Annotated in this window: 105 protein-coding genes, 1 tRNA gene and 1 riboswitch (2 of these 107 cut by a window edge); of the genes, 31 read left to right on the forward strand and 75 right to left on the reverse strand. The window is 53.9% G+C overall.

Features of this window, described 5'->3' with window-relative positions; genetic code table 11:
- The 34 genes from VMF88_11990 to VMF88_12155 all read right to left on the reverse strand — a co-directional run.
- A protein-coding gene (locus tag VMF88_11990) for a FlgD immunoglobulin-like domain containing protein (protein HTY11779.1) crosses the window boundary here: on the reverse strand, positions 1–1,365 show its 5' portion. 750 nt of this gene lie to the left of the window's left edge; the window shows 1,365 of its 2,115 coding nt (coding positions 1–1,365); it begins with the start codon at positions 1,363–1,365; the stop codon falls past the left edge of the window.
- A gap of 386 nt (positions 1,366–1,751) precedes the next feature.
- Positions 1,752–3,209 (reverse strand): hypothetical protein, encoded by a 1,458-nt coding sequence (locus VMF88_11995; protein HTY11780.1) that lies wholly within the window; start codon positions 3,207–3,209, stop codon positions 1,752–1,754.
- A 235-nt stretch (positions 3,210–3,444) separates the two neighbouring features.
- Complete coding sequence (locus VMF88_12000) at positions 3,445–4,323, reverse strand: hypothetical protein (protein ID HTY11781.1); 879 nt, start codon at positions 4,321–4,323, stop codon at positions 3,445–3,447.
- A 75-nt stretch (positions 4,324–4,398) separates the two neighbouring features.
- A complete protein-coding gene (locus VMF88_12005; protein ID HTY11782.1) occupies positions 4,399–5,160 on the reverse strand; it encodes a hypothetical protein in 762 nt (253 codons plus the stop codon).
- 88 nt (positions 5,161–5,248) lie between these two features.
- Positions 5,249–6,697, reverse strand: coding sequence for a cysteine--tRNA ligase (gene cysS, locus VMF88_12010; GenBank protein HTY11783.1), 1,449 nt, complete (start codon positions 6,695–6,697; stop codon positions 5,249–5,251).
- Positions 6,698–6,914: 217 nt separating this feature from the next.
- Positions 6,915–8,624 (reverse strand): DNA repair protein RecN, encoded by a 1,710-nt coding sequence (gene recN, locus VMF88_12015; GenBank protein HTY11784.1) that lies wholly within the window; start codon positions 8,622–8,624, stop codon positions 6,915–6,917.
- Positions 8,625–8,654: 30 nt separating this feature from the next.
- Entirely contained in the window at positions 8,655–9,473 is an 819-nt protein-coding gene (locus tag VMF88_12020) for an MqnA/MqnD/SBP family protein (GenBank protein ID HTY11785.1), read from the reverse strand.
- 5 nt (positions 9,474–9,478) lie between these two features.
- Entirely contained in the window at positions 9,479–9,820 is a 342-nt protein-coding gene (rplS, locus tag VMF88_12025; GenBank protein HTY11786.1) for a 50S ribosomal protein L19, read from the reverse strand.
- Positions 9,821–9,844: 24 nt separating this feature from the next.
- Positions 9,845–10,525, reverse strand: a complete 681-nt coding sequence (trmD, locus tag VMF88_12030; protein HTY11787.1) for a tRNA (guanosine(37)-N1)-methyltransferase TrmD — start codon at positions 10,523–10,525, stop codon at positions 9,845–9,847.
- A 15-nt stretch (positions 10,526–10,540) separates the two neighbouring features.
- The gene (gene rimM, locus VMF88_12035; GenBank protein HTY11788.1) at positions 10,541–11,122 is read right to left on the reverse strand and encodes a ribosome maturation factor RimM; all 582 of its coding nucleotides are present in this window, start codon (positions 11,120–11,122) and stop codon (positions 10,541–10,543) included.
- Between the two features lie 83 nt (positions 11,123–11,205).
- Positions 11,206–11,436, reverse strand: coding sequence for a KH domain-containing protein (locus tag VMF88_12040; protein ID HTY11789.1), 231 nt, complete (start codon positions 11,434–11,436; stop codon positions 11,206–11,208).
- A 119-nt stretch (positions 11,437–11,555) separates the two neighbouring features.
- Positions 11,556–12,008, reverse strand: coding sequence for a 30S ribosomal protein S16 (gene rpsP / locus VMF88_12045; GenBank protein ID HTY11790.1), 453 nt, complete (start codon positions 12,006–12,008; stop codon positions 11,556–11,558).
- Between the two features lie 52 nt (positions 12,009–12,060).
- Positions 12,061–13,383, reverse strand: a complete 1,323-nt coding sequence (gene ffh, locus VMF88_12050; protein HTY11791.1) for a signal recognition particle protein — start codon at positions 13,381–13,383, stop codon at positions 12,061–12,063.
- Positions 13,384–13,494: 111 nt separating this feature from the next.
- Positions 13,495–14,391, reverse strand: a complete 897-nt coding sequence (atpG, locus tag VMF88_12055; GenBank protein HTY11792.1) for an ATP synthase F1 subunit gamma — start codon at positions 14,389–14,391, stop codon at positions 13,495–13,497.
- Between the two features lie 2 nt (positions 14,392–14,393).
- Positions 14,394–15,944: a F0F1 ATP synthase subunit alpha gene (gene atpA / locus VMF88_12060; GenBank protein HTY11793.1), complete on the reverse strand. Its 1,551-nt coding sequence runs from the start codon at positions 15,942–15,944 to the stop codon at positions 14,394–14,396.
- Positions 15,945–15,971: 27 nt separating this feature from the next.
- Positions 15,972–16,526, reverse strand: a complete 555-nt coding sequence (gene atpH, locus VMF88_12065; protein ID HTY11794.1) for an ATP synthase F1 subunit delta — start codon at positions 16,524–16,526, stop codon at positions 15,972–15,974.
- Positions 16,526–17,011 (reverse strand): F0F1 ATP synthase subunit B, encoded by a 486-nt coding sequence (gene atpF, locus VMF88_12070; GenBank protein ID HTY11795.1) that lies wholly within the window; start codon positions 17,009–17,011, stop codon positions 16,526–16,528. The genes atpH and atpF overlap by 1 nt, the downstream gene beginning before the upstream one ends.
- Positions 17,012–17,029: 18 nt before the next feature.
- The gene (gene atpE / locus VMF88_12075) at positions 17,030–17,287 is read right to left on the reverse strand and encodes an ATP synthase F0 subunit C (protein ID HTY11796.1); all 258 of its coding nucleotides are present in this window, start codon (positions 17,285–17,287) and stop codon (positions 17,030–17,032) included.
- A 58-nt stretch (positions 17,288–17,345) separates the two neighbouring features.
- Entirely contained in the window at positions 17,346–18,257 is a 912-nt protein-coding gene (atpB, locus tag VMF88_12080; protein HTY11797.1) for a F0F1 ATP synthase subunit A, read from the reverse strand.
- Between the two features lie 4 nt (positions 18,258–18,261).
- Positions 18,262–18,672, reverse strand: a complete 411-nt coding sequence (locus tag VMF88_12085) for a hypothetical protein (protein ID HTY11798.1) — start codon at positions 18,670–18,672, stop codon at positions 18,262–18,264.
- Entirely contained in the window at positions 18,641–18,922 is a 282-nt protein-coding gene (locus tag VMF88_12090; GenBank protein HTY11799.1) for an AtpZ/AtpI family protein, read from the reverse strand. Before VMF88_12090 ends, VMF88_12085 begins: the two co-directional genes overlap by 32 nt.
- A 12-nt stretch (positions 18,923–18,934) precedes the next feature.
- Positions 18,935–19,303 (reverse strand): polymer-forming cytoskeletal protein, encoded by a 369-nt coding sequence (locus VMF88_12095; GenBank protein HTY11800.1) that lies wholly within the window; start codon positions 19,301–19,303, stop codon positions 18,935–18,937.
- A 14-nt stretch (positions 19,304–19,317) separates the two neighbouring features.
- Positions 19,318–20,208: a M23 family metallopeptidase gene (locus VMF88_12100; GenBank protein HTY11801.1), complete on the reverse strand. Its 891-nt coding sequence runs from the start codon at positions 20,206–20,208 to the stop codon at positions 19,318–19,320.
- Between the two features lie 699 nt (positions 20,209–20,907).
- Positions 20,908–20,979 (reverse strand) — tRNA-Glu (locus VMF88_12105).
- A gap of 344 nt (positions 20,980–21,323) precedes the next feature.
- Positions 21,324–22,151: an IS1 family transposase gene (locus VMF88_12110; GenBank protein ID HTY11802.1), complete on the reverse strand. Its 828-nt coding sequence runs from the start codon at positions 22,149–22,151 to the stop codon at positions 21,324–21,326.
- A gap of 123 nt (positions 22,152–22,274) precedes the next feature.
- A complete protein-coding gene (locus VMF88_12115; protein ID HTY11803.1) occupies positions 22,275–22,472 on the reverse strand; it encodes a helix-turn-helix domain-containing protein in 198 nt (65 codons plus the stop codon).
- Positions 22,473–22,655: 183 nt separating this feature from the next.
- Positions 22,656–22,955 carry a hypothetical protein gene (locus VMF88_12120; protein HTY11804.1) on the reverse strand — a complete coding sequence of 100 codons (300 nt, stop codon included), beginning with the start codon at positions 22,953–22,955 and terminating at the stop codon, positions 22,656–22,658.
- A complete protein-coding gene (locus VMF88_12125) occupies positions 22,945–23,247 on the reverse strand; it encodes a hypothetical protein (protein HTY11805.1) in 303 nt (100 codons plus the stop codon). The genes VMF88_12120 and VMF88_12125 overlap by 11 nt, the downstream gene beginning before the upstream one ends.
- A gap of 271 nt (positions 23,248–23,518) precedes the next feature.
- Complete coding sequence (locus tag VMF88_12130) at positions 23,519–23,806, reverse strand: hypothetical protein (protein HTY11806.1); 288 nt, start codon at positions 23,804–23,806, stop codon at positions 23,519–23,521.
- Positions 23,807–23,821: 15 nt separating this feature from the next.
- Complete coding sequence (locus tag VMF88_12135; protein HTY11807.1) at positions 23,822–24,154, reverse strand: hypothetical protein; 333 nt, start codon at positions 24,152–24,154, stop codon at positions 23,822–23,824.
- Positions 24,155–25,309: 1,155 nt separating this feature from the next.
- The gene (locus VMF88_12140) at positions 25,310–25,459 is read right to left on the reverse strand and encodes a hypothetical protein (GenBank protein ID HTY11808.1); all 150 of its coding nucleotides are present in this window, start codon (positions 25,457–25,459) and stop codon (positions 25,310–25,312) included.
- On the reverse strand, positions 25,452–26,399 hold the full coding sequence (locus VMF88_12145) for an IS1595 family transposase (GenBank protein ID HTY11809.1): 948 nt from the start codon (positions 26,397–26,399) through the stop codon (positions 25,452–25,454). The genes VMF88_12140 and VMF88_12145 overlap by 8 nt, the downstream gene beginning before the upstream one ends.
- The gene (locus VMF88_12150) at positions 26,323–27,903 is read right to left on the reverse strand and encodes a glycosyltransferase family 39 protein (GenBank protein HTY11810.1); all 1,581 of its coding nucleotides are present in this window, start codon (positions 27,901–27,903) and stop codon (positions 26,323–26,325) included. The genes VMF88_12145 and VMF88_12150 overlap by 77 nt, the downstream gene beginning before the upstream one ends.
- Positions 27,904–27,936: 33 nt before the next feature.
- Entirely contained in the window at positions 27,937–29,058 is a 1,122-nt protein-coding gene (locus VMF88_12155) for a glycosyltransferase (protein ID HTY11811.1), read from the reverse strand.
- Between the two features lie 192 nt (positions 29,059–29,250).
- Here VMF88_12155 and VMF88_12160 point away from each other — a divergent pair, with 192 nt between their 5' ends.
- The 4 genes from VMF88_12160 (at position 29,251) to VMF88_12175 (ending at position 32,680) form a co-directional block, all read left to right on the forward strand.
- Positions 29,251–30,339, forward strand: coding sequence for an aminotransferase class V-fold PLP-dependent enzyme (locus VMF88_12160; GenBank protein HTY11812.1), 1,089 nt, complete (start codon positions 29,251–29,253; stop codon positions 30,337–30,339).
- Positions 30,336–31,244: an alpha/beta hydrolase gene (locus VMF88_12165; protein ID HTY11813.1), complete on the forward strand. Its 909-nt coding sequence runs from the start codon at positions 30,336–30,338 to the stop codon at positions 31,242–31,244. Before VMF88_12160 ends, VMF88_12165 begins: the two co-directional genes overlap by 4 nt.
- Positions 31,245–31,547: 303 nt before the next feature.
- Positions 31,548–31,952, forward strand: a complete 405-nt coding sequence (locus VMF88_12170) for a hypothetical protein (GenBank protein HTY11814.1) — start codon at positions 31,548–31,550, stop codon at positions 31,950–31,952.
- Between the two features lie 8 nt (positions 31,953–31,960).
- On the forward strand, positions 31,961–32,680 hold the full coding sequence (locus VMF88_12175) for a hypothetical protein (protein HTY11815.1): 720 nt from the start codon (positions 31,961–31,963) through the stop codon (positions 32,678–32,680).
- A 4-nt stretch (positions 32,681–32,684) separates the two neighbouring features.
- Here VMF88_12175 and rlmD read toward each other — a convergent pair whose 3' ends face one another.
- The gene (rlmD, locus tag VMF88_12180) at positions 32,685–34,112 is read right to left on the reverse strand and encodes a 23S rRNA (uracil(1939)-C(5))-methyltransferase RlmD (GenBank protein HTY11816.1); all 1,428 of its coding nucleotides are present in this window, start codon (positions 34,110–34,112) and stop codon (positions 32,685–32,687) included.
- Positions 34,112–36,127 (reverse strand): ATP-binding cassette domain-containing protein, encoded by a 2,016-nt coding sequence (locus VMF88_12185; protein ID HTY11817.1) that lies wholly within the window; start codon positions 36,125–36,127, stop codon positions 34,112–34,114. The genes rlmD and VMF88_12185 overlap by 1 nt, the downstream gene beginning before the upstream one ends.
- Positions 36,128–36,420: 293 nt before the next feature.
- Here VMF88_12185 and VMF88_12190 point away from each other — a divergent pair, with 293 nt between their 5' ends.
- The gene (locus VMF88_12190) at positions 36,421–37,836 is read left to right on the forward strand and encodes an alpha/beta fold hydrolase (protein ID HTY11818.1); all 1,416 of its coding nucleotides are present in this window, start codon (positions 36,421–36,423) and stop codon (positions 37,834–37,836) included.
- A gap of 33 nt (positions 37,837–37,869) precedes the next feature.
- Here the strand turns inward: VMF88_12190 and VMF88_12195 are convergent, their stop codons facing one another.
- The 5 genes from VMF88_12195 to VMF88_12215 form a co-directional block, all read right to left on the reverse strand.
- A complete protein-coding gene (locus VMF88_12195) occupies positions 37,870–38,748 on the reverse strand; it encodes an MBL fold metallo-hydrolase (protein HTY11819.1) in 879 nt (292 codons plus the stop codon).
- Positions 38,745–39,146 (reverse strand): response regulator, encoded by a 402-nt coding sequence (locus VMF88_12200; protein ID HTY11820.1) that lies wholly within the window; start codon positions 39,144–39,146, stop codon positions 38,745–38,747. The genes VMF88_12195 and VMF88_12200 overlap by 4 nt, the downstream gene beginning before the upstream one ends.
- Positions 39,147–39,224: 78 nt before the next feature.
- Entirely contained in the window at positions 39,225–40,109 is an 885-nt protein-coding gene (locus tag VMF88_12205; GenBank protein HTY11821.1) for a DMT family transporter, read from the reverse strand.
- Between the two features lie 88 nt (positions 40,110–40,197).
- A complete protein-coding gene (locus VMF88_12210) occupies positions 40,198–41,991 on the reverse strand; it encodes an ABC transporter ATP-binding protein (GenBank protein ID HTY11822.1) in 1,794 nt (597 codons plus the stop codon).
- Positions 41,992–42,158: 167 nt separating this feature from the next.
- Entirely contained in the window at positions 42,159–43,448 is a 1,290-nt protein-coding gene (locus VMF88_12215) for a T9SS type A sorting domain-containing protein (GenBank protein HTY11823.1), read from the reverse strand.
- A 413-nt stretch (positions 43,449–43,861) separates the two neighbouring features.
- On the opposite strand from VMF88_12215, the gene VMF88_12220 reads away from it, so the two are divergent.
- Positions 43,862–45,604, forward strand: coding sequence for a hypothetical protein (locus tag VMF88_12220; protein HTY11824.1), 1,743 nt, complete (start codon positions 43,862–43,864; stop codon positions 45,602–45,604).
- Positions 45,605–45,703: 99 nt separating this feature from the next.
- Here VMF88_12220 and VMF88_12225 read toward each other — a convergent pair whose 3' ends face one another.
- The 6 genes from VMF88_12225 to eno form a co-directional block, all read right to left on the reverse strand.
- Positions 45,704–46,933: a hypothetical protein gene (locus tag VMF88_12225; protein ID HTY11825.1), complete on the reverse strand. Its 1,230-nt coding sequence runs from the start codon at positions 46,931–46,933 to the stop codon at positions 45,704–45,706.
- A 43-nt stretch (positions 46,934–46,976) separates the two neighbouring features.
- Positions 46,977–47,738, reverse strand: coding sequence for a TSUP family transporter (locus VMF88_12230; protein HTY11826.1), 762 nt, complete (start codon positions 47,736–47,738; stop codon positions 46,977–46,979).
- A 47-nt stretch (positions 47,739–47,785) separates the two neighbouring features.
- Positions 47,786–49,114: a DUF4921 family protein gene (locus VMF88_12235; GenBank protein ID HTY11827.1), complete on the reverse strand. Its 1,329-nt coding sequence runs from the start codon at positions 49,112–49,114 to the stop codon at positions 47,786–47,788.
- Between the two features lie 12 nt (positions 49,115–49,126).
- Positions 49,127–50,530: a phosphoglucomutase/phosphomannomutase family protein gene (locus VMF88_12240; GenBank protein ID HTY11828.1), complete on the reverse strand. Its 1,404-nt coding sequence runs from the start codon at positions 50,528–50,530 to the stop codon at positions 49,127–49,129.
- Between the two features lie 65 nt (positions 50,531–50,595).
- Positions 50,596–51,396, reverse strand: a complete 801-nt coding sequence (locus VMF88_12245; GenBank protein HTY11829.1) for a hypothetical protein — start codon at positions 51,394–51,396, stop codon at positions 50,596–50,598.
- Positions 51,397–51,456: 60 nt separating this feature from the next.
- The gene (eno, locus tag VMF88_12250; GenBank protein HTY11830.1) at positions 51,457–52,752 is read right to left on the reverse strand and encodes a phosphopyruvate hydratase; all 1,296 of its coding nucleotides are present in this window, start codon (positions 52,750–52,752) and stop codon (positions 51,457–51,459) included.
- 381 nt (positions 52,753–53,133) lie between these two features.
- Here eno and VMF88_12255 point away from each other — a divergent pair, with 381 nt between their 5' ends.
- The 3 genes from VMF88_12255 (at position 53,134) to VMF88_12265 (ending at position 60,421) form a co-directional block, all read left to right on the forward strand.
- On the forward strand, positions 53,134–54,264 hold the full coding sequence (locus tag VMF88_12255; protein HTY11831.1) for a glycerate kinase: 1,131 nt from the start codon (positions 53,134–53,136) through the stop codon (positions 54,262–54,264).
- A gap of 6 nt (positions 54,265–54,270) precedes the next feature.
- Positions 54,271–57,219 carry an amylo-alpha-1,6-glucosidase gene (locus VMF88_12260; GenBank protein ID HTY11832.1) on the forward strand — a complete coding sequence of 983 codons (2,949 nt, stop codon included), beginning with the start codon at positions 54,271–54,273 and terminating at the stop codon, positions 57,217–57,219.
- A 157-nt stretch (positions 57,220–57,376) separates the two neighbouring features.
- On the forward strand, positions 57,377–60,421 hold the full coding sequence (locus VMF88_12265) for a PAS domain S-box protein (GenBank protein HTY11833.1): 3,045 nt from the start codon (positions 57,377–57,379) through the stop codon (positions 60,419–60,421).
- A 5-nt stretch (positions 60,422–60,426) separates the two neighbouring features.
- Here VMF88_12265 and VMF88_12270 read toward each other — a convergent pair whose 3' ends face one another.
- The 3 genes from VMF88_12270 to VMF88_12280 are packed head-to-tail and all read right to left on the reverse strand — an operon-like array spanning position 60,427 to position 64,812.
- Positions 60,427–61,842: a sodium:solute symporter family protein gene (locus tag VMF88_12270; GenBank protein ID HTY11834.1), complete on the reverse strand. Its 1,416-nt coding sequence runs from the start codon at positions 61,840–61,842 to the stop codon at positions 60,427–60,429.
- Positions 61,843–61,876: 34 nt separating this feature from the next.
- Positions 61,877–62,530 (reverse strand): thiamine diphosphokinase, encoded by a 654-nt coding sequence (locus VMF88_12275; protein HTY11835.1) that lies wholly within the window; start codon positions 62,528–62,530, stop codon positions 61,877–61,879.
- Positions 62,531–62,544: 14 nt separating this feature from the next.
- Positions 62,545–64,812 carry a TonB-dependent receptor gene (locus VMF88_12280; protein ID HTY11836.1) on the reverse strand — a complete coding sequence of 756 codons (2,268 nt, stop codon included), beginning with the start codon at positions 64,810–64,812 and terminating at the stop codon, positions 62,545–62,547.
- A 76-nt stretch (positions 64,813–64,888) separates the two neighbouring features.
- Positions 64,889–65,017: riboswitch (TPP riboswitch) on the reverse strand.
- Positions 65,018–65,120: 103 nt separating this feature from the next.
- Between VMF88_12280 and VMF88_12285 the strand changes: the two genes are divergently transcribed.
- The 6 genes from VMF88_12285 to VMF88_12310 are packed head-to-tail and all read left to right on the forward strand — an operon-like array spanning position 65,121 to position 70,431.
- Positions 65,121–65,537: a (deoxy)nucleoside triphosphate pyrophosphohydrolase gene (locus tag VMF88_12285; protein ID HTY11837.1), complete on the forward strand. Its 417-nt coding sequence runs from the start codon at positions 65,121–65,123 to the stop codon at positions 65,535–65,537.
- 27 nt (positions 65,538–65,564) lie between these two features.
- Entirely contained in the window at positions 65,565–66,464 is a 900-nt protein-coding gene (locus tag VMF88_12290; GenBank protein HTY11838.1) for an A/G-specific adenine glycosylase, read from the forward strand.
- On the forward strand, positions 66,449–67,096 hold the full coding sequence (locus VMF88_12295) for an N-glycosylase/DNA lyase (GenBank protein HTY11839.1): 648 nt from the start codon (positions 66,449–66,451) through the stop codon (positions 67,094–67,096). Before VMF88_12290 ends, VMF88_12295 begins: the two co-directional genes overlap by 16 nt.
- Positions 67,097–67,129: 33 nt before the next feature.
- Positions 67,130–68,287, forward strand: a complete 1,158-nt coding sequence (locus VMF88_12300; GenBank protein HTY11840.1) for a saccharopine dehydrogenase C-terminal domain-containing protein — start codon at positions 67,130–67,132, stop codon at positions 68,285–68,287.
- A gap of 6 nt (positions 68,288–68,293) precedes the next feature.
- Positions 68,294–68,794 carry a YajQ family cyclic di-GMP-binding protein gene (locus VMF88_12305; GenBank protein HTY11841.1) on the forward strand — a complete coding sequence of 167 codons (501 nt, stop codon included), beginning with the start codon at positions 68,294–68,296 and terminating at the stop codon, positions 68,792–68,794.
- Positions 68,791–70,431, forward strand: coding sequence for an N-acetylmuramoyl-L-alanine amidase (locus VMF88_12310; protein HTY11842.1), 1,641 nt, complete (start codon positions 68,791–68,793; stop codon positions 70,429–70,431). Before VMF88_12305 ends, VMF88_12310 begins: the two co-directional genes overlap by 4 nt.
- Before the next feature lie 39 nt (positions 70,432–70,470).
- Here VMF88_12310 and VMF88_12315 read toward each other — a convergent pair whose 3' ends face one another.
- Positions 70,471–71,202, reverse strand: coding sequence for a 3-hydroxyacyl-CoA dehydrogenase family protein (locus VMF88_12315; protein HTY11843.1), 732 nt, complete (start codon positions 71,200–71,202; stop codon positions 70,471–70,473).
- Entirely contained in the window at positions 71,199–72,047 is an 849-nt protein-coding gene (locus VMF88_12320) for a 3-hydroxyacyl-CoA dehydrogenase NAD-binding domain-containing protein (GenBank protein HTY11844.1), read from the reverse strand. The genes VMF88_12315 and VMF88_12320 overlap by 4 nt, the downstream gene beginning before the upstream one ends.
- 162 nt (positions 72,048–72,209) lie before the next feature.
- Here VMF88_12320 and paaA point away from each other — a divergent pair, with 162 nt between their 5' ends.
- From paaA to paaD, 5 genes are all read left to right on the forward strand, one after another.
- Positions 72,210–73,157 (forward strand): 1,2-phenylacetyl-CoA epoxidase subunit PaaA, encoded by a 948-nt coding sequence (gene paaA / locus VMF88_12325; protein HTY11845.1) that lies wholly within the window; start codon positions 72,210–72,212, stop codon positions 73,155–73,157.
- A gap of 12 nt (positions 73,158–73,169) precedes the next feature.
- Entirely contained in the window at positions 73,170–73,772 is a 603-nt protein-coding gene (locus VMF88_12330; protein ID HTY11846.1) for a class I SAM-dependent methyltransferase, read from the forward strand.
- Positions 73,773–73,805: 33 nt separating this feature from the next.
- Positions 73,806–74,111, forward strand: coding sequence for a 1,2-phenylacetyl-CoA epoxidase subunit PaaB (gene paaB / locus VMF88_12335; GenBank protein ID HTY11847.1), 306 nt, complete (start codon positions 73,806–73,808; stop codon positions 74,109–74,111).
- On the forward strand, positions 74,111–74,884 hold the full coding sequence (paaC, locus tag VMF88_12340; GenBank protein HTY11848.1) for a 1,2-phenylacetyl-CoA epoxidase subunit PaaC: 774 nt from the start codon (positions 74,111–74,113) through the stop codon (positions 74,882–74,884). The genes paaB and paaC overlap by 1 nt, the downstream gene beginning before the upstream one ends.
- A 69-nt stretch (positions 74,885–74,953) precedes the next feature.
- A complete protein-coding gene (gene paaD, locus VMF88_12345; GenBank protein HTY11849.1) occupies positions 74,954–75,448 on the forward strand; it encodes a 1,2-phenylacetyl-CoA epoxidase subunit PaaD in 495 nt (164 codons plus the stop codon).
- A 46-nt stretch (positions 75,449–75,494) separates the two neighbouring features.
- Here the strand turns inward: paaD and VMF88_12350 are convergent, their stop codons facing one another.
- A complete protein-coding gene (locus VMF88_12350) occupies positions 75,495–76,280 on the reverse strand; it encodes an enoyl-CoA hydratase-related protein (GenBank protein HTY11850.1) in 786 nt (261 codons plus the stop codon).
- Between the two features lie 223 nt (positions 76,281–76,503).
- On the opposite strand from VMF88_12350, the gene VMF88_12355 reads away from it, so the two are divergent.
- Entirely contained in the window at positions 76,504–77,778 is a 1,275-nt protein-coding gene (locus VMF88_12355; protein HTY11851.1) for a hypothetical protein, read from the forward strand.
- Between the two features lie 103 nt (positions 77,779–77,881).
- On the opposite strand, the gene VMF88_12360 is transcribed toward VMF88_12355, so the two are convergent.
- The 5 genes from VMF88_12360 to VMF88_12380 all read right to left on the reverse strand — a co-directional run bounded on the left by VMF88_12360 (position 77,882) and on the right by VMF88_12380 (position 82,734).
- On the reverse strand, positions 77,882–79,720 hold the full coding sequence (locus tag VMF88_12360) for a carboxypeptidase-like regulatory domain-containing protein (protein HTY11852.1): 1,839 nt from the start codon (positions 79,718–79,720) through the stop codon (positions 77,882–77,884).
- Positions 79,721–79,776: 56 nt separating this feature from the next.
- Positions 79,777–80,451 carry a hypothetical protein gene (locus VMF88_12365; GenBank protein ID HTY11853.1) on the reverse strand — a complete coding sequence of 225 codons (675 nt, stop codon included), beginning with the start codon at positions 80,449–80,451 and terminating at the stop codon, positions 79,777–79,779.
- A gap of 223 nt (positions 80,452–80,674) precedes the next feature.
- Positions 80,675–81,448 (reverse strand): enoyl-CoA hydratase-related protein, encoded by a 774-nt coding sequence (locus tag VMF88_12370; protein HTY11854.1) that lies wholly within the window; start codon positions 81,446–81,448, stop codon positions 80,675–80,677.
- Between the two features lie 54 nt (positions 81,449–81,502).
- A complete protein-coding gene (locus VMF88_12375) occupies positions 81,503–82,333 on the reverse strand; it encodes an enoyl-CoA hydratase/isomerase family protein (GenBank protein ID HTY11855.1) in 831 nt (276 codons plus the stop codon).
- A 71-nt stretch (positions 82,334–82,404) separates the two neighbouring features.
- Entirely contained in the window at positions 82,405–82,734 is a 330-nt protein-coding gene (locus VMF88_12380) for an EthD family reductase (GenBank protein ID HTY11856.1), read from the reverse strand.
- Between the two features lie 138 nt (positions 82,735–82,872).
- Between VMF88_12380 and VMF88_12385 the strand changes: the two genes are divergently transcribed.
- Together VMF88_12385 and VMF88_12390 are read left to right on the forward strand one after the other, a co-directional pair.
- A complete protein-coding gene (locus tag VMF88_12385) occupies positions 82,873–85,791 on the forward strand; it encodes a hypothetical protein (GenBank protein HTY11857.1) in 2,919 nt (972 codons plus the stop codon).
- Complete coding sequence (locus tag VMF88_12390) at positions 85,788–87,623, forward strand: DUF2723 domain-containing protein (GenBank protein HTY11858.1); 1,836 nt, start codon at positions 85,788–85,790, stop codon at positions 87,621–87,623. The genes VMF88_12385 and VMF88_12390 overlap by 4 nt, the downstream gene beginning before the upstream one ends.
- Before the next feature lie 22 nt (positions 87,624–87,645).
- Here VMF88_12390 and VMF88_12395 read toward each other — a convergent pair whose 3' ends face one another.
- Positions 87,646–88,962 carry an ammonium transporter gene (locus VMF88_12395; GenBank protein ID HTY11859.1) on the reverse strand — a complete coding sequence of 439 codons (1,317 nt, stop codon included), beginning with the start codon at positions 88,960–88,962 and terminating at the stop codon, positions 87,646–87,648.
- A 392-nt stretch (positions 88,963–89,354) separates the two neighbouring features.
- Between VMF88_12395 and dgt the strand changes: the two genes are divergently transcribed.
- Positions 89,355–90,620 carry a dNTP triphosphohydrolase gene (gene dgt, locus VMF88_12400; protein ID HTY11860.1) on the forward strand — a complete coding sequence of 422 codons (1,266 nt, stop codon included), beginning with the start codon at positions 89,355–89,357 and terminating at the stop codon, positions 90,618–90,620.
- Positions 90,621–90,624: 4 nt separating this feature from the next.
- Here dgt and VMF88_12405 read toward each other — a convergent pair whose 3' ends face one another.
- Genes VMF88_12405 through VMF88_12415 form a run of 3 tightly spaced genes read right to left on the reverse strand, consistent with a single transcriptional unit; the run spans position 90,625 to position 92,878 of the window.
- Positions 90,625–90,876, reverse strand: a complete 252-nt coding sequence (locus tag VMF88_12405; protein HTY11861.1) for a hypothetical protein — start codon at positions 90,874–90,876, stop codon at positions 90,625–90,627.
- Between the two features lie 26 nt (positions 90,877–90,902).
- Entirely contained in the window at positions 90,903–91,514 is a 612-nt protein-coding gene (locus tag VMF88_12410; GenBank protein HTY11862.1) for a c-type cytochrome, read from the reverse strand.
- The gene (locus VMF88_12415) at positions 91,511–92,878 is read right to left on the reverse strand and encodes a c-type cytochrome (protein HTY11863.1); all 1,368 of its coding nucleotides are present in this window, start codon (positions 92,876–92,878) and stop codon (positions 91,511–91,513) included. The genes VMF88_12410 and VMF88_12415 overlap by 4 nt, the downstream gene beginning before the upstream one ends.
- A gap of 419 nt (positions 92,879–93,297) precedes the next feature.
- On the opposite strand from VMF88_12415, the gene VMF88_12420 reads away from it, so the two are divergent.
- The 4 genes from VMF88_12420 (at position 93,298) to mdh (ending at position 96,702) form a co-directional block, all read left to right on the forward strand.
- Positions 93,298–94,959, forward strand: a complete 1,662-nt coding sequence (locus tag VMF88_12420) for a TrkA C-terminal domain-containing protein (protein ID HTY11864.1) — start codon at positions 93,298–93,300, stop codon at positions 94,957–94,959.
- 126 nt (positions 94,960–95,085) lie between these two features.
- Entirely contained in the window at positions 95,086–95,394 is a 309-nt protein-coding gene (gene rplU / locus VMF88_12425) for a 50S ribosomal protein L21 (protein ID HTY11865.1), read from the forward strand.
- Positions 95,395–95,426: 32 nt separating this feature from the next.
- Positions 95,427–95,681, forward strand: a complete 255-nt coding sequence (rpmA, locus tag VMF88_12430; protein ID HTY11866.1) for a 50S ribosomal protein L27 — start codon at positions 95,427–95,429, stop codon at positions 95,679–95,681.
- A gap of 97 nt (positions 95,682–95,778) precedes the next feature.
- Entirely contained in the window at positions 95,779–96,702 is a 924-nt protein-coding gene (mdh, locus tag VMF88_12435) for a malate dehydrogenase (GenBank protein ID HTY11867.1), read from the forward strand.
- Positions 96,703–96,717: 15 nt separating this feature from the next.
- On the opposite strand, the gene VMF88_12440 is transcribed toward mdh, so the two are convergent.
- The 13 genes from VMF88_12440 to VMF88_12500 form a co-directional block, all read right to left on the reverse strand.
- On the reverse strand, positions 96,718–97,146 hold the full coding sequence (locus VMF88_12440; GenBank protein HTY11868.1) for an ATP-binding protein: 429 nt from the start codon (positions 97,144–97,146) through the stop codon (positions 96,718–96,720).
- Positions 97,147–97,157: 11 nt separating this feature from the next.
- The gene (locus tag VMF88_12445; protein ID HTY11869.1) at positions 97,158–99,095 is read right to left on the reverse strand and encodes a hypothetical protein; all 1,938 of its coding nucleotides are present in this window, start codon (positions 99,093–99,095) and stop codon (positions 97,158–97,160) included.
- Between the two features lie 185 nt (positions 99,096–99,280).
- Positions 99,281–100,129 (reverse strand): NAD(P)-dependent oxidoreductase, encoded by an 849-nt coding sequence (locus VMF88_12450; protein HTY11870.1) that lies wholly within the window; start codon positions 100,127–100,129, stop codon positions 99,281–99,283.
- 63 nt (positions 100,130–100,192) lie between these two features.
- The gene (locus VMF88_12455; protein ID HTY11871.1) at positions 100,193–101,608 is read right to left on the reverse strand and encodes an MBL fold metallo-hydrolase; all 1,416 of its coding nucleotides are present in this window, start codon (positions 101,606–101,608) and stop codon (positions 100,193–100,195) included.
- 384 nt (positions 101,609–101,992) lie between these two features.
- On the reverse strand, positions 101,993–103,621 hold the full coding sequence (locus VMF88_12460) for a CTP synthase (protein ID HTY11872.1): 1,629 nt from the start codon (positions 103,619–103,621) through the stop codon (positions 101,993–101,995).
- Positions 103,622–103,730: 109 nt separating this feature from the next.
- A complete protein-coding gene (kdsB, locus tag VMF88_12465) occupies positions 103,731–104,480 on the reverse strand; it encodes a 3-deoxy-manno-octulosonate cytidylyltransferase (protein HTY11873.1) in 750 nt (249 codons plus the stop codon).
- Between the two features lie 95 nt (positions 104,481–104,575).
- A complete protein-coding gene (gene gatC, locus VMF88_12470; GenBank protein ID HTY11874.1) occupies positions 104,576–104,863 on the reverse strand; it encodes an Asp-tRNA(Asn)/Glu-tRNA(Gln) amidotransferase subunit GatC in 288 nt (95 codons plus the stop codon).
- A gap of 91 nt (positions 104,864–104,954) precedes the next feature.
- Positions 104,955–105,671: a lysophospholipid acyltransferase family protein gene (locus VMF88_12475; protein ID HTY11875.1), complete on the reverse strand. Its 717-nt coding sequence runs from the start codon at positions 105,669–105,671 to the stop codon at positions 104,955–104,957.
- Positions 105,671–106,810, reverse strand: coding sequence for a M48 family metallopeptidase (locus tag VMF88_12480; GenBank protein HTY11876.1), 1,140 nt, complete (start codon positions 106,808–106,810; stop codon positions 105,671–105,673). The genes VMF88_12475 and VMF88_12480 overlap by 1 nt, the downstream gene beginning before the upstream one ends.
- A gap of 893 nt (positions 106,811–107,703) precedes the next feature.
- On the reverse strand, positions 107,704–108,516 hold the full coding sequence (locus VMF88_12485; GenBank protein ID HTY11877.1) for a class I SAM-dependent methyltransferase: 813 nt from the start codon (positions 108,514–108,516) through the stop codon (positions 107,704–107,706).
- 81 nt (positions 108,517–108,597) lie between these two features.
- Entirely contained in the window at positions 108,598–109,728 is a 1,131-nt protein-coding gene (locus tag VMF88_12490; protein ID HTY11878.1) for a glycosyltransferase, read from the reverse strand.
- Positions 109,729–109,738: 10 nt separating this feature from the next.
- Positions 109,739–110,806, reverse strand: a complete 1,068-nt coding sequence (locus VMF88_12495) for a glycosyltransferase family 9 protein (protein ID HTY11879.1) — start codon at positions 110,804–110,806, stop codon at positions 109,739–109,741.
- Positions 110,807–110,897: 91 nt separating this feature from the next.
- Positions 110,898–112,058 carry a glycosyltransferase family 2 protein gene (locus VMF88_12500; protein HTY11880.1) on the reverse strand — a complete coding sequence of 387 codons (1,161 nt, stop codon included), beginning with the start codon at positions 112,056–112,058 and terminating at the stop codon, positions 110,898–110,900.
- A 390-nt stretch (positions 112,059–112,448) separates the two neighbouring features.
- Here VMF88_12500 and VMF88_12505 point away from each other — a divergent pair, with 390 nt between their 5' ends.
- The 3 genes from VMF88_12505 to VMF88_12515 all read left to right on the forward strand — a co-directional run.
- Positions 112,449–113,969, forward strand: coding sequence for an AMP-binding protein (locus VMF88_12505; GenBank protein HTY11881.1), 1,521 nt, complete (start codon positions 112,449–112,451; stop codon positions 113,967–113,969).
- Positions 113,970–114,055: 86 nt separating this feature from the next.
- A complete protein-coding gene (locus VMF88_12510) occupies positions 114,056–114,670 on the forward strand; it encodes a hypothetical protein (GenBank protein ID HTY11882.1) in 615 nt (204 codons plus the stop codon).
- Positions 114,671–114,677: 7 nt separating this feature from the next.
- Positions 114,678–115,343 carry the 5' portion of a hypothetical protein gene (locus VMF88_12515; protein HTY11883.1) on the forward strand. 402 nt of this gene lie beyond the right edge of the window, so 666 of the gene's 1,068 nt are visible here — the first part of the coding sequence; its start codon is at positions 114,678–114,680; its stop codon lies off the right edge, out of view.

Genomic DNA, 115,343 nt, shown 5'->3' on the forward strand with positions numbered 1-115,343 from the left:
GCCGGCATGAGTCATTAATCCGGTGAGGCTGCTGTCGCCGTACTGGTACGCATTCTGACCGAAGAACATATCGGCTTGCGGATTACCGTGCGGGCCATAATGGTCAGCGAAACCGTAATACGGAGCTTTGGTCGTCACTTTTGTTGCAACGTTGTACCGCGACCGGTGGCAGTTCATGCAAAGCTGGCCAAGGCCGCCGATTCCAGCCGGGACGACATAACCGTTCCGCAGTGTATCGACGCTGACCGTTCTCAACTGATTCGGGTTCGCTGCGCTGTGCGGATCATGGCAGACTGCGCAAGTGATAGGATAGCTAGCATCGCTTGAACTCCACGTGGACGCTGATGCCGGCTTTCCAGCAACAACCCATTTCTCGAATGCGCTTCCGCTGTGGCAGGGGAAGCAGCTCGTAGACGTTGCGACCTTGCCGGCAAGCGGCATTGTCGCATGATCCGATAGTGACCAATACGTGCCGGAGACATGGTGGGGGGGCGCATCGTGACATGACTGACACAAGCCTGCATCAAGAGAGAGGCCGATTTTTGAGATGTCGCCGTTGTGATCTTTGCCCGGGCCGTGGCAGCTTTCGCAGCCGATGCTCGCCAGCGGGAGCAGCGACGAATAATTCGCCGCCATGTTTTTATAGATTGAAGAATCGCCGTTGAAGATCAGATAACTGCTGCCGGATTTTGTCTTTCCCTTAAACGCCGTCGTGTCCCATCCAAGCGAATGGGCCATGTATCCGAAATTTCCGTCATTTGCCGAGAGGTCGTAGCCCGTCGTATGGCATTTCCAGCAACTGGCGGAGTACGATCCTTGACCGTATGCGTTGACTTCCAACTCTCCCATTATTCCCTGTGTGTAGATCTTAGCATGCCCCGTTCCCTGCCAATCGCTGTAATTCGCCGCGTGGCATTCACCGCAATACAAACCTGATGTATTCGGGTTCCCAAGGAACGTGCTCACAAAGAAAGTGTCCTGGTCGGTGCTTGTGCCGCCGTTCACAGACACATTCACTATGTATTGACCGGCCGAGTCTGCCGTGAAACTCTGACGCGGATTGTTCCCGGCGCTGTCGAATGACGCGTTCGATCCTGTCGGCTTCGCGGCAAACGTCCACGTGAACGACGTTACAACCGTTGTTCCGGATCCGGTGGTATCGGCAAATAAATATGCGCGCGCTCCTTTGCCGATCACCTTAAGGCCTGTTGTGGCAGTGTAGCTGCTCTTTCCGATCGCCGCCAGCTTTCCCGGGGACATTGGTACAACCGTGAGCTTCACCGTCTGCGCCACCGCTCCTGAATATACGAGGCCAAGTAGGCATCCGGCAAGCAACCCTCTCAAAATATTAGCAAATCTGTTCATTGTATTCTCCATGTGTCAACGTTTTAGAAATCCACCAGGCTTCTGGTGCATCTAGTCGGATTTGCTATATCTTCCGCAACATTTGTGCCATACAAAACGCGTTGGAAGGTCGAAATTTGTTCAAAAATTAACTGTTTATTATTTCAACAATCAATATTTCCCAAAAGTAAAGCTTTTCTTTTCCAAAAAAATGGAAAAAATATGATAATTGGATAAGATTTCGCAATATGAAAGGCTGCTGACAACTGAGCTCAATGATTTTCTAATCGCAGAAACGACAAAAAAAAGGCGTGAAATTGTAATTTTTCACGCCTTCAAAATTTACAGCTACCGTTGATACCTGAACTCACGACCCCCAATAACCCTGCCCCCCCGCCCCAGAAGAATCAGAACCTGTACGAAATAGTGAAGTCGACGTTCGTTGTCGAAACGGTCTCGTCTGTCCGCGAGAGGTTAAGCGATTCATCGCCGTAGTTGTTATGGAAGTTCTTGAACGATCCGAACATCGCCGCTGCATCGATCATCACATTATCCTCGATCAAAATCCCGGCGCCGGCAGTAATGGTGGTCAGACCGAACGTCGACGGATCGCCGGCATACGGCGAGGGCTTGAAGGAATAGCCCGCCCGCAGCCGCACATCTGTTTTGGGGATCTCGAACTCGCCGCCAACAGCATAATTAAGCGTCGAACGAAACTGCTGTTTTAACGCAATGTTTTCGTTCTCCAGATCGGCGTTGTCGGTCCACTGAAGCTGCGTCCAATCGGTATATTCAACTTGCCCGGAGAGAAGAAGACCGCGCACCGGCGAATACGAAGCACCGGCCCCGAACACCCAGGGAGTTGTTATGCCATAGTCGTTGTTCGCGTCGTATGAATAGTAGTACCCTGTCGTATCATCGAACGCGCTTTGTCCGGCGTTCGTATATGTTTCATGAACGGTGAACGCCGTCGGAGTTTTGATCGTGATGCCGAAACGGGCAATATCTTCGTACCGGTACATAAACCCGAACATCGCGTTGACGCCGTTCAAATCGCTCGTCAGCGTGCTGTTGTAGTTGAACGCATTGAATTCCCGGTAGAGGGAATCGGGAAGAACATATCCGTCCGCATCGTAGAAACGGGTCGGATCATTGTAGACGTTATTGACGTCCGATTCGTTGTAGTTCCTGACATAATTGTATGTTCCGTTGAGGAGGTTGATCGTCACACCGAAAGAAAAATCCTTCGCGAGATCGACGGCCCCGGAGAATGCCCACGTGCCCATGCTGCCGCTTTCGCTGACATTTCCTTGCTGCTGGACATTTTTCTGGATCGGAGTGTAGCCGTCCGAATTTTCAAGATACGTTTGAAAGGGGATGTCAAAATTTGCATCCGCATCGTACAGCCACGGGATGATCGAGCTCTTCGCGTTGAAGCCGTTGAACGAAAGCGCGGTTGCATAATTATTCACTCTGTTGTAACCGACGGCAAAGACCAGGCTCCCGCGCGAGGTCGGAACGGGGAACACGAGCCCCAGATCGTCAAGGTTGGTGGCGCTGTTGCTGGCCGACGACGACGTTCCCAAAAACGTTGCGCTGTTCGAATAGTTGGTATTGACAATGCCGCCGGTGAACTCTAGTCTCCTCATCTGAGCCAGGCCTGCCGGGTTCCAGAACGTTGCGCTGTAATCATCGGCTACGCCGATGTATGCGCCGCCCATGCCTTCCGCCCGTGCACCGACTCCGAATCCCGTGGATGAAAAACGGTATGCATCCTCAGCAGACTGGGCACGAAGATAAGAGATATTCAGCATGATCAGTCCGAACAATAAAATGAACAAAGTGACACAGCGATTATTTTTCATAGGTATCCTCCGCTTCCACTCCCATCCGTCTCCGCGATTCGGCCGGTTATCCGTTCGGCAGGTTATCGATACAACTGAGGTTCGACCCGTTGCCCTGCTGCAGCCGGCAGACACACCGTTTGCTTTAACAATCGAGCAGCCGGAGGGGGGGTGCAGGTGTTGTCGTGATTATGGTGAATGTTAGACAATTAATATGCTAAAAACTTCTTGACCGTAGTGTCGGGAGAAATCTCTCCTATCTGCCTCTATTCCTGCCGCCTCCGCCTCCCCGGCTTCCGCTGCCACCGCTCGATGCTCTGCCGCTCGAACGCTGCGGTGCCGAATAACCCTGATGAACCATTTGTCTTGATTGCGGCTGCGCGTACCTTGCCGAAGGCTGAACTCGTCCACGATGTTGGTACATCTGCCGGACGTTGGAGTTTCTCGAGCCATAGCTGGAATATCTTCCGCGGCTGGCCACCGTCGCCTGCCGCGAAGCGACCGTCGATCTATTCGCCCTTTGCCACCAGGGAATTTCCTGGCGCGTTCGTGAGGCAGACGGGCTTGTCGCTACTGCTCCCGGCGCATTAGGAGTCCTCCCCCTTGATGGGGTGACTCCGTTGGCAGGGATCACCCGGCCGGGAGAGTTCGGCGCAACACGACCGGCGAAGTATCCGAAACTTCCGCGCCCGCTGCCAATGGTGCGCTGCCTCGTCGCAAAATTCCTCCCTCCGTACCAGCCATGGTATGCGTGTCCATAATACCCGCCGTAACCGTAGCCGTATCCGTAGCCATAACCCCATCCGAATCCGAACCCGTATGGATACCACAGCCCCCACGGGTAGTAGTTGTAATCGAACCACGGGTCGTAGCCAACTGCCGACGCGTAATACTCCGGCGGCGGATAATAGTAATCGAAGGCCATATGGTATTGCGCGTCGCGATAGCTGTCATCATCGAAATAGCTCGCGCTCGTCGAGTCGCTCGACGACGTCGTATCGGTGTAAGCATAATCATCGTCCCCTCCCGCCCATCGTTCGCTCACCGTTTCCGTGTGAGTATAACAGCCGGCGAACAAAAGCCCGGCTGCCGAAAGAGGGATCAATCCATTGAGAAAGCTTCGCAGTGTTTTCATACCAGGTTCCTTCCTCCTTCCGATGTCAATACTAACACTAACAGCGGAAAGGAATCGTTCATTCCCGTTCCGGAATTACAGCACTCTGACGTATTCTACTTTAATAGTTCTGTTTCCTATCGTGACGTTGTTCTGATTTCTTACAAGATTCTTCAAATCGCATCCGATCGTAAAACCATTCCCCCACGACCATCGCAGGCCGCTATTCAAATATCCCTTCCCTTTGCCCACCACGCCGATATTGTCATTCAAGCCAAAATCATATTCTGCAAGCAGCGATATGTCCGATCCGAGGGACTTTTCAGCGCCGACAAAAAAATCGAGGCTTTTGTTGCCGTCCTTGTTCTCGAGGCTGTAATTCGTCCCGCCGTGGAGGCTCAGGTTGCCCATCAGAGAATAGTTCTTGCTGGCTGCGGCGTAAAAACCGCGGGACTTGATCGTGAAGCGCTGCAGGCTGTCGATGTAGGTCTCTTTACCCTGCGAATCGAACCCGAGGGCGATCGCGGGCATCGCCATTGTCTCATCGAATAAGCGAAATTTCACGTTGACTCCCGGAAGTCTTTGCATCGTAATATCGTCGTGGCCGATAATTCCGGTTCCGCCGTACGAGACGCCGAAGTTCAACCGGTCGAGCGCTCCGGCCGTCAATCCGACCGTCATTCCCCCCTCCTGAAAGAAGTCGACATCCATCGCGAAAGCTCCTCGTTTTAAGAGCCCGCCTGTCGGCGTATCGATGATATATCTTGGTTCGATGTTTGCTGCATCGCCGGCCGTGTTCTGCGCTAAAGACAAGCTGTAAATAAAGAACGAAGAAAAGATGAATAACAGTTTCTTCACTGATATTCCTTCCATTAGATTAGACGAACCATCGCGCAAGAAGTTTACCCATACCACGCCCTATTCTGCCCGATAATGTATGAAGATTTCACTCCTTTTTCCACGTGGTGCCGGTTTTCGTATCCTCGAGCACGATGCCGAGCGCTTTGACAGCATCGCGGATCTTATCCGATAATGCCCATAATTTCTGATTCCGAATTTCTTTTCGTACGGCGATGATGAGATCCATCAAACCGGCCTCCGTGGAGCCCCCCCCCGATGCGTTGGATGATGCGGGGGCCAAAGAAATTCCGAGGACTCCTGAACAGAGATCCTCAAACATCTTCTCCGTTGTTCGAAGTGCCTTTTCCGTCGGGAGTGATCCCGGCCTCAACCAGTCATTAACTTGGGATGAAAGGTCGAAGAGAACAGCGATCGCTTTCGGGGTATTGAAATCGTCGTTCATCGCTTCGAGAAATGCAGTCCGGAACGGCGTTACGTCTTTCTCGGTCATGCCGAAAGAGGAAGTTCGGCTGGCGAAATCGATCGTCTCCCGAAGCCTCCGTAGCGTACTCTGCAGCTTTGCAAGTCCTGTCCCCGATGCCTCCAGCGCCTGTTCGCTGAAATCGAGCGTGCTCCGGTAATGGCTTTGCAGGATAAAAAAGCGGATAACGGCAGGGTCGAATTTTTTATAGAGGTCCTTGAGCGTGACAAAGTTGCCGAGGGACTTCGACATCTTTTGGCCGTTCACGGTCACCAGGTTGTTATGGATCCAGTATCTCACGAACGGCTTGCCGGTTGCAGATTCGCTTTGCGCGATCTCGCATTCGTGGTGAGGGAATTGGTTGTCCAATCCCCCTCCATGGATATCGAACGTCTCGCCGAGGTACTTCATCGACATCGCCGAACACTCCACGTGCCATCCGGGGAAACCCTCGCCCCATGGACTCTGCCATCGCATGATGTGTTCCGGTTCCGCTTTTTTCCAAAGGGCAAAATCTTCCGGATTCCGTTTTTCGGATTTCACTTCAACCCGGGTTCCCTCTTTCATCTCATCGATCGTCCGTCCGGAGAGCTTCCCGTAGGCCTTGAATTTCCGGACATCAAAATAGACGGAACCGTTCACTTCGTACGCATGCCCGTTCGCAAGAAGCACCTTCACGATCTCGATCTGCTCGATGATATGCCCCGATGCTCTCGGGGAAATATCGGGACGAATCACGTTGAGAGCGTCCATGTCCTCGAAATAACTCCGTGTGACCGCCTCCGCGATCTGCATTGGATGAACTTTTTCGATCCGCGATTGCTTCAGCATTCTGTCCTCGCCGTCGTCGAGCAAGTGCCCCACATCGGTGATGTTCTGCACATACAATACTTTGTTGCCGAGGTAACGAAGGTAGCGGACGATCACATCGAACGAAACGTAGCTCTTGCCGTGGCCGATGTGCGAATCGCTGTAGACCGTCGGACCGCAGACATACATCCCTACGTAGCCCGCATGAAGCGGTTTGAATTCTTCCTTCGTCCGGGTAAGCGTGTTATAGAAAGTTAATGGCATTTTTTTCGGATGCAGAGGTGTTGGGTGTTCGGTATTGGATCATCGTGATTGAAGTGCTGAGATGAAACTGTTAGATGCCGGCTCAAAATATGCCGTTGTATCTTTCTCCCGAAGGGACGGCTGAAATTCATTTTTGCTTCTCTGTCAACAGATGGAGAACGGGTTCGCCCTTCTTTTGGGGGATTGGGCTGCGCTGACGGGAGACCGTCAACATGCATCATTTTCGCCCCATCAACTCCCGCGCGCTCTTCAACCCGGCCTCAGTGATCTTCTCTCCGCTCATCAGCTTCGCAACTTCCCGTATCCGTTCTTCAATGCCGAGCTTGCGCAAGCTGGTCGTCGTCCGTTTCCCGTCTTCAATTTTCTCGACCGCAAAATGCGTGTCTGCTAGTCCCGCGATCTGAGGAAGGTGAGTGATCGTGATGATCTGATGAAGCGAAGCGAGTTTCTTCAAGCTTACGCCGACCGCCTGCCCGATGCGTCCGCTTACGCCGACATCGATCTCATCGAAGATAAGAAGCGGGACTTTGTCAGAGGCGGCGAGGGCAGATTTCAACCCGAGCATGACGCGCGAAATTTCCCCTCCCGACGCTACTTTTGCGAGCGGCTTGAGGTCCTCGCCGACGTTCGTCGAAATAAAGAACTCGACCAGATCGACCCCTTTTGGCGTTGCCTCGAAGGACTCTTTCCCTAGCTGAACATAGGCATCGGCGGCGCCGGCCTTCCCCGCCACATTCGCGATGCTCACCCAGAATTTTGCGTTCATAATGCCAAGCTCGGCAAGCGAAGCAACGATTTCTTTCTCGATCTTTTTCGCTGATTCCCGCCGCTTTTTTGTCAATTGCTGGGCAGCAGCCGAGCAGACCCGGCGTTCCTCAAGGATGGCTGCGTCGAGCGATGCGAGCTCTTTTTCAAAATTCTCTGCCAGAGAAAATTCGCTGCCGATCTTCCGGCGGTGTTCAAGCAGCGACTCGAGCGTGCCGCCGTATTTCTTTTTCAGAAGCGAGAACTGTCCGAGCCGTTCCCGGATCTGTTCCAGCTTCTCAGGGTTGAACTCTATTTTTGCGTTATAGGATTGAATGAACTTCGACAATTCTTCGACGATGATCTCTGCCGATTTCGCCTCCCCGGCAGCGTCGGCAAACACAGGATCGATCTCCCGCAGGGTTTCGATCTGCTTCCAGGCCTGAACAAGATGATCGTGGACCGAGGACTCGCCGTCATAGAGAAGCTGGCTGAGCTGCGAGGTCAGCTCATGAAGCTTTTCCGCATTTTCCAGAAGCTTCAGCTCCGATTCCATGGATTCTTCTTCTCCGGCCTGCGGATCTACAGCATCGATCTCCTTCATTTGAAATTCGTAGAGGTCCTTCTTCTCCTTCAAACGTAATTCTTGCTCCTGCAGGTCGCGTTTCTTCGAAAAGAGATCGGAGAGCTTCTTGTAGGATCGGCGATATTCTGCGAGGAGGCGCTCATCGCCGCCAAATTCATCCAGAAAATCGATATGCGTTTCCGGACGGAGCAGGGCCTGGTGGTCGTGCTGGCCGTGCAGGTCGACGAGGATGTCCCCGGCCTCTTTGAGGAGTGAGAGCGGAACGGGAGAATCGTTGATGAAGCAGCGGCTCTGCCCTTTCACCGAAATTTCCCGCCGGACGATCATTTCGTCCGACGGGTCGATGTCGTTTTCCGTGAGAAGCATTTGAAGTTTCGGCGAACCGGCAATCACGAAGGTCCCTTCGACAATGGCTTTCTCGGCCCCCTTGCGTACAACATCCGAACTGGCCCGCTCGCCGAGAAGCAAGCTTAGTGCGTCGATGAGGATTGATTTTCCCGCCCCCGTTTCGCCGGTGATAATGTTCAATCCGCGCTCAAAATCAACGTTGATTTCTTCGATGAGGGCATAGTGTTTGACGTAGAGGGAACGCAGCATGGAAGAAGTTACGCGGAATTTCGGAGAGTTTCAACCGTTGTCCGATTGTTCCCCGCCGAACACTTCTATCTCCGGCACATCGGGAAAGATGCCGAGGTAAAAAGCATAGCGAAAGAATTCACCGAGAGCTTCCCTGGCCTCGTGGTCGAACCCGTAGGTAAAATGCTCAAGCTGACGTTCAAATTCGTCAACCGGATATGGCAGCGTTTTCGACTGCTGCAGTGCGATCGAGGGGATCGAGGCAGCCCCTTTTTCCTGGGAAGCAAGAAGCATTGCCGCAATCTCTTTTTTGTACTTCTCCTTGCGGCCGGCACAGACGAGATGGACATACGGCAGGTCCGTCATGTCCGACCATTCATCGACGAGGTCGAGCGTTGGCCCCTCCCATGCCGAGGTCAACGAGGCGTTCCCCGTCACGAGAGCCGCATCGGCCTTCGACAGCATTTCCGGCACCGTGCCGAGTACAGGAACGACAACGACCTGCTGCTCGAATTTTTCGGAGAGAATGATCTTGGCGAGAACGATATCGGAGGATGAGACGGCGCCCACGGCGATGGAACCGATCGCACGCGAACTTCGATTGACGCACAGGACGCTCGTCCGGCTTTCACCGCGTGAAGCGACGCCGATCGAAGGATAGAGCGAAAAGTCCGAGCTGTTGCGCGCAAACTCGACGGGGCCGATCAGCGCGGCATCGCACTCGCCGCCGAGGATTCGTTCGGCGTTGATGCCGGCGCTTTCAAAGAAAAGTCCCGCCGAAGCGGGACTCTCAGGCTGCTGCAATCCGGCAAGCACCGGCCGGCAGTAAAAATCGGGGATCGCTCCGATGCGGAGCGGGTCTTCGGCCACGGGGTTCAGCTGCTGGTTTTTTGGCGGATCTGTTTCGCCGCAAGGTCGCGGAGATAATACAGTTTCGCCCGGCGCACTTTGCTCGACTTCATTTTTTCGATCTTCGCGATGCGCGGCGAGTGTGTCGGGAAAATCCTTTCCACGCCGACGCCGTCGGAAACTTTTCTGATCGTGAATGTGGCCCCCATGCCGCTTCCGCGCTTGCCGATGACGACCCCCTGGAACTGCTGAATGCGCTCTTTATCCCCTTCGATAACGCGCACGTGGACGTTCAGCGTGTCCCCCGGTGCAAAGTCGGGGATATTCGTTTTCAGCTGGGTGGCTTCTACTAATTTGATCTTGCTCATTGGTGTACTCCGTTCATTAACCTGTTATTTTTTATGAATCAAATCCTTGCGCCGTTCCTCCGTCCGCTTCGTTCTCTCTTCATCGCGCCATGCGGCAATTTCTTTGTGATTCCCCGACAACAGAACATCCGGCACCTTCATTCCGCGGTATTCCGGGGGCCGGGTGTAATGCGGGCTGTCCAGCAATCCATCCTGGAACGAATCGGTCAACGCCGATTCTCCGTCTCCGATCACGCCCGGTATCACCCTTACCACCGCGTCGGTGATGACCAGCGCGGCCAATTCTCCGCCGGTGAGCACATAGTCGCCGATCGAGATCTCCCGCGTGATGACCGATTGCCTGACGCGGTCGTCGACTCCTTTATAATGACCGCAGAGGATCATGATGTTCGATTTCAACGAGAGTTCGTTCGCGGTCCTTTGCGTGAACGGCTCGCCGTCGGCGGTAACGTACACGATTTCATCGTACGTCCGCTCTGCGTTCAACGACTCAACGCACTCGACGATCGGCTCCGGCTTCAGGATCATCCCCGCGCCGCCGCCGTACGGGGGTTCGTCGAGCGTATGGTGCTTATCGTGCGTGAATTTCCGCAAATCATGCACGACGATCTCAGCCAGCTTCTTCTCCTGAGCGATCCTGAGCATGCTTTCGTTCAGCGGACTCGCGAGCAATTTCGGAACCGCAGAAAGAATATCGATGCGGATACTCATACCATCTCCTTACTCACGCCCGCCGAAAAGTCCTTCGGGAGGATCGACCTCGATCGTACGATTTTTCACATCCACGCGGCGGACAATGCCTTTCACGGCCGGAACCATCACATCGCCCCCTTCGGTCTTCACAACGTAGACGTCCTGCGCAGGATACCTGACGACATCGCGCACAACGCCGAGCGTTTTTTCCCGTGAATCGTGCACCGACATCCCGATGATGTCGTCGATGAAAAATTCACCGGGCGCCAAATGCTTGCGCGCCTTCTCTTCAACGAATAAGAAATGGCCGACGAGCGCCTCCGACCCGTTCCGGTCATTGACATCCTGAAACTTCAGATAAATATCGGCTCCCCGCGTAGCGACGTTCTCGATCTTCATCGCAACGGCGGCGGCCTCCTTTTTTCCCGTCAGCACGGTCCCGAGCTTCTCGAACTCCTGGGACGATCGTGAATAGGAATGCACCTTCACTTCGCCTTTCACGCCGAACACTTTTGCGATCACGCCTATCGCCAGCAGATGGGAACGGTCCTCATGGTTCGATTTCACAGCGACCTGCGCATTCAGAATGACGGCTGCATGCTGCCTCAAAGGCGCCGAGACACAACGGAGAAAAAAAAGGAGATCTTCTATTGACAGCCATTGCGCCTGGCACCTCAGTGGTTCGCCTGAACTTAGTCCACAACCTCGAGCATCGCCCGTTTGCCGTTCTTCGCGGCGACGGCGCTCAACAGCACCCGCATCGCCTGCGCCGTGCGCCCTTTGCGGCCGATGATTTTTCCGACGTCGGCCTCGCCGACTTTAAGCTTGAAGACCACCTTCCCATCCTTCTCCTCATCGCTGAGAGATACTGCGCCAGGGTTGTCGACAAGCTGCTTTGCGATGTATTCAATGAACTCTCGCATGTGCACCTCCAGTCAAGCTCCTCAAAAAAATTCCGAACACTGAAGCAGGCAGGCTGCAGGAGTGTTCGAATGTTCATCCCTACGTCGGAGAGACAAATGCTAGCGGGAAGAAACCGCCGCTACGGCTGTGCAGGGGCTGCCGGGGCCGGGGCTTCAGCGGGTTGGGCCGGAGCTTCCTGAGCGGCAGCTTTCTTTTTCTTCTTCGCGGCGTTGCGGCGGGCGTTCCGTTCATTTTCCTTCTGCAGTTTCAGCCCTTGCATCATCTGCCATTTCTCAAACTCGGCAGCGATCGTCGCATCGTCCGCTTTCTTCTTTTTCAAGCCCCATTTCAGCCACACACCCTTACGACTGAGCAGGTTTTTCACCGTATCGGTCGGCTGGGCTCCACGCTCAAGCCAGTGAAAAACGCGGTCTTCTTTTAGCGTGATCGTCATAGGATTGGTGGCCGGGTTATAGGCCCCCACAGCGTCGATGAACCGCCCGTCGCGCTTTGTGCGCGAATCCACCGCGACGATCTTGTACATGGGCTGCTTCTTCTTACCCATTCGTTGTAGCCTTAATTTTACTGCCAAAGATGATTCTCCTTTTTCTGTAAATATGAATAGATGCCGATTAATATGCAACTCAGTGGAATCGCTGCGCCATCATGCGCCCGAAATTCTTTCCTTTTGAGAAATTCTTCATCATTTTCTGCATCTCGAAAAACTGTTTGAGAAGCTTGTTCACTTCCTGCACCGAAGTCCCGCTCCCCGACGCGATACGCTTCCGACGCGATCCGTTGATAATGGCAGGATGCTGGCGCTCTTCCACCGTCATCGAGAGGATGATCGCTTCGACATACTTCATCTCCTTGTCGTCGACCTCGTTGATATTGCCCAGCTTGTTCGCCCCGGGGATCATCGAGAGAACCTGGCTCAGCGGCCCCATTTTTTTGACCTCCTGAAGCTGGCCGTAAAAATCTTCCAGCGTGAACTGCGCCTTGCGGATCTTCTGTTCGAGCTGCTCGGCCTTTTCCTTGTCGAAAGATTGCTGCGCTTTCTCGACGAGCGTCACGATGTCCCCCATGCCGAGGATCCGCGACGCCATTCGGTCGGGATAAAACTGCTCGAGCGCGTCAAGTTTTTCGCCGGTGCCGACGAACTTGATCGGCCTTTCAACCACAGAGCGGATCGACAGGGCAGCCCCGCCGCGCGTGTCGCCGTCGAGCTTCGTCAGCACCACGCCGTCGAAGTTAAGCCGGTCGTGGAATGCTTTCGCCGTGTTGACGGCATCCTGTCCGGTCATCGCATCCACCACGAAGAGGATCTCGTGCGGTTGGACGGATGTTTTGATGCTTTCGGCTTCGCGCATCATCTCTTCATCGACATGCAGCCGTCCGGCCGTGTCGATGATCACCGTGTCTCGTGCGTTCTTCCTCGCGTGGTCGATGCTGTTCTTCGCGATGTCGACCGCCGTATCCGTGCGGCTCGAGAAGACCGGCACCCCGATCTGTCCGCCCAATGCGATCAACTGATCAACGGCAGCGGGACGATAGACGTCCGCGGCGACGAGCAGCGGACTGCGCCCTTTCGACTTCAACAGGTTCGCGAGTTTCGCCGCGAACGTTGTCTTGCCCGAGCCCTGCAGCCCCGCGATCATGATCACCGACGGCGGCGTCTGGGAGATCGTGATGTCCCCCTTCGTTGAGCCCAACAAGGCCACCAGTTCGTCGCGGATGATCTTGACGATGAGCTGGCCCGGGGCAACGCTTCCGACGACCTCCTTGCCGAGCGACTTCTGTTGGACGTTGTCGATGAACTGTTTGACGACCTTGTAATTGACGTCCGCGTCGAGCAGCACTTTACGGACTTCGCGCAGCATCTCCGCGATGTTGGCCTCGGAGATCCTTCCTTCGCCGCGAAGGCGCTTAAGGACGGAATCTAATTTTTGCGTAAGGGTATCGAACACGGTAACGCAATTAAGAATTAAGAATGAAAAAGTAAAAATTAAGAATTGAAAACACCGATGAAAATCTCGTGTATCAACTCTTAATTTTTAATTGTTAATCTATGATCTTTCTCACCCTGCTTTTTTCAGCGCCTCTGCACCGCTGACGATTTCGAGCAGTTCTTTTGTGATGGATGCTTGGCGAGCCTTGTTGTAAGAAAGTTCAAGCGTGCTGATCATCTCTTTGGCGTTCGTCGACGCATTCTCCATCGCCGTCATGCGGGCTCCCTGCTCGGCGGCGTTCGATTCGAGCAGCACGCGCCACATCTGGAAATTCAGGTGCTTCGGCACCAGAGCAGAGACGATCTGGTCGCAGGACGGTTCATAAATATAGTCGACGAGCGAATGAGGCTTCTTCTCGCCCCCTTTTTCAACCGTCTCGGGGGGGATCGGGAGAAACAGCTCCATGGCAATCCGCTGCTGAGCCGCATTCTTAAACTCGTTGTACACGAGAACAACCTTATCGAATTTTCCGGCCGTGTAGCCGTCCACAATTTCCTTCACGATCGCCCGGGCGTTTCCGAAATTCAGGGAGTTGAAAATGCCTGTCTGTTTGAAAAGGATCTCGTAATTTCGTTTGCCGAAAAAGTCCGCCCCTTTCCGGCCGACGCAGAAGAGCTTCACTTTTCCCGCCGCGTACAGCTCTTTATAGTGAGTGTCGATATGGTTGACGGCCGCACGGATGATATTGGTGTTGAAGGCGCCGCACAGGCCGCGGTCCGCCGTGACGACCACGACGGCGACATTCTCCACAGGACGCTGAGCCAGGGCCGGATAATTGGTGACGTCCACTTTTCCCGATAGATGACGAAGCATCTCCGCCATCTTTCTCGCGTAAGGCCGGGCTTGAAGAATTGATTCCTGGGCGCGCCGCAGCTTTGCGGCGGCGACCATTTTCATCGCCTTGGTGATTTTCTGCGTGCTCTTAACTCCGGCGATCCGCCGGCGTATGTCTCGCAACGTTGCCATGACTACGCGGCCGCAGAGAAGGTGTCCATGAATTCTTTGGCGATCGTCTGGATGCGCTTCGTAATGTCGTCGGTCAGCTCCTTCTTTTCCGCGATAAGGTTGAGGAGGTCCTTATGGCGTGCTTCCATCATCTCGAGCAAATCGTGCTCAAACTGCAGCACTTTTTCGAGCGGCAGCTGGTCCAAGAAGCCGGACGTGCCGAGGTAGATGATGACCACCTGGTTTTCGACGGGCATCGGCACGTACTGCCGCTGTTTCAGCACTTCGACAAGGCGCGATCCGCGCAACAGCTGCGCCTGGGTCGATTTGTCGAGGTCGGAGCCGAACTTCGCGAACGCTTCGAGTTCGCGGTACTGCGCGAGGTCCAAACGGAGGCGGCCGGCGACTTTTTTCATCGCTTTGATCTGGGCATTCCCGCCGACACGCGAAACGGAAATACCGACGTTAATGGCCGGACGGACCCCCGAGTTGAACAGGTTCGGCTCGAGAAAGATCTGCCCGTCGGTGATGGAGATGACGTTTGTCGGGATGTATGCCGCAACGTCGCCGGCCTGGGTCTCGATGATCGGCAATGCCGTCAGGCTTCCGCCGCCGAGCTCGTCGCTCAGCTTCGATGCGCGCTCGAGGAGCCGGGAGTGAAGGTAGAAGACGTCGCCCGGAAACGCTTCGCGCCCCGGCGGGCGGCGGAGGAGGAGCGACACCTGCCGGTATGCGGCCGCATGTTTAGAAAGATCGTCGTACACCACCAGCACGTCCCGTCCGCTGTCGCGGAAGTATTCGCCGAGCGTCGCTCCGGAGTACGGTGCGATGAACTGCATGGGAGCCGGATCGCTGGCGGTCGCGGAGATCACGGCGGTGTACTCCATCGCTCCCTTTTCTTCGAGTTTGCCCACCACCTGCGCGATCGTCGATCCTTTCTGGCCGATCGCGACGTAGATACAATAGACCGGCTTGACTCCTTCCTTCTTCGCTTTTTCGGTATGCGTGTATTTCTGGTTGATGATCGTATCGAGTGCGACGGCCGTTTTGCCCGTCTGCCGGTCGCCGATGATCAGCTCGCGCTGACCGCGTCCGATCGGGATCATTCCATCGACGGCTTTCAGCCCGGTCTGCAGCGGCTGCTTCACCGGCTGCCGCTGGATAACGCCGAGGGCTTTTCTTTCCAGAGGGGAAAATTTGTCGGTCTTGATGGTGCCGCGGCCGTCGATCGGCTGGCCCAGCGGATTGATGACGCGTCCGAGCATCGCTTCGCCGACCGGCATCGAGGCGACACGCTTTGTCCGCTTCACCGTGTCCCCTTCGCTGATCTTCGTGTCGTCGCCGAAGAGAATGCAGCCGACGTTGTCCTCCTCGAGGTTCAGCACCATGCCGAACACATCGTTCGGAAATTCGATCAGCTCGCTCGCCATCACCTTCGACAAACCGTAGAGGCGCGCAATGCCGTCGCCGACCTGCAGCACCGTGCCGACGTCGTAAATATCGATCTCTTTTTCAAAACCGGAAAGCTGCTTCCGCAGCACGGCAGTTATTTCATCGGGTCGTACATCCGCCATTGTCGTGTCCTTGTTTGATTCAACATGCTAATTCTTTGATGCGGAGCCATTCTTCAGCCGGGATCTGAGCAGCTCAAGCTGACGGCTAATGCTTCCGTCGAGGGTCGTATCTCCGACTCTTGCAACAAACCCCCCTTTCAACACTTTATCGAGACTGAAGGAAACGCGCACCTTCTTTTGCGTGAACGATTCCAATTGCTGTACCAGCTTTTTTTCCTGGTCGCCGGAGAATTTCACCGCCGTCCGGACATCCACCGCAACGATGCCGAGCTGTTCATCCCGTAAAAGGAAATACTGCTCGAGCACTTCGGCAAGCACGTCCTCGCGCCGCTTCTCTATAATGGAGGCGAGATACTGCTGGACGACATCGCCGATCTTCTTGTTGAAAAGTTCGGCGACGACCGCTTTTTTCTTCTCTTTCGAGATGACGGGACTGACGAGAAGCGAGCGAAGCTCCCGCGAGGCTTTGATCGCCGTTTGGACCGTCATCAGATCGTCCGCGACCGCTTCGGGTTTCTTCGCCTCTCCGGTCAATGCCATGAGCGCGGAGGCGTACCGTTTTGCTACTCTGGTATTACTCATTAATTTTTCGGGAGCGTTTGGAGGACCTTATCGACGATCTTTTTCTGTCTTGGTTCGTCAAGCACTTCGTCGATGATCTTTTCAGCCGCGTTCACCGCAAGGTCGGCGACCTCGTTCTTCAACTGAAGAAGCGCCGTCTCCTTTTCGCGCTGAATATCGCCTTTCGCCTGTTCCATCATCGTTTTGGCGCCTGCCTGAGCCTTCGCAACGATTTCGTTCTTCATCTGTTCGGCCAGCTCGCGCCCCTCCTTTAAGATGCGCGACGTCTCTTCGTTCGCCCGCTTCATCGCTTCTTTATTCTGCTCGAGCAGGCGTTCGGATTCTTTTCGCGCTTCCTCGGCCTTGAGCAGCGCATCGCGAATGCCCTGTTCGCGGGCCTGCAGCGCACTCACCAGCGGCTTCCATGCAAACTTGCCGAGGATGAACAGAAGAATGATAAAGGTGATGATCGTCCAGAGGATGAGTCCCGGATTGATGTCTAACATATCGATCCTTGTAGAGTTTTACTTCGTTGCAAGAATGATGCAAATAGCGAGCGCAAAAAAAGTGACGCCTTCGATGAGCGCCGCGGCGATCAACATCGATGTACGCACTTGTCCCGCCACTTCCGGCTGGCGGCCGCTGGCTTCCATTGCCGCCGCTGCGAGTTTTCCGATTCCAAGACCCGCCCCAACGACGGTGATGGCGGCGCCGAACCCGGCTGCCAAGTATCCCCATTGTGTTGCAACGGCTTTCGCGACCTCAATTGGATTTGCTTCCATTATTTTTCTCCTGTATGTGTTGATGTTATCATAATAGTGTACGATAGTTTTTCAAAGGTTAATGCGCATGTTCTTCATGTGCCTCATGGTTTTCCGTCTCCATACCGAGCCCCATAAAAAGCGACGTCAGCATTGTAAAAATGTACGCCTGGAGGAATGCGACAAAAAGTTCAAGAAGATCTATTCCGAGCGTGAAAAGGACGGACGGTACCGAAACCGTGTATCCCAGCGCCGGAGATAATCTTCCAAACACAAAGATCAATCCAAGCAGCGAGACGATGACGATGTGCCCAGCGGTCATGTTCGCAAACAAACGCACGCACAATGCAAACGCTTTGGTGAAAGTTCCGAGAATCTCGATCGGGACCATGATGGGCCATAAGATCCAATGAACGCCGCCGGTGAAATGTGCGAAATAGTGGCCGAGCCCTTGCGCCCTGATGGCGGAGGCCTGAATCATGATATATGCGATGACCGCAAGCCCGGCGGTAACGCTGACGTTTCCCGTTGCCGATGCACCGTACGGGACGAGCCCGAATAAATTCATTAAAAGGATGAAGAAAAAGGTCGTCAGCAAATAGGGGAGGTATTTGATTCCCCCTTCGCCCATGTTCGGGATCGCGATCTCGTCGCGTACGAAGACGACGAAAATTTCCACGAGGTTGCCGAATCCGGTCGGCACGGTTTGCCGCCTGTTTTTCCGCGCGGCGGCCGCCAGCGCAATGATCAAGAGAACCGCGGCGAGCCACAAAAAAACGACATGCTTCGTGATCGACATATCGACGCCGAAAAAATGCAGATGGGGGAGGTCGAACCGGCCGAAGGGAGTCTCGATCTCGTGGGCATCCTGGACGTGGCGTAGGAGGTGCGTAAAAAGATTATCGCTCTCTTCGTGCGCGCCCGGAGCGGCAGCGGTGTCGGCGGCGGCGCGAGCGGCAGATTGAGCTTGAAAAAGTAACAACGATGCCACGATCTTATCCCTTGGATTTATTTCCCAATTTCTTTTGCATGAACAGCACTTCAAGAACCAAAAACGCGGTATAGAACACCATCAACGAGACAACCAGCGGCACCGTTTGAAACTGGAAAACCTTGATCAGGGCGACCAGCGCGGCGAGCATCGCCAGCATGCGCACCCCCATGCCGCCGAGGACCGCTTTCAGAAATACCGTGTACGATTTGTGTATCGAGTATTCAATCGCTGCGTAACCGGCCAGCACATTCGCAACGCTGATCGCTGCCCCCGCGATGCAGGCGCGGATGACTTCTGCCGAAGCGTAAGCAAGAAGCGGATACGCAGAGAGCAAAGCGCTCAGAACAACGATCACAGCGACATGACGCGGAAAAGCGGGATCAAACCTTCGTATGCTGCTTTCGTTCTGCATCTAGTACGTCTTGCTGTTGACCCAACTTCGTCGCCGAAGTTATGAATTTGATCATCCCTCCGACCCCGCCGATCGTCAACCCGCCGAGCATGAACCATGGCGAGGTGTTGAAGCGGCCGTCGATCCACTTCCCAAGAAAGAAAAAAACGACGATCGAAAGAGCGAGTTGTATCCCCAGCGTCAGAAACGGTCCGAAACCACGCAGTCCGTTCCGGTTCTCGCCGAACAGCTTTCCACTCTGCTGTTCCATTGCATCACGGAACTAATATTTCTGGATGTCGTGATTCGCAGCGCGCGCATCCGTCATCGAAATCTTGCCGTCGAAGACGGCTCCCTCGTCGATCACGAGACGCGCCGAACGGATGTCGCCCCGAACGACCGCCTTCCCCTCAAAAACAAGCTTGTCGACCGCAATGATGTTGCCGCGGATCTTGCCCCCCACGGTGACGTTCTTGCCGTTGATGTTCCCTTCGATTTCACCCGTCAATCCCACTGCGACATTCTCGGCCGCGTGGAGTTCTCCCATCATCTTTCCGTCGATCCGGATATTTCCCTGCGTCCTGATCTTTCCTTCGACGGTCGTGCCTGAACCGATAAGGTTCAGCTCTTTCACAGCATTTTTGTCAGCCATGCGGCGTTCCTCGCTTACATAGATTCCACAGCGATCATATATTCTTCCGGATTCTGCGGCTGGCCGTCCTTCCACAGTTCAAAATGAAGGTGCGGCCCGTAACTCGTGTTGCCTGAATTGCCGAGAAGCGCGATCGGCTCTCCCCGCCGTACAAATTCGCCCGGAGACTTCAGCAGCGATTGATTGTGTTTATAGATCGTAAAGTATCCGCTGCCGTGAGAAATAATTACCATGTTGCCGTCGTCATACGTCCACCCCGAGAATACCACGTACCCGTCCGCGGCTGCGCTGATGATCGACCCGCGGCGTCCGGCATAATCAATCCCGAAATGTCTCCGAGCATCGTCAAACCCTTGCGACACATATCCGACCACCGGCGGATAAAGCGGGAACGATGCCTGAAAAGGCCTGTTCACCGAAGCGTGCTGCGATGAGAATCCTGCCGGAATGCTCTCCGTTTTTGTTTGAGGTTCGGGAGGAGCCTGACGTACTTCTTGCGCTCCTTCCTGGGGCGGCGGAGAAACCTCATCGTTCGAAGCAACAGCGGCGGACGAAGTGTCTTTTTTCAGATTATCTCCGAGCGCAGCGCGAAGCTTGCGGTTGTATTCCCGAAGCACAATAAATTCTTCAGACACTTTGCTGAGCCGTGTCTGAAGTTCGAACAATTGAAGTCCGTATCGCCGCTGGATCTCGCTGTTGGAAATCGGAACCACCATGCCGAGCGGAGTATATCCGAGAAGCAGAACGGCCGCGAGAAAGATTATTGCCACAATGCCGCCGAGAAAGGCGGCGATGCCCCCTATTGTAAACGCAAACGACCGTTTTTCGCCTGCATCTCCGTGCGGGATAAGCAGGATCTCAAATTTTCGCTCTTTCGTCTTGTGATGATCGCGCTCCGCAGTCATCGGTATCCCGCTTTCTGCCCAGTGTTTCGGCTCTTTTTACGGAAAAATTAAGAGTCGAACTATAAATATACTGAAGGTGCCTTACAATGTCAACGAGTTTTTGGGGTGGGTGGTGGGCTACTTTGAAAAATAAAGGGATTACCCGACATAAAAGACTTGTCAAGATGGTGATGATTCTTCAGGCGCAACTTGTTAAAGAGGGGAAGATTAAGCTTCCGGTGGGGATGGTATGTAAGTTTCCATCTCGGAAAAAACGACGACCCCGATAGCGTTATGAATTTTCACTTTTTATAGTTAGAGGAATATGGGCAAAGATAGCAAAAAGAAACTGATGTTTCAGGTATCGGCCACACTCTCGCAGGTAGAGGCCATTGACTTCGTACGTACTCTAAACCCTAATGAGAAGTATTGGCTCGTACGAACGGGCAAGAAAAACTACTTAGATCGGTTTGTAATTGTTAGGGACTTGCGGCCCGGAGAAGTGCCGATTGGCTCGTGGGGAAGGCGCGTGGATAAGGGGGAGCTGATTAGCTTGGGGAATTGGAAGGGACGTGGAAAACGTTTCTCTTGATAGCTTACCGAAAAATCCTACCTTGTTCTATATCCGTTATCACTAAAAACTAAATTTTTCCGAAGTGCATTTTTTTGTTGCATTTTCGTGTTGTTGTTGTTATTGTTGTGCTGTGGTAATAAAATGGGTGGAGCTGGCCGGGCACGATCCGGCATCCCTGGCTTGAGAGGCGAGTGTCTTACCAATTAGACCACAGCCCCACTCATTTAATCAAATTGCGGGTATTATTTTCCGCATGTTTACCATCTACAACCGTCCCTTCTCAAAGTGTTCTACGCACTTTGTTTTGGTGACTAATGATTATTTACTTGAAGCGGCCTCGTCTAAACAACGAGGCCGTTTCGGTTATAAAGATACATCGGTAAGTATATGTTGTCAAGGTAAACTTTTCGACAGATTAAGCAGGGACTTATCCACATTTCGCGGAACCTAATTTGTAGATTAGCTGATATATTGGGGGATTTTTAGCTGAATTGTGGATAGGTAGAAAAAACAGAAAAGCCCGTTTTTAGACAGAATTGAACGGGCTTTTTTATGGAAAGTGCTAAGCGGCTTTTGCGGTACGAGTGAATAAATCTTCCCAAGTCCATAGCCTATTTGTAACGTGGGCTTCCATCGCCGGAGTAACCCGTAGGCTGGAATGAATCCGCATGAAATTGTAGTGGTAGAAGTGCAAGGCAACTGCGGCCTTGTGATGTTCGAGGCTCTTTGAGAATCCATTAGTGAGGCGGGTAAATCGTCGCATGTGCATCCGCATTGTAAGGTTTTGACGTTCAATGTGGGAAGTGCTGATTCTCTTTCGTTTAGGCTTACCGATTAAGGGGCGTATTATTACCCTCACAATATCCGCAGGACTGTACCGCTTGTAACCCGCTGAATCTTCCGCGTATTGTTTTTGGATCTGTCCATAGTCAATATCTTCCCCAAAGACCGTATCTACAGCGTTGTAGTACGGAGCGAATGAATCTGTGCTAAGCTGGAAGCGGTTAGGGATTCTGTATTGCAAGTCTTTGAGAAGTGTAAGGGCATTTTCTTGTGAACGCTTCCCCACAACAAACGAAGGCACAACCTTAGTATCTGAATCCATCGCAACAAATACGTATTGGTCGCCCACTTCTTCACCTTCACGAGGCAACACCTTCTTTTGTTTCCGTCCAACGTAAGTCCAAATTTCATCTACCTGGACGAAGTTAGCCTTGATATTCACCATTTCACGGTCGAGAATATCCATTGACCTATAGCCAGCCTCAATGAGCAAGCGCAAGACAGTCTTTTTGCTTACTCCGGTTAGCCTAACAGTGGAGCGGATTGAATTCCCCTCAATGAGAGAATTAAGAACGAGGGATTGCTTTTCGAGCGGTAAGCGGTTCATTGTGAGCCTCTTGACTTTTAGCCCACAACGAACGTATATTGCAGTTGGTCGTTTGCTCGTTCATAGCGGGCAAGTGATTGAATTGAGGCCGTTGAGTGTTGACGCACTTGGCGGCCTTTTTATTTACTTTTGCCTATCCTTCCAGCGTTCAATTTCTTCTTTGCTTATCAGTGTTAGCGTCTTAAACTTGTAGGCAATCATTTTCCCCCAGCTCAAATAATTCCGTATCGCCGTAGGTTTGATTCCCAGCAGGTTAGCCGCTTCGTCCACTGTGAAGTAGTGAGAGGCATCGGCACTTTGTATAACTTTCGTCTTTATCATGTTGCAATATAATTGATACTTATATAATTGTCAAGTATTATTTTGAGAAATATTATTGCAACGGGATTCTATATCCGTTATTTTTAGGGTATGGATAAAAATGATAACTCTTCTGAGTATGTGTTCTTCACCGTCGTTGGTGGGAAGTTTCCGAAGGAAGTGGAAGACATGTATCAGCGCAGTTTAGCGGAGAACAATTTTACCACTAAACTTTCCGACTATGTAGTCAACGGGATATCTTTCCTCAAGAAATTCCTTCCAGTTTGGAGGCGCAAAATAAACTGTATTTCCCTTTTTATCTTTCCAGCAAAGAGCGACCGAACCATCGAGCTTTAATTCGTTGGCGGTTTCTTGAAGTTGTTTTTGTTTCTTTTTAATCTCGTCTTGGGACATACGGGAAAATGTTCCATGAGGAATAAGTATTAACGTAGCGGTGGTTTCTCGTACGTGGCAATACTCGTATTGTTTTGGGTCATTGTTCATGACTTTTCTCCGGATGGTCGGTGAAATTCATAGTCTTAAATCCATACCCATCTATTTTTTCAAACGGGATCATTCTCCATGTAGGGCTTTTGACCTCAAAAAGATTCTCTTTGGATGCAAAGTAAACCGTATCAGACACCAAGCACCATGTTTTCCCGGTCTCGCTGTCAATCATTATCACCTGCGGGACACCGGCAATGTCATGTAGCTGGACAATCTTATATCGGTCGCCATCTTTTGTTTGAGCCAACGCCCCAGCGGAAAGTAGCAATAGAAGCATGAAGGTTTTCATCGGATTCTCCCTGAATTTGTGGTAGGCCAAAGCTAATGAAACCCCCTTCCATTATCAATCCCCATGCCAGCAAGACCCTAAACTGATGAACCCTGAATCCAAAGTAGCCCAGCACCTTGGGGTGATTGTATACTTAACAAACCGTTGAGAGTGCGTGACTGAAAACACAAATGCCCGTTCCCGTTGCTGGACAATTCTCGAACCCTCCACTTGACAAGTGCAAATTATACAGGGATATGCAACGCGAAAATAACGCTAAAAATCGGGAGTGTTAATTGACGTTTATGTCGAGGGTTAACCCGTATGGGCGTGGGGTAATTTTCAGGCGGTCACAAATATTCTGCACGATCCAAAGCGACACAATATCACTATCACTTTCAAAGGAAACGGTACAGGTCAAAACTGTACCGTTTACCTTCCTCTCAAAATACTCAATCTTAAATGGTTGTCCGGCCTGATCCGTTACATCCGTTTCAGCCTTGAACTCGCATCCGTAGTCGGTTTTCAGTTTACTTTTTAATTCCCCGAAGGTTGGAGCCTTACCAAATGGATAAGCCAAAATTCCCCCAACGTTTTATGCGTAAACTCTTAAATCTTCCATTCGCGCATTTACTGTGGAAGGAATTGAATCCGGTAAGTAAACTGGATGGCGCTCAGATAATTTTGAAGATTGATTAAAAAACTTATCCCAATACATCGCTGGAGCTTTAGGAATTCCTTCGAGGGGCTTTCTGTCATATTTCACATCAAGTACAACTTGCCCAACAAACGTCTTGGTAAATGCTTCAACGGCTTTTTGGATGTTTTTTCCTTGAGCTGCAATATTGTGTTCAAGACATTGGGCTATCCAATTTCCAGTCCCTTTGTCTTGAAACAATAGCACGCTAAGTAAAAAAGTACATTCCATGATTGAACCCCGATGGATGTTGTGATAGGTAAATGGTTAGTCGTTGTGGCACAAGTATATCGAAAAACTCAGTTACTGTCAAGCTTTGAGATCCATCAAAAGCCTACTAAACAATATCGGCATTTTCTAAAAAAAATATAGATTGAAATTTCCGCGAAAAATTGTGTTTAACAGTAAGAATGTGATTTAAAGCACACTTACGGGCGGCACCGTATTTTAGTGTCAAGCATTATTTTTACCCCAAATTTTATTTCTCATTATTTACTTGACTTGCGGCCCCGAACCTGTTACTTTTATAACCGTTATGGTAGGGGAAAAATCCTTAGCACTCCCTCCCGCCGAGTGCTAACACCTATCAGACAAATGTAGTAAACCAAAGAAGAGTCCAAAAACACAAAAGCACTCGTTAGCGCGAGTGCCTTTGAAAACTCCATCCACCAAGATTGGCTTTGCTTTGGATACCGTCTTCGATGACGTGCTATAAATATCGTCAAATTTTGCCCAGTTGTCAAGGGAAAAATTGATTTTTCTGATATTTAATGGAAATTAATGTAGCCGTTTTATAGCTCATAAATCCAAAAAAGTAGCCCGTACGTCGGAAGACGTACGGGCTTTTTGCTTTTTACCGGCTCACTAAGAGCCAATTGGTACATACAACCGGAGATGCTGGTAACATCTCCTCATTCAGGAAAGGAGCGCAAGATGATAAACACTTGGCGCGGGATCATGCAGCCCTTTGAAGGCTTCATTTTCCGTGCGCGTGGTTCACCATATTAACGCCCTGCTACGCGGGGCCTTTCGGCCCTTTGCATACCCGTAATGCAAAACAGCTAACGCCTTGTATACGGTTCCCGAAAAACGCAGCCCCAATATGTAGGGACTTTACCAAAGAAGCAAGGGTTATTTGAACGGCCAAAATAAGGAATATTCTTATGGCAACCGGACAGTCTTGCCCGCGATCGGGCATCTGGATAAGCAATTGTCACAATGGACATCGTGAACAAATTGCTTTGAGTAGAGGGGAAAAATTCCCTCCATGTAGTCACTGTAGAGGTGGTGCTACCTGGACCCTACTCACTCCAACCCATCAATCGTGATGGTTGAATAATCAATCGCCCGTTAGAAAGATTTTTCTAACGGGCGATTGTATTTAGTTCACTTTGAATTCCCCCTACGCTTTCTCGCACTAACTTTTTTCGGGGGAGAGACCTGTAGCAATTTCTTCAACGCATCTTCCGCCTTAAGCGGGAATAGGGATAGAGGTTTTTCATTCGTTGTTTTTTTCTCTCCCGTTTTCTTATCCATGCGTTTGCCTTAATGAGTCCCTATAAGTAAGACGTTTTCCGGTGAATCCCGCAATTGCAGAAATTGTTCTGTCGTGGTCTTCAACCTTCCGATGATTGTATCTGAAATCGAACTCAGCGAGATAGCGGTGTAAATGTTCTTTGCTTACGTGATGATACACGCCGTTGATTCCGCGTTTGAGTAAGCTGAAAAACCCTTCAACGGTGTTCGTGTAAACATCACCACGAACATATTCATAGTTGCTATGGACGACCGTATTATGAGAGGCGAATTTCTTGCCGATGTTTCTATACGTCGGCAGCTCGTCTGTCATAAGATCGGATTTCGGATTGATATTTTCAAGTAGCGTTTGCCGTAACGTACTCGCGGACACTGTAGGAACAACAAAAGAACGAACCTTGCCATTCCGTTGAACTAAGGAAACAACGGGAGTCTTATTTTCAAATCCTTTTTGCCATCCCACTCGACGGCTCCGACCCCCAACGTAGGTTTCGTCTGCCTCGACTGTACCCCTCATCTTCCGCGTGAACTTGGATTGACCCATTGCATAGCGTATCCGGTGCGCCATGAACCACGCCGTTTTATAGGTGATACCTAATTGCCTATGAAGTTGGTGCGCACTCATTCCCTTCTTAGAGCTACAAAGTAAAGTAATCGCTTGTAGCCATATATCCAGGTCAATGTGGCTATCCTCAAAGATAGTTCCAACGGTGACAGTGAACTGATTGCTTCTTTTGTTTCGACGGCATTCCTTGCAGCGATATAAGCCTTTACGAATTTCCTTATCCTTGTTAGCCGTGACAGCAACAACGTCCTTGCTCTCGCAACGAGGGCAAACAACGCCGTCAGGCCAACGCAGACTTTCAAGAAGTTGCCGTGCCTCTTCGTTCTTGGCTTTGCTGTGTGCAAGTCCTTTGAGGGTTAATTTGTTGGTTTTCATAGGTCGTATCCTTTGTTTGATTCAATGGATACAATATACAAAACGAAAAGCGGTTTGTCAAGTATACAATTGCCGTTTTTGGAAGGGAATTTTGGACGAAGGCGCGTCGTACAGCGCTTTCGTCGCTGTTCAGGTAATTTTGCCCAGCAACAGGGATGTGGGAGGAGGTTTTTGAAACGAGCGTGACGATCTCCCCTGTCCAACCGCCAAAATATAAAAGACAGAGGAGCGTCAACCCGACAAGACGCGGCTTCGACAGCTGATATGCCTTTTGCCGAATGATGAACCAGGCGTACGCGGCGGCAAGAATGAAAAGAGGAACTACCGGAAACCGATAGCGGGCATCCGCGTAAAAAACAAGATGAATGACAAGCCAATAGAGAAGAATTCCCCGCAGCAGGAAAAATCTGTTTTCACTCCCCCTGGCCGGGCAGATCAGGCCAAAGCTTCCCAAAAGCACTGCGACAACATACGGCAGATGAAGGAGGATGATATTGCTCAGAGAAAGCTGAGAGAACACCGCCGCAGCGTTCGGCGATGTCGCCCACTCCGGTTTGTACTCCATCGTCATGAGAAGCCAATAGTCGGCCGCAAAAAAATGAGCGAATTTTTTCCCTTCGATGAGGCAGTACTCCAGGGGATGACTTCGAATGAAGTCGAGCCCTCTCTGAAAGCCGAGGTCGGAACGATCAAAATCGTCGGCAACGGCGGCAAGAGGGTTATTGTCCCGCGGGAACGAGTATGCCCCGCTCGCGCCGGAATGATTTCCCATCCAGAAATTGACCCCCGCGTTGCTCGTCATCGAGAGCCGGTGGAACATGTCATAATTTCTCACCAGCCATGGGGCGACGACAATCGCTGCGGTCGCAACGATCAACATCAATCCCCCGGCGTTCTTTGTGAACGGTATTCCGCGTCTGTACCGGTATAAAAAAATTACGGCCGGAATAAGCGCCACGGTGGTGCGCAGAAGAAGCCCGGCTCCTGTCAGCGCTCCCAGGATGACAGAGGCTGCGGCCAGGCCGAGATCATCTTCTTCGATCACGACCACCCAGACGATGAGCAATAGAACGGTCGTAAAGAGCGTCTCGGTCATCAGATGCGAAACATACAACACTTGAATTGGGAATACGGCGAGCGCGGCGGCGGCGATCAGCCCGACACTTTCAGAGAACATTTTTTTTCCGATGCTGAAGAGCAAGAGGCAGGACAAAACATCCGCGGCTGCTTGAAAGAATCTGATCGGCGTCTTCACATCCCCGAACACTCCATACGAACCCGCAAGAAGGAGCGGATAACCGGGGAGCCGGTACGCAGTCGGCGCTCCGTCGAGCGAAAATCCCTGGCCATGGACAAGCGAACGCGCGATCGCGTCGTAATCCCTGTCGTCCGAAATAAGCGGCGGATGAAAGAAAGCTGCCATGCAGATGCGGAGCACGGCCGCAACTGCGATGATGGTAAAAAGGTATTTACGGTTGGTTGCCGAAACCGCAAAATGCTTCATGAGAATTCAACCCATGCTAACCTGGGGACCGTTTCAGCGGGAACGCATAGCTTCAATTTTTTCATCGATGAATCTTCTCATATTTTCCCTGTAGATCTCCCGAGAGAATTGGAGGGCTCGCTCCCTAATTTTTTTCGGGTCAAATTTTATTCGGTTTGCCTTTGCGACCGCATCCTCCAAGGATTCGACCGTCTGCTCATAAAAGAAGATCCCTGATATCCCCTCCTGCACCGTCTCCAAAGCTCCTCCTTTCCCGTAGGCTATGACCGCCTTGCCGCTGGCCATTGCCTCAAGCGGAACAATGCCGAAATCCTCTTCCCCCGGAAAAATGAGAGCCGTACATCCTGCGTACAGCGACGCGAGTTCATGGTCGTTCTTCCATCCGACAAATTCGACGTTGGGCCGTGCGGACCGGCGCAGCTTTTCGCCGTCGGGACCTTTTCCCACTACGACCAGCCTCTTCCCGTTCTTGTTGAACGCCTTCACCGCAAGGTCGACTTTCTTGTACGGAACAAGCGCGCTCACTATTAAATAGTATCCGTCGTCCCTCTCCGATAGCTGGAATTCCGACGTGTCGACGGGGGGAAAAATAATCTCCGCTTCGCGGCCGTAGTGACGGCGAATCCGCCGGCGAACATGCTCGGAAATCGCAATAAAATGATGAACCCGGCCTGCCGTCTTCTTGTCCCACAACCTCAGCATCGGCGCGGCGATCTTCATCGCGACACGTACGGCGAGTCCAGCCTGCCCCTTCCCGAAATATTCGTCATACATCTCATACACATACCGCATCGGAGTAAAGCAATAGCAAAGATGGAGCGCCGTGGAGCGCGGCCGCGCTCCCTTGGCAACACAATGGCTTGTCGAGAGAAGAAGGTCGTATTCAGAGAAATCAAAGGCGCTGATCGCGAGCGGGAAGACGGGAAGGTACATTCTGTATTTTTGTTCCACAAAGGGAACGTGCTGAAGAAACGACGTATGAATCGTCTTCGATTCGATGAGCGGAGACATTGCGCCTTTGACATGAAGGAGGGTATAGATCGGCGCCTCCGGAAAAAGCTCGCACAGCACCTCCAAGCATTTTTCCCCTCCGCGCATGCCGGTGAGCCAGTCGTGAACCAATGCAACGCGCAACGGTCGATGTGTCGAATTCATTCCGCCCTTCTTATAAAAAGCCGCCAAAAATATACAAAGATTGAGAGCGGAATCAAAGCTTGCTAAAGCTTTCATCGCTCAGTATATTAAAATGCAGGGTTATGAACTTCGACGTCGTTTTTTAGAATGCACGAGTACAACCTTTCCTTATATCGGTCGTGGTTCCCTTTTCTTTCCACCGGAAAAATATGGATGAACCATGCGGCTGTCAGCCCGCTCTCAAGCCGCGTGAAAGCCGCCGTGGAAGCGTATCTCCAACGATGCGCGGTCGATGAAATCGATACATACACCGGAGTTCTTCCGACCGCGGCGAAAACGAGAGCGAATCTCGGAGCAATGATCGGCGCTCCCGCCGACCGGATCGCATTTGCCGGCAATACGTCGGACGGACTGAACGTGCTCGCGTCGGGCCTGGACTGGCATCCCGGCGACAGGATCATCCTCAACGACTTCGAGTTCCCCTCGAACGTCGTCCCCTTCATCAACCTCAAGCGGCTCGGCGTCGAGATCGATTTCATCAGAACGAAATACGGCGAAGTGAACGCCGAACAGATCGATACCCTGATCACACCCAGAACGCGGCTCGTTTCCCTGAGCTTCGTCCAGTTTCTCTCCGGCTTTCGGGCGGACCTCAAAGCCATCGGCGAGGTCTGCAGGCGGCATGGCATTGTTTTTTGCGTCGACGCCATTCAGGGGCTTGGGGCTTCGCCGCTGGATGTCCGCTCTTCGAACATCCAGTTTCTTTCGTGCGGAGCGCCGAAATGGCTGATGGGAATGATGGGGCTCGGATTTGTCTACGTTTCCGAGGCATTGCAGGAACAGATCCGCCAGGCATATGCGGGGTGGACCAGCAACAGAAATTTTTTCGGGGATTTTCTAACGTATCGGATCGACTTCGATGAAACCGCCCGTCGGTATGAGAACGGGACGCAAAATTACACCGGCATTGTCGCGCTGGGCGAGTCAACCACGACGCTCCTCCACGTCGGCATCGAGAACATCCAGACGCATCTCCACCGATTGACGGACCTTCTTATCGGATACGCCGATGAGGCCGGCTTCGAAGTTGTTACGCCTCGCGACCTCAGCCGGCGTGCAGGCATCGTCTCCTTCAAATGCCCGAACGCCGCTCAATTGTTCGACTCCCTCGCAAAAGAAAATATCGTGGTCTCCATTCGCGAAGGATTGATACGCGTCTCCCCCCATTTTTACAATTCCCCCGGTGAGGCGGAAGCGATCCGCTCCGTGCTTCTCGCACACAGAAAAACGGCGGCAGCATGACACTACTTCTGGGGCTTTTCATTGCCATCGTCGCGTTCGCGTTCACCGCGACGTCCGTCATCTTCGCCATCGGCCCGATCATGGTGCTGAATCCCCGCCGGCGGGGGGAAGAATTTTACAAAGAGCGCGGCGAGCCAACTTCCCCATCCGACCTTAAGCTTCCGTTCGAGGATTTCTGGTTCAACAACAGAGATCGGCAGGGACTTCATGCCTGGTACATTCCGGCCGATGGACCCGCCCGCGGGACGGTCTTTTACCTTCACGGCGTCGGCGACAACAAGATCAGCGGTCTTCGCCTTGCCGAGGTGTTTCATTTCCGCCGTTTCAACGTAATGATGTACGACTCGAGGGCTCACGGAAAAAGCGAAGGGCGATACTGCACGTACGGCTATTACGAAAAATTTGACGTCTCCGATGCCATCAACGTGCTGATAGAGCGGGAGAAATCGCCGCTGGGGAACATCGGGCTGTTCGGAACATCGATGGGGGCCGCCGTCGCGGTGCAAGCCGCCGGCATCGAGCCGCGCATCCGCGCCGTTGTTGCGGAGGGATGCTTTACAAGTCTACGGACGATCACCGTCGATTATCAAAAAAGGATCTTGTGGATGCCGTGGCATTTTCTCAGGAACGTCGCGATGAAGCGTTCGGAACACATCGCGCATTTCCGGCACCGCGACGTCTCGCCCCTCCTTTCGCTCGCGTCGATCCATGTTCCCATTCTTTTCATTCATGGGAAAAGCGACGCGCGCATCAAATATCAGTACAGCGAGCAGCTTTACGCCAATGCTCACGAGCCCAAAGAGCTGTACCTGATCGACGGCGCCAACCATACCGACATACACAACATCGCTCAGAAAGAATACGAAGAACGCGTAGCCGGGTTCTTCGAGCGCTGGCTGAAATAACGGCAATTCTACAGTGTTGACTTTCTCTCCTTTTCTCTCTACGTTTTATCCGGATTCTCTCTCTCGGTCATTTCGTACCTGCGGGAGGCAGTATGAAAAACAGGACACCATCGTTCGATTCCCAGAAGACGTTTAATTTTGCGGTCCCGTTGATTGATCGATCCGGAAGGGCTAGGAAAGCTCCTGCGGATTCCGAAACAGCGAGCGATAGCGCGCGTACACATTGATCGGATCGATGTTTGTATCGCGTCAAAGCAAATCAATTTTTCAGGGTTGATGTTCACAAATCACAGCGGGGTTCGTATGAAATACCTTCCGTTCCTGATCGCCTCTTGTGCACTTCTGTTTTCGTCATGTGCCGAGCAGCAAATCGCCAATCCTCCTCCTTCCACATACGAGCTGAAGCAAAACTATCCCAACCCGTTCACCGATTCAACGGTGATCGAGTACGGCATTCCCGATGTCCGGCCCAGTGCGGCGCCGTGGATCCGGCTGGTCGTCGTCGACCGGTTCAATCAAACTCAGGCAATTCTCGTCGATAACGGAGCTCAGGAAGCTGGAAACTTCAAGGTAACATGGTACGGACAAGGAGCCAACGGATTCACAGCACCTGCCGGCGTGTATTATATCGAGCTTGACCAGCTCAATTTTCCGGGCGGAGTAGGGGACGTTTTCACCCTCCTTCGAATCGCTGCTCTTAAACAATAGGGGTGACTATGAAACGCACACTCATTCTCCTTCTCAGCCTTTTCGTAGCTCACGGCGTCCGTGCCCAGCGGGGAGACTCTGTCGGGACGGTTCCGAAATTCAGAATTGCGGCAAGCTACGGAGCCGACGCAATGAACCCGGACCAGATTAACGACCGCATCGCCGAGACGAACGGAGCGCTCGGCTCCTCCACCAATTCCATCAAGTCGATGCCGGAATTTTCAGGCACGCTCACCATCCGTCCGAACCAGGATACTAAAATCGTGGTTCTCCGGGCGGGGTATTCATGGACCGAACGTGACTACGCTTTTTCCGTTCCGGAAACAGAGGGCTCTTCGACGCCAATCGGAAAAGTAAGGGGGTCGATCACGGAAAAGTATTCGGTGTATCCCTTTTCTATCGGCGCGGGGTTATCGACGTTGAGTTCCGACTTTCAGATCGAACTCGATTTCATCTACGCCTTGGGATATATCTCCGAGAACGGTTCTTTCACGGCAACGACGGGGACAACGACGTACTCGAACACTCTTTTTAGTCCTGCGTACGGATTCCGCATTGCTGCCCAGACATCTGTCCCGCTGACGCCGTCTGTCAGTTTACAATTGGAAGTGGCATATCGCGGATTAAAATTTGAGGATTTCGAGAACCAGGGGAACGCGCAGCCGTCAAATATCGAGTTTTCGGTGAGCGGAGTTACCGGCAGCATCGGCCTGGCGTTTACCCCGTAAGGCATCACCGCAAGGCAAGCTTGGCGACGCTCTCAATGTGGTAGGTGTGGGGGAACATATCGACCGGCTGAACTTTTTCGATCGTATAGCCGTGCGGTGCTAACAACTGCAGGTCGCGGGCGAGCGTCGCAGGGTTGCAGCTGACGTAGACGATCCTCGGAATTTTCATCCCGCCGATCTCCTCCACGGCCTTAGGGTGCATGCCGCTTCTGGGGGGGTCGATGATGAGTATGTCGGGGGCAGCATATTTTTCCTTCCATCCGACGTCCTTCGTCAGCAAATCCTTCAAGTCCCCCGCAATGAACTCGCAGTTCTGGATTCCATTCGCCTCCGCATTCATTCCGGCATTCGCGACGGAGCTTTCAACAAGCTCGATGCCGATCACCTGCTTGACGGCATCGGAAATGAAAATCGAGATCGCTCCAGTGCCGCAATACAGGTCGTAGACAATATCGGCCGGCCGAAGCTCGGCAAATTCCTTCGTTATCGCATACAGCGTCTCGGCCTGATGCGTGTTCGTCTGAAAAAATGAATTCGCGGAAAGATGAAAGACGTAGGGGCCGATCTTCTCAGTGATCACGCCGTTTCCGTAGTAGACCTTCTCCGTTTCGCCGACCGCCACATTTGCCCGTTTTGAGGTGATGTTGTTCACCACGGTGACGATCTCAGGAAAAGAGGCGGTCAGCGTTCCGGCAAGGTCTTTCATCACGGCGGGACGGTCGTCGAAGGTCACGAGGTTCACCATCACGTCCCCCGTATTTTTCCCTTCGCGGACGACAAGATTGCGAAGGTATCCCGATTGCGGCTCCGATGTATACACGGGGAGGGAATGCTCGATTGCAAAATTCCTTACCGCGCTCAAAATGCCGTTGCTCACTTCGGATTGAAGATGGCATTCGCCGATATCGAGAATTTTATCGTAGCGCTGCGGCGCATGAAAGCCGAGAAGCATCTCTTTGGCCCCGCCGCGGTCATCTCCCCTTGAGGAGAGGGGATCAGGGGGCGGGGTCTCTGTCCACCGCTGGTTTCCGAACGAAAACTCCAGCTTGTTCCGGTAAAAAAATATTTCCTTTGAGGGAATGATCGGAAGAACATGAACCCCCCTGAACCTGCCGATCCGTTCGAGCGCATCGACTACATTCTGCTGCTTGAATGCGAGCTGGGATGCGTATTCGACGTGCTGCCACTTGCATCCGCCGCACGCGCCGAAATGTTTGCACCGCGGAGTTACGCGATTGGCGGAGGGACGGAGCACCTCCACGACTTTCGCCTCGAGATGTTTCTTCTTCGCGCGAAAGATCTGAGCCCGTACGACGTCGCCGGCAACCGCTCCCTCAACAAACACCACCATCCCATCATGCCGCGCCACGCTCGTCCCCTCGAATCCGGACGAGTCGATCGTCAGCTCAAGGATGTCGCCCTTCTCCGGCATCAGCTTTGCCCCTCCATTTTCGTTATCTCCTGCGAGACCTTATCCCATTCGTAGTATTTGTCGTTCAGTTGGGCCTGAACGGTTTTATACTCAGCGGAGACCCGTTTCGCTTCTTCCCCGTTCCTGTAAAATTCAGGGTCTCCCATCAGTTGTTCAATCTCGCGCTTGCGCGATTCCAGCCGCTCTATCTCTTTTTCGACGGCGGAGAGTTTCTTTTTCAGCGGCTGCGTTTTTTTCCATTGTTCCTGTCTCCGTTCCGCCTCGATCCTTTTCGTCTCCTTTGTCGAATGATGGGAGGAGGTTTTTTCCTTTGCATGCGCTTCCCTCTTTTTCTCGCCCCCCTTTTCCCGTCTCCCGTCCTCTCCGGATTCCGAATTCTGTATTCTGTATTCTGATTTCTTTCCGCTTCCCTCTTCCCTCTTCTTTCTCAAATAATCGCCGACATTCCCAAGGAATGTCCTGACTCCGCCGTGGCTGAATTCCAACACTTTATTCACGATCGGGTCAAGGAACGCCCTATCGTGCGATACGATAAGATAGGTACCGTCGAATTCCGCGAGCGCCTCCTGCAGGACTTTTTTCGAGCGCATATCCAGGTGGTTCGTCGGTTCGTCCATAATCAGGAAATTTGAAGGAAGGAGGAGCATTTTCGCCAGCGCCAGGCGGCTCTTTTCGCCGCCGGACAGGACCTTCACTTTCTTAAAGACATCATCCCCCCGGAAAAGAAATGAGCCGAGGATCGTCCGTAATTTCGTGCGTATTTCTCCAACCGCGACGTCATCGACGATCTGAAGCACTTCCTTCTGCAAGTCGAGCTCCTCAGCCTGATGCTGTGCAAAATACGACACGATGGTGTTGTAGCCGGGAAGACGCTCCCCTTCGTTGAACGGTTCCACCCCAGCTACGATTCTCGAGAAGGTCGATTTGCCCGCGCCGTTGACGCCGACAACGGCGATCCTGTCCCCGCGTTCAATGATGTAATTCAAGCCTGAAAAAACCTTGTGCGTGCCGTAGCTTTTTTGTATGTCCTTCAATTCCATTACGACGCGGCCGCTCGGCTGCGGCTGAGGAAAATGAAAATGGATCTCTTCCTCTTCATCCTCGATTTCGATGAGGTCCATTTTTTCCATTTGTTTGATGCGGCTCTGGACCTGACGCGCCTTGGTCGCCTTATACCGGAAGCGGTCGATGAACTGCTGGGTTTGTTTCAATTGCTGCTGCTGGTTCTTGTACGCATTCATCACCAGCTCCTTGCGGATCACTTTTTCTTTTTCGTAGAATGAGTAGTTCCCCGCGTACTCCTCCATCGTGCCGAGGCTGAGAGCAAAGGTCCGCGTCGTAATCGAATCGAGGAATGCGCGGTCGTGCGAAACGAGAATGATCGCGCCGTTGTACTGATGGAGATATTCTTCCAGCCATTGAAGCGATTCAATGTCGAGATGGTTCGTCGGCTCGTCGAGCAAAAGGACCGACGGTTCCTTCAACAAAAGTTTTGCAAGCTCGATCCGCATCTGCCAGCCTCCGCTGAATTCATCGGTCTGGCGCTGCAGGTCGGGAACGGAAAATCCCAGTCCCATCAGCACCCGCTCGATCTTCGATTGCATCCGGAAGGCATCGAGGTCTTCGAGTTTATGCTGCAGTTCGCCGTAGATCTCGAGCGTCTCCATATACTCGGCGCTTGCCGGATCCTGCGTGCTGAGGAGGGTGTGAGCTTCTTCGAGCTCCTGCTGGACCAGCAACACGGTCTCGAACGCAGTCTCCACTTCTTTATAGAGGCTCTTGCCGGCTGCCGTTACTCCGTCCTGCGGCAAATATCCGGCAGTAACGTAATGGGCCTTGCTCACCGTTCCCGACTCTGCCTGCGAAAGGCCGGCAATAATTTTCAGCAGCGTCGTCTTTCCGGCGCCGTTCGAGCCGACGAGTCCGATGCGGTCGTGTGGACCGACCATCAGGGAAAGGTCATCGAACAAATAGCGTCCGCCGAATTGGACCGAAATATGGTCGAGAGAGAGCATGGACAGTGATCAGTTGGTCAGTTATCAATAATCAGGTGAAACCCGTTTTGAAATTAGTGTATTAATATACAAAAAAAAGGGGGGTGTTACAGTTCGAGAATTTGATCTTGTTCCCGATCGGAGATCAGTATCGCGGCAACCCCCGTCCAAGATCGCCAAAAACGGGGGACGGAAAGTGAGATATTGCCTTCCGGATGAAAAGATTCTACATTTGGATGAATTATTCCGGATGTGCGGCATAAAGAGGGAGAATCAACTCCGGAAAACTGCGGCAACCAAACCTCGGGGCTCATATGAAAATCAATTCTCATCTATTTTACTTTCTGATCGTCATCGGCCTGAGCGCCGCTCGACCGATGGATGCCTCGGCAAAAAACGTTGCCGGCATCTGGCAGGGGACGTTAAAAGTGCAAGCATTGGAACTGCGAGTCGTGTTTCATATTCAATCGGACTCGGCTGCCGGATTACAGGCAACGCTCGACAGTCCGGACCAGGGGGCGAAGGGAATTCCTGTCGACAACGTTTCATACCGCCTCGACAGCCTTGTGCTGACGATCAATGCGATCGGCGGAGCCTATCAAGGCATTGTGCAGCCGGGGGATTCGGTGGTCATCGGAATGTGGAAACAGCAAGGTGCGGCGCTTCCCCTTGAACTTCATCGCGTTCGGGCAGTCGCCGAAATTGGCCGGCTGCAGGAGCCAAAGCCTCCGTTCCCGTATGACGCTGAGGAGGTCTCGTACGAGAACAGGGACGCAGGCGTTACCCTCGCCGGAACATTTACCCGGCCCAGAGACGGCGCGCCCTTTCCCGCTCTGCTCCTCATCACAGGATCAGGCCCGCAGAACCGTGACGAAGAATTATTCGGACACAAGCCTTTTCTTGTCATTGCAGACTACCTGACCAAACGGGGAATCGCCGTTCTCCGCGTTGACGACCGGGGAACCGGGAGGTCGACCGGAGTTTTCAGCGGGGCAACGACGAAAGATTTCGCAGGCGACGTGCGGGCAGGAATCAATTATCTGAAATCACGGAGCGATGTCAACGGTAAAAAAATCGGATTGCTCGGACACAGCGAGGGAGGGATCATCGCGCCGATGATCGCGAGCGAATCGAACGACGTTGCATTTATCGTGATGATGGCGGGTCCGGCGCTTCCGGGAGATCAGATCCTTTACCTGCAGGATTCTCTTGTTTCTGCGGCGATGGGCGTTTCGCCGGAAGAGATCATGAAAGAGCTGCGGCTCAACCGAATACTGTATTCCCTCATCCGCGAAGAATCCGATACCGCAAAGCTCGCGCAGAAGATCCGTTCTGCGGTCGAGGAATCGATGTCAGGCGACTCTGCCTCCGTGGGCACGATCAATCATGATGCCGTGAACGCAGCGGTCAGACAATTGACCTCCCCCTGGTTCAAGTTCTTCGTTGCTTATGATCCCCTTCCAGCGCTCGAAAAGGTACAATGCCCTGTTCTGGCTCTTGACGGGAGCAAGGACTTGCAGGTTCCTCCGGAAGTGAACGTAGAAAGGTTGGAATTTGCATTCAAGACCAGCGGGAACAAAAATGCCGTTGCAAAACTTCTTCCGGGATTAAATCATCTTTTCCAGAAGGCAGAGACAGGTGCGCCGCTTGAATACGGAAAGATCGAGGAGACGGTCGATCCCGAAGCGCTGAAAGTCATCGGGGATTGGATTGACGGGGTGACGAAATAAAGAAAGGATCTCCGCTCAAAAAATAGTACTTACCTAAAGGACGACCTCCAGCCCCTCGCGGGCGCCGAAACATTCGACCGAACTCTTCTGCATTGCGAGAAGTTCCTGAGCATGACGGACCATGCCGTCGACAAACGCATCGTCATGGTACGGGTCGTGATGAAAGAGGGCGAGACGCTTGACATTCCCCTTTACCGCAAAATCGACGATCGATTCGATCGGCGAGTGCCCCCAACCGAGCTTTGTTTTGTACTCTTCGAGTGTGTACTGCGCCTCGCCGATGTAGAGATCGGTTCCCCGCAAAAACTCGATCAGTTTGTCGTCAAGATATTCCGGGAATCCGGTCGGGCGCGTTGCCTTTCGCTGCGCGGGGAGGATGTACTGGTACGGCTCGTTATCGGTCGCATAGACGACGCTTTTCTTCCCGTCGGAAACGCGGTACGCCAGCGACATGGCGGGATGATTCAGATAAAAATTCGTAACGGAAAGATCGTCGATCGTGATGGGGCCTTCGACCTCCACAATTTCGATCCCCGGGTTCATGTCGCCGATGGCGACCGGGAAATAGTCGGAGTCCATCTGCATATGCATGATCTGGCGGAGGGTTTTGTCTCTTCCCGGCGGACCGTAAATGATGATTTTGTTCTGCCGTCCGTACGCCGGAAGGAAAAATGGAAATCCCTGGATGTGATCCCAATGGGTGTGGCTGATGAAAATATGGACCGTGATCGGCCGGGAAGAAAATTCCTTCTGAAGTTGAAGGCCGAGGCTGTGAATTCCCGTCCCGGCGTCGAACACCAGGATGTGGCCGCCCGCACGGACCTCAACGCAGGAGGTGTTGCCGCCGTATTTCAGCGTCGCCGGGCCGGGCGTGGCGATCGATCCGCGGCATCCCCAGAATCGGACGTTCACGCTCCCCCTCCCATCCGCTTGTTCATCTTCTCGGTTGAAATCTGGAAGAGCTCGTCGAACTCGACGGGCTTGATGACATACGCGTCGGCGCCGAGCTCGAGCGCCTTGTCGATGTCTGGTTTGTAGGATTTGGAAGAGGTGATAATGATCGTCGTTTTGTCGAACGCACGGTTCTCGCGAAGCTGCTTGCAGACACCGAACCCGTGCATGCCTGGCATAATGAGGTCGAGAAGAATAAGATCCGGCTTCTCGGCCTCGGCGACCGTTATGCCGTCGAGCCCGTTGTCCGCTTCGAGGACGGTGAATCCTTTCTTGACGAAGTAATGCGAGTAAAAGCTCCGCAGGAAATCTTCGTCGTCAACGATAAGTACTTTCTTGTTCAGGCTATCCCCGCGAATGGTTGAGGAATCGACTCCGCAGTATCCTTGACGCGAAAATTATGCATTAGTTTCTCGAAATGCAATACGGTGGCGGCTTCACCGCAAAAAGAGAATTGCAACGCCTCCGACCGCTACACACGCCCCGGCAATTGCATGCCATGTCAGCTTCTCTTTGTAAATGATCCGGACAAGCGGGAGCATGAGGATCGGCACGGTTGCGATCAGCGTCGCTGCGATCCCGACCTTCGTGTACATGATCGCGATCAGGCTGAACGTGATTCCGAGGTACGGACCGAAAATCGCACCGCCGATGGTGAGCATCAATGCGCGCTTGTCCTTCCGGAATGCCGCGATCGGATTTTTGAAACGCCCGGTAGCGAGTGTCAGCGGAAGCAGGATGACGATCGAGGCCGCGATCCTTATGAACGTGGCAACGAATCCGTTGATATCTCCTTCCACAAAAGCCAACCGGGCAAACACCAAGCCGGCTCCCTGGCCGAGCGCGCCGAGAGACCCGTAAAGGAGTCCGGCTCTTGTCAGCTTCACGTTCGCTTCTTCGTTTGTTTGATTCGACGCAACCACGAGCGCAATTCCCGCCGTCGTGACGACGATCCCCGCGATTCCCCAGATGGAAAGCAATTCTCCAAGAATGAGATACGCCAGCACTGCGCTGATCGCCGGAGCGAGCGACATGATGAGCATGCTGATACGCGCGCCGTTGACGTGAAACGACTTAAATAGAAACGTATCGCCGAAGACTAGTCCGATGAACCCGCTGATGCTTAGGTAGAGATACTGTTTGAATGTGAGGGTCAGAGAAAGCCCTGCGATGAGCATCGTTAGAGAGAGCAGGATCGCGGCGATGACAAGACGCACGACATTGACCTGCACCGAGCCGATCCTGCGGATCGCTCCTGCGAACATGACGGAACTGACCGACCAGACGCACGCCGTTAGTAGCGCGCTGATTTCTCCGATCACCGATGGATCCCTTTGCTTGGAGAGACGGACAACAACACGAGTTCAACAATCTTGGAATGTGAAAATTCTGCAGTCCAGCGTGAGGTATTCAATTTCTTGCGATATTTTTTACGGCATTGAGCGCGAGGCGTCTGGCTCCGTCCTCCCGTTCTCCGATCTGCTGCCGCCACATTGCGAAATACAGCCCTTTCAGCTCGAGAAGGTCGTGATGCTTTCCCGATTCGACGATGTGTCCTTTTTCAAGGACGAAGATCTTGTCGGCGTGCATGATCGTCGACAGCCGGTGAGCGATGAGGATCGTGATCAGATCCTTCCGCGAAGAAATTTCTCTGATCGTCGACGTGATTTCTTCCTCTGTCAATGAATCGAGCGACGACGTCGCTTCGTCGAACACCAGGAGGTCCGGCCGCCGGAGCAACGCGCGGGCGATGGAGAGCCGCTGCTTTTCTCCCCCCGATACTTTAACGCCCCCCTCGCCGATCATGGTGTCCAGGCCTTTATCCGCTCTTGCGAGCAGACTTTGACAGGCGGACTGGCGGAGGACCTCCATGCATTCCGCGTCGTCCGCTCTCGGGTTGACGAAAAGAAGGTTCTCTCTGATCGTTCCGGAAAAGAGCTGAGTATCCTGCGTGACGAAGCCGATCTTTTCCCTGAGATGGTTCAGCTCGACATCGAAACTGCTGTTCCCATTATAGAGAATTTGTCCTGTCTGGGGCGGATAGAGCCCGACGAGTAATTTGACGAGCGTTGTTTTGCCCGAACCTGAAGGACCAACGAATGCGACCGTCTCGCCCAGCCGGGCGTCGAACGAAATTTCGTTCAACGCATTCACGGTGGCGGTCTGGTGTTTGAAACTGACGTTCTTGAATTCAAGCGTTTGAAGACCGGGCACGACGACGGGATTGGCGGGCGTCGGTTCTGTCGGCATCTTCAGAATGGCATCGAAGTTATTCAGGGACACTTCCGCCTCTCTGTAAATATTGATGACGTTCCCCAATTCCTGCAGCGGACCGAAGATAAAGAACGAATAGATCCAGAGGGAAAAGAACTGGCCGAACGTGATCTGCTGGGCATAGATCAGATAGAGCATCAGGAAGAGAATCGAGGTCCGCAAAAAATTGACCGAAGAGCCCTGGATAAAGCTGAGGCTCCGGAGGTAGCGGACCTTCCGTAATTCGAGCTTCAGGATCTTTCCCGTCGTGTTGTTGAGGCGCTCGATCTCCTGCTTGGCAAGTCCCAGGCTTTTCACCAGCTCGATGTTGCGGAGCGATTCGGTCGTCGCCCCGGCAAGCCCGGTGGTCTCGGCGACGATCGTTTTTTGGATGGTCTTGATCTTCTTGCCCAGCACCGAACTCAGTATCCCCAGGATAGGAATGGTAGAGAAATAGACGGGAGCGATAAGCCAATGCACGCTGAACGCATAAACGGTGACAAAAATGACGCCGACCAGCGTTGTAAAAAGAATGTTGATCGCTGCGGCAATCAAACGCTCGACGTCGCTCCGGACCTTCTGCAGCTTTCCGAGCGTCTCGCCGCTCCGCTGATCCTCGAAGACCGAATACGGAAGCTCGAGCGAGTGTTTCAATCCGTCGGTGTAAATTTGGGCGCCGAGCTTCTGCGTAATGACGTTGATGTAATAATCCTGAAAATTCTTTGCAACCCGCGAAACAAACGCCACACCGACCGCGGCGGCTAGCAGCAGCCCGACCCCCTTGAAAAATTGCTGCGCCGTATATTCTTTGAACCTCGTCGCATATTCGTCGATCACATGACGGAAGATCAGGGGGTCGAGGAGAGAAAAAGTCTGATTGATCGCCGCGAGAAGCAAAGCGAATGCGACCAGCTTCCAGTACTGTTTGAGGTACGAAAGAAGTAGCTTCATAATGAAAAAAAATCGTCAGGGATTGTGGCTGGTCAAAGATATGGAATTCGATGATGAGATGCCATTCAAGGAAGGATGCTGACGGCTGAGCCTGTCAAACAACATCATTCCGGCGAACGCCAAACCTCACCGGAATGATATTGTTTACATACATTCATTCGGCTGACTCACTTCAGGATCATGAGCTTTTTTGTTTGTGTGAAGGCACCCGCCTGAAGCCGGTAGAAATAGACTCCGCTTGCACAGGCGCCTGCATTGAACGTCACCGCATGCTCTCCCGCGCCTTGGCGTTCATCGACCAGAACCTGTACTTCCCTTCCAAGCAGATCGTACACTCTCAATGAAACCGATGCAGAGGCCGGAAGAGCGTAAGAAATGACCGTCGTCGGGTTGAACGGGTTCGGATAGTTTTGGTACAAAACGTACTTCCCCGGAAATTGCGGGCGATCGCTGCTCACCGCAGTTATCACATCAGCCATCGGGATCCTCCATCCTCCCATTCTCGTTCCGGCATAAAGATATTTTGTGTTGGCAGTCATCGCGGTGACCGATGCGCCGGAGAAGGCGGTATCATTCACCCGGAGCCATGTTTTGCCGATGTCGGAAGTTACATACAGACCCTGGACCGCTGTGGTTGTTGAAGAAGAAGTGAGTGAGGCAAAGACCAGACTGTCCGATGTCGCTAAGAGACACCGCATTACCTGCGTTGTATCATTAATCGGGAGGCCGTTGTTTCTCTGCAGCCAGGTCGTGTCTCCGCCATAGACGTACATCCCTTGCTGGGTGGCGATCATCACGGTGGTATCTGCCGCCGCCATAGCGTAGCCGGTATTGTAATACTCCGGGGTGATAGGCCTCCAGTAGATGGAGTCCGTCTGTGAAGAATAAACATACCCTCCAAAGTTCTTGATCGTAAATAACCTTCCACCGGCGACAGCGATTCCGACCATTCCCCATCCATCAAGGCCGGGCTGGGACAACGCCAGGCCGGCCGTATCGGATTGCCACGTCTTGCCGCTGTCGGCCGAGCTGTAGACTCCTTGCTCGGTCGCGGCGAAAAGAGTTCCTCCGACAAACGTAAACGCATTCAGCTGTGCGGAAGAAGGGAGACCGGCGTTAACCACGCTCCATGTGTTTCCCAGATCGGAAGAGCGGTAAAAGCTTTCTACCCCGAATGTCCCCGCGAAGATATATCCCAGTCCTTCTCCGAGCGAGAGGACAGTGTCGACAGAGATCCCGTTTCCCATAATGTTCGTCCATGACGTTCCGCCGTTCGTCGATCTCATCAGCACCATGTTGTCGCCGCCGGCGAGGACCGTGCTGTCATTCACCGCAAGAAAGCAATAGATGTTGGTGAACCGTAAGTCGGGAATGATATTCCACTGGGCAAATGCGCCGTGTGAACAGACGAAGAAGCCGATAACAAAAAGTAAACTGCATAGCGATCGTGTTTTCATGGCAAGCCTCCCTGATATTTGCTTCGTCAAGATCTGCTTGAATCACTCTGCTCCGCCTCAAGATCGAACGAGGCCTTTTTCATCGAAAAACCTGATGCTTGTTGCTGTTGAGATATGGAGACCATTTTGTCCAAACGGCTTCCAAGCCTAAATGCAAATCAGGCACATGTTGTGGGGGTGCGAGGTGGTCAATGAGGTGATAAGGCCCCTTTCTGCCTGCGGGTTGAGGGAGCAGGTATTCCGGCACTATTATAGCTTGAAACTTGAAGAAATGCAATCCTTTCGCTGCTGGCCGGAGGGATTTCCCCGATGAACGAAGAAACAAAATCCTCCTCTTTCCGTATACTACATCAATCTGTTCTCCTCAAACCGATGCCAGCAGCCTTGAAAAAATTTTGGAAAGGAGCGCTTCGATGAAAAGAATTTTCTCCCTTGCCCTCTTCGCCCTTCTGATCGGCTCGGCCGGTCAATGCATGGCCGACGATAACATTCTGTCCGAGGTCCAGAACTTCCGCAAGCGTGACGTGAAGTTTGAAGGATTCGTCCTTGACGAGGCCCAGAATGTGTCCATTAAAGTTGTCGCATCCGGCCGGAAGCATCCGGTGTGGACTCGCGCCTGGATCCTCAACTCGGAGACGCGGGAGAAAGTTTGGGATATGAGGCACGCCTCCAGCCGTGACGAGGACCGCTCGACTGCAACGTACACGGATAACATCCCCCTTCCCAAAGGAACCTACGAGGTGTATTACGGCACGTCCCCGTTCTCATTTTCCAACATCAACGGACTCTCCGGACTTATCGACTTTCTCGGCGATGAGATGTTCCATTGGAATGACGACGACAATTTCTCCGGCGAGTTCAAGGACCTTTCGATCGTCGTGACCGGAAAAGGAACCCGCCTGAATGAAGACGCCGTCAAAAAATTACAAGCCGATTACAAGAAGAATTCTTTCTTTTCCATGTCCGGTTTATGGGACAATCAATATGAGCATCAGGGCTTCACGCTCGACAAGCCGACCGACCTGAAGATTTACGCCCTCGGCGAACTGCGCAACGACGGCTCGTACGATTACGGATGGATCAAGAACGTAAGGTCCGGCGCGATCGTCTGGACCATGAAGGACAAGGACCTCGACTACGCCGGCGGCGACAGAAAGAACCGGATGGTGAACGAGACCATTTCTCTCCCGGCTGGATCCTATGCAGCGTTTTTTGTCACGGACGATTCTCATTCCGCGCATGAATGGAATGCGCCGCCGCCGTACGACCCTGAGTTTTGGGGAATGACGGTGCGCGTTGCAAAGTCCGAGATGGCACAGAACGCACGGCTCACCGATTATGAAGACCTTCCGTCAAAAAACATTCTTGTCGACATGACGCGCGTGCGGGACAAAGAGTACCGTTCGAAAGGATTTACGCTGAAACGGGGAATGGACGTGCGCGTTCTCGCGATCGGCGAAGGGAAGGACGGCGAGATGTACGATTACGGCTGGATTACCGACGCCAAGACAAATGCACGGGTGTGGGAAATGAAGTACAGGGAGACCGAGCATGCCGGCGGTGCAGACAAAAACCGGATGGTCGACAGGGTGATCCACCTCGACAAAGGGAGCTACATGGTCTATTATGTATCGGATGGATCGCACAATTATCATGACTGGAACGCCGCACCTCCGTACGACCAGGAACATTGGGGCATCACCGTTCTTGCGTCGGACGACAACTATGCTGCGAACGATGTCGCACCGTACGACGACCAAAGCAACAAATCGGTCATCGCCCGGATCATTCGCGTCGGCGACGACGAGCGGAGGCAAAAGAGTTTCACGCTGCAACAAGAGACCGAGGTCCGTATTTATGCGCTGGGCGAAGGACGCGACGGCGAGATGTACGACTATGGATGGATCGAGGAGGAGCCTTCGGGAAAAACCGTGTGGGAGATGACGTACCGAATGACCGACAACGCGGGGGGAGCGCAAAAGAACCGGCGGTTCGACGGAACCATTACCCTGAAACCGGGCGAATACTCCGTTCATTACCGGAGCGATGATTCGCACAGCTTTGAAGATTGGAACGACGATCCCCCCTCCGACCCGTTCAATTGGGGCATCACGCTTTACAATGCCGCGCCGACGCTCTCCGGGAACGAACAATAAGCGGTCGGATGGTACGCTAAGAAAAAAAGTCGCTCTTCTTCTGCCCGCGATTTTCAGCCGGACCTGAAAACACGGGCAGTGCAATTTTTGCCCTCTTCGTCATCGCAGATCGCCCGGCGAGTGGGGCTGAGAAAGCAGTTCTTCAAAGAGCTTCCAGCGCACCGGCCGGTTCGCTGCATCTCCCCCCCGTTTTTCGATGTACGCCCGGACCATATCCTGCCCCAGATTATAGTTGATGACATAGCTTCTGTATCGTTCGATGAACCCTACCCTTTGCCGCGCACGTTCGGGAGAATACAGGCCGTAGTTCACCAGCCAGTCAACGGCATCTTCTTTGCTCCATTTGCCGTCGAGATAATTCCGCGCCGATTCATTTCCCGCGTAATCGAGCTTCCCTTTTACCGATTGAATTTTATAATACCCTTCCGCCCTCGATGGGTCGAGCCCGGCGGCTGGAAAAAGGACGGCGCGTTCAAACTGCACGCGGTCATTGCCGGGAAGCGCCACTTCGATGCCGAAATTCGCGCTCCCTTCGGCGATAAGCGACTGCGGGCTGAAGAGCGGGTAGACAGAAAACTCCATCCACTTCCGTTCCCGGAAAAGGTTTTTCTCCATCAGCATATTGTAAACATGATGTCCCGGATATCCTTCATGGCATGCAAGGTCGACGGCCCGGTCGATAAAGATCGGCAAATCGGTGTTCACCTGGATCACGCTGAAGCAATTCCCTTTATACCAATTGTAGCCGCTCCACGGCTTGTTGTTGACGTACTCAACGGTAAAACTCTCGGACGACGGAAGCTGAATATGCTCCAGCGTCCGCCTGCGCCCCTCCGCAATCGCGGCTTTGAAGACGGCATCGAGTTTGTTTTTGGGGATGACGAAAGACTGCTTATACCGCTCAAGCCGCTCCGAAACGTTACCTGTTCCGGAGAGCAGTCCGTCAAGCTCCTTCAGGAGCTCTTTGTAGTGCTGTTCGCTGAACGCCGGCGCAACGGCATCGTACAACCGCTGCGACTCTTCGTCGAACGAAAGCGTTGCACCGCTGAGAAGTAAGATCCTGCATTGTACCGCGGTGAGTTGTTTCGTCAACGATGAATGACGGAGTTTTTCGATCGGATTGAAGCTCGAAGGATCGACAACCTTGAGGGAATCCGAAAGAGACCGTACTTCTTTATCGAACTCTTCGAAAGGGAATTTCTCCTTCTTGACGGTGCTATCGCCTGACGGCTTCCATTCTTCAGGACCGTAATATGCATCGACGTAATCGGGGTCGTACACACCGATCTTGAGGATTAATTTGACGTAGCGTTCAGCAATTGAATCCATGGCGCCTCCTTAGAAGTCCACTGCAGATAATGGCGATCTCACATCATCGGCTGTACGTATTGTACAGCAGTTTTGCAATCGTCAGGATCACTATTGATATATAGATGGGACGGATGATCGCGGTTCCCTTTCTGATGACCATGTGCGAGCCGAACCGCGCTCCGACAATTTCGCCGGCGGCCATTGCCAAGCCGGCTCCGAGCCAGACAAATCCCCCGGCGAGAAAAATAATGCACGATACGATATTGCTCGTGAAGTTCATCAGTTTCGTCGCGCCGGTCGCCCGCGTGAGGTCCATCCCCAGGCCGAAGACGAGCGCCATCGCCCAAAAAGAGCCGACGCCGGGACCGAAAAAGCCGTCATAGAACCCGAGCGCCAATCCGGCGCCCGCAAAAAATGCGGATGCCGACATGCGGGCCCGGCCGGAGGTTTCGCCGAATCGAGGGGTCACAAAGGTATAAACAACGATGGCAAGAAGGAGAAAAGGAATGACCCGGTTCAGCACGGATGAATCGACCTGTTCCACTCCCCAGGCCCCGGCAACCGCTCCGACAAGAGTAAAAAAGATCCCGAGCTTCGCCTCGCGGAGGCTCACGATCTTGTGTTTCACATAGTAAAATGTTGCGGTGAAGCTTCCGAAGCTCGACTGAAATTTATTCGTTCCGAGCGCGACCTTCGGCGGCATTCCGATCGCCAGCGCAACCGGAAGGGTTATGAGCCCTCCTCCTCCGGCGATCGAATCGATCAGCCCTGCCGCCGCACCTGTGCAAAACAACAACGGATAAAGCCAGAACGATTCGAGCATTGGGCAATCCGGATGAAAAGCGGGTTCTGCGGTCCCTTTGTGAGAATTTATTTCAGATAATAGAGAAGCGGGTTGGGTTTCAGCCGGCACTCTTCGGCGATGCGGAGGCCGGTCACAGCTCCGGCATCGCGCAAGGCGTACAGTCGGGGGACCAATCTATCGCGAAGGTCGATCGGTGTAAAGGGATTGATGAAGATGCTCGTCCCGCCTTCGAAGCCGGCCGGGACGTTGATGCGCAGCTTCAGAAGGATGTGCCACGGCATTTTGTAGACGGCATCGATCGGCGTATAATACCATTCTTCGTTGCAGGAGATCTGGCTCCCGATCGCGGCATGGCACGCGTGCACGAGATTGCTCACTCCCCGGAGTTCTGCATCCGAATGTTCAAACGGACGGCTCATCTGGGACTTCGAATATACTTCGATCGTCGGGTAGCGGTGGCCGATGCCGACGCTCGCAACTGCAAAATCGTTCTCGGCAAAGACCAGATTATACTGTGCGGCGAAATTTGCGCCGAGCTCGTTGAAGATGTTCGGGTCGTCCCGCAGCATCTGGATCTGGAGCAGCATCGAATTTCCCCACTCGTCCAGACCAACGATCTGCTTGTGGAGATGGTCGAACGACGCTCCGGCCGGCCGGAGCCAGTTCTGAAAGACGCTGATATACCGGACGTAACGGTTATACGTCAGCATGTCGCGCATCGCCTCGACCGTGAACCGGAAGTATTGAAAATGCTCCTCTTCCCCCATCTCTCCCGAGGAAAACAACTCCGTATCGTGCTTCGCTCCTCCGGCATAATGCTTGCGCGCAATAATAAGCTCGTGGCAGCCGCCAAAGAACGCATCCATCATATTCTCTTTATTGAAGAGGAGGCGCTGCCGGGCTTCCTGCTCCGACTTCGTGGACATCTTTAATTTGTAGTTCACGATGGAGTCGATGTGATCGGCGCCGCGCGGGATCGCAACGTAACCGTCCCGCCATGCCGCCGCGTCTTTGGTGAGCCGGTAGTTATAGTTCTTCTTCCAGTAGTCGATGGTGACGATCTCGAAGAGATTCCCGACACGGCGGAACTCGGCGACCGAATCGTTATACTTGTCCGGGGGAACGCGCGTCAACGTCCGGTAATTTCCGTTGTCCTTGACGAGGCGGGCCTTTTCGGGGGGAACTTCATAATAGCGGGTTTCGCAGAAGCTGCAGTATGCTCCCTCAAGAGAACGGTCGATCTCCTTTGCGGCCGAGGGCGTTTCATTCATCAACGGCTTGTCGCCGCGCCCGGGAACAGCCCAGACTTCGGTGCCGGTGAACGGATTGATCTGTTTCACCGTCCCGTCGGGCATGACGTTGTAGAAAAAGTTGTAGCTGCGTGAAGAATTCATACACCCTGCGGGTTACACAGCCGTGGCGGCTTTCAACATCGCCTTCATTCTCGCGGGAGAATTTGCTTCAGCGTAAAAGCGGACGAGCGGTTCGGTTCCCGAGAACCGGACGAGGATCCATCCTTTGTCCACGAAAAATTTATAGCCGTCGGTTTCATCGATGCGCTGAACCGCGAACGATCCGATTTTCTTCGGGCGGTGAGCATAGAACGAAGCGATCTTCTTCTTCTCCGCCTCCGTCACGCGGCGGTCGATCCTGCCGAAATGATATTCGCCGTATTCATCGAACAATTCCTGAACGAGCGCGCTCAATTTTTTCCGGCGCACCGCCATGATCTCGGCGAGCATCAGCCCGACGAATATTCCGTCGCGTTCCGGGAGATGTCCCATCACACCGAGGCCGCCGCTCTCTTCACCGGCAATGATGATCTTTTTCTCCGTCATCAGCCGGCACAGATACTTGAAGCCGACCGGCGTCTCGTTGAGGACGAGTCCGTACTTCTCGCACATCCTCGAGATCAACTCGGTGACGGAAAGCGATTTTGCCACTTCCCCCTTCAGATGCTTGCGCTCGACAAGATATTTCAGGAGGATGGCAAAGATGCGGTGCGAGTCGACAAAATTTCCTTTTTCGTCCACAGCGCCGACGCGGTCCGCATCGCCGTCCGTTGCAATGCCGATGTTATAGCGTCCGTCCTTCACCTCGAAACTCAGCTCTTCGAGGTTTTGGGCGAGCGGCTCGGGGTGTCCGCCGGCAAAGGAAGGATTAAAGCTGTTCCTGATGGTGCCGACGCGCGGAATGATCTGCTCCATCACTCCCTGTCCCGCCCCGTACATCGCGTCGTACATAATTTTGATGCGGGTCGCTTTGATCAGATCGACTTCAACCTTCTTCACGATATCCTTCACGTACAGGGAGGTCAGGTCGACAAACTGGATCATTTTCTTCGCGACGAGCTCGTCGAACGGTTTCACCTTCAGCGGAAGTTCTTTCGCCTTCAAGATCGGCGCCAGAAGCTCTTCCACCTTTGCCACCATCTCGGGATGCGCCGGGCCGCCGAAGTCCCCTTTGATCTTGAACCCGTTGTACTCGGCGGGATTATGGCTTGCGGTGATGACAACGCCTCCGGCAGCTTTCATTTTCACGATGCCGAGCGACGTCATCGGCGTGGAGGAAATTTTATCTGCGAGCTTCACTCGTACGCCGGCGCTTGCAATGATCTGGGCGGATTTATGCGCGAAGTCTTTCGACATGAACCGGGAGTCATAGCCGATCACCAGGCCGTTCTTGATCTTCTTGTGGGATTTGAAATAGCGCGCGGTTGCCAACGCAACCTTGGCCACGTTCGCAAGCGTGTAATCGTCGGCGATAACCCCGCGCCATCCGTCTGTTCCGAATTTAATTGCAGGAGTCATGGTATCGTGAGTTTGAATGAGAAGATATTGAATGATGTTGCATCAGGATCATTGTCCGCCGTGACCTACTGCCTCGAAACAAGCTCAACTCTCTCGAGGTACGATGCCATGAACCCCGAGTCGGGCGAAGCTTGCGTGGTCACAAGATACGACGGAAAGCTGAACGTCCTCAGGACGAGCCCTTCAAAGGCAACGTAGTCGAACCATTCGAGTGAGAGCGAATCGCCTCCGAAGTTGACCGTCGTTCTGATCTTCGTGCAGACGAATGCGCCCGCCCCTACTCTCACCACCTCGTTCCCGACCACCTGCCGGTCTTCTTCAAAAGGAGACGGGAAGGAGACCCAGCGTCTCCCTGGCGTCAATGGGTATCGCAGAACCACCCGGGGATTATCCCGGACAAGGATGCTGTCATCGCCAAGCTTCCTGAGGATCATCTGCCAGACGACGCGGGGAATGCCGAGCGGAGAAACGTTTGGCGCCCTCGTCGCTCTTGCCTTTGGCAAAATGACCGGGACTCTTCCCGCCCCCGAATACGCTATATCGACGAGCGAGTCGTTGTCTGCTTTGTACCATTCGTTCTCTTCTCCGACGTTATTACTGCTCGAGACCGCCGTCACCCGGGTTAAACCAGAATATCCACCGAGCGTTTCCCCTTCCCCCTCGATCCTGACAACCTCGGTGTCGACGTTCTCGTTCACGATGTTGTTGAGCGAGTCCCTAATCGTCGACGTCGTGACAAACGTTTCCGTACCACTTGCGAGGTACGGCACTGAATATCCGGCCGATCCTCCGCTCCCCACACCATTATTCTTTCCGCACGACGACAGGAGGAGCGTTGCACACAACAGCGCAATAGCACGTTGCATGATAACCTCCTTGTACTCCGGCGGTGGGCGTAACGCCCCGCCGGAGATACGATAGAAGCGTTAGCCTATCTTCTTGCTGAAGGCTCCCAGCCCGGCGTACATCCCGTTCGAATCGAGTTCTTCCTCGATGCGGATGAGCTGGTTGTATTTCGCGATGCGGTCCGTCCGGCTCGTCGATCCGGTTTTGATCTGTCCGGCATTGGTCGCGACCGCGATGTCGGCGATCGTCGCGTCTTCGGTCTCGCCCGAGCGGTGGCTGATCACGGAGGTATAATTGGCCCGCTTCGCCATCTCGATGCAATCGAGCGTTTCCGTGAGCGTGCCGATCTGGTTCACTTTAATGAGGATGGAATTCGCGACGCCCATTTCGATGCCTTTGTTCAGGAACTCGACGTTGGTCACGAACACATCGTCTCCGACGAGCTGAATTTTCTTCCCGAGTTCATCGGTCAGCATCTTCCACCCTTCCCAGTCATTTTCCGCCATGCCGTCCTCAAGGGAAATAATGGGGAACTCCTTCACCCATTTCGCCCAGAGCTTCACCATCTCTTCCCGGGTTGCTTTTTTCTTGGTCGATTTATAGAAGAGATACTTCCCGTCCTCATACATTTCGCTCGCCGCCGGATCCAACGCGATGAACACGTCCTCACCCGCTTTATACTTCGCCTTGGTGATCGCTTCCGTGATCACTTCAAGGGCCTCGTCGTTCGACTTCAAGCTCGGAGCGAATCCTCCTTCGTCGCCGACCGCGGTGTTGTATCCCCTCTTTTTCAAGACATCCTTCAGCGCATGGAACACCTCCGCCCCCATGCGGAGCGCCTCTGCGAAATTCGGCGCGTTGGCGGGGACGATCATGAACTCCTGGAAATCGACGCTGCTGTCCGCGTGCCTGCCGCCGTTGATGATGTTCATCATCGGCGTCGGGAGAATTTTCGCGTTCGAGCCGCCGATATAGCGATACAGCGGGACCTTCAGCGATTTAGCCGACGCTTTTGCCGCGGCGAGCGATACCGCAAGGATCGCGTTCGCGCCAAGTTTGCTCTTGGTCGGCGTTCCGTCGAGCTCGATCATCATTTTGTCGATGCCGACCTGATCCTGGGCATCGAAACCGGTCACTTCGTCCGCAATAATCGTATTGACGTTCTCGACCGCCTTCAAAACGCCTTTGCCGTTGTACCGCATCTTGTCGCCGTCGCGCAGCTCGACCGCTTCATGCTCGCCGGTGGAAGCTCCGCTTGGCACTGCAGCACGTCCGATAGTCCCATCCTCAAGTTCGATATCCGCTTCAATAGTAGGGTTACCGCGCGAGTCGAGGATCTCCCGCGCCCACACATCAGTAATAATAGTTGACGACATACATTCTCCGTTGCAAAGTTATTTAGTTAACGAGTATGCGAATTAAAACAAACTAAAGTAAGCTAAAATTGATTGAGAATCAATGCGGCCAATTGACAGCTATTGTTACGGTTCCACATTCGAAGCGTTCGGCCAAGGGTTCTCTCATTCCCAATCTCCGATTGGGAACGGAGTGAAACCTTCTGCCGAAAAACAAGTTGCCGAAGCCACTTCAAAACTAAGCTTGGGAGCGAGAGGGGGAACTCTCAAAAGATAACACTGCCATTTTACGGGCAGCGGTGTCTTCGGCTTTGAACCGCGCATAAAGAACATGTTCACCCACTAAGCATTTGATGTGATCTGTTCCCCTGAATTTCACTCCAAAAATTCATACCTTTGAACATGAAATTCCTCATCGCGCCGAATGCGTTGAAAGGATCTCTGACAGCTTCCGATGCCGCGGCGACCATTTCACGGACCCTGAACGAAATTTATCCGGACGCGGAATGCATTCCCAGCCCTGTTGCGGACGGAGGAAATGGGACACTCGATTGCCTTATTCAGGCGACAAAGGGAACGATCTATTCGAAATCGGTGCGTGGTCCGCTTGCGTCGATGAACGTCAACGCCCGTTGGGGAATTCTCGGCGACGGAAAAACGGCAGTCATCGAAATGGCCGAGGCCGCCGGTCTGCATTTGCTGAGGCCGGATCAATATGATGCGGCACATGCAACCACGTATGGCGTTGGTGAGTTGATCCGCGCTGCGATGGATTCCAGATGCAATAAGATCATTGTCGGATTGGGAGGAAGTGCAACAACGGACGGGGGGGCGGGGTGCGCAAGGGCGCTCGGGGTGAAATTTTTTGACGAAAAGAGGATGGAACTAACTGACGGGGGCATTAATCTTGCCGGTCTTCAAGATGTCGATACAAAGAATATAGACGACAGGATACAGAATACAGAGATTATTGGACTGGCGGATGTGAAGAATACGCTGTACGGAGTTCATGGAACGGCGCTGACATTTGCCGCGCAAAAAGGTGCTACGGATGAGCAGGCACGTTTGCTTGACAAAGCATTGGAACATTACGCATCTATTATAGAGAACGCCGTTCATCGGGATGTGTCGCGTAATCCGGGAAGCGGCGCCGCCGGCGGTCTCGGCGCAGGTCTGATCGCTTTTTGCAATGCAACGATCTCTTCGGGAATCGAATTCATCCTCGATACGATCCATTTTGACGACCTGCTCCGACAATGCGATTGCGTTATCACCGCTGAAGGAAAGCTCGATTCACAAACGCTTCAGGGAAAAGGAATCGACGGGATCGCCCGGCGCGCAAGAAAATTCAACAAACCCGTCCATGCTTTTGCCGGAAGCGTTGCCGGAGACAAGATCTCCCTCAAACAAAAACTCGGACTCGCTCAGCTCATTCAGATATCGCCGGAGAATGTTTCCGCCGAAGCAGCGATGAGCAATGCGGAAACATATCTCGCCCGGGGGGTGCGCCGTCATTTTCTAACAGCGAATTGATGCACGATGAATAAGCCGTTCTCTTTTCTGTTATTTGCCGTCCTGAACAATGTCGTCGCTGCCGGAACGCCTCTCGTTGACGAGATCGGCATCACCGTTACCGGACCATCACGCCAGTTCGCGTACACGAACAAGCAAGCGGGGACATACTATGGCGAAGTAAACGCTCAAAACGCCGGCGGATGGCAGGGCTGGTTTGTGAATCAACAAAAGATCCTCAACGACTATGCCGTCGAACTGAACGGCACGCTTCTCGACCGGACCGCTGCGACGACCACCGTCTTCCCCTATCAGCTGGTCAGAAAATACACGGACGGAACAGAAGAGCGCTTCACATTCCTCGACAGCGTTAATGCACTGCTTGTTGAATGCAGCTATCATGGAATTCAGAAGGGGAAACCATCTGTGGAGATTTCTCCGGCTCCCGGATTTGAAAAGGAAGACACGCCGGCAAGCGGCATCGCCTTTTGGGAAAAGAAATCCGAAACGGCCGGCAACGCCGTTCCAACATGGATCGCCTTGGGCGCAAAACACGGTCAATCACACGTTCTTTTCGTCGTAGCCGCAGCATCTTCTCAAGACGAAGTGCGCAGGCTCTGCGCTCTCGTCCTCAGGAACGCTGCGAAGCTCGTGGCCGCACGCAAACAGAGGATGGAAAAAATCCTTCAGGAATCATACTTGAAGACCAACGATGCTGAGCTCGATCGAGCCGTCATGTGGGCGAAGCTTTCGCTCGACGCGCTCATCATGAATCAATCACAGTCCGGAGTCCCGGTGAAAGGTATTTTTGCCGGACTCCCCTGGTTCAACGATTACTGGGGGCGCGATTCATTCATTGCGCTTCCCGGAGCGACCTTCGTGACGGGAAATTTCGCCGACGCGCGCAACATCCTCCTCTCCTTCGCGCGCTTTCAGGAAAAAGACTCAGCGAACCCGAACTACGGCCGGATTCCCAACATCGTGACGACAACATCGATCGCGTACAACACCGCAGACGGAACCCCCTGGTTCATCAAACAGATGTACGACTACGTCAAATATTCCAACGATACGGCTCTTATCCGAGAACTTTTCCCCGTTGTCAAACGATCGATCGAGGGAACGGTCAAGTACCACACCGATACGCTCGGATTTTTGACGCACGGGGATGCCGAGTCATGGATGGATGCGGTCGGGCCGGACGGTCCCTGGTCTCCCCGCGGCAATCGCGCGTGCGAAATTCAGGCGCTCTGGTACTATCAGCTGCTCATCGGCTCATTCGAAGCGGAATACCTGACCGAATATCATTTGGCGGGAAAATGGAAATCGCTGGCCGACAAAGTGGAAAAGAATTTCAACATCTACTTCGTCGACAGAGAGCATAACCTTGTCTACGACCACCTGAACGCCGACGGAACTCCGTCGCGGGAATTACGGCCGAACCAGCTCTTCTGCATAGACATCGTCAATTCGGAAGACATCCGCGAAGCGATGGTCAAGACGGTGACCTCAAACCTCGTCTATGAATACGGCGTCGGCACCTTGTCGCAATCAGATACGAACTTCCATCCATACCATCACTACGAGCCGGCATACGTGCAGGATGCGGCGTATCACAACGGCATCGTCTGGACATGGTTGAACGGTCATGCGATCTATGCGCTCACAAGAAACGACGAAGAAGATCTGACGTTCCGCATCACGAAAAACATGGTCCGCCAGATCCTCCATCGCGGCTGTGTCGGGACGTTGTCGGAGCTCCTCGATGCACAGCCGCGGGCCGGCGAAACAGAACCTCGGCTCTCCGGAGCCTTTTCTCAGGCGTGGAGCCTTGCAGAATTCATCCGCAGTTTTTACCAGGATTATCTTGGCATCGGCGTCGATGTGACGGCTCATGCCCTTCGCATCAATCCCAAGCTCCCGACCGGGTTGAAGAATGTGCAGTGCCGTTTCCGCGCCGGCAATGCGCGCATCAACGCCCGATACGAATGGATCGGGGACTCGGTCAGGGTCACAGTGAAAGCGGATTCGCTTCCCCGCGATTACGACGTCAGTTATTTATGGGTCTATCATAGCGGCGACGCGGCATACATCAACACGACGCTGACGCCGGCCGAAACGCTGACGATCGCGCATTCGAAGGAAGCGTTCACAGTGTACCACGACAGCACGATCGCCTCGTCGTCGCATGACAAGCCGGTCTGGTACCTCCCCGATTTTTCGCCGAGAGCGGAATTCGCCGACCTCGCGCTGGCGCAACCCGAGTTCAACCCCCGCCTCCCCGTCTTCCGCGTTCCGTCGTATCCGGTCCTTTCATTGGATGAGGTGCGCAAGAAAAATAATGGCGCGAAAATTTTGTTCGACAAGGACGATCCCGCGGGCGACGATCGCGGCGATTCTGGAACGTACAGTTATCCTGCGGACCCAAACTTCAAGCCGGGGATCCTCGACATCGTCCGCGCAACGGTAAAGACAGATTCGGCGAATGCATATTTCACGCTCCTCTTCCGTGACCTGGCGAACCCCGGCTGGCATCCGGAGTACGGATTTCAGCTTACCATCGCCGCCATCGCCATCCATCGCGGGGACAGCGGAGCGACCTCGGTGGGCGGCAATTCACACTTCACCGTCGGGGAGCGCTACCGTTTCGACCGCCTTATCACTGTCGGCGGCGGCATCCGCGTGGCCGACGCTAACGGAGCCGTGCTGTGCGAGTACATTCCTCGCTCCGGGGACGAAAGAAATCCGATCGGCAGCGTTGAACGAAAAGCGATTGAGTTTAGTCTTCCCCTTGAGTACCTTGGGAAGCCGACGGCGGATTGGAAGATGACGATCCTCGTCGGCGCACAGGATGACCATGGCGGCGCCGGCATCGGCGAATTCCGCACGGTCGACCGCCGGGGCGACGCGTGGACCGGCGGCGGCAAACTGCATCCCACAGATTCCAATGTTTTCGACGTTCTGGTTCTCGAGTAGCTTTCCCTTCATCCGATCAGGAAATTCTATGGGATTTGTCACCATGCTCAACATTTCGGCAGCGGCAGATCTTGCCTGCCGCCCAAAGCGATCGGCGCATGCCAAGACGGCCTTCCGCTGATCCTGGACACCAATTAACATCCGGCAATCGGCAGCAATGCACCTCTTCAGTTTCATACAGTTTCTTCTCCTGTTATTCGGAGCCGTCGGATTCCTTCTGGTGCTCCGGACGCTGATCGTCCGGCACACGCTGAAGGGTTTTCGCCTCATCACCGCCGGCTTCGCCCTCGTGTACCTCAACATCATTCTCGACTCTCTGTATCACAGCAACATTCTCCCCGAGCCGTGGAATGACGTCATCTCGACAAGGATCGGGTTCATCACCGGCTATTTCGGTTTGACGATCGGAATGTTCCTCCTCTTGATCGGCAATTACCGCCTCGTGCGGTCCCTGGTTCCGCAGCTTTCCGAACGGTACTCGAGCCTTGTCGAGAAAGCGCTGGTCGGGGTCTATCTCATTCAGGACGGAGAATTGAAATTCGTGAACGAGCGCATCGCCGAGATCTTCGGGTATACGCGTGATGAATTGTTCGGAAGGCCGATGCTCGATTTTATCGCTCCCGAATCGCGCGAAACGGTTTCCGAAAATGTGCGCAAGAGGCTCGACAACAACGGCGAGCCGATGAATTATTCCTTTGTCGGACTAAAGAAGGACGGGACGAAGATCGATGTGGAGGTCTACGGCTCCCGCACCATTTACAACGGAAAACCGGCGATCCATGGAACCCTTCTCGACATCACCGACCGCAAACGTGCCGAAGCGACGCTGCTCGAATCGGAGTCGAAATTCCGCACCGTCGTTGAAAGCCTCGGCGAAGGCGTCCTCATCACGGATGTGGACGACAAGGTGGTCTACATCAATTCACGGATGGCGGACCTGTGCGGATACGCGCCGGAAGAAATGATCGGCAGGCGCGCGTACACCCTCCTGCTCCCGCAGGAGAAATGGGACGCGATGAAAACGAGGAACAAAGACCGGCTCCTCGGCAAGCTCGAACGGTATGAAGTGTTCATCACGCGGAAGGACGGATCGCAGCTGTGGGTGGAAATCAATGCGACGCCGTACATGGACACCGACGGGAAGATCGTCGGCACGCTCGGCGCGGTGACGAGCATCCAGGATCGAAAGCGGGCCGAAGCCCTGCAATCCGCGCTGTACCGCATCGCCGAGAAAACGCATTCCACCGTCGACCTCCAGGATTTTTATTCTTCCGTGCATTCGATCATCAACGAGCTGATGTCGGCAAAGAATTTCTACATCGCCCTGTACGATGCGTCGACGCAAATTCTCAGTTTCCCGTATTTCGTCGACGAAGTCGACCCGCAGCCGAGTCCCAAAAAGCTCGGGAAAGGATTGACCGAGTATGTTTTGCGTACCGGCCAGCCGCTGCTCGCCTCGCCGGACGTATTCCAGCTGCTGCTGCACGAAGACGAGGTGGAGTCGATCGGCGCTCCGTCGATCGACTGGCTTGGCGTGCCGCTGAAATCGGGCGAGGCGACCTTCGGCGCGATCGTTGTGCAGAGCTACACGGAATCCGTCCGCTACGGCGAAAAAGAGCGCGAAATCCTCACGTTCGTGTCGCAGCAGATCGCCACGGCCATCCAGCGGAAAGCGGACGAAGAGCGCTTCCGCGCCATGTGGGATCATTCGGCGGACGGGATGAGGCTGACCGATAAAGATGGAAGAATCGTGATGGTCAATTCTGCGTTCAGCAAGATCGTGAAGCTGCCGCAGGAGAAGCTCGTGGGAGAATTTCTTTCCGTCACGTACCATTCCGACCAGCGGTCGGAGGGGCTCGAAGAATATCGGCGGGAATTTGAGTCCGAGACGGTCCCCCCCCGCTTTATCGGCGATATCGCGTTATGGGATGGAGATGAAATCCCGGTCGAGATCTCAAACTCGTTCATCGTCTTCGGGGCCAACAACAAAATGCTGTTGAGCGTCTTCCGCGACATCAGCGAAAGAAAATTACTGGAAAGCCAGCTCCTCCATGCACAAAAGATGGAATCGATCGGCGTTCTTGCCGGCGGCATCGCGCACGATTTCAACAATGTCCTTTCGATGATCCTCACCTCGGCTGAAATGCTGAAGGAAAAGACCAGGGACGACAAGACGCTTCAGCGCTACGCCGACATGGTCGCCACCGCCGCGGAGCGCGGAGCGGCGATCGCCAAACAGCTTCTCCTCTTTGCCCGCTCGGAAAAAGGGAAGCTCAAGCCGATGCCTGTCGCGCCGGTGGTGCTTGAAGTGCAGAAGCTGCTCGAACATACGCTGCCGAAATTCATTTCCATCCGGTCGGAAATCGAGACGAGCGACGCGGTGATCCTCGGCGATTCGGACCAGCTTCATCAGGCCCTTCTGAACCTTGCGTTGAATTCCCGCGACGCCATCGAATCGAAATCTGTCAACGGAACGATCATTTTCCGTGTCGCAACCGTCTCCCCCGAAGAGCTGCAAAGAAAATTTCCGCAAGTTCAGCGGGAGAACTATGTCGTGGTCAGCATCACGGACAACGGCACAGGAATGAGCGAAGAGACCGTTTCCCGGATTTTCGAGCCGTTCTTCTCCACGAAAGGCCGGGGAAAAGGGACGGGGCTGGGGCTCTCGATCGTCCACGGAATTTCGCAGAACCATCACGGCCTTATCGATGTCGTAAGCACCGTCGGACAGGGGACGACGATCTCCCTCTTTTTCCCGCTGGTGAATGCCCAGATCAAGGGTTCGGCAAACAATACGAGTATCGGTCACGTTTCGGGGAGAAGCCGCGAGGGACGTCCTTCGACAATTCTTGTGGTAGACGACGAAGCGGGGCTGCGTGAAATGCTGAAGGAGATCTTGGAAGGTAAAGAGTACAATGTCATCACCGCATCCAACGGAATCGAGGCTGTTAAAAAGTATCAATCGCAGTGCGACCGCATCGACATGGTGATCTCGGACCTGGGAATGCCGTTGATGGGGGGAGAGGAGGTCTTCGGCAAGCTCGTTGAGATTAACCCCGAGGTGAAAATGGTCTTCATGACGGGGTACCTCGAGGAGGGTTCGCGAAACGGGATGCTCCGCCGCGGAGTGAAAAATATCATCCACAAACCGTTTCGCATCGATGAAATCCTCGAATGTGTTTCGCGCGTTCTGCAGGAATGAGGGCGTTACCCCCCTTCCGCCCGCCTGCGCAAAACGGACACCCTCCCCGCCCCCCATATTGCCACCGAAAGAAATAATCCGGGATACATCGGTTCGATGGAGAAGAAATATTCTCCTCCCGCCAGCTGTCCGCAGACCAGCCACACGGTCGATACGCCCCAGCCGGCAAGCATGGCGGCGAAGGCGAACGGCGCCGGAATTTTCAGCGTATCGAAATAGCTCGCCATCAACGGAACCAGCAATCCCGGAATAATCGCCGTACCGATGACGTACCAGAGTTTGACGGCCGAAGGAATCCACAACGCCAGGGCCACGGCAAAGACTGCCGTAACGACAAGCCCGATTTTTGTCCAAAGCGTGACCGCCGCTTCCCGGAGTTCGTTCTTTTCCGCCGACAAGAGGCGCCCGACAATGTCGTTGCCGATCGTCGACGCGCCGATGAACGTAAGGCTGCTCAACGTCGACATGATCGTTGCGAGCATGCCGATGTAGAACACTCCCTTTGCAACCGACGGCAGCGTGATCTCGGCAAGCATCGGGTACGAAAACATCGGCTGCTGAAGATGCGGCAGCGCTGCGCGGGCGTACAGGCCTGCGGTGCTCGTACAGAAATCGAACACGAACCAGCAGAGCGTTGAAAGAATGATCCCCCGCTGCGCGGTCGCGCCGTCCTTAGCGGCGTAGCATCGCTGATGGAACGCCGGATCGACGAGCGTCCAGAGAGCGATGAAGAACCAGACGATGATAAATTGGAGCGAATTGCCCCCGTGCCACGTCAGATGGAGCGGCGGCAAATTCTGCTTAAGAAATTCCAACCCGCCGAATTTGGCGTACGAGAACGGCAATATGATCGCAAAGCCGGCAAACATCAGAATGAACTCGGCGATGTTCGTGTTGACATCCGACCTGAAGCCGCCGACGTACAAATAGCAGACGGTGAGAAACGTGCTGATGAGAACGCTCGCGGTCAGACCGATACCGAAGATCAACTGCACCAGGATCCCGAGCATCAGTGCGTACGGCGCGGGGGAAATAAGAAAAAAGGTGAGGAACGCGCCGAGCAGCGAGGTTTTCGCGTCGTACGCATCGTACAGCTTGTCCGGTATGGTGATGAGGTTCGTCGCCCGCGTCCGTTTTGCCAGGACGAACGCAAAGACAAGGGCAAAAAAATAATACGGGACACCGAAGACAAACCAGTTGGAGATCCCGTACTGGTACGAATATTCGCCGACTCCCAATATTCCGCCGTACCACGTCGAAACAAGCGTAGCGACGAATACCGGCAGCGTCAGAGAACGGCTCGCAAGAAGATACTCTTCGGCCTCCGTCCTTTCCTTGCGCGCCGACCGAACGCCGATATAGACGACGACGGAAAAATAGAGGAGGATGAGCAATATGTCGATGAAGGAGAAAGAAACCAAAGTCAGTCAGCAGCTGGCAATTGACAATGAACAACTAACGATGAGAAAGAGGTTGCTTGTTTTTGACAATAAAGAGCAGCAGGCTTCCATGCTGCACGGTGATGCTTACGGGAGAAGAAACGACGGCATTGCTGGTTCCTTCACGAACGCCTAATTCAAGCGGCTCGTTGCGCAAAGGATATTTAAGTCCCTTTGTCGTTATGCCGCCGCAGCGGCCAAGGGGAAGGAGCGATATGATCGCGCCGATGGGTGAATCAAAAATTATTTTCCGGCCTATGAGATGAATGTCACAGAGGGGATCGGAAAAGACCAGGCGGATCCGTTCACAGTATTTTTTTAGAATGCTGAGATTTGACAACGAGTGATCCGGTCTCCCGCCGGTTGCGCCGACGACAACTGCATCTTGATAGCGGTTTTCAACCAGGTAGTCCAGCGCTTTTTCCAGGTCCGTGCTGTACTGGCTAGGAACGCGGATCGTCTTCACGCGGGAATAATATCTCTTCGTAGCCGGCGAGATCGAATCCAGATCGCCGATAATGACGTCGGGGCGGATTCCGAGTTTTCTCGCCTTGTTGGCCCCTCCGTCAGCGCAGACGATGAACGGCTTCCCGTTCAGCAACGGGCGCATGGCCTTCTTGGGGAGAACCTCACCGTTGCAGATAATAATTGCGCTGCGTTTCTTTTTCATCACATCAGTGAACGTTAGAATTGGACCGCAAGTCCGACCACAAAATTTCGTTCGGCGGCCGGAAAGAACAGATCGCCCGCGCCGGTTTGCGTGTAGAGCGTATTCAACAAGTTACGGATCTCTCCGCGAAGTGTCACGCCGGCGGCCGCAATGGACGGCAGCTTGTACAATGCTTCCAGGTTCAGGACCGTGTAGGCATCGTTCTTATCATCCTCGATTTTGAAGTCGTCGGTATAAAACGCACCGACATACTTGACGGAGAGCGAAGCGGTCAACCGTTCGGATTGATAATTCAGGAAGAGATTCCCCATAACGCCGGGAAATCCCCCGATCGGATTGCCGTCCAATTTTGTCGCGTAGACGGCGCCCGTTGAATCGGTGTTGAGCACCGTCTCCCTGACAATTTTATTGGATGACAGCGACGCGTTGCCGCTCAGCGAGAACGAATACGGCAGCCGCACTGCTCCGTCCACCTCGAAACCGATATGGCGCGTCCGGTCGGCGTTGCCGACGATCGGAATGCCGAACCTGTTGAGCTTGCCGTTCGGGACCAGCTCGTTCGTAAACTCCATCCAGTAGACGTTGACCGTGCCGGTGAGACCGCCCGATCTGTATCCTGCGCCAAGCTCGAAGTCGAGCAGCTGCTCGGGCTTCACGAGCGGCTTGGTATAATCATAGACGGTATCGCCGTTGACCACTTTCGTTTCGAATTGCGGAACGATGGTCGGGTCGTAGGCTGCATTCTCGGCGTCGTAGAGGTTGCTCAACGGAGGTTCGTGGGACGTGTAGGCGACGGAAACATACATGTTCCAGGTATCGGTGATATTATAGTTAACGCCGAATCGGGGGTTGAGAAAATAATACGGGTAGCTGAATGAATTATCCAGGAACTCCTCGTTATAGATTCTGTATTCGTTGAAAGCAAACTGCACGTTCGCCATCAACGATAGATTTTCCTGGATGCGGTAGATGTCGGCGGCGTAGAGGGATGCCATGTATTTTTCCGCGTCGTACTGGTAGAACCGGTAGCTGACGTCGTAGTTCGCCGGAAGGCTGTCGGCCCCGATGATCTGTCCCCAGTGCGTTCCTTTGTGCAATCGGAATTCCGCGCCGATCGTCAGTTCGCCGTTGTCGTGCGTCAACTCATACCGCGGCAGCCATCCCCATTGTGCAAGGTCGATGCCCGCCCGCACGAGCGCGGTCGAGATATCCTGCGTCGGATGAAACCCGTGTGCCTGGTCGATGCGAAACGTCGTCGTGTCGCCGTACTCGTCGAAGTCGAACCATCCGTGCCCTTCGTAGAAGAACAACGTGTTGCTCAGTTTTTGCGTCTCCGAGATTTTCCATTCGTTCAGGATCTCATAGTGCGGCTGGGTGAACTGCTCGTTCTCTTCCGGCTGGCGGATCAACCCTTCGTCGTTGATGTTCATCCTGCGAAGAACGTAACTGCCGTTGTACGATTTCGGCAAGCCGTTGTAGACCAGCTGATCCTGGAGCGGGCCGCCGAAGAAATGGATCCGGGTCGTCGTGTTCTCCCCGAGCAGGAGCGCCCCGAAGAAATACGAATCCAACGTTGCTCCCGCATGCTGCCTGTATCCGTCGGAGTTGATCTCGCCCAGCTTGCCGTAGAGCATATATTTGTTGTCCACCAAACCGGAGTTGAACGAGGCGGAAAGCTTCTTCATCGTCATCGGGAGCGCTTCGCTGCTGTCGCTGTACTGCTGGAAGCCGAACATACTTTCAAACTTCACGTACGGCTTCGGCTCGAATGGGTTGGTGATGACGTTGATCGACCCGCCGATCGCCGGCGGACCGTAGAAGGCGCTCCCCGCGCCGCGCTGCACCTGTACGTTCGATGCGCTCGCGAGAAGGTCCGAAACGTCGAGCCAGTACATGCCGTGGTCCTCGGGGTCGTTCTGCGGGATTCCGTTGATCATCACGGAGAGCCGGGATTGGTCGAAACCGCGCAGGGTGACATAGTTATAGCCGATCCCGTTCCCTCCGTCCGAAAAAGAGATCATCGAGGGAAGCTGGGCGAGCAGCACCGGGACATCCTGCATCGAATATCGTTCCTGGATCAGCCCCTTGCCCAGGTTTGTGAAGGTCACCGGCGTCTCACGCTCTTTTGCTTCGGTCGCCGTGACAAGTACGGGAGCGAGCGTATACTTCACCGTATCCCGCTCCTTCCCATCCTGGGAGAAGAGAAGCTGTGTTCCGGCAAACAACAAGAGCATGATGATCGTTTTTCTGCTCAGGGCAAATATTTCCGATCGGTCGTCCACGATGAAGATCCTCCGCTTGTCTTTTGTGAAATAAAAAAGCCGCTGCTGAAATGGAATGCATCAGCAACGGCTTCAAAATACTATGTCATCGTTTTTCCTACGCTGGCATTATCCAGATCAGGTATATCTATCCCGCGCGAACAGCGGGATCGTTGTAGGGTATATTCTCAGATTCGCCCGAGGCGAAACACCCCTAACGATTTTCAGTTCAAAGAACGAATTCTGTGTTTAATATACGCCGGCGTTGAAGAAAAGTCAACTCCCTCCCGAACATTGTCTTTCATCGACCATCTTTTTATATTCTTCGCATGATAAAAGTCGCGGTCGGGATCATTACGCTCGGTTCACAAATCCTCGTCTGCCAGCGGAAAAAAACTTCGCGGTATCCGCTGAAGTGGGAATTTCCGGGGGGGAAATTCGAGGAAGGAGAATCGGCAGAACAATGCCTCCGGAGAGAGCTCCGCGAAGAACTTTCGATCGAGGCGAATGTCGGGACAGAATTCTTCCGCCAGCAATGGGATTACCCCGATTCCGGTTCATTCGAGGTCTACTACCATCATATCCCTTCATTCTCCGGGACAATGCGCAACAATGTCTTTGAGCAGGTCCGGTGGATCCACAGCGCCGGACTGAACACGGTCGACATGTTGGATGGAAATAAGGAAGTGGTCGAAAAAATAAGAAGCCAGAACGGAACATTCCCGAACGGCACGGCATCCCGTTGATCCGCACATTTTGAGCGAGCGTTCTCTTTGAACCCCCGTTTCCTTCATCCGAAAATTCTTTCCTGGTACAAGAAGAACCGCCGCGGACTCCCCTGGCGAACGACACGAGATCCGTACCGGATTCTCCTCTCGGAGATCATGGCCCAGCAGACTCAAGTGAGCCGGGTCGCCCTCTTCTACTCATCCTGGCTGAAGAAATTTCCTACAATATCACATCTGGCAAAAGCGTCCAAAGCTGACGTTTTGCGCCAATGGTCCGGACTCGGCTACAACAGCCGTGCACTCCGCCTTCATGCTCTTGCAAAGCAGCTGGCCGCTACATCGAAAGGAAGACTACCCCGAACCGTCGAAGAACTTTGCGATCTCCCCGGTGTGGGGAGATACACGGCACATGCCGTTGCCTGCTTCGCGTTCGGCGCTTCCGTTCCGGTGGTCGATGTGAACATCCGGCGCATCTTCAGCCGCGTTTTTTGGAAGGTCCGTTCGTCAACCGACATCAAACCGGAAGATACTGTCTGGTCGATAGCCCAAGCGTATTTGCCCAAAAAAGATGTCGCCGAATGGAACCAGGCGCTTATGGATCTCGGCGCTCTCGTCTGCACGGCGAGAAACCCGCGGTGCGGAACGTGTCCTGTAACAACGGCGTGTAAATCCTCCCACGCCAGAGCTTTTACGAAAAAGACTCCGAGCGTCAAAAAACCGGAGCCGTCCTTCAAAGGAATTCCGAGGCGTATTTACAGAGGGAGAATTTTGAAAGCGCTTCATGAAGAACCGCTGACGCCGCGGCGTCTGGCGGAGCGGGTAGTCCATCAATTCCATCCCGATGATCTGCGATGGCTGACCGAACTGTTGAAAACGATGGAGCGGGAAACCCTGATCGCGATCCGAGGGAACGGGGAAAAGAAGACCGTATGCATCGCTCAATAACCCCCCGGTATAAACCTCTCGATCTTTTGCGGCAGGATCATAAAAAAATCGCGCCGGCAATTCAGCGCCGGCTTGAAGATTTTCGGGCGGTCCCGCCGGAGAAATATTTTTACGAGCTTGTCTATTGTTTCATGACCCCGCAGTCGAGCGCGGTCAATGCGGCGAAGGCGCAAAAAACACTGATGGACCGCGATTTTCAAAATGCCGATATCGACCCCGAACCCCTCCTCCATCAAAAAGAATATTATATCCGTTTCCATAGAACGAAAGCGAAGCTTCTTGTTACGATGAAACAACAGTACGGCGAAATCCTCCGCGCGGTCACAAACGGGGAAACGGCGTTCGAAAAAAGGAAGTGGCTTGCAGAGAATGTGAAAGGGTTAGGCTATAAAGAGGCGACCCATTTTTTGAGGAATGTCGGGCTGAACGACGGTCTCGCAATTCTCGACCGCCACATTCTGAAAAACCTGAAAAGGTTCGGAGCGATCAGGTCGCTTCCCAGAACATTGACAAAAAAGAAATACCTCTCCGTGGAGCGAAGTTTTCAAAAGTTTGCACGCGAGGTCGGCATACCGATCGACGAGCTCGACCTCCTTTTCTGGAGCAGCGAAACCGGAGAGATCCTGAAATAACGCCGACAACGGAATACTTCCTGACCAAAAAATATGCCAACGCGCAAACCGTTTCTTGTGCTCGGGGCCGGGCTAATGGGAAACGCCATCGCCTACGACCTGATCCATTCCTCTCCTCACTATGCCGTGACCCTCGCCGATCTCGACGGCGAACGTGCCCGGCAAACCGCGAGCGCCCTGGACATGGATCGGGCCCATCCTCAGCGAATAGACGTTCGAAATTTTGATGACGTGGTGCGGCTGATGGCGGGGCATTCCGTCGTCATCAGCGCGGTGACCTTCCATCTCAACCTGCTCCTTGCGAAAGCGGCCATCAAAGCCGGGGCCCACTTCTGCGACCTTGGACATGACGACGGCATCATCCAGCAGCAACTCGCCGAGGCCTCGCGCGCGTCGGACGCAAAGATCACCGCCGTCGTCAACTGCGGTCTCGCTCCGGGGCTTGCCGATATTCTTGCGATGCATGCGTTCCGTCAATTCGAAAACGTCGATTCTCTGCAGCTTCGTGTCGGAGGACTGCCGCAGCATCCTCATCCTCCTTTCAACTACCAGCTCGTCTTCTCCGCAGAGGGGCTTGTCGAAGAATATTCGCTCCCCGCCACGATCCTTCGCGGAGGAAAAATCATGACGGTAGAATCGCTCACGGAGGTGGAAGAACTTTCCTTCCCACCTCCATTCCAGAACCTGGAAGCATTCCATACCGGAGGCGGGGCATCCCGCCTCCCTCACCTGTTGGAAGGAAAAGTAGAGTCGCTCGAATATAAGACGATCCGGTATGCCGGCCACTGCGAAAAAATAAAACCGCTGTTTGACATCGGATTTGCTGAAAATACGCCACTGGCGCTAGGGAGCAATCTCGTCACGACGCGCGAATTATTTTTGGAATTGCTTAAAAAACGTCTTACATTTAACGAACCGGACGTCGTGCTGATCCTCGTAACGGCCCGCGGAAAGCAGGGGGGCAAAGAGAGACAGCGTTCGTACCGGGTCATCGACCTGTTCGATGAAAAAAATTCAATGACCGCAATGATGCGCACGACCTCGTTTCCGACGTCCGTTATCGCGCAAATGCTGCTTGACGGGACAATTTCAGAGAAGGGGGTCTTTACGGCAGAAGAGATCGTTCCGGCGGAGCCGCTCATCGCCGAGCTGAAAAAAAGAAACATTATCATCGAGAGCCTCGACAACTAAACCCTGATGGGACAGCAGAATTCATTCGACATCGTTTCGGAAGTCAATATGCAGGAGGTCGACAACGCCCTCAACCAGGCGCGCAAAGAAGTGGCGCAGCGGTATGATCTGAAGGACGCCAAGTCGACGATCGACTTCGATCAAAAAGAAAAAATCGTGACCGTCAGCTCGCTCACCGAATTTACGCTGAAGAGCGTCGTCGACGTGCTGCAGAACAAATTTGTCAAACGGGGAATCCATCTTAAATCGCTGCAGTACGGCGCGGTCGAACAGGCATCCGGCGGGACGGCGCGGCAGAAGATCACGCTTACCGTCGGCATCGACAAGGACAATGCAAAGGCGCTCGTCAAGGTGATCAAAGATTCGAAGCTTAAAGTGCAGGCGCAGATCATGGATGAACAGGTGAGGGTGTCCGGCAAGGACCGGGACGAGCTTCAGGCGGTCATCGCAAAATTGAGGGCGCTTGATTTTCCTCTTCCACTTCAATTCACAAACTACCGGTCATGAACAATCGTACCTTTCGGCATGTGCTGCTGTACGTGGCGGGATGTTTCTTCGTGCTGAACAGTGTCTCCCTGTTCGCCCAGCAGCAGGACAGTTCGAAAATTTTCGTGGTCAAAAACCCGGCAGCATCGAGATACGTCGCGGCGCTGACGATCAACGAGGTGCGGTATATTTCCCTTCCGGACCTTGTCCGCATGTTCGGGTTGAATTATTTCTACAACCCGACGACAAAAAAGATGGAGATCAAACTCAGTTCCGCCGAGATCAAACTCGCGGCTGAGAACGCGTTCATCGTCGTGACCGATTATGCGACGCGAAAGCAGACGCCGCTCCAGCTGTCCGTTCCAACCCACATCGTGGGCGACACACTGTACGCCCCGCTCCTTGCCTTCCTCCCGGTGTTCAATTCGATCTCCAAGACGGAGCTCGCCGTCGACACGGCGCGCGAGATGAGCCTGGCCGGCTTCGATTCGACCGGAGAACTCAGGCATTTCGACGTCAGCAGCGTTTCGGTCGAAAGCAGGAAGAACGGCTACCTCATCCGGATCCACTCATCGGTGAAGGTCAAAGACGCGGACCGATTCATCCGCGATGAGAACTGGCTGTATGTCACTCTGCCGAATGTCAGAGCCGATACCGCCGGGCTCGATACGCTTGCGCCGGGCTCCGTGATCGAACAGGTGCTCGCCGTCCAATCGCAGACCTCCGCGCAGATCGCGTTCAAGCTGCGGAAGAAAGTTTCCTCATCGGAGATCGTTCAGGATGAGACAACGAACGATGTTCTTGTTTCCGTTCAAACCGCGACCCCGCCGTCGAAGAAAGAACTCGCCGCCGAGCGAAAACGTCAGCAGGAAGAGGCGAAGAAAAAAGAGGGCGAGCAGCAGGACAAGCTTCAGACGCAGCTCGACACCCAGCGAAAAAAGTGGAAGCTTGACGTCATCGTCCTCGACGCCGGACACGGCGGAAACGACCCCGGCACGCTCGGAACGATCGGAACCCGCGAAAAGGACATCACCCTCGGCATCGTCCTGAAGCTGGGCAAGCTGATCGATGAGAAGCTTCCCGAGGTCAAAGTAGTGTACACGCGGAAGACCGATAGGTTCGTCGAGTTGTATCGGCGCGGGCAGATCGCGAACGAGAACCAGGGAAAATTGTTCATCAGTATCCACTGCAATTCCCTGGAGCAAAAACCGTCCGCGACCAACGGCTTCGAAATCTATCTGCTGCGTCCCGGCAAGACCGACGACGCCATCAAGATCGCACAGAAGGAAAATGCGGTCGTCCGCTTGGAGCAGGATTTCCAAGACCGATATCAGGACATCACGGATGAAAATTTTATCATCCTCACGATGGCGCAGAGCGCGTACGTCCGGCAGAGCGAACAGTTCGCCTCCTTCCTCGAGGAGGAAATGGGGAAAAAACTCTCGGAGGCGGGCCATGGAGTGAAGCAAGCGGGATTTTACGTGCTGGTCGGCGCGTCGATGCCGAACGTGCTGGTCGAGACCGGGTACCTTTCGAACAGAAAAGATGAAATGTTCCTTCGAAGCCCGAGCGGCCAGCAAGTCGTGGCAGAATCGATCCTGAACGCCATTCGGCTGTACAAAGAGGCCTACGAGAAGACACTGAAGGAAGGAAGTTAGAATCTTTCCCGCGGCCCCGACCGCATCAACGTTACGATCTCATTTTCCCCAGAACTTTCCTGTTGCCGCGATTTCTTTCAGCAAGGGGCAGACGCGATAGCGTTCTTCGCCGAGATCGGCGTGAAGCGCGTCGAGCGCCGCGCACACCTGCGTAAAGCCGATTTTCTCCCCCCATTCGATCGGACCCGAAGGGTAATTCATCCCCAGCTTCATTGCCGTATCGACCGCTTCCGGCAGCGCGACATCCTGCTGCACCGCAAACATCGCCTCGTTGATGATCTGGCAGAGGATCCTCGGCAGCACCATTCCGACTCGATCCTGCACAACCGCTATTTCTTTATTGACCGACGCGAAGAATCGGCGCGCGACATCGACCGAGGCTTCGCTCGTAAATGCCGAAGGAGAAACCTCGACGAGGGTGTTCTTCACTAATGTCGGAAGAGCTGCGATGCCGACAAGGCGATGGTTCCTGATGATCCACCGCGCCTGATCGAGCACGGAGACATTGACCGACGAGCTGAGAATCGCCGTGGTCTCCGGCAGCGACCTGTCCAGCATCTCGAGATTTTTTCTTTTCTGAGCAAGGTCGATATTGCTCAGTTCGAGGGCAATGGATATTTTCCCGGAGACCGGCCTCAGGTTTTTGATGCTGCCGGGGGGGACAACCGCATATTTTGCTGCCGCAGCAATTTCGGAGAACTCGGCAACGAGCGGGTCATCCCCGACAATAAGGACCGAAAGCTGATTTTTTGGTGCGACCGGCGTCTTCAATAGTTATAGAAACCTTTTCCTGATTTCTTGCCGAGTTTCCCCGCGTCGACCATCTGCCGTTGAATCGGATGCGGACGGTATCGCGGATCGTTGAAAAATTGTTCGTAGACAGACTGTGTGACGGCAAGGTTCACATCGATCCCGATCAGGTCCATCAACTCAAACGGCCCCATCGAAAAGCCCCCTTCCCCTTTGACGATGCGGTCGATCTCTTCCACCGAGGCGATCCCTTCTCCCAGGATCCTGAGCGCTTCGCCGTAGAACGGGCGCGCCACGCGGTTCGCGATAAAGCCGGGGGTGTCTTTCACGCGCACACATGTCTTTCCGAGTTTTTCGCCGAATTCGATCGCGCGCTGCATCGTTTCATCCGATGTTTGAGCCCCCTGCACGACTTCGACGAGCTTCATCAGGTGAACGGGGTTGAAAAAATGCAGTCCGACAACCCTCTCGCTCCTTTTCACTCCCGAAGCGATCGCCGTCACCGAGAGTGATGAAGTGTTCGTCGCAAGGAGGGTTTCGGCTTTGACGTCCGCGTCAAGGTGCCGGAACAGGTCTTTCTTTATGCGAAGGTCCTCGAGGACCGCTTCGATGATGACATCGCAGTGGCTCAGGTCGGAGAGCTTGGTCCGGGGATGAATGCGTGAGAGGGCATCGCTCATTTCTTCCTGCGAGAGTTGTTGCCTCTCGACGCTTTTCTTCATCCCGGCAGCGATGCGGGCAATGCCGTTATGAATGACCGTCTCATTGATATCGTAGAGAGCAACGTTGAACTTGCTGAGCGCGGCAACGCGGGCGATGCCAGTCCCCATTGTGCCCGCACCGACGATGCCAACCGAGTAGATCATGGCCGATGGACCTTCGATGAGAATGTAGAAGAATTCACTGACTTCCAGAGCCTGCGGGACAATAATACTTAAACGCTTCAATAAAGGCAACGGCAACTTGTTTTTGAAAATCCAATTAAGTAGCTTCGTGCAAGAGCCACCCCCAACAAAAGCCCCCAGATTATGCCCGACTCAGCCGAGGCCGGCGAACGGCTTAAACATTTCGAAGAACGCATCGCCCGCGGAGAAAAGATCGAGCCGAAAGACTGGATGCCGGATCGGTACCGTCAGCAGCTCGTTCGCATGATCTCGCAGCATGCGCACTCTGAAATCGTCGGCATGCTGCCGGAGGGAAACTGGATCACCCGGGCTCCGACCCTGCGGCGAAAAATGGCCTTGCTCGCGAAAGTGCAGGATGAAGCAGGCCACGGACTCTACCTCTACTGTGCGGCAGAAACGCTGGGCGTCAGCCGCCGAGAAATGATCGAGGCGCTGCTTGCCGGCAAGGCAAAGTACTCCCACATTTTCAACTACCCGACCCTCTCGTGGGCCGACATCGGCGTGATCGGCTGGTTCGTCGACGGCGCCGCGATCGTAAACCAGACGATGCTGGCAAAATGTTCCTACGGCCCGTACTCCCGCGCAAACCTGCGCATCTGCAAAGAAGAGAATTTCCATAAGAGGCAAGGATATGAAATCGTCGTTACGCTCTCTTCGGGTACGCCGGAGCAGAAAGCAATGGTGCAGGAGGCGGTGAACCGCTGGTGGTGGCCCTCATTGATGATGTTCGGTCCCCCCGACGGGGAATCCCCCAACAGCGCCGAGCTCCTGCGATGGAAAATAAAGCTGCATGGCAACGACGAGCTGCGGCAGCGGTTTGTCGACATCACGGTCCCCCAGGCGAAAGCCGCCAACATCAGCCTTCCCGACCCGGAGCTACGGTTTGACGAGCAGAAAGGCGCATGGCATTTCGGTAAAATCGATTGGAGCGAATTTTACGAAGTGATCCGCGGCAACGGCCCGTGCAACAAAGAACGGATGAGCGCCCGCAGAAATGCCGATGCAAACGGGGCGTGGGTGCGGGAGGCGGCAGAGGCTTACGCTAAGAAGCAATCAGGCTCACCCATTTAATAAGACAACACAATGTTTGCACAGATTGAACCATCGATCATTTCGCGGATGGAATATCTTGAAGCGATCGATAAAAAGGACAGGGTTGACGGGACGGCACAGGCGAGGCGGCTCCGGCAAATTCCGCCGGAGACGGGAAAATTCATCGCTACCCTGGCGGCAAAGTGCTCGCGCGACGGAGAGTTCATAGAGATCGGCACCAGCGCGGGGTATTCAACGCTCTGGCTTTCGCTGGCCGCAAAAGAGATCGGCGTGAGAATAAAAACGTTCGAGATCCTCCCCGAAAAAGTAAAGCTTGCGAAAGAGACATTCAGGATGACGGGATCCGAGAAATACGTCGAGTTGATCGAAGGCGACTTTCTTTCGCACTGCGATGCAATAAAGAAAATTTCCTTTTGTTTCCTGGACGCCGAGAAAGAAGTGTACCTGGAATGCTTCAAGGCAGTCGCACCGAAGCTGATGGAGAACGGACTGCTGGTCGCCGACAATGCGATCAGTCATCGTGACGGGGTCAAACCGATGATGGATGCTGCGACAGCTGATAAGAGGTTCGATTGTTTGACAGTGCCGATCGGCACGGGGGAATTCATTTGCCGCCGGATATCGAGAACATAACATCTGCCTGCGCAGAAAACCGTAATAACCGTCATGGCTGAAAACACACAACAGAGCGATACTGAAGGCCAATTGTGGGAAGTCTTTCTCCAGAGCGAGACCGGCGCCCCGCATGAACATGCCGGAAGCGTCCACGCCGCGGACGCCGAGCTGGCCCTCCAGAATGCACGCGATGTCTACGCGCGCCGCGGAAGCGTCGTGAGCATCTGGGTGGTCCCGTCCCAAGCGATCACGGCGACGAGTCCGTCCGATATCCATCCGTTCTTCGACCCGGCCGACGATAAGGTCTACCGGCATCCTCAGTTCTATAAAATTCCGAAAGCGGTCAAAGGATTCTGATGGATATCGACTTCCTCACTCAGCAACATCTGGCAAATTTTTTGCTGCGGCTCGGGGACGACCGTTTAGTGCTTGGGCACCGCCTTTCCGAGTGGTGCGGACATGCCCCGGTGCTTGAGGAGGACATTGCGCTCACCAATATTGCCCTGGACGAGATCGGACAGGCGGCAGCTTTTCTGCATTTGGCGGGCGAAACCGAGGGAAAAGGGAGAACTGAGGATGACCTCGCATATTTCCGGGAGGCAACGCAATTCACAAACATCCGCCTGGTCGAGCAGCCAAACATCGATTTCGCGGCGACGATCGCACGGCAATTCTTATTCGACACCTATAATTACTTCCTTCTGCAAAGGATCCAGGAAAGCAGGATCGAGCAGCTCGCCGGGATAGCAGCAAAAGGGTTTAAGGAAGCGACCTATCACCTGCGACATTCGAAAGAATGGATGCTCCGGCTTGGCAACGGAACAGATGAGAGCCATCGCCGCCTTCAATCGTCGATGAGCGAACTATGGCCTCTCACGAAAGAATTTTTTTCCTACGACGAAACGGAGCTGTCGTTGGTCGACGGCGGGATGATCCCCTCGTTGGAAGGCATTGAAGAAAAATGGGATGAAGTCGTCCGCCAAAGTTTGGACGCTGCGCATCTCTCCATTCCGGAAAGCAACAGCGGGAAAGTTCTGGTAAGCCGGTACGGAACGCACAGCGAGCATCTCGGACACATGCTGGCGGAGATGCAGATCGTCGCGCGGTCGTTTCCCGGAGCGAAGTGGTAGGTTGGCAGTGCTTGATGCAGAGTACGGGAACGTGAATTTCAAATTTTCATTCTTGATTTTTTAATTATCATGCACCATCCTTCAAAAGACGAGCTGCTGAATATTCTCTCGGGAGTCCACGACCCTGAAATTCCGGCGCTCGACGTCGTCGAAATGGGGATCGTGAGGAATGCGGAGTGCAGCGGAGGAGCTGTACAGGTGGACATCACGCCGACCTACTCGGGCTGCCCAGCCATGAGAGCGATCGAGGACGATATCATTGCGGCGCTGAAGAATGAAGGGTTTGAAGATGTTCTTGTCAACACCGTGTACTCTCCCGCATGGACAACGGAGTGGTTGACCGATTCCGCCAAACTAAAGCTCAAAATCAACGGGATCGCGCCGCCGGGAAGATCCGCACATGGAGTGATCGTGATCCTTCCGACCATACGTCAGAGTCTTGCGTGTCCTTTTTGCGAATCCCATGATACCGAGGTGAGAAGCGAATTCGGATCGACCGCCTGCAAATCGCTGCACTATTGCAACAACTGCAAACAGCCGTTCGAACATTTCAAAGAAATATAGAAGTCGGAATGAGACCGGCCGAACTTTGCGATCGCATCGTTTAGACCTACTTCCCCTTGAACACTCCCTTTCTTTTTTCCAAAAAGGCTTTGACTCCTTCCTGATGATCTTCGGTCCGAGAAGCGAGCTCCTGAATGACGGCTTCATAATCCAAGAGAGCATCCAGATCGCTGGCGAGTGATTTGTTCAACGTCCGCTTGATGAGGCCGATCGAACGCGTCGGAGCATGTGCAAGTTTTTCCGCGATGTCCATGACGGTCTTTTCCAATTCCGCTGACGCGACGACCCGGTTGACCAGGCCGACCCTTTCCGCTTCAACGGCGTCGATGTCGCGTCCCGTGGCAGCATACTCGAATGCCTTCGCCATTCCGACGAGGCGCGGGAGAAACCAGTGAGACCCCGAATCGGGGACAAGCCCGATGCGGATGAAGACCTCCGTCAACTTTGCTGATTCGGCCATAATGCGCATGTCGCAGGCGAGCGCAATGCTGAGCCCGGCTCCGGCAGCGACGCCGTTGATCATTCCTATGACCGGTTTTTCGATCGCCCTCATTTTTCTGATGAGGGGATTATAGCTTTTCTCCAGCGATTCTTTGAGCGAACGATGAGAAGTGCTCCGCTCTTTCAGATCCTGGCCGGAACAGAATGCCTTCTCCCCTGCGCCCCGCAGAACAATGCAGCGAACGTCGTCATCCTTCTCAGCCTGCCTGAACGCCTCGTTTAATTCCTTCTTCATCGAGTCGTTCAGCGCATTGTAGCTTTCAGGCCGATTGAGGGTGATCGTAAGAACGGAATTCCTAGTTGTCGTGAGGATCGTGGCATCGGTTTGCATAGGTAACAGCCTCGAATTGTGGAAGAGTGGAACAGATGGAACAATGGAATAACGGCCCGTCCAGAAGCGGGGTTTCCAATGCACAGGTTGACAGCGTCGCAACCCGACGGAACTTTTTGTTTGAATATAGACATTTTTTATCTTAGAATGACCCCGTAGGGAACAACGGTTTTTGCCTCTCTGTTGCAATAAGCGATGGGAAAATAATTTGGAGGAGGAGGATATGAAAAGCTTTTATGCTCTTGGAATGAAATTATGGGTTTCAGGGCTATTCTTTTTCGTTGTCCGCTGCAATGCACAGCAGCTGCCGGCATCGGTGCACATGACGCCGGTAAGGGAATCCAAACTCGTACCGGTCAAGCTGATCGTGCCGGATAAGTACAAAGGGAAAATTGCCGACACCCTCGTCCTTAACGTGCCGGAGGGATATTCCGCAAAAGTGTTCTACGCGGGAGGGTTAAGCAAAGCCCGCTTTTTCGCCTGGGGACCCGACAGCGTTTTGTATGTTGCGAACAAAAACAGCGGGGAGATCATTGCGATGCCGGACCGCAATCACGACGGCGTTGCGGATACGGGGATCGTCGCTGCGTCGGGATTCCACCTTTCGCATGACCTCCAGTTCTACAAAGGGGCGATGTACGTCGCCGAGGAGCGGCGGATCATGAAATGCACCGATGAAAACGGCGACGGCATTTACGAGACGAAAAGCGTTTTTATCGATGAGATCGGGAAGGGAAACAAGCAGGTCACCGGCGGTCACGACACGCGGACGATCGTGTTCGATCCGCAGGGAAAGAAAATGTATCTGTCCATCGGTTCGTCGTGCAACGTGTGCCGCGAGGATTTTCGCGCCATCATTGAAGAATATAATGACGACGGGACCGGCCGGCGCACGTTCGCAACCGGCATTCGCAATGCCGTCGGCATGACGCTGCACAACGGACGCCTCTGGGCGACGAACAACGGAAGCGATTGGGAGGGAAACGACATTCCTCCGGAGTGGATCGACATCGTACGCGACGGAGGATTTTACGGCCATCCCTTTGCCTATGCGCAGGGGATCTACTTCGATTTCAACGCGCACGACGAATACAAGAAGCTGCTCCCGCTTACCGCAGCCGACAGCGCGCACGTCGCCTCGATGCATCAGCCGGCGGCGCTGGTGCAGGCGCATTCCGCTCCGATGGCGATCGAGTTCTCGAACTCTTCCATGCCACCGCAATTCCAGAACGGCGCCTTCGTCGTATTCCGCGGCTCGTGGAACAGGTCGGTGCCGACAGGATATAAGCTCGTGTTCTTAAAATTCAAGAACGAAAAGGACACCGTCGCCGAATACGTGACCGACGTTGTCACCGGCTTCCAACCGACGGGATCGACGACTTCTAGGACAGTGTGGGGGCGTCCGGTGGGAGTGGCTCTGGATCTGCGGGGTAACATTTATCTCAGTTCCGATGATATAACGCAGTTCATTGCGATCATATCGCCCGTCAGGCATTAAAGAAGAATGCTCATTTTGTTGCGGCTCTTTGCGAATGGCCGCAGAAAAATAAAGAGGCTCCGGTTGGTTTTTCCGGAGCCTCTTTTCATTTCACGTTCGGAAATTAGAAGGTCTTGCTGTTCGCCGTTTGGTCAATGCTATTTCCGGCGAGATCCGTGACATTGTTGCCTACGAAGATCACATATCCAACAGGCAGCGCCGCGCTCGTGGTCACTCCCAATTGAACGACGTAAGAACCGCCGACAAACCCGAGATAGTTTGCGGTGTTTACGGTGAACACAACGCCGCCGGTGTTCCCGAAGGAGTAATTACCGATCGTTTCAGCCGTGGAGATCGTCAGAGGTTCCGTAAAGCGCAGGGTATATGTCCATGAATTCGTTCCCCCCGCCGCAGCGACGCTTGAGGTGCCCAGGAGTTGCGGTTTCACGACATCTGCCACCGTTATGATGTTGCTCGATGGTCCCTCAACAAGGTCCTTGCTGACACCCCGAACGAGATACTGAACGGAACTCGCTCTCAAAGGATTGACGGCAGCCGACGGGTAAACAAGCGACCCCGAATTGGTGTTGAACTGAATTCCTGTAAAATCCGACTGAAGAAGCTGGAATGATCCGCCGTCCACGCTCCAGTAAATATTGTAGCTTCTCGCGCTGGCATCATAATTCCACTCGAGGCCGACGGCCCCGCCCCCGAAGTCGAGGTTGGTCAACACCCCGGCAATGAGCCGCCGTGTAAGCGCGGGAGCTGCCGGTACCGGCGACGCGCCGTTCGTTGTGAACTGCATCGCCTCGAAGTCCCCGATGATCTGAGGATTGTTAACGACCGCTAAGTTAGCGTTGTCGGTAAGGTTGCCGGAGTTGAACGCCGCCGTTAGATCCACAGAGTATTTTGCCGACCCCACGATCCCTTGAGGGGTAATGGTCAGCTGTGTAAACCCGGCGTTCCACTGAGCCGAAAATGTGACGGCGGTTGCAGTTTTCTTTAATCCAAGATATGTGATCTTGATATCATCGATGATCGTGTTGCTGCCGAGCGGCAAATCAGTCCGCGTATATGCCCTTTGTTTGATCGGCTCGGAGAAGGTATAGACAACTTGCAGGTTGTTGGGCGAGACGTCCGAATTATTCTCCGGAGTCAGTCCGATGACAAAGGGATTGACGTTGTCGACCGGCGTAATCATAAGCCTTTCTGCAGCGACTTGTGAACGGAGCGAATCACTGATGGCGTTCGCAGGAAGCGTGAACGCAGCCAGCGTTCCCTGGAGCGAGCCGTCGCTGCTCCGCGATTTGAGGACGACCGTCAGTCCGTTGTCGACGGCAGGAAAAAGATAATTCCCCGAAGCCGAGGTTGTCGTTTGCCCGATCAAGACGTTGGGGAAAACGGTCGCGTCAAAGAGCATCACGGTTGCATTGGCAACCGGCTGTTGATTCTGATCGACAACCTGACCGGTCACCGTCGTATTGAGATAGGAAATCTGGAGAAGTGCGCTTCCTACCATGTCGCTTACGGCGGAATCCCCGGATGCGAGCGAGGTGAACGTGATGGTGACGTTACTGTAATAATAGTTCCTGTATTTTTTACTGCTGTCCGTTTGCGCTGCGTTATAGGCGACAAGCGATACGGTGAGCGTGTAGGTGCCCGAAAAAACCGCGGTCCCGTTGACGATCTGATATTGCCCGACTGGCACGTTGGCAAATGAATAGGCCCCCGCTCCGTCAGAGGTGACCGACTGCACACCGCCGTCGTATCCCACTGAAATAACGGCCCCCTTTACAGGCACATTGGTGATCCTATTTACGATTAATCCGGTGATCGTACCTTTCGGCTGATATGTCAAGAGCGACTGGGGTTCGATCGGTGTTGAAGAATTTTGTTTGCATCCCGCCATCAACGCTACAACACACACGATGCAAATCTTGAGCACTATGGATTGTCGGTTCATAACTCTCTCCCTTCGAGAACTGTTGTGTGGAAAATAAATATGGCAATAACACCAATTCAAAGAACTATCGGAATGCCGATCTGAATTCCTCCGGTGATTCCTTTCATGACAAAGTCGAGGTCGGAACGCACAGGCGATACCGTGCTCGCGTACGTGTACCTTCCTTCGATCGAGAAGGATACGCCCAAAGAGTTCACGAATTCTATCCCAAGAAGGGCATGAAGCTGCGCCAGCTGTGCATTGACCTGGGCAACGCCCGGAAGCGCGGTGTACGTGCGCTGGGTATTCAACCAGAGATACCCCAACCCTCCCCCTCCATAAATCGTTGCCACCGATACCGGCGCGCTCACGATATACGATCCGCCGGTGTAATACAGTTGCAGAAAATTGGTCGCGTTCCCCTTGGCCGCTTTCCAAACACTCCCTCCGAATTCTGCCTGGACGGCTTGTCCGTTCGACGGCGTATATCGCAGTCCTGCGAGGACAAAATAGTAGTTCTTAAAATCATTCCCCGAGGGGAGCGAATAACCTTTTTCGATGGATTGGTATATTGCGTTAACGTCTGAAAAATTTTGTCCGAAATAGTCTCCGGCAACAAACAACGTGAGAGGCGCATCGCCGGACCTCGGCTGGATCGGAACGGCAGGCTTCTGTTGTCCCTGCGCAAACATCGGCTGCGAAAAGGCAATGAGAGCCGAAAGTAAAAAAGGAAGTGAAATAAATCTCTTCATAAAAAGCTCCCTCCTAAGCATTGGTCGACCGGATTTTTATAGAGCATCTCTAGACCTTACAAAAAGAAATCAATCATTCGGTCAAATGCAATGAGTCCTTCATTGGCCTTGACCTATATCACCATACGGATTTTCGTGAATTTCAGGAACAAAACGGGATATTCCTACCATGGATCACTTCCTTTTTGTGAAAGCACTGTCCATTTGCGGGAAATCCGCCGATTTACTTCCCTTTCCATTCCGCCTTTCTTTTTTCCACGAACGCTTTCATTCCTTCTTTTTGGTCGTCGCTGGCAAAGAGCATGTAAAAGTTCTTCCGTTCGAACTCAAGCCCCCCCTCGACCGTCGTATCGAACGATTTCAGCACTGCCTCTTTTCCGAGCCGCACTGCAACCGCCGGCTTGGACGCGATGACCTTGGCAAGATTTTTCGCTTCCTCGACAAGGTACTCGTTCGGCACTACCTTCACGACAAGCCCCCATTGTTTCGCCTCCTCGGCAGTGATCATCGATCCGGTGAGCACCATTTCCATCGCTTTGTATTTTCCGACGGCGCGCGTCAGACGCTGCGTCCCGCCGGCTCCCGGAATGACGCCGAGATTGATCTCCGGCTGGCCGAATTTTGCCGATTCCGATGCCACGATGATGTCGCAGGTCATCGCGAGCTCGCAGCCGCCGCCGAGCGCAAAACCGCTCACCGCCGCAATGATCGGCTTCTTGATTTTTCGGATCCGGTCCCAGCGCGCAAACTGGTCGCGCTGCAGCATGTCAATCGCCGACGCATCGGCCATTTCTTTGATGTCCGCCCCGGCGGCGAAAGCTTTTTCATTCCCGGTGAGAATGATGCAGCGAACATCGTGGTCCTTATCCAGCTCTTCGAGCGTCGACACCAGCTCTTCCATCAACGCCATATTGATGGCGTTCAACACGTCGGGGCGATTGAACTGAATGAGAGCATATCCCTGCTCTTTGGTGAGAATAATGGTGGTGAGATTCATGCGAGTTCCGAAATTTTATGAGAATAAAACCGCAGTGACCTTGGACGAATACGATTATTTCTTCCGCGAACGAAGCTTTTTGTAGTCTATCGGTCTCTTTTCGTTGAACGCTCTTATCCCCTCGACGATTTCCGGCGCCGACGTATGGACGGTAAGCCAGTCTTTCGCATGGCCGATAGTGAGCGCCCAGGAAAAATTCCGCCAGAAGTTCAGCTGCTCTTTGGTGTAGCGGGTGCATTCGGGGAGTTTATTCACAAGGGTTTCGGCCATCGCTGCAACCGCTTTGTCAAGGTTTCTTCGGGGCACGACCTGATTGATCAACCCCCAGGCAAACGCCTCTTTCGCTTTCAGTTCTTTCCCGAGCATCAGCATTTCGCGTGCCCGGCGGTCGCCGATAATGATCGGCAGCCATTGCGTCCCTCCGGCCGCAGCGACACTGCCCCGCGAGGTGCCGACGTGCTTGATCACAACGTCCGACGCGGCGACCGCAAAATCGCAGGACATCTGCAGTTCATTTCCGCCGCCGACGACCATGCCGTTGAGCCGTGCGATCGTCGGCTTGCCGATGTTGCGCAGCCGCTCGAACGTCTCGATGAACACCCCCATCCACTTGTAGAAATCGTCCGCTTTCGTCAGAAAATCCTCGTTCCATTCCTTGATATCAGCACCGGTGCAAAATGCTTTTGTGCCGGCTCCGGTAAGAACGATGACAGCGACGTCGTCGTCCCATTGGGCTTTTTGCAGCGCATCGCCCAGTTCTTGCAGCATCTCCAGATTGAGCGCGTTGTGGACCTGCGGGCGATTCAACGTGATCAGCACAGTGAATTCCGATTTCGCGAAGAGAATCGTGTTGTAGTTCCTGGGGGAGGGGGAATATTTTTTCATACGAGCCGTTTGCCTTCGATATGAATGGATGAGACGGACATCGGCCGTTGATGCGCTGCAAGGCCCGCAGTTCAATCCTCGAATGTTTTGATGTTTTCGCGGGATGTCACGTCGGCGTACATGAGCGTAACATACTTCGCGGCGAATCCCATCAGGTCTTTGCCCGCTGCCCTCCCTGCCGGCGACGCCAGGGCTGCATCGAGCGCATCGCGCGTGTCAAAATACATCTCACACAAGAGATACTCCGGCGTCTCGCCGATGGCAGAGCCGGTGATCTTCGCGAGTTCCATGTGGCGCAGGCCGGGGAGTTTCTTCACCAACGGAGCATGGATTTCCGCGTAATGCTTGTCGAACGAGGCAACGTCGTCCGGCTTTTTATAGAGAGCGATGAGTTTGACCATGGAATTCCTTTATCACTTTGGCGGGGCAATGTCGTAATATAGGCGAAGCATGCTGGAAAATCAAACGCGCGGAAGCAGATTGAATTTTCTCCTCCTTTTTTCTATACTATTGCAGTGTTGTTCATTCACGAATCTTCGATGGCTCCGTCCACGCTCCCCTCATCGCACACGCTCTCCGGCGATTCGCTCCGCCATATCAAAGTCATTGAAAAAATCTTCTTCAACGCAGGGCTGGGCGAACATGCGCCGCAGTTCTTCGGCAGGCTCGAATTGCAGCTGTCCCGCTCCGCCGACGAAACGATGGCGGCGACGAACTTTGTCCGTTTCATCGAAGCGAGTTTCAGCCAGGCTTCTATCCTTCGCGATCTCAACGAACACCCGGTGCTCCTCGAAACGCTGGTGCTCATCTTCGGCGTCTCACAGTTCTTCTCGGACATCCTCATCCGCGACCCGGAATTGTTCCGCTGGCTCACGACAACGAACATCCTTGAACTGTCCAAGACGAAAGAGGAATTTTTTGCGGAATCCCGGCAAAGCATCGATCCGTTTGAATCACATGCGCGGAAGCTCAACGCCCTTAAACGCTACCAGCGGCGGCAAATGCTCCGGATCGGAGTCCGGGATATTCTCGGCCTGGCCGACCTCGAGTCGACGACGCGCGAGCTTTCGCACCTGGCCGATGCCGTCGTTGCCCGCGTCGGCGAGCTGTGCTGGATCGATCTGAGGAATCAATACGGCGGCGAGCCGAAAACCGCATGGACGATCCTTGCCCTGGGAAAACTCGGCGGCGAAGAACTGAATTACAGCTCCGATATCGACATCATCGCCGTCTATGACACGGACGGAAAAATGGAATCGTCGTCCTTCGGCATGACCTGCGGGGAATTTTTTGTCCGCTTCATTGAACATGTCGTCGGCACTCTTTCACATCCGACGGAAGAAGGATATTTCTACCGCGTCGACATGCGCCTGCGTCCGGACGGCAAAGCGGGGGCGCTCATCCGGTCGTTCGAATCCGCGATGATGTATTATGAATCACGCGGAGAACTGTGGGAACGGCAGATGCTGATCAAGGGGCGGCATCTTACCGGGGACGAATCGTTCGCACAAAAATTCCTCGCGGCGCTTTCGCCGTTCGTCTATCCCCGTACTTTTTTCCAAAACCCGATCGACGAAATATCCCGCATCAAGGCCAGGATAGAAACCGACTCCGATCCCGGCAATATCAAGCTCAAACCCGGCGGGATCAGGGATATCGAATTCATCGTCCAGGCTCTCCAGCTTCTGAACGGAGGAAAAAATCCCGATCTCCGGACAGCAAATACGCTTGCAGCGATAGAACTCCTCTGCGGAGCATCGCTTCTTGCGGAACGCGAGGCTGCCCGGCTCCGCCAGGCATATATTTTTCTGAGGACCCTCGAACACAGGCTTCAAATGCTCGCGTATACCCAAACGCACTTCCTTCCCGAAACAAAACGGGAGCGAAAAAAAATAGCCGCGCGAATGGGGCTGTCCCCGGAACGGTTCGACAAACTTCTCGAAGAACATTTTCGAAGCGTGCGTCATGTGTTCAGGGCCGTTTTTACAAAGAACGACGCCGAGCGCGGCTCGGACATCGAACACTTCCTCGCGAGCAAGCCGGATTCCGAGTTTTCACGAACATTCGCCCTGCAGTATCGCTTAAGCAGCAACGACAAGACATTGCGCATCCTCCGCAGGATGGCGTACGGAACGAACCTGCTCGGCAAAAAGGAATATCCGGAAAGGACGCGAACGCTGTTCAAAAATATTGCGGGGGCATTGCTGGAAGAGATCGGCGCGTCAGCCGCTCCCGACCAGGCGCTCGCGCACTGCGAAAAGATCTTCTCGTCGTTCCCCTCCATCGACGTCATGTACTCCTTGTGTTCCGAAAGACATTTTCGCAAATCCCTGGTGGACCTTTGTGCGAGAAGCGGGATGCTTGCAAAGCAGTTCGCTCTTTCTCCCCCCCTCGCCGAAACGATCCTTACCGGCATCGACAGCATGTTGAGCGAAGGCCCTCAGCGGCCGTCCAAAAGATCCAACCTCCATGAATGGAAGGTCCAGGAAGAATGCCGAGCGGCGGTGAACTACCTTCTCAGGGATACGAATGAATCGGCGCTGTTTCGATCTCTCTCGGAAATTGCCTCCGCTATTCTCTCTTCTTTCTATGAAGAGGAACGAAAAAAACTGAAGCTCGCGGCTGGGGTAAAATTTTGCATCCTTGGACTGGGCAAACTCGGAGCGTTTGAAATGAACTTCGGGTCGGATCTCGACCTGGCCTTCTTCTTCAAGGCGAATCGGAAATCGGATGCGGAGAAATGCGAGCGGCTTGCGGCGAAGATCATCACCCGGTGTTCTCATCCAATATCCTCCGGAAAATTGTACGACGTCGATGCACGGCTCAGACCGGAAGGAAGGAATGCTCCGCTCGCGGTCTCAGAGGCTCAGTACCTCGGCTATCTGCGGCAAAGAGCGTCGTTGTGGGAGCGCCAATCGCTGACACGCGCTCACGTGATCGCGGGGAACCATGGTTTCGCCGAAGACATCATGAGGTCCATCCGCACGTCGATCTATTCTACCTATCTCCCTGAGGGTTGGACGCGGCAGATCGCAGCGATGCGGTCAAAGACCGAGTCAAGAAGCAGGACATCCGCAGAACTTATCGACATCAAACTCGGACGGGGAGGGTTGATGGATGCAGAATTCGCGGTACAAGCCCTCCAACTTTCACGAGGGATGAACGCATTTCCCTCCACCAACATGTACGAGCTACTTGATTTCTTTTCAAAAAGATCTCCGATGAGCGATACAATCGGCGCCTTGCAGAACAACTACTCATTGCTTCGCCGCGTGGAGACCGCGATGCGCCTCGGACTCGACGTCAACACCCATATCATTCCCGCGGACGACGAACAGCTGACGTATCTCTCTCGGCTGTTTCATTACACATCCGCAGCGGAATTCTTAGCATCTCTCCGTTCATCCATGAAAGAAACGCGCCGGTTGTTTGAATCCATTCTCGCCTCTCTCGAATGACCTCACTTCTTGAACATAAGCATCGGGACCACCTTGCTGCCGGAATTCTCTGGGCGGCCGTGTTCATCGTCTATCTCCTGACCATCGCGAAAACTGTCGGTTTTATCGACAGCGGGGAACTCGCTACCGTGCCGTATATTCTCGGCATCGCGCACCCGACCGGCTATCCGTTGTGGACGCTCGTGACTCACATCTTCTCTCATCTCCCGATCGCCCAGGAAGAAATTGTCCGGTTAAATATATTTTGTGCTCTCGCGGCTTCTTCGGCGGCTGCCATATTTTTTTACGCGATGCTCCTCCTGCTGCGGCGTGCGAAAGCGGCGAACAATGACGGAGAAGCCGTCATTCCGGCTGCATTCTCGGCCCTTGTCCTTGCATTCTCTCAAACATTCTGGGACCAGGCAACATCGATCGAGGTCTATGCTTTTCATCTGCTGCTCATCAGCACGACATTGCTTGTATTTCTCCGCGCGGTCTTCAGTTTTGTCGATGAGCACGTTGTCGACCAGCGCAAGTGGCTCCTCTTCGGGTATGTCCTGGGGCTGAGCTTTACGAACCATCTCACGACACTTCTTCTTGCCCCGGGATTTATTTTCCTGTACTTCGCGGCGTTCGGATTTTCAAGGGAGGGGATACGGCAGCTTTTTATTCTCGCCATTCCGTTCGCTGCCGGACTTTCTGTTTATATTTATTTTCCCGTCAGAGCGGTGCAGCAGCCGGTGCTGGACTGGGGATATCCCGCAACCCTTGAACGGATCCTGTGGCATGTCTCCGGTAAACAATACCAGGTGTGGATGTTTTCTTCGACAGCCGTAGCGGCAAAACAATGGAATCATTTTCTCAGCTCCGCCCCGGTTCAATTCTATTATCTCCCGCTCCTCTTTTCGCTTTTCGGTGCAATACGGCTGCTGATTCAGGAACGGCGCATCTTTGCGTTCATCCTCCTTCTTTTCGGCGGATGCATCGCATACACCGTCAACTACGATATCCACGATATTGACTCGTACTTTCTTCTTGCGTACACGGCATTGGCGATGTTCGCAGGATTCGGAGCCCGTGAAGCATGGCTCCTCTTAAAAAAGAGGGGCGGGAAGGCTGTTTTCGCAGTCATTCTTCTCATCATCGCCGCTGCGGAGCTGGGCGCAAATTGGAACGATGTCGATGCGAGCAGCGACGACCTTGTACGGGATTATACCTCAACGATCCTTTCAAACCTTAAACCGCACGCGATCATTCTTTCTTACCAATGGGATTATTTCGTCTCTGCATCATACTATTTCCAATACGTCAAACACGAGCACACCGATGTTACGGTTATCGACAAAGAACTGCTGCGCCGTTCATGGTATGCCATGCAGATGGAAAAAGACCATCCCATTTTATACGAAAAATCGAGATCGGAGATCGGAGGGTTCCTTAGAGCAGTGTATAGGTTTGAGCACGATGAGCCGTACGACCCTGCGGTGATCGAGGCCAGCTACAACAGAATGATCGACAGCTTCGTCGACCACAATATCGACAGCGTGCCTGTGTATGTTACCAGCGAGATCGAACCCCATCTCGCATCGCACTTTCGACGCGTCCCCGAAGGCCTGGCCTTCCGGCTTTACCGGGACTCAGCGTATCACCCGGTTGAATTCCCGGTGATCTTCCATCATCCATCGCGTAAAAAAGACGTGTACACTCAGCAGATCCAACTGATGTACGTCAAAATGCTGATGCAGAGAGCGATGTACGAAGAAGCGTTCCATAAGAACGACGTTGCGCAGCAGTATGCGAAGAAGGCGTATGAAATTAAGGCCACCATCGCCGTTGGAAATACCCCTGAATGACCCTCCGAGCCGCTGCTGAATCTTAGAACGAATACCCGGTCTCTCCGTGCTGACTCAAATCCAGCCCTTCCATTTCCTCAACGTCCTTTACCCGGACACCCATCGTGGCATCAAGCACCTTCAAGATGATCCACGTTACGACAAATGAATAGACAAGCGCCGCTCCGACGCTCACGGCTTGCGTCCCGATGAGCGCGGCATTGCCGAAAAATAATCCGTCGCTTCCCGCCGCATTGATCGCTTTGGAAGCAAACAATCCGGTCGCGAGAGCCCCCAGCGTTCCTCCGACGCCGTGCACTCCGACCGCATCGAGCGAATCATCGTACCCGAGCCTTGTCTTCATGCCGACGGCGTAGTAACAGACCATTCCGGCGAGGATTCCTATGGCGAGCGCAGACATCGGACCGACGAATCCTGACGCCGGCGTTATCGCAACGAGGCCGGCAACGGCTCCCGACGCCGCGCCGAGAACGGTCGGCTTGCCGCGATGCCACCATTCCACAAATGTCCACGAAAGCGTTGCAGCAGCGGCGGCAAGGTGCGTGGCAATGAACGCAGAAGCTGCAAGAGCGCCGGAACCAAGGGCGCTCCCGCCGTTGAATCCGAACCATCCGAACCAAAGAAGAGCTGCGCCGAGAAGGGTCAACGTCAAATTGTGCGGCGGCATCAGCTCGCCGGAATGCCCGCGCCGCTTCCCGATGATCATCGCAGCAACGAGCGCCGAAACACCGGAACTGATGTGGACCACAAGTCCGCCGGCGAAATCGAGAGCCCCAAGGTTGTGGATCCATCCCCCCGTTCCCCATACCCAATGGGCAATCGGCGCATAGACAAAGGTGGACCAGAGGATAAGAAATACGAGATACGTTTTGAACCTGAACCGTTCAGCGAACGCGCCGGTGATGAGCGCAGGAGTGATGACCGCAAACATCATCTGGAACACCATGAACAATTGATGCGGCACCGTCGCGGCGTAGTCGGGATTCGGCTCAAGTCCCACTCCCCGCAGACATGCCCATTGAAGTCCGCCGATGACATGGCCGATATCCGGGCTGAACGCCAGGCTGTATCCGAACAAAACCCACTGCACCGATACAACCCCGAGCGCAATAAAGCTTTGCATGACGGTGCCGAGAACATTCTTTCGTCTCACCATGCCGCCGTAAAAAAGAGCAAGGCCCGGCGTCATCAGCATGACAAGCGCTGTCGAGACGAGCATCCACGCCGTGTCGCCGGCATCAATTTTAGGGATGGGGGGAGCTTGTTGATTTTGGGCAGGGACCGAAGCCGGGAGCAGGAAAAGCAGCAGAAGCAGCGTCACCACGGAAAAACGTCTCATCGCAAACCTCACCTTGTTCGTTGGAAAAATGCTGTGCACATTGTCCCACTTCCACAATGCGAGCTCTGCGTCGTTCTCTTATTGCATTCGCCCCCTCGACGCGACCGATCAACTCCCTCTCATCTGCAACATTCACATCGCACCACCGGCAATGCTGCCGATGCTCATAAGCGCTCTCACCATGCGGAATCTACGCATGTGCACACGCGGTCAAAAAAGAAAAGCAACCTAGTTAAGAAAAATGCCATTCAAAGATAAGAATTTTAGGAATTATGTCAAACAAACTTAACTAATTAACTTTCGGGTGCCTGCCATCTTTCACTTGTCTTTCGGCGGGGGTTTCCCTATTTTCAATTCGTTGTTTCACGTACCGGCCCTCATTGCATTTGCGCATGGAAAACAGGTTTTACAACGATTTCGACACGCTCTGCCTCACGAAGCGGCGGACGCCGGATTATCGATCGCCGTTCGAAACGGACCGGGACAGGATCATCCACACTTCCGCATTCCGGCGGCTGCAGGCGAAAACACAGGTCTTCCTTTCCGGCGAATACGATTTCTACAGGACCCGCCTGACGCACTCGCTCGAGGTGGCGCAGATCGGACGTTCGATCTGCAAGTTCCTCCGGCACAACAGCCCGCTCCTTTCCCCGGAATTCACGATCGATTCGAACCTCGTCGAAGCCATCTGCCTCTCGCACGACCTCGGGCATCCTCCGTTCGGACATTCCGGTGAACGAACGTTGAACGAGTTGATGAAGCCGTACGGCGGCTTCGAAGGGAACGCACAGACACTGCGCTTGATCACTGAAACGATCTATTCCTCCGGCGGCACCCGCCAGGGAATGAATCCGACACGGGCATTCCTCGACGGCATCCTGAAATACAAAGTCCCTAATGGAGAGTTTGAAAACCCGGAGAACCATTTTATTTACGACGAGCAGCGGAATTTTGTCGAATTCGTTTTCGACGGAACACTGGCCGCCGGGGATTTCCCTGACCGTAAAATGCTGAACTCCTTCAGAAGCATCGAATGCCAGATCATGGACTGGTCGGACGATGCGGCTTATTCGCTCAACGACCTCGCGGATGGGATCCATTCCGGCATCATCAATAAAGAGAAGATCGAACAATGGGGATCGGAACGAACGTTGTCGGCTGTTCAAAGCCGTTCGCTCGAGCAGATTCTCGCTGCTATCACCGCAAAGAAGCTGGAAAAGACCGTCGCCGGGAAGATCGGGGAGTTTATTCAGGCGTGCAGTTTGAGCGAGTGGAAAAACTTTATGAGCGGGAAAACGAACAGGTACCGTTTTCAACTGCGTATCGACAGTGCCGTCCTTCAGGAAGCCGAGCTCTATAAAAGAATATCGGTCGACCTCGTCTTCCGATCGCCGCAGCTTCACCAGCTCGAGCACAAAGGGGGATACATCCTGAAGAAGATCTTCACCGCATTCCAGGAGAACTATCTGCAAAAGGCCAATTCGAAGACCAACCTACTGCCGCACGACACCGAGCAGCGTGTGCGCGCTGCAGCGGCGCCGGGCGAGCGGATGCGCTTGTTGTGCGACCACATTGCCGGAATGACCGACGGTTTCGCGGTCCGGACGTACAAGCGGCTGTTCGACGCCGAATTCGGATCGCTGGCGGACCTGGTCTGATTCCTTAGTGCGATGCCTTCAGCATTTCAGGGGTGAACTTGTTCAGCTTCACGACCCTTGCTTCTTTCCGGCTCATCGACGGAACGACCATTCTCGCCTGTGCTTCGTTCTCGGCCTCGATAATGGTAAAGCCTGTGTGGTTTCCCGAAGAACATCCCCATTCGAAGTGCGTCAGGTATCCCAGGGCCTCTACCTGCTTCACCACATGGTAACAATCGTCTTTGGTATGGGGGGATTCCACCAAATATCTGTCCATGAGAATTTCCTTTCCTGCTGGAAAAATTATTTCGCCGCTCCTTGGTCGGCATAGTCATACGGATAAAACAGATACAACGCGTCGGAGCTGTTTGGGGACCATTCCGGCACCTTGTGTCTCACCGGCTTGACATGGCGAAGGTAGACGACGAGGGCATGGCGGTCCTCTTCGTTCATATTTGAGAAGCCCGGCCACGGCATGACCGTCGTTTGGAAATATCTTCCGTCATGAAAAATGCCGCTGCGCAGGACACGCTTGACATCCTCATCCGACCTGTTCGCAAGGCCTGTCTCCGGGTCCGGCGTCAGGTTGCGCGAGTATGAAGTGCCGGCGTGGTTCAACTCAAACTTCGCCCCGCCGGCAAGAAATTCACTCCAGTTCGGCCCCTGGTCCCCCTGCGGCGTATGGCAGTCGCTGCAGTCGGAATATGACATGATATATTTTCCCCGTTCGGCGATCACTCGTTCGGCGGGATCGCTGATGTTTTCAAGGGATGAGGCGACCGCTTCGGCGTGGGGACCTGAAAACGCTTCCCGCGGCAGAAGATCGAACGGAGGAATGAGATACAGGAACGCGAGAAACCCTATCACGATCAAACACGCGGCGACAATACCGATCCATTTCAATATCTTCTTCATGGCTGCACCTCCTTTGCCCGTTCAACCTTGACAGCAAAATTCATTTCTCCTCCCGTAGGGGTCTGCGACACCGGATTTTGCGTGCTCATGTTCATGGGATATACGCGCGCAGGAATTTTTTCCTTCAGGATCAACATTCGGAATTTCCCCCAAAGATACGCGAAGATGTTCGGCTTATCCGGGTCGGGAATCTGCTTGTGCACTGCCGGAACCGTCCGCAGGTATGCAACGATAGCGTTTTGATCATCCTCCCTGAGCGCGGCGAAGGATGCCCACGGCATCGGGAACGGAAGGAATTTCCTGCCGTCGCGTGAGATGCCCTGGGTGAAGGCGCGTTTGATCTCCTGGTCCGTCCAGTCTCCCAGACCGGTCTCTTTGTCCGAAGTGAGGTTTCGCGTCACGAACTTGCCGAATGGGTAGAGGTCGAAGGTCAGCCCGCCGGACAACTGCGAACCTTCGACGATATGGAGGTCCGCGTCATACATAGAATGACACCCGGCACATCCGATGGACCGGACAAGGTACTTTCCGCGTTGAACGGGGTCGGCTTTCGCCATTGCATCAATGCTCGCGTAAAATTCTTTCGCTTCCTGCTCGTTCATCTTCCAAACAGGCTTGCGCGCGATCGATACGACGTAATTCGCAAGATCCCACATCTCCTTGTCGCTGGCGGCGCCGACGTACGACGGCATCGGCGTTCCGTCGACCCCGGTTCTGAACCTGAGATAAATATCGCGTGCCGTGGCTCCTCCGCGGAACGTCCATGGCTCCGTTAGGTTCACCGCGCTGGTTTCAAAATTCCAGTCGTCCTGAAAATCCCTTGACACTGCGCCGAGCCCGGCGCCGTCGGTGCCGTGGCAGTCGGCGCACTGCAATTTGGCGTAAACCTTTTTTCCGTTCGCCGCGCTTGCAGCAGAGAACGGAACCTGAGCGCTTACGTGAATAGGCTTCGGTTTATCTTTTTGGAAACGGGGAGAGAATGTTTTCACATAGTCGACAACATCCCTCAAAGAATCGCCTGTGATGAATTTTGCCCAGTCGGGCATCGCGGTTCCGTGAAGACCGTTCTTGACTGTTGAGGTCAGATCTTCGTCCGTGGGCAGGCTTCCGGATTCCGTCGAACGGAACTTGAACAGGCCGGTAGTGAAATTTCGCGGGCGCGGGTTCAGGAGTGCCGATGCAATGCCGTCCCCTTTCCCCGTTGCCCCATGGCATTGAGCGCAATGTGCTTCGTAGACAGCTTTGCCGACGTTGAGCTGCGACGAGCCCTGGCTGCCGGCCGGTTCGCTTTGCGCGGGACCTGAGAAGAAGATCCACAGAGAAAGCGCTAAACCTATGCGAGAGGGTCTGGATACTGTCGCCATTGTTCCTCCGTACGATGAATGATTGAAGTTGGTAAATTATTCAACTGCCGTAAAAATTCTCCGGACGACGATCATCACGCCCTTTCTTTTGAGTCTGGAATATCAGTTGCGTTGCGAAATATGCTGGTGCAAAATAGCCATGCCGCCGCATAAGGGAACGGGTGCGAGAGCGTTCAGCGATCCGCCTTCTCTTCATCGACGGAAAAAAGAAGACACTGACGTTCTCATGACGCGAACGACCAACGAAATTTTTACCGGAAAAGATTAATGGTATTGCGATCGGTCCCCGATTCGAATTCACGCCCTACAAGCGTTGAATCTCCCCTGTCTTTTGTGTACATTGGTGCGTTAATGTATGTTTTCAAAGAGAATAAGTCAATAGCCTCGTTCTCCCCTTTTTATTCCGTGTATCCGTCGAAATGCAGCCCCTCATAGATTTTTTCGCCGAAAACCCGCTCCTTCTTTTCTTTACTGTCATCGGCCTCGGATACCTTGTCGGAGAGATCAAGATCTTCGGCTTCAGCCTCGGAGTTTCGGCAGTGTTGTTCGTTGGGATCGCCTTCGGCGCCCTCGATAGGCGGCTCGCTCTTCCCGACTATATTTATATCATCGGTCTTGTCCTTTTCGTGTACGCCGTCGGGCTCCAGTCGGGCCCGAGCTTCTTCGCCTCCTTCCAAAAGCGGGGAATGCACATCAACGGCATGGCCGCACTGCTCATCGCTGTCGGCGGATTGGTGACGGTCGCACTCTGGAAGATCCTCGGCATTTCCGCCTCGAGTGCGGCCGGACTTTTTTGCGGCGCATTGACGAGCACTCCCGCCCTGGCGGCGACGGTCGAGACCGCGAAGTCACTTTCCGCGAATCTTCCGCGCGATGCTGCCGACCTCAATGCGAGCAGCCCCGTGGTGACGTACGGGCTTGCCTATCCGTTCGGCGTGCTTGGAGTCCTGCTATGGTCGTTCGTTTTTGTTAAAATTTTCAAAATAGATTTTGCAAAAGAAGAGGCCGCGCGGTTGCGGGAAACAGGGTCGGATGTCATCGTCAGCCGGACGTTCAACGTCACCAATCCGGCAGTCGACGGCAAAAGCGCCGCAGAGGCTCTTCAGCTGCTCGGCCAGCCGGCCTTCACGCTCAGCAGAATCCAAAAGGGAGAACTCATCGAGATCGCCGGGCCCGACACCATCCTCTCCCGGGGCGACAGGATTGTTGCGGTTGGGACCCATGACGCCCTCGAACGGGCCAGGATACTCTTCGGAGAGGAATCGCCGGATCATCTCCCGCTCGGCAACACCGGCATCGATTTTCGCCGCATCTTCGTCTCTCATCCGTCCGTTGTCGGAAGACGGATCCACGAACTCAACCTCGAAAAGGAATTCGGCGCCACGATCACCCGCCTGCGGCGGGGCGACGTCGACTTTGTTCCGTCTCCTGATACCATCCTCGAGTTAGGCGACAGGATCCGCGTCGTGACGCGCCTCGAAAACCTCGACCGCATCACAAAATATTTCGGCGATTCGATGAAAGCGATCTCGGAGACCGATTTTCTTTCGATCTCGTTCGGCATTGTCCTCGGAGCGATGGTCGGCATGATCCCGATCCCGCTCGCTCACGGCATGTCGTTCAAACTCGGGTTTGCCGGCGGACCGCTCGTCGTCGCGCTGATCCTCGGGAGGCTCGAACGGACGGGACCGATCCTCTGGGCGCTGCCGTTCAATGCCAACCTTGTCCTGAGACAAACGGGGCTTGTCTTTTTCCTTGCCGGCATCGGTACGAAAGCCGGCTTCGGTTTCGGAACGATTTTTCAGTCGGGAGGATGGGAACTGATCGCCGCGGGAGCTCTCATCACGACATGCGTCGTCGTCCTGACCGTCATCGTCTCCTACAAATACCTGAAGTTCCCCATGTCCGCCGTCGTGGGCATCGTTGCAGGAATGTCCACTCAGTCGGCGTGCCTTGCCTACGCAAACCAGCAAACGCAAAATGACCAGCCGAATATTTGGTATGCCACCGTTTATCCGGCCTCGATGATCGCAAAAATCATCGTGGCGCAGGTCATTGTTTCGCTCCTCTGGGCACGATAGCGTCCATTCCCGCCGTTTTGGAGCCGACGGCAGTTTTTTCTCCCCCTTTCATTGACTTTTTTCAATTATTTTGGTATAATAGTAGTCCAATTTTGAAACACCATTATTCTGAGGAAGGATACGGCGATGTTTGCAGTTGTTGAGATCGGCGGGCAGCAGTATAAAGTGAACCCCGAAGAGAAGCTCTACGTGCCGAAGCTCGAAAAAGAGGTCGGCAGCAGCATAAAGTTCGACAAAGTACTTCTGGTCTCCAACGACAAAGAGGTAAAAGTCGGAGCCCCCGTCGTCTCCGGCGCTTCGGTGAGCGCGAAGGTGCTTGCCCATGTGAAGGACGATAAAGTGATCGTTTTCAAGAAGAAGAAGCGCAAAGGATACCGGGTGAAGCGCGGGCACCGCCAGCAGTACACCCATATTGAAATTACTTCGATCGCATAATTTTTTAGCACCGGGAAAGGAAACGGAAAAGTATGGCTCATAAAAAAGGGGGCGGCAGCTCCCGCAACGGACGCGACAGCAATGCCCAAAGACTCGGCGTCAAGCGGTTCAGCGGACAGAAGGTTCTCGCGGGAACGATCCTGGTCCGCCAGCGGGGAACGAGATTCCATCCCGGGGTCAATGTGGCAAAGGGGGGCGATGATACGCTGTTCGCCCTTGCAGACGGCGTGGTGAAATTTCAGCGCCTCGGCAAAACGCGCCAGGCGATTTCGATCGTGACGGCCTAGCCGGAGGAGTTTTTTTTCTTTTCACATAATGCGTAGGAGAATTTCTCTTACGCATTTTTTTTCTCATAGAGCGTTGAACTTATTGACGGAGACGACAATGAAAATTACGGTGATCGGCGCAGGCAATGTGGGCGCAACTTCCGCGCAGCGCATCGCGGAAAAAGAACTAGCGAACGAAGTGGTTCTCGTGGATGTTGTGGACGGTCTCCCCCAGGGAAAAGGGCTCGATATGTACGAATCGGCCCCGGTCGAAGGGTTCGATTCGAGGGTCGTCGGAACGAACTCCTACGACGCGACGGCAAACTCGGACATCATCGTCATCACCGCCGGCATCGCGCGTAAGCCAGGGATGAGCCGCGACGACCTTCTCAACACCAACGCCGGAATTCTGAAATCGGTCACCGAACAGGCTGTCGCAAAATCTCCAAAATCGATCCTGATCGTCGTCTCCAACCCTCTCGACGTGATGGTCTATGTCGCTCTCAAGGTCAGCGGCTTTGACCGGCATCGCGTCATCGGCATGGCCGGCGTCCTGGACACTGCCCGATTCCGGTCGTTCATCGCGATGGAATTGAACGTCTCGGTCGAGGATGTCACTGCGTTCGTGCTCGGCGGCCATGGGGATTCGATGGTCCCGCTTCCGCGCTACACGTCCGTGGCAGGAATCCCGCTTGCCGACCTGTTGCCTCAAGAGAAGATCGATGCGCTCGTAACCCGCGCGCGGAACGGCGGTATCGAGATCGTGAACTTCCTGAAAACCGGGAGCGCATATTACGCCCCTTCGTCCGCAGCCGTACAAATGGTGGAAGCGATCGTGAAGGACAAGAAACGGATCCTCCCCTGCGCCGCCTACCTGCAGGGAGAATACGGATTGCGCGACACTGTCGTGGGAGTTCCGATAAAACTGGGGAAGAACGGGATCGAAAAGATCATGGAGATCAAATTGACCCCCGAAGAATCAGCCGCCCTGAAAAAATCCGCCGACGAGGTAAAATCAACTATGGAGAAGGTGAAGCTGTAAGAAGTTCGGCGGATTTCAGATCGTCATCGTCATCGTGACCTCGTTGCCATGGGCGTTGAAGCTGACCTTCTCCATCAGCTGATGCATCAAGAAAACGCCTCTGCCGCTTTCGCGCAATAAGTTATCTTCGTGGACCGGGTTCGGGATCGCGCTCGGGTCGAATCCCTTCCCTTCGTCCTTCACCCTGATCGTCAGCGCATGTCCCTTGCGCGTCCCTGTGACGATCACCTTCTTCGCCGGGTCGCGCTTGTTCCCATGAATGATGGCGTTGTTCACCGCCTCGGTGACGACGACAAGCAGTGAGCCGAGCTTCTCTTCGTCAAGATGAAGAGATGAGTTCATCCTGATAAGAAACTCCTCCACGCGATGAACGCTTTTCGGGTCGCTTCTCAATGTGATCCGAAAAACCTTCGCCGCCGTCCGCTGCCGGGAATGAGCCGCCACTGCAATCCTCGCTAGAAATTTGCTTTTGCCGTCATCACAACGTTTGACACATCGCGTATGGGCTGGTTTGTTTCTTTCTGAAATTCCTTCCACCCCTCGATCTCGAGCCGCCAGCCGGGCCTGAGCGTCAGCACGAACAGCGTCGTCGGCCCATAGCTGAAGAAATTTCCATTCGGCACCCTCGTCGTTCCGCTGTACAGGTACGTATTCTGCACGAACGATCGGAATCCCACGGCGCACACCAGTTTCTCCTCTATGGTGTACCGCACCGACGGGGAAAAAGTTACCTCCTGAAAATATTGCTGCGGACGTTCCGAGAACGCCTGCCATTCCAACTGCCCGCGTTCGTAGAGCCGCAGATGGAAAAAAACGTCAAGCCCTACCCTTGACGTCATATCATACGACGTCGAATCGAGAAATGCAAATTGTCTGTACGAATAGCTTTCGACCGTCGGCGCGATCGATTCGAAATCGAACACGGTATAGTTCGCGAGGACCTCGAAGGTGTTGGCGGTTCTAAGCACGGACGACGGCGTGTACGTCAATTCGGGGGCCAGGCGAAAGATCCGATTCCAGTTGTTGTTGGCGCTCCGGTCGGCAAACAGATAGACGATGTGGTTCAGTGTTGCCTCCGCCGTAATGCTCGCTTCAAAATACTGGTTCCATCGGTGGAATTCCCGGCCGGAAACGGTGATGAGAAGCTCGTCGCGGTCGTCGGTGTTCAACGAATCGGGGGTGTCATACCGAAGGAGGCCTGCAGAACTTTCGAACGAGATAAAATCGTCGGACGATAAAGGCATGGAAAATATGCCGCGCAAGGAAGTGCGCCGTGCGTCGTTATCGAGCTGATATTCCTGCTCCACCGCGCTCGCAAGAATATCCTCGTCCACGCCGCTGATCTGCTGGAGCACATGACGCTCGTCCCGCTCGCTGGAGTGGATACCGACGGAGGCGAAGACATTATTCATGTCGCGGTAGACGAGGTCGATGCCGCCGTCGAGGATCTGTTCGTCCACGACGACGTCGTACGGAATCAGCGCCGGCTCGAGGAGCGATTTATAGCGGAAGGTATTGCTGATCGTCCGCGTCTCGACGAGCGTTTGGACAACCGCGGAGAGGTCTCTCGCAACCGCATAATGCAACGTGTTCGCGATGTTGTAAACCTCGTCCACGCGGCTCCGGATATTCTCTTTGACGCCGAATTCCCTCTGCATCACGATGTCGGCGGGAATGTAAAAATCCCACCGGTTGTTCGACCACTGAAACCGGAGGCTGTCGAACGACCCTTCCCCGAAGTTCTTCTGGAACGACAGCTGGGCGGCGTTGCTCCGGTAATACCTGGGGGAAAGGTCGCTCACATTCAGCCGCAGCGATGCCTGCGTTTCGTACCCGTCCAGATCGACCGTGTCCAGCTGCGAAGAGAGCTTGTAGTTCCACCCCTGGTCGATCTGGTCCTGCTGCCGGTCGACGCGAAACCCGATGAGCGGAGAAACTGAGAGGTACGACATCGGATGGATCGCGAGGCCCACAAGACCGGTGTGAAGAGCAGCGTTGCTGACGTCGAACGACTGATTGTCCGAAAGCGTGAATGTCGAGCCCTCGATGTCCATATCAAGCAACGACGAGATCGTTCGTGATGCATTCAGCCAGAGCGTATGTTCATCGCGAAGAGAATTCTGGTCCTGCTGGATGAACGTGGAGCTGAAACGGTCGTGGACATCGGCGGCGAAACCGCTGTCGCGGCCGCTGACATCCGCCCTAAAATTCCAAAGATAGGTGTTCAGATTTCTTTCGAAGCGGACATCGGTGTCGTTGGAATCTCTGGCGGCGGTGTTGTAGAACAGTGAATCGGTTTGAGCAAACGCCATCGAAGGGACGACCGCCAGCGCGGCGAGGAGAAAGCGCCAAACGGCGGCAAGGCCGTTGCCTTGACGACCGCCGCGTCGCACACAGGGGAAAGAAGCGGAACATCGTTGACCTCTTCCGGCAAAAGACGGGGGAGCTATGGAAAAGAGAGTGTTCAATGGATCGAACTTTCTTATGCAGGCAGGAATAGCGCATGCTGCCGCAGGCCGTGCTGTGCTGGAAGAAGAACAATTGCAGCCGAGTTCGGGGGAGGCCGAATTTGGTTCCATCAGAAAAGAATATCACGCACGGTGTACTGCGGAACATAGCCGAGGAGGTCGTGCGCTTTGCGGCACGACAGCAGCGACGATGCTCCAGCGAAATCGGGAGCAAAGCCCTTGACCTCCGGGAAATAGGTCCTCATCAAACTCCGTGAATCGATCCCCGTCCAATTATCCTTTGCCGCGATGAAAAATATTTCGTGGATCGAGTCCAAATCCTTTTCAACGGCCAGCCTGTGCGCCTGTGCCGCGTCGTAGGCGTGGACAAAGGCCCAGAGGTTGTTGCACCACTTGTGCGGTTCGGCGATGAGCCCCTTGTACCGTTCGCGTTCGCTTCCCTCGGGAACCCAGATCCACGGCGCGCGGAGACAGACCGTGCGAATGCCGTAGCGTTCGGAGTATGACTGACAGATCCGTTCGCCGATGATCTTGCTCAAGCCGTACGGGTCCTGCGGCCGGAGGGGGTGCGTTTCGTCGATCGGTATGTAGTCCGGCGCCATGTGTTTCGACATGAACGCGAATCCGAGCGCCGACTCGCTCGACGTCAGGACAACCTTCCTGACGCCGGTGCGCGCAGCGGCTTCAAGCACGTTGAATGTCCCGTTGACGTTGAGGCCGAAGACTTTTTCGGGGGGATGGTTGAGCGGATGGGGAATGCCTGCCATGTGAACGACCGCGTCGTAGCCCTTCACCGCCTTGACGACGTTCGGCAGGTCGAGCACATCGACATCGTGATGCCAGAGTCCGGGCCTTGGTGGAACGATGTCGAGAACGCCGACATCGTGTTTGTGACGCACCAATTCGTCAACAACATACTTGCCGACCGAGCCGCTTCCGCCGGTCACGAGGATTTTCATATGAGGTCCTCCAAAAAACTATCGAGGAAACATTCTTGCCTGATTGGTGCAGCGACAAAAGCTCTAGAGTTCAAATTTCTGGAGGCGAACCGGTATCGCAACGTTCTTGAAGCCCTGGTCCTTCAATCCTCCGGAAAACTTTTCTGCCTGGTCCGGATCGCCGTGCACGAGGAACACATTCTTCAATCGGCCCTTATTGAAATGATTGAAGTAGGCAAGAAGTTCGTTCCGGTCGGCGTGCGCGCTGAAGGAGTTCATCACCACCACATCGCACTTTCGTTCGTGCACCTCGCCGAAGATCGTCACTTCTTTCTCCTGTTCGACGAGCCTTCTCCCGAGCGTATGCTCGGCCTGATAGCCGACGATGAGGATCGTGTTTTTAGGATCGCCGATGTTATTGGCGATGTGATGCCGAATACGCCCCGCCTCGCACATGCCCGATGAGGCAATGATGATACACGGCTCGGTCTTGTCGTTCAGTTTCTTCGATTCATCAACATTCCGTATGTACGTCAGCCGATTGAACCCGAACGGGTCCTCCTCACGCTTCATCAGATCGAGCGTCTCGGCGTCGAAGCATTCGGGGTGTTTGCGGAACACCTCCGTGGCGCTCGTCGAAAGAGGACTGTCGACGTAAACGGGAATATTCTGCAGCTTCCCCTTTTCCCTGAGGAGGTGGATCGTATAGACCAGATCCTGCGTGCGTCCGACGCTGAACGCCGGAATGATAACCTTGCCCCCGCGCCGCGCAGTCTTCATCACGGCCTCTTCAAACTTCTGGGGCATCTCGTCAACCGAAGCGTGGAACCGTCCGCCGTACGTGCTTTCGCTGATGACCGCATCGACATCCCCCATGAATTCCGGGTCGCGCAGGATCGGGAGGTTCGGCCTGCCAAGATCGCCGGTAAAGCCGAGTTTGATTTCGCGGCGGTAAGAGCTTTTTCCGTCTCCTCCTTCGACGATCGTCAGGATCACGGAAGCAGAACCAAGAATGTGTCCGGCATCCACGAACTCGACCTGCACCCCGCTTGCCGCTTCAAATTTCGAATGATACGGTACCGACTGGAACAGGCTCAGCGCGGGCTCAACATCGTCGATGGTGTACAGCGGCTCGGGGGGCGGAAGATGTTTCTTTGTGTGCTTCTTGCCGACAAATTCGACGTCGCGCTCCTGAATGTAGGCGCTGTCTTTGAGCATGATGTCGCTGAGGTCGTGCGTGGCAGGAGTGCAATAGATCGGTCCCGAGTACCCGTTTTTGACGAGGTTGGGAAGGTTCCCGGCGTGGTCGATGTGCGCGTGCGACAGAACGAGGGCATCGATCGTTGAGGGGTCGAAGGGAAAGTTTTTATTCCGCTCGAACGTATCCGCACGCTTCCCCTGGAACAGGCCGCAATCGAGAAGAATTTTCTTTCCGTTGACAAGAATGAGGTGCATCGAACCAGTGACCGTCCGCGTTGCACCGATAAATTCAATGACCATAAATTTCCGAAAAGGAGTGAATGTTATGTCACGGTATGATACGAAATCAGGGGGCGGTTTTCAAGGAAAGAAATTCGGGTAGTGTTACAGTTGCACATTCAAGGCTTTTGGGACAGTCGTTCTCTCGTTTCCAACCTCCGATTGGGAACGGAGTGAATCTAGATGTCTCCGTCCGAAGAACAAGTTTCCGAAACCGCTCCCAACCGAGTTTGAGGGCAGGAGGGGGAAATTCTTAGACTGAAGCATTGCAAATTCGGGGGTAATGTCCTGATCTTGAGTTCACGTCACCCCAAACCTGATCCGCGGTCTGCATCGATGAGACGCAAAGACAAGCTCAGCACGGCGCAGCGTGTTCGATCCATGGTCATTGAAGCCAGGAGACTGTTACTTCCTCTTGGCCTTTTCCCTTTGATATTTCACTGCTGCTTTGACAAAATCCCTGAACAGGGGATGCGGGCTCAGAAAGCGCGACTTTAATTCCGGATGAAATTGTCCTGCAACGAACCACGGGTGCGCCGGCAGCTCGATGATCTCGACGAGGGAGTTGTCGGGAGAAAGTCCGCTGAAGACCATGCCGCTGTCGCTCAATTTTTTCCGGAATTTGTTATTGACCTCATAGCGGTGCCGGTGGCGTTCGTAGATCAATTCTTTTTTGTATGCCTGATGGGCTTTCGTTTTCTTCTGCACGATGCACGGGTACGCGCCGAGGCGCATCGTTCCGCCGAGGTTCTTGACGCCGCGCTGGTCGAACATCAGGTCGATGACGTTGAACTTGGTCTTCCGGAACTCCGTGCTGTTCGCCCCCTTCATGCCGCAGACATTGCGTGCAAATTCGATGATCGCGCATTGAAGTCCGAGGCAGATCCCGAAGAACGGGATCGAATGCTCCCTCACGTAGCCGATCGCCTTGATCTTCCCTTCCACGCCCCGTTCGCCGAAGCCGCCGGGAACAAGGATCCCGGAAATATCGCCGAGGTATTCGTCGAGGTTCGTGCTGTCGAGGTCTTCTGCGCGGATCCATTTTAAATCGACGGCCGCATCGTTGTCCGCACCGGCGTGGATGAACGATTCGTTGATGCTCTTGTAGGCGTCTTTCAGGTCGGTGTATTTGCCGACCACGCCGATCGTAACTCGCTCGCTCGGGTTTTTGATGCGGTTCACGACGCGCGACCATTGGCGGAGGTCGCTCTTGCCGCATTTCAAATTCAATTTCTCGATGACGATCGTGTCCAGCCCCTCGTCCTCGAACATCAGCGGAATCTGATAAATTGTGTCGACGTCCCTTCCTTCGATCACCGATCCGGCCTCGACGTTGCAGAACAGGGCGATCTTTTCCTTCATTTCCTTCGACAGCCGGCGTTCCGTGCGGCAGATGAGAATATCCGGCTGCACGCCGATCTCGAGCAGTGTCTTCACGCTGTGCTGGGTCGGCTTCGTTTTAAGCTCCCCGGCCGATTTGATGTACGGCACGAGCGTGACATGGATGTTCAACGCATTGCGCCGCCCGGTATGGAGCGTGAACTGGCGGATCGCTTCGAGAAATGGAAGGCTTTCGATGTCGCCGACCGTGCCGCCGACCTCGGTGATGATCACGTCGTACTTGCCGGAGGCCCCGAGCTGGCCGATGCGCTTCTTGATCTCGTCGGTGATGTGGGGAATCACCTGCACCGTGGCGCCGAGATAATCGCCGCGGCGCTCTTTGGAAATGACCTCATAATAGATCTGTCCGGTGGTGGAGTTATTCTGCCGCGAGGTGCTGATGTCGAGGAAACGCTCGTAATGCCCGAGGTCGAGGTCGGTTTCAGCGCCGTCGTCGGTAACGTAGACTTCACCGTGTTGGAACGGGTTCATCGTCCCCGGATCGACGTTGATATACGGGTCGAATTTTTGGACGGTCACGCGGAGGCCTCTGGACTTCAGCAGCAGCCCGAGCGATGCCGACGCAATGCCCTTCCCCAGCGACGAGACCACGCCGCCGGTGACGAAAATGTATTTGACGTGATTATTGGCCATATGGAAATCAAATATTAAGGGTGATAAAAGAAAATGTGAATGTCATAATCAAAAATGGAGAATGAACAATCTGAGCGCTTCTCCTTCACGATATCAACAGCTGCAATTATTATTTTTGAGCTTTGAGTTCTGCTCTGACTCTATTGAGGTCTTCCTGCGTGTCAACGGGGATCGAATCGAGTTCGGTGATGACAGTTTTGATACGGAAACCATGCTCAAGGATGCGGAGCTGCTCAAGCTTTTCCGCCTGTTCCAGCGACGTCGGCGTCAACGAAGCATATTTCTGCAGGAACGAACTCCGGTAAACGTAAATCCCGAAATGCTTGTAGAATACCGCATGCTTAAGCCAGTCGGTGACCTCTTTCGAATCGCGGACAAACGGGACAAGCGACCGGGTAAAATACAGAGCGTAATGATTCCTGTCGATGACAGCTTTTACCACGTTCGGCGTAAGAAGGTCGTCGAGCGAAGTGATCTTTTTGACCGCCGTGCCGACGACGGCCTCCGGGTCATCGAGAAGGAGCTGAACAGCCTGATCGATGAGCGCCGGCGAGATCAACGGCTCGTCCCCCTGAACATTCACGACAATATCCGCATCGAGATTCCGCGCAGCAAAAGCGACCCTGTCGCTGCCGCTTTGGATCGATGACGGGGTCATCACCGCCTTCCCGCCGAACTTTTTCACCGCCGACTCTATTCGTTCATCGTCCGTGGCGACAACGACCTCGGTGAGCAGCTTCGACCGCTTCGCCCGTTCATAGACATGCTGCACCATCGGCTTGCCGTGGATGTCCGCGAGCGACTTTGCCGGAAGGCGCTGCGACGCGTAACGGGACGGTATGATGCAAACGATTTTCAAATGACGATCGACGATTGACGTTTCATGAAATTTCTTTTCTCAATACGAATCCTTCGTTCCAGTACCATTCGGCATTCGTAATTCGCGAACCCTTTCTACCCGATCACCTTCGGCACTTTAAAGAATGTACCGGTTTTTTCCGGAGCGTTTTTCAAGGCCTCTTCGGCAGGGATGGAGGGCTTCACAACGTCGTCGCGGAATACGTTGTTCAGCTCGATCACGTGCGACAACGGCTCGACATTCGACGTGTCGAGCTCGTTCAGCTTCTCGATATATCTCAGGATATCGTTAAGCTCATGGGTCAGTTTCTCTTTTTCTTTTGCGTCGAACTCCAGGCGGGCAAGCTCGGCGATGTGTTCGACGTCGTTCAGTGTGACTGGCATGCGGGGATCTCCGGTGGATGATGCAAAGAATACAAGAGACAGAAGTCAGGAGACGGGAGACAGGGAACTGAATAAAGAGCGTATTCACATCTCATGAAAGATGCTCCCGGTAGTTTGCCGAAATAATTTCGCGGACGTTGTTCATCAACGCAATTTCCTCATCCCGGCTTGAAACATGCCGGGTGTCGATCGGTTTGCCGATCAGCAGCTCGATGGGGCTTGGCCGGATATCGAGGGAGGCCTTCGGCAGAATTTTAAAGCTTCCATTGATCGTGATCGGCACCACCGGAACTCCCGATTTCGCGGCGAGCGTAAACGCGCCGCGCTTGAACGGAAGAAGCTTGCCGTCGCGCGTGCGCGTCCCTTCCGCAAAAAGGATGACGGAGCCTCCGGTTTTGATCGCCTCAGCCGCACGGTCGATGCTCTTCATTGCTTCACTCCCCTTTGCACGGTCGACCATGATATGATGCCCCCATTTGAGCGCCCAGCCCCAGAGCGGAACGTACGACAGCTCTTTTTTGAACATGATGCGCACATGCGGCAGCACCGACATGATCGCCGGGATATCGAACATGCTCGCGTGGTTCGTCACAAAAATGTACGCCCCGTCGGGCTGAATATTTTCTATTCCGCGCGCAGAGACCTTGATTCCGCAGACCTTCAGCGTGAGTTTTGACCACGTGCTTCCCGCCCAAAAATATGTCCTGCCGTCCTTCTCGACAGGCAGGCTGAGAAGGGCGACGATCGATAAAAGAATATTCGTTACGACGATGAAGATGATCCTGCCGATGGTCAGCATGAAACGCATTATGCCCTCTCCGCAGCCCGGATCCTTTTTTCGATCGACGGATGACTGTAAAAAAGAAACTCAACGAGCGGATGTGGGGCGGTATCCGAAAGGTTCATCTCGGCGAGCTTCCTCATCGTGGACATGAATGCCGGAGCGTTTCCTGTTCTATCGATCGCATACCGGTCCGCCTCGAATTCATATTTTCTCGAAAGGACGTTCGACAAGGGGGACGTCATGAGCGAACAAACGCCGAGCCAGAGCGCGAGCAGCGGCAGGGCAGCAAGCTGATCGACCGATGAGAACCCGAACCATCCAAGCGACAATGAATACAATTGTGACGTAATGAATAGCCCCGCATAGATGCTCAGCGTTCCGACGACAATATTTTTCCAGATGTGGCCATGAACATAATGCCCCAGCTCATGCGCGAAAACGGTTTCGACCTCATCGTCCGAAAAATGCTGCAGCAGTGTATCGCCGAGAATGATCCGTTTCGATTTTCCGATCCCGGTGAAACCCGCGTTCGCCTTCTTCGTTGTCTTGCTCAGGTTGAACGCAAAAATTCCGGTCACGTTCATTTTTGTATTCTTGCACAACGACAAAATCCGCTCCCGTAAGGGTTCATTTTCCAACGGCGTGAATTTATAGAAGAGGGGCATGATGAAAACGGGAACGATCTTCGACAGGAGGATCGAAACGACGAACATCGCTGTCGCCACCGGCAGCCACCACAGCCCCTGGTATTCCCGCAGGAAGAAATAGAAGAGAAGCGCAAGCGGAACAACGATCGGCAGGCTGACCAGGAACCCTTTGGTCTGCTCCCACATCCATTGAAGGAATGACTGATTCGATAGGTTGTACCGGTGCTCGACGATATAACCGGAATAAAAGCTGAGCGGGAGGGAAAAGATTCCGCTTACCAATCCGAGGATGGCCCCGAAGAGAAGCAGTGCGACGTACGGCGACCGCGTGGCGGCGTCGGCAAAATTCTGAACGCGAAGAGAGAGTCCAGAAACAATGATCGTTACTGTCACAAGAAATGATATCGCTGTCCCGATAAGGGACAACGTCAGTTTCAAACGGCTGTATTTTTTTGCTTGAGATGACAGTGCCGACGCATTCTTGGGCTCTGCTTCAACGGCACGAAGGATACTCATTGACGAAACAACGCGAGAGGTTTGGTCTTCTGTGGTTTTTCAATAATACAAAAAGGAAGGAAGAAAAACAAGGAGAATGCCGGGTAGTGTCTCAATTTGATAGGGATCCTTTCTTTCCGAGAAAGAAAGGACCAAAGAAATCTTTCGTCCGAAGGATCCCTTCGGGGAAAATCGTAACGCGCGGATTCAATCCCAGCCGCACTTCCGCCAATTTCGGTGCAAAGAAGTTTTTTGAACATCATCATATGGGATTTTTGCACCGAAATTGGAACGCTTCGATTGAATCCTTCCCCCCGCGCGCACCCGACGATTTCGAAGTGTCGGCAAAATGCCACTGGAATTTCAAGCGAGGAATCGGCGGGTTTGTGCGTTGGGTGCGAGGCGAGCGTTAAGAAAACGGCAAGCTTGTGAGTTGGCATGAGGAGCCGTTTTCTAGGGCATGTGCGAAGGAAGCATCGCGAGGGTTCCGATTCCGAGAGGCCGTTCCCGCTTTCCAAAACTATGAAAGGCGGGATCCCGTAAAGCGGGACTTTGCTTCTTTCTCTGGCCACAGAGAAAGAAGAGGGGTCTGGCAAAATTCAAACTGAGACACTACAGAATGCCGCTGTGATAGCGGGCTGCTTTGAAAAGTCGACCCTTCGACGCGTCCCGATAGAAAACATCGGGACTTGCTCAGGGTGAGCGAGTGCCACGAAGCGGCACAAGACGAAGGACATCCCGTCGCCAAGGGATCTTTTCGGGGAGCAAGTGAGCGGAGCGAACGCATCGTCGACGACCCGTCCGTAGGGATGATATCGCTCCTTTTCCTAGAATAGTACCGATAATCAAGTCGGCGGGAATCAAAATAATTCGGGCTACGAGCGCCGCTTTAGCAAGAAGTGTCCGGCGGCTTTCTAGCCCGGTTTCACCGCCACGACGAGCAATCCGGTTCCGGTCGTGTTGGCTCGCTTGTAGTCGGCGGCCATCAGAAGGAGCGTGAGCCACAAGGTGAGAAGATAATAGAACGGGAGGACGACGAAGTAGAGCTTGCTTTTGTTCAGCATCAGCATCGGGTACTTAATGCCGAGCCGCCACGCGATGCTGCCGATCGGGCCGTAGGTATAGGTGACTTTTTCCAGGTGAAACCCGGCGCTCTTCAGTTTCCGGGTAATGTCGTCGACGGAATAGCCGTTCCGCGCATGCTCGCCGATAAAGCTTTCATCGCTTTCGTCGTGCGCGTCCGAACCGCCGAGGTTCGACGGGGTATTGATGAGCACTTTTCCCCCCGGCTTCAGCGCCTGATAAAAATTCCTGAACACCTGCACGTCGTCCTGAATATGCTCCATCACATCAACGGAAAGAACAAAATCGAACCTGCCGGTGTGCTTCGGGATCGTCAGATCTTCCACCTCAAACAAGACCTTGCTCAGCTTCATTTTTGAAAAGAATGCGCGGCAATCGGCGATCTGTTCGTCCTTCACATCCACCGCATAGATCGAAGCTGAGGGGAAACGCTTTGCACAGTAGAACGAGTATTGGCCGAAGCCGCTTCCGGCGTCGAACATGGCAAAGGGGTCTTTCTTGCCGCCCAGCAACTCCCGGAGCGCACGTTTGACGTACCATTCCCGCAGGAACATGATCCCAAGAATTGCGTAAAAAAACCTCCGCACGGGCGGGCTCGTCCGCGCGACATTACCGATGACGTTCTTAATTGGGTCGTAGTGCATTTTCAGTGATCAGTTATCAGTGAACAGGGATATAAAGCTCATTGCGTGTATTCTTCATTTTCTTTTATAACTGTTAACTGATCACTGTTCACTGCTAGCTGTCAGCTGTTCGATCGCTTCCGTCATTCTCTCCCACGAATATTTTTTCTTTTCACGCGCGGCGCCGGCGGAAAGTGTCTCTTCAAGGCCTTCGTTGTAGAACCGGAGGACCGCTTCCGCAAGCCTGGAGGGATTGTTCGGCGGCACGACGAGTCCCGAGACTCCGTCCACGACAACTTCGGCGAGGCCGCCGACGTCGGTCGCGATGACCGGTTTATCGAAATTGTATGCGATCTGAGCGATGCCGCTCTGCGTAGCGGAAAGGTACGGCAGCATCACGGCATCCGCGGCTGAAAAATATTTTCCGACCATTTCATTCGGCACATAGTCGGAAACAACGTCGACCACATCGCGCACCTGCGCATCCGAAATGTGCCAGCGGTACTGTTCTTCGTCGTCATAGTATTCGCCGACGACGAGCAATTTGACGCGAAGAGATTTCTTGAGCTCCTTCATCGCGTCGATCATCACATGGAGTCCTTTATACGGGCGAATGTAGCCGAAAAACAGGATCACTCTTTCATCGCGGATGTTCAGCGCGGCCCGTGCGTCTTTTTTGCCGAGGCGCGCTCCGAAAATCTCGTACACCGGGTGCGGAACCTTTTTGTACCGGGGGTTGTCGACCGTCGCCACCAGATCCTTCTCGACAGAATCCGACTGGACGATGTATCCGTCGACAAACTTGAATGCATACCATGTGAATAGTCTGTCCCCGGGTCTGCGTTCGTGCGGGATCACATTGTCGCAGATCGCGACGACCCTGGTTTTCCGCCCGTATTTGATCAGCGCGCAGATCGTCCCGAAGCAGGGACCGAAAAACGGAAGCCAGTATTTGAAGATCACGAGGTCCGGATTCCGCCTGCGGAGGGCCAGGCCGACCCTGATCCAATTCAGGGGATTCACGGAATCCATCAGCTGTTCGCTTGTCACCGGCAGTCCCGGGTCCCCTTCTTCCTCCTGCGATTTTCCCGGGAAAAGGATCTTCGGATACTGCCTCTTGAACGAGACGACTTCTACGTGATGCCGCTTCCTGAGATGCGTATACAGCAGGGCGATGTAGTGAGCAATGCCGCCGCGCAACGGATACGCCGTGCCGAGAATGATGATGTTCATCGCCCGGACTTCACGCCGATGGTTCCAGAAGTTGACGGACCGACTTCACAACCCGGTCCGGATAAAGGTACTGCATGCAATTGTTCGGGCACGTCGGCGAGTAGTAGCACGTGCACTCGAATTCGGGTTCGAGGATCTCGCCGAGCCCGTACAACTCGAACTCGTGCTTGTTAAAAATATTGTTGAAGAGAACGATCTTCTTTCCCAGCCCGATCGTGAGATGCATCGCCATCGTCACCGCAGTGACGACGAGGTCACACTGGTCGATGAGGTTGATGAACTGCTTCAGCGGATAATGGCCGAAGTATTTTGCCTTCGAGGCCCGGGCGATCTTCAAGTTTTTCTTGTGCTCCTGTTCTCCGCCGAGCAGGAAGACCTCGTAGCCCGCCTTTTTCAGCGCGATCGCCGCCGCGACCCAGTATTTCTCGGGCCAGAGGCGCGACGTCCACCGTCCGCCGCAGCCGGTATTGAGGCCGACAATTTTTTTCTTTCCGGCCGTCTCCCACCGCCTGTCCTTCCACGGTTCGAACGGAAGAATATATTTCTCTCCGTTGAAGGCGAACCCGCACACCTCAAAAATCTCCTGCGGATAGCTTTTCGTGTTCGCTTTGTTCACGTCGTCGAAAACGCCGGTCTGGAATTTCGCTTCTGCATCCTTGTCCGCCGGGGCGCAGACCCCGTTCTTTAAGACGAATCCCTTTTTTGTGTCCGCCGTAATCTGAAGCGAAAGGGCGCACGCCTCGCGGTCCTTGTCGAGGTTGTACAGGATGTCGAACGTTACGGAACGGAGGGCGACGACATTTTCCAGCGAGAATTTCATCCGGACATCGACCAGATCGGGGAGCATCTCCGGCGTCAGCGTGAGCCACCAGAGCTTCGCATGAGGGAATTCCTTTTTCAGGCGGTGAAGAAGCGGCGTCGTTCTAATGACATCGCCGATCGCACCAAGCTTGATGATGAGGATGTTCTTATCGATAGGGGCGTAATACGTGCAGCTGTCGCAATGGACCCCGTGCTGCTTATGCGGTTTGCATGGGACATCGCCGCGGAAGTAGCGGCAGTCGGTCTTGAGGATCATGGGTTCTTGAAAAAAGCGTTGGCGATAGCCGGGTGCGGTTCAGGGATACGACGATCGGCTGTAATGAACGGACCGCGTTGCGCTGACGCCGTCACTTGATGATTTCCCTGATGGAGTATTCCTTTTCCACGTGCTGTCCCTTGGTGATCATCTCTCCGAGGAGTCCGATCGACACGAACTGGATCCCGACGATCACGAGGATCAAGCCGACAAGGAAGAGCGGGCGGTTGCTGAGCGACGTCCTTCCCGCGATCCATTCGGCGACAAGGTAGCCGTCAACGCAAAGGCCGACAAAGGCGGAGACAATTCCCCACACACCGAACAGGTGCAGCGGGCGGGAAATGTAGCGCGTGGTAAAGAGAACCGTGAGTAGATCGAGAAACCCTCTGAAAAATCTCCCCATCCCGAACTTGGTTTTTCCGTATTTGCGGGCCCGGTGCTGAACAACCGCTTCGCCGACACGGAACCCCTGCCAGTGCGCCAGGGCCGGAATGTACCGATGCAGTTCGCCATACACGTTCACACTTTTAACGACGTCGCGGCGGTACGCTTTCAATCCGCAATTCGAGTCATGAATCTTCACGCCGGTCATCAGGCTCGTGACGAAGTTGAAAAACTTGGACGGAATCGTTTTCGTGATCGGGTCGTGGCGTTTCTTCTTCCATCCCGACACGACGTCGTAGCCCGATTTAATCTGCCGGATGAGGTTCGGGATTTCGGCCGGGTCGTCCTGCAAATCGGCATCCATCGTAATGACGAATTCACCAACCGCCCGCTGGAAGCCGACCATGAGCGCGGCGCTTTTTCCGTAATTCCTCCGGAACCGGATGACCTTGATCCGGTTGTTGCGAAAATGAAGGTCGCGCAGCACGCGGAACGAATTATCAGTGCTGCCGTCATCGACAAAGATCAATTCGTAGCGTCCGCCCATGCGGACGAGCGTATTCTTCAGCTGATCGGCAAGTTCTTTGAGAGACAGCTCTTCGTTATAGAGAGGAATGACGACGGAAACTTCGACGTTGCTCTGCGGGCGGTGCTGATTTGACTGCTGCGGCGGCCTGTTGTCCTGCTGCGCGGAACCGGCAGCGGGGACTTCGCTCATCGAAACCGAAGCGGCGGATGAATCCGCGGGGGAGACGCCTTCTGCCGGAGCTGATTCATGCGGTTTTCTGTTCGGCCGCCGGTACCGACGGTACCGTGAGCGCCTGAAGGGTTCGTCATGCGGCTGTTGCTCGTTCGTTTCTTCTGCCATACTGTAATTCGTAGTCGTTCAGTGATTTGCTCAAAGTAATACAATTCGTACAGAAATGCAACGAGGGATGACGATGAGCACTGCCCGAAGATGCCGGGCGAGAACGCGTGATAACTGGCATCAATACAGCATCGTGATCTGCCGTTGGTTCAGTGTCTTCCCGGACGCCAAGAACCCAATATCGTAATCGGCCCAAAGACGGCGCATGTCGCAAGAGCCAAAATACCACTTGCCATTCAACCTAAACTCCACTAAATTCTCCCCATCTTTATTGCCGCGTGACAAAGCCGTACAGCCTGATCTTATGCCGGTAACAACCCCGCCGGCAAACACGATATAAAGCTTATCAGCATACGCTGACGTCAAACGACGCTTTCACGAGAGAGCCCGATGCTCCTTCATCATCAATTTGTCCGTATCGCAAAGCAGTACGAAAGCAAGATTGCGATCGTCGACCGGACGACCAATACCCGGCTCACGTACGGAAAAGCGCTTATCGCTTCCCTCATCCTCTCGGAGAAACTCAAGAAGTACGATGAAGGGTTCATCGGCATCATGATCCCGACCTCCGCGGGATGTGCGTTGTCCGTCCTCGGGGCGCTGATGAACGGACGGACGCCGGTGATGATCAATTATTCCACCGGGGCTGCGGCCAACGCGGAGTACGCGCAGAAAAAATGCGAATTCAAGACGATCATCACGTCGAAGGCGCTGCTCGAAAAAATCAACTGCCGCAAAGTCGAGGGGATGGTGTTCATTGAGGACATCATGTCCAGCGTGACGATGTTCGACAAGATCAAAGCCGCGCTGAAGTCGAAGCTCCCTGCGCAAAATATCATCAATAAAATATATGCGGGGAACGAAGACGACACGCTGTTCATCCTTTTTACAAGCGGCAGCGAGAAAGAACCGAAGGCTGTCCAGCTGACACATCGCAACATCGCCTCCAACATCGACAGTCTCGAAAAGGTCTATGGGCTGGCCGCGAGCGATACCTTCCTCGCGAACCTCCCTTATTTCCATATCTTCGGGCAGACCGCGAACCTCTGGGCGCCTCTCTATTTCGGCATGACCATGGTGACGTACGCAAATCCTCTCGATTTCAAAGTGATCTGTACCATCGCCCGTGAAGAGAAGGTCACGCTGATGGTCGGAACGCCGACGTTCTTCCACGGCTATCTGAATAAGTCCGAAAAAGGGGATTTCGCATCTGTGAGGATCATGATCACCGGCGCCGACAAATGTCCGGAATCGCTCCGCCAGGGCTTCATGGAGAAGCACGGCATGGTGCTGCTCGAGGCCTACGGCGCCACTGAAACGAGCCCGGCGATCACGGTCAATACGCACAGCAACAACAGGCCCGGGAGCGTAGGGAAAGTGATTCCGGGAGTGCAGGTGCGGATGGAAAACTACGAGACGGGGGAAGAGTGCAAAGTGAACGAGATCGGAAAGATTCTGGTCAAGGGGGACAACGTGATGAAGGGATATTTTGACGATTTCGAGCAGACTTCGCTGAGCATCCGTCACGGATGGTACGACACCGGCGACATGGGATACATGGACGAGGACGGATATTTGTGGCATGTCGGGAGGCTGAAACGCTTCATGAAGATCGGCGGAGAAATGGTATCGCTTATCAAGGTCGAAGATGTCCTTGAACGATTCCTCGACCGGGACGTAGAATGCTGCGTCGTCGAAGTTCCGGACCATTTGCGCGGCGCAAAGATCGTCGCGGCCGTCACCCAGCAGATCGACGAAAAAGCCGTCCTCAGAAAAATGTCGGATCATCTGCCGAACATCGCGCTGCCGAAACAGTTCGTCGTCATCAGCGATCTGCCTAAAATGGGGAGCGGGAAGATCGACTTCAGGAAAATCACCGACATCGTGCGGGACATGGTCCAGTCGCGCTGAGTGTTGTGCGTCACTTCTTTTTGTTCTGATCCCCCCTATTTTCACAACGTCGTTCGGGGCTTCTTCCACTCACGGGGATATCCACTATGAAAAAAAACCTCTTCATCATTCTTCTCTGTTTTGCATCTTCGGAAATTTTCGCTCAGAGTTCGGGCAACGCGTTCACGATCCTTCTTGGCGGCGCAGTCGGAAAATTCAACATCGACGCCGGCGGAAACTTCAATACCATATACACTGACAGGAAACTCTCCTACACCGCGGTTGCCGGGCTCGGAACCGGATCCCTCTTTGTCATCGGGAAATACCGGACGTTTGAAGCGTCGGGACAATCGCTCGTCAGCAATATCGCCGCGACCGGATCGGCTCAGTGGAAGCAAACCATCCTCCTGACCGGCCTCCGTTTTGGACCGGGCAACTCGGCGTTCTATCTCGATGCGTTATACGTTTTCAACCATGCCCAGGAGACGATCGGCACCGTGAACCCGGCCATCGACGTGCTGGCCGCAAGCCAAAAAGTCGACGACAACGGATATGCTTTTGCCGTCGGGCTCTCTCCAAAAATTGCCGACCCGCTTGCTATCAACTTTGAGGCGGAATATTCTGTGATGGCACGAAAAGCGACGCTCGCGGACGGCAACACGGTTCCTAACCTCGGCGGCCTTTACCTGAGCGCCGGCATCAGTTTCTACTTCCATAATTGAAACGACCATGAAAACACTTTCAATTCTTCTCGCTACGGGCCTGTTCGGTTTGCTCTGCGGATGCCTCCCTCAGAAAGAAACCAATCAAACGACAACGACCCTTGCGGCGCTGGAAATAGTTCCGCATCCCGATACGTTGAACATGGCGGTGAACGCGACACAGACACTGAGCCTGCGAGGCACGACCGTTGACTCAACGCAGCAGACGTCGACCAACAGCGGCATTCTCACCGAGACGGGCTTCACTTCGACGTCGGTCGACACCAACACAACTCCATTTCCCTCCGACCAGGCGACGTGGACCTCTTCGAACACCGGGGTAGCGACCGTTTCCAACGGCGTCGTTACCGCCCACGGCGCAGGCTATTCCAGCATCTCAGCAACGGCGGGGGGTGCAACCGCTCCCTCCGTTCTGGTGAGCGTGCAGACCGGCAATTCGGCTCCGGGCTTGAGCCTGGACCCGCCGGAATATTCGGTGATCTTCAGGGACACCGTTTCGGTCTCGGGAAATGTGCAGCAGCATGCGATCCTGCTCCTCTCCGAAGCAAGCTCCGGATACAACAACACGAATGTACCGTACGACGGTAACGGAAATTTTTCGGAGACCATCATCGGACTGCAGACGGGGTTCCGGACGATCGTTGCGACCGCTGAAAACTCAAGCCAGACTGGT

The sequence above is a fragment of the Bacteroidota bacterium genome (assembly GCA_035506275.1).
GTDB lineage: Bacteria > Bacteroidota > Ignavibacteria > UBA10030 > UBA8401 > JAGVPT01.

Bases quoted from the DNA above. Each gene is read 5' to 3' on its own strand.
- VMF88_11995 (HTY11780.1), bottom strand. From the start codon at position 3,209: ATGAAAAATAATCGCTGTGTCACTTTGTTCATTTTATTGTTCGGACTG.
- VMF88_12000 (HTY11781.1), bottom strand. From the start codon at position 4,323: ATGAAAACACTGCGAAGCTTTCTCAATGGATTGATCCCTCTTTCGGCA.
- cysS (HTY11783.1), bottom strand. From the start codon at position 6,697: ATGCCATTAACTTTCTATAACACGCTTACCCGGACGAAGGAAGAATTC.
- recN (HTY11784.1), bottom strand. From the start codon at position 8,624: ATGCTGCGTTCCCTCTACGTCAAACACTATGCCCTCATCGAAGAAATC.
- rplS (HTY11786.1), bottom strand. From the start codon at position 9,820: ATGAGCAAGATCAAATTAGTAGAAGCCACCCAGCTGAAAACGAATATC.
- VMF88_12040 (HTY11789.1), bottom strand. From the start codon at position 11,436: ATGCGAGAGTTCATTGAATACATCGCAAAGCAGCTTGTCGACAACCCT.
- atpG (HTY11792.1), bottom strand. From the start codon at position 14,391: ATGGCAACGTTGCGAGACATACGCCGGCGGATCGCCGGAGTTAAGAGC.
- atpA (HTY11793.1), bottom strand. From the start codon at position 15,944: ATGGCGGATGTACGACCCGATGAAATAACTGCCGTGCTGCGGAAGCAG.
- atpH (HTY11794.1), bottom strand. From the start codon at position 16,526: ATGAGTAATACCAGAGTAGCAAAACGGTACGCCTCCGCGCTCATGGCA.
- atpF (HTY11795.1), bottom strand. From the start codon at position 17,011: ATGTTAGACATCAATCCGGGACTCATCCTCTGGACGATCATCACCTTT.
- atpE (HTY11796.1), bottom strand. From the start codon at position 17,287: ATGGAAGCAAATCCAATTGAGGTCGCGAAAGCCGTTGCAACACAATGG.
- VMF88_12085 (HTY11798.1), bottom strand. From the start codon at position 18,672: ATGCAGAACGAAAGCAGCATACGAAGGTTTGATCCCGCTTTTCCGCGT.
- VMF88_12090 (HTY11799.1), bottom strand. From the start codon at position 18,922: ATGGAACAGCAGAGTGGAAAGCTGTTCGGCGAGAACCGGAACGGACTG.
- VMF88_12095 (HTY11800.1), bottom strand. From the start codon at position 19,303: ATGGCTGACAAAAATGCTGTGAAAGAGCTGAACCTTATCGGTTCAGGC.
- VMF88_12100 (HTY11801.1), bottom strand. From the start codon at position 20,208: ATGACTGCGGAGCGCGATCATCACAAGACGAAAGAGCGAAAATTTGAG.
- VMF88_12110 (HTY11802.1), bottom strand. From the start codon at position 22,151: ATGAACCGCTTACCGCTCGAAAAGCAATCCCTCGTTCTTAATTCTCTC.
- VMF88_12115 (HTY11803.1), bottom strand. From the start codon at position 22,472: ATGATAAAGACGAAAGTTATACAAAGTGCCGATGCCTCTCACTACTTC.
- VMF88_12120 (HTY11804.1), bottom strand. From the start codon at position 22,955: ATGAACAATGACCCAAAACAATACGAGTATTGCCACGTACGAGAAACC.
- VMF88_12125 (HTY11805.1), bottom strand. From the start codon at position 23,247: ATGAAAACCTTCATGCTTCTATTGCTACTTTCCGCTGGGGCGTTGGCT.
- VMF88_12135 (HTY11807.1), bottom strand. From the start codon at position 24,154: ATGGAATGTACTTTTTTACTTAGCGTGCTATTGTTTCAAGACAAAGGG.
- VMF88_12140 (HTY11808.1), bottom strand. From the start codon at position 25,459: ATGGATAAGAAAACGGGAGAGAAAAAAACAACGAATGAAAAACCTCTA.
- VMF88_12145 (HTY11809.1), bottom strand. From the start codon at position 26,399: ATGAAAACCAACAAATTAACCCTCAAAGGACTTGCACACAGCAAAGCC.
- VMF88_12150 (HTY11810.1), bottom strand. From the start codon at position 27,903: ATGAAGCATTTTGCGGTTTCGGCAACCAACCGTAAATACCTTTTTACC.
- VMF88_12155 (HTY11811.1), bottom strand. From the start codon at position 29,058: ATGAATTCGACACATCGACCGTTGCGCGTTGCATTGGTTCACGACTGG.
- VMF88_12160 (HTY11812.1), top strand. From the start codon at position 29,251: ATGAACCATGCGGCTGTCAGCCCGCTCTCAAGCCGCGTGAAAGCCGCC.
- VMF88_12165 (HTY11813.1), top strand. From the start codon at position 30,336: ATGACACTACTTCTGGGGCTTTTCATTGCCATCGTCGCGTTCGCGTTC.
- VMF88_12170 (HTY11814.1), top strand. From the start codon at position 31,548: ATGAAATACCTTCCGTTCCTGATCGCCTCTTGTGCACTTCTGTTTTCG.
- VMF88_12175 (HTY11815.1), top strand. From the start codon at position 31,961: ATGAAACGCACACTCATTCTCCTTCTCAGCCTTTTCGTAGCTCACGGC.
- rlmD (HTY11816.1), bottom strand. From the start codon at position 34,112: ATGCCGGAGAAGGGCGACATCCTTGAGCTGACGATCGACTCGTCCGGA.
- VMF88_12185 (HTY11817.1), bottom strand. From the start codon at position 36,127: ATGCTCTCTCTCGACCATATTTCGGTCCAATTCGGCGGACGCTATTTG.
- VMF88_12190 (HTY11818.1), top strand. From the start codon at position 36,421: ATGAAAATCAATTCTCATCTATTTTACTTTCTGATCGTCATCGGCCTG.
- VMF88_12210 (HTY11822.1), bottom strand. From the start codon at position 41,991: ATGAAGCTACTTCTTTCGTACCTCAAACAGTACTGGAAGCTGGTCGCA.
- VMF88_12215 (HTY11823.1), bottom strand. From the start codon at position 43,448: ATGAAAACACGATCGCTATGCAGTTTACTTTTTGTTATCGGCTTCTTC.
- VMF88_12220 (HTY11824.1), top strand. From the start codon at position 43,862: ATGAAAAGAATTTTCTCCCTTGCCCTCTTCGCCCTTCTGATCGGCTCG.
- VMF88_12225 (HTY11825.1), bottom strand. From the start codon at position 46,933: ATGGATTCAATTGCTGAACGCTACGTCAAATTAATCCTCAAGATCGGT.
- VMF88_12230 (HTY11826.1), bottom strand. From the start codon at position 47,738: ATGCTCGAATCGTTCTGGCTTTATCCGTTGTTGTTTTGCACAGGTGCG.
- VMF88_12235 (HTY11827.1), bottom strand. From the start codon at position 49,114: ATGAATTCTTCACGCAGCTACAACTTTTTCTACAACGTCATGCCCGAC.
- VMF88_12240 (HTY11828.1), bottom strand. From the start codon at position 50,530: ATGACTCCTGCAATTAAATTCGGAACAGACGGATGGCGCGGGGTTATC.
- VMF88_12245 (HTY11829.1), bottom strand. From the start codon at position 51,396: ATGCAACGTGCTATTGCGCTGTTGTGTGCAACGCTCCTCCTGTCGTCG.
- eno (HTY11830.1), bottom strand. From the start codon at position 52,752: ATGTCGTCAACTATTATTACTGATGTGTGGGCGCGGGAGATCCTCGAC.
- VMF88_12255 (HTY11831.1), top strand. From the start codon at position 53,134: ATGAAATTCCTCATCGCGCCGAATGCGTTGAAAGGATCTCTGACAGCT.
- VMF88_12260 (HTY11832.1), top strand. From the start codon at position 54,271: ATGAATAAGCCGTTCTCTTTTCTGTTATTTGCCGTCCTGAACAATGTC.
- VMF88_12265 (HTY11833.1), top strand. From the start codon at position 57,377: ATGCACCTCTTCAGTTTCATACAGTTTCTTCTCCTGTTATTCGGAGCC.
- VMF88_12275 (HTY11835.1), bottom strand. From the start codon at position 62,530: ATGAAAAAGAAACGCAGCGCAATTATTATCTGCAACGGTGAGGTTCTC.
- VMF88_12285 (HTY11837.1), top strand. From the start codon at position 65,121: ATGATAAAAGTCGCGGTCGGGATCATTACGCTCGGTTCACAAATCCTC.
- VMF88_12295 (HTY11839.1), top strand. From the start codon at position 66,449: ATGCATCGCTCAATAACCCCCCGGTATAAACCTCTCGATCTTTTGCGG.
- VMF88_12300 (HTY11840.1), top strand. From the start codon at position 67,130: ATGCCAACGCGCAAACCGTTTCTTGTGCTCGGGGCCGGGCTAATGGGA.
- VMF88_12305 (HTY11841.1), top strand. From the start codon at position 68,294: ATGGGACAGCAGAATTCATTCGACATCGTTTCGGAAGTCAATATGCAG.
- VMF88_12310 (HTY11842.1), top strand. From the start codon at position 68,791: ATGAACAATCGTACCTTTCGGCATGTGCTGCTGTACGTGGCGGGATGT.
- VMF88_12320 (HTY11844.1), bottom strand. From the start codon at position 72,047: ATGATCTACTCGGTTGGCATCGTCGGTGCGGGCACAATGGGGACTGGC.
- paaA (HTY11845.1), top strand. From the start codon at position 72,210: ATGCCCGACTCAGCCGAGGCCGGCGAACGGCTTAAACATTTCGAAGAA.
- VMF88_12330 (HTY11846.1), top strand. From the start codon at position 73,170: ATGTTTGCACAGATTGAACCATCGATCATTTCGCGGATGGAATATCTT.
- paaB (HTY11847.1), top strand. From the start codon at position 73,806: ATGGCTGAAAACACACAACAGAGCGATACTGAAGGCCAATTGTGGGAA.
- paaC (HTY11848.1), top strand. From the start codon at position 74,111: ATGGATATCGACTTCCTCACTCAGCAACATCTGGCAAATTTTTTGCTG.
- paaD (HTY11849.1), top strand. From the start codon at position 74,954: ATGCACCATCCTTCAAAAGACGAGCTGCTGAATATTCTCTCGGGAGTC.
- VMF88_12350 (HTY11850.1), bottom strand. From the start codon at position 76,280: ATGCAAACCGATGCCACGATCCTCACGACAACTAGGAATTCCGTTCTT.
- VMF88_12355 (HTY11851.1), top strand. From the start codon at position 76,504: ATGAAAAGCTTTTATGCTCTTGGAATGAAATTATGGGTTTCAGGGCTA.
- VMF88_12360 (HTY11852.1), bottom strand. From the start codon at position 79,720: ATGAACCGACAATCCATAGTGCTCAAGATTTGCATCGTGTGTGTTGTA.
- VMF88_12365 (HTY11853.1), bottom strand. From the start codon at position 80,451: ATGAAGAGATTTATTTCACTTCCTTTTTTACTTTCGGCTCTCATTGCC.
- VMF88_12370 (HTY11854.1), bottom strand. From the start codon at position 81,448: ATGAATCTCACCACCATTATTCTCACCAAAGAGCAGGGATATGCTCTC.
- VMF88_12375 (HTY11855.1), bottom strand. From the start codon at position 82,333: ATGAAAAAATATTCCCCCTCCCCCAGGAACTACAACACGATTCTCTTC.
- VMF88_12380 (HTY11856.1), bottom strand. From the start codon at position 82,734: ATGGTCAAACTCATCGCTCTCTATAAAAAGCCGGACGACGTTGCCTCG.
- VMF88_12385 (HTY11857.1), top strand. From the start codon at position 82,873: ATGGCTCCGTCCACGCTCCCCTCATCGCACACGCTCTCCGGCGATTCG.
- VMF88_12390 (HTY11858.1), top strand. From the start codon at position 85,788: ATGACCTCACTTCTTGAACATAAGCATCGGGACCACCTTGCTGCCGGA.
- VMF88_12395 (HTY11859.1), bottom strand. From the start codon at position 88,962: ATGAGACGTTTTTCCGTGGTGACGCTGCTTCTGCTGCTTTTCCTGCTC.
- dgt (HTY11860.1), top strand. From the start codon at position 89,355: ATGGAAAACAGGTTTTACAACGATTTCGACACGCTCTGCCTCACGAAG.
- VMF88_12405 (HTY11861.1), bottom strand. From the start codon at position 90,876: ATGGACAGATATTTGGTGGAATCCCCCCATACCAAAGACGATTGTTAC.
- VMF88_12410 (HTY11862.1), bottom strand. From the start codon at position 91,514: ATGAAGAAGATATTGAAATGGATCGGTATTGTCGCCGCGTGTTTGATC.
- VMF88_12415 (HTY11863.1), bottom strand. From the start codon at position 92,878: ATGGCGACAGTATCCAGACCCTCTCGCATAGGTTTAGCGCTTTCTCTG.
- VMF88_12420 (HTY11864.1), top strand. From the start codon at position 93,298: ATGCAGCCCCTCATAGATTTTTTCGCCGAAAACCCGCTCCTTCTTTTC.
- rplU (HTY11865.1), top strand. From the start codon at position 95,086: ATGTTTGCAGTTGTTGAGATCGGCGGGCAGCAGTATAAAGTGAACCCC.
- rpmA (HTY11866.1), top strand. From the start codon at position 95,427: ATGGCTCATAAAAAAGGGGGCGGCAGCTCCCGCAACGGACGCGACAGC.
- mdh (HTY11867.1), top strand. From the start codon at position 95,779: ATGAAAATTACGGTGATCGGCGCAGGCAATGTGGGCGCAACTTCCGCG.
- VMF88_12450 (HTY11870.1), bottom strand. From the start codon at position 100,129: ATGAAAATCCTCGTGACCGGCGGAAGCGGCTCGGTCGGCAAGTATGTT.
- VMF88_12455 (HTY11871.1), bottom strand. From the start codon at position 101,608: ATGGTCATTGAATTTATCGGTGCAACGCGGACGGTCACTGGTTCGATG.
- VMF88_12460 (HTY11872.1), bottom strand. From the start codon at position 103,621: ATGGCCAATAATCACGTCAAATACATTTTCGTCACCGGCGGCGTGGTC.
- gatC (HTY11874.1), bottom strand. From the start codon at position 104,863: ATGCCAGTCACACTGAACGACGTCGAACACATCGCCGAGCTTGCCCGC.
- VMF88_12475 (HTY11875.1), bottom strand. From the start codon at position 105,671: ATGCGTTTCATGCTGACCATCGGCAGGATCATCTTCATCGTCGTAACG.
- VMF88_12480 (HTY11876.1), bottom strand. From the start codon at position 106,810: ATGAGTATCCTTCGTGCCGTTGAAGCAGAGCCCAAGAATGCGTCGGCA.
- VMF88_12485 (HTY11877.1), bottom strand. From the start codon at position 108,516: ATGCACTACGACCCAATTAAGAACGTCATCGGTAATGTCGCGCGGACG.
- VMF88_12490 (HTY11878.1), bottom strand. From the start codon at position 109,728: ATGAACATCATCATTCTCGGCACGGCGTATCCGTTGCGCGGCGGCATT.
- VMF88_12495 (HTY11879.1), bottom strand. From the start codon at position 110,806: ATGATCCTCAAGACCGACTGCCGCTACTTCCGCGGCGATGTCCCATGC.
- VMF88_12500 (HTY11880.1), bottom strand. From the start codon at position 112,058: ATGGCAGAAGAAACGAACGAGCAACAGCCGCATGACGAACCCTTCAGG.
- VMF88_12505 (HTY11881.1), top strand. From the start codon at position 112,449: ATGCTCCTTCATCATCAATTTGTCCGTATCGCAAAGCAGTACGAAAGC.
- VMF88_12510 (HTY11882.1), top strand. From the start codon at position 114,056: ATGAAAAAAAACCTCTTCATCATTCTTCTCTGTTTTGCATCTTCGGAA.